This window comes from Pseudomonas salmasensis (genome assembly GCF_014268375.2).
Classification (GTDB): Bacteria; Pseudomonadota; Gammaproteobacteria; order Pseudomonadales; family Pseudomonadaceae; genus Aquipseudomonas; species Aquipseudomonas salmasensis.
Genome location: NZ_CP077083.1, coordinates 3,500,709 through 3,613,896 on the forward strand (window position 1 = coordinate 3,500,709; position 113,188 = coordinate 3,613,896).

Annotated in this window: 107 protein-coding genes and 1 pseudogene (1 of these 108 running past the window's edge); 45 read left to right on the top strand and 63 right to left on the bottom strand. The window is 60.3% G+C overall.

Going from position 1 to position 113,188, the window contains the following annotated elements; translation table 11 throughout:
* Positions 1 to 32 precede the first annotated feature (32 nt).
* The gene (locus HU731_RS15765) at positions 33 to 1,334 is read left to right on the top strand and encodes an autotransporter outer membrane beta-barrel domain-containing protein (protein WP_186609582.1); all 1,302 of its coding nucleotides are present in this window, start codon (positions 33 to 35) and stop codon (positions 1,332 to 1,334) included.
* An 84-nt stretch (positions 1,335 to 1,418) separates the two neighbouring features.
* Here the strand turns inward: HU731_RS15765 and oadA are convergent, their stop codons facing one another.
* Positions 1,419 to 3,227, bottom strand: a complete 1,809-nt coding sequence (oadA, locus tag HU731_RS15770; protein WP_003195730.1) for a sodium-extruding oxaloacetate decarboxylase subunit alpha — start codon at positions 3,225 to 3,227, stop codon at positions 1,419 to 1,421.
* Positions 3,228 to 3,238: 11 nt separating this feature from the next.
* A complete protein-coding gene (locus HU731_RS15775; protein WP_003195732.1) occupies positions 3,239 to 4,654 on the bottom strand; it encodes an acetyl-CoA carboxylase biotin carboxylase subunit in 1,416 nt (471 codons plus the stop codon).
* 194 nt (positions 4,655 to 4,848) lie between these two features.
* Between HU731_RS15775 and HU731_RS15780 the strand changes: the two genes are divergently transcribed.
* On the top strand, positions 4,849 to 5,823 hold the full coding sequence (locus HU731_RS15780; RefSeq protein ID WP_014720552.1) for a LysR family transcriptional regulator: 975 nt from the start codon (positions 4,849 to 4,851) through the stop codon (positions 5,821 to 5,823).
* On the opposite strand, the gene HU731_RS15785 is transcribed toward HU731_RS15780, so the two are convergent.
* The 3 genes from HU731_RS15785 to HU731_RS15795 all read right to left on the bottom strand — a co-directional run bounded on the left by HU731_RS15785 (position 5,753) and on the right by HU731_RS15795 (position 10,075).
* The gene (locus HU731_RS15785; protein ID WP_073526287.1) at positions 5,753 to 5,950 is read right to left on the bottom strand and encodes a PA3496 family putative envelope integrity protein; all 198 of its coding nucleotides are present in this window, start codon (positions 5,948 to 5,950) and stop codon (positions 5,753 to 5,755) included. The two genes, HU731_RS15780 and HU731_RS15785, sit on opposite strands and share 71 nt — an antisense overlap.
* Positions 5,951 to 6,172: 222 nt before the next feature.
* Entirely contained in the window at positions 6,173 to 7,039 is an 867-nt protein-coding gene (hexR, locus tag HU731_RS15790; protein ID WP_003177007.1) for a transcriptional regulator HexR, read from the bottom strand.
* 162 nt (positions 7,040 to 7,201) lie between these two features.
* Positions 7,202 to 10,075, bottom strand: coding sequence for an EAL domain-containing protein (locus HU731_RS15795; protein ID WP_186607511.1), 2,874 nt, complete (start codon positions 10,073 to 10,075; stop codon positions 7,202 to 7,204).
* A 276-nt stretch (positions 10,076 to 10,351) separates the two neighbouring features.
* Here HU731_RS15795 and uvrD point away from each other — a divergent pair, with 276 nt between their 5' ends.
* The 3 genes from uvrD to HU731_RS15810 all read left to right on the top strand — a co-directional run bounded on the left by uvrD (position 10,352) and on the right by HU731_RS15810 (position 14,229).
* The gene (gene uvrD, locus HU731_RS15800) at positions 10,352 to 12,535 is read left to right on the top strand and encodes a DNA helicase II (RefSeq protein WP_014720554.1); all 2,184 of its coding nucleotides are present in this window, start codon (positions 10,352 to 10,354) and stop codon (positions 12,533 to 12,535) included.
* Between the two features lie 284 nt (positions 12,536 to 12,819).
* The gene (locus HU731_RS15805) at positions 12,820 to 13,686 is read left to right on the top strand and encodes a Tim44 domain-containing protein (RefSeq protein ID WP_186607510.1); all 867 of its coding nucleotides are present in this window, start codon (positions 12,820 to 12,822) and stop codon (positions 13,684 to 13,686) included.
* 135 nt (positions 13,687 to 13,821) lie between these two features.
* Entirely contained in the window at positions 13,822 to 14,229 is a 408-nt protein-coding gene (locus HU731_RS15810; protein WP_003195742.1) for an SMI1/KNR4 family protein, read from the top strand.
* A 102-nt stretch (positions 14,230 to 14,331) separates the two neighbouring features.
* Here HU731_RS15810 and HU731_RS15815 read toward each other — a convergent pair whose 3' ends face one another.
* Positions 14,332 to 16,089 carry a cation:proton antiporter gene (locus HU731_RS15815; RefSeq protein ID WP_186607509.1) on the bottom strand — a complete coding sequence of 586 codons (1,758 nt, stop codon included), beginning with the start codon at positions 16,087 to 16,089 and terminating at the stop codon, positions 14,332 to 14,334.
* A 283-nt stretch (positions 16,090 to 16,372) separates the two neighbouring features.
* Here HU731_RS15815 and HU731_RS15820 point away from each other — a divergent pair, with 283 nt between their 5' ends.
* Positions 16,373 to 16,858: an acyl-CoA thioesterase gene (locus tag HU731_RS15820; RefSeq protein WP_003195747.1), complete on the top strand. Its 486-nt coding sequence runs from the start codon at positions 16,373 to 16,375 to the stop codon at positions 16,856 to 16,858.
* Between the two features lie 123 nt (positions 16,859 to 16,981).
* On the opposite strand, the gene pdxY is transcribed toward HU731_RS15820, so the two are convergent.
* On the bottom strand, positions 16,982 to 17,854 hold the full coding sequence (gene pdxY / locus HU731_RS15825; RefSeq protein WP_003195749.1) for a pyridoxal kinase PdxY: 873 nt from the start codon (positions 17,852 to 17,854) through the stop codon (positions 16,982 to 16,984).
* Positions 17,855 to 17,971: 117 nt separating this feature from the next.
* Here pdxY and HU731_RS15830 point away from each other — a divergent pair, with 117 nt between their 5' ends.
* Complete coding sequence (locus tag HU731_RS15830; protein WP_003195752.1) at positions 17,972 to 18,367, top strand: DUF3301 domain-containing protein; 396 nt, start codon at positions 17,972 to 17,974, stop codon at positions 18,365 to 18,367.
* Here the strand turns inward: HU731_RS15830 and HU731_RS15835 are convergent.
* From HU731_RS15835 to dksA, 4 genes are read right to left on the bottom strand one after another with little or no spacing between them, the layout of a single operon-like run.
* Positions 18,361 to 19,323, bottom strand: coding sequence for a CobW family GTP-binding protein (locus HU731_RS15835; RefSeq protein ID WP_186607516.1), 963 nt, complete (start codon positions 19,321 to 19,323; stop codon positions 18,361 to 18,363). The two genes, HU731_RS15830 and HU731_RS15835, sit on opposite strands and share 7 nt — an antisense overlap.
* A gap of 44 nt (positions 19,324 to 19,367) precedes the next feature.
* Positions 19,368 to 20,012 (bottom strand): DUF1826 domain-containing protein, encoded by a 645-nt coding sequence (locus tag HU731_RS15840; protein WP_186607508.1) that lies wholly within the window; start codon positions 20,010 to 20,012, stop codon positions 19,368 to 19,370.
* A complete protein-coding gene (zigA, locus tag HU731_RS15845; protein ID WP_186607507.1) occupies positions 20,012 to 21,217 on the bottom strand; it encodes a zinc metallochaperone GTPase ZigA in 1,206 nt (401 codons plus the stop codon). Before zigA ends, HU731_RS15840 begins: the two co-directional genes overlap by 1 nt.
* 27 nt (positions 21,218 to 21,244) lie before the next feature.
* The gene (gene dksA / locus HU731_RS15850) at positions 21,245 to 21,649 is read right to left on the bottom strand and encodes an RNA polymerase-binding protein DksA (protein WP_032894419.1); all 405 of its coding nucleotides are present in this window, start codon (positions 21,647 to 21,649) and stop codon (positions 21,245 to 21,247) included.
* A 126-nt stretch (positions 21,650 to 21,775) separates the two neighbouring features.
* Here dksA and HU731_RS15855 point away from each other — a divergent pair, with 126 nt between their 5' ends.
* Positions 21,776 to 22,144 (top strand): glutamine synthetase, encoded by a 369-nt coding sequence (locus HU731_RS15855; RefSeq protein WP_186607506.1) that lies wholly within the window; start codon positions 21,776 to 21,778, stop codon positions 22,142 to 22,144.
* Here HU731_RS15855 and HU731_RS15860 read toward each other — a convergent pair.
* Entirely contained in the window at positions 22,141 to 23,352 is a 1,212-nt protein-coding gene (locus tag HU731_RS15860) for an N-acetylmuramoyl-L-alanine amidase (protein WP_186607505.1), read from the bottom strand. The two genes, HU731_RS15855 and HU731_RS15860, sit on opposite strands and share 4 nt — an antisense overlap.
* Before the next feature lie 128 nt (positions 23,353 to 23,480).
* Between HU731_RS15860 and folE2 the strand changes: the two genes are divergently transcribed.
* From folE2 to HU731_RS15890, 6 genes are read left to right on the top strand one after another with little or no spacing between them, the layout of a single operon-like run.
* Positions 23,481 to 24,371 carry a GTP cyclohydrolase FolE2 gene (gene folE2 / locus HU731_RS15865; RefSeq protein ID WP_186607504.1) on the top strand — a complete coding sequence of 297 codons (891 nt, stop codon included), beginning with the start codon at positions 23,481 to 23,483 and terminating at the stop codon, positions 24,369 to 24,371.
* Positions 24,368 to 25,036: a metal ABC transporter ATP-binding protein gene (locus tag HU731_RS15870; RefSeq protein ID WP_186607503.1), complete on the top strand. Its 669-nt coding sequence runs from the start codon at positions 24,368 to 24,370 to the stop codon at positions 25,034 to 25,036. Before folE2 ends, HU731_RS15870 begins: the two co-directional genes overlap by 4 nt.
* The gene (locus tag HU731_RS15875) at positions 25,037 to 25,903 is read left to right on the top strand and encodes a metal ABC transporter permease (RefSeq protein WP_003195772.1); all 867 of its coding nucleotides are present in this window, start codon (positions 25,037 to 25,039) and stop codon (positions 25,901 to 25,903) included. It abuts the gene before it with no gap.
* 11 nt (positions 25,904 to 25,914) lie between these two features.
* Positions 25,915 to 26,793, top strand: coding sequence for a metal ABC transporter substrate-binding protein (locus tag HU731_RS15880; protein WP_186607502.1), 879 nt, complete (start codon positions 25,915 to 25,917; stop codon positions 26,791 to 26,793).
* Complete coding sequence (locus HU731_RS15885; protein WP_186607501.1) at positions 26,790 to 27,350, top strand: gamma carbonic anhydrase family protein; 561 nt, start codon at positions 26,790 to 26,792, stop codon at positions 27,348 to 27,350. Before HU731_RS15880 ends, HU731_RS15885 begins: the two co-directional genes overlap by 4 nt.
* A gap of 3 nt (positions 27,351 to 27,353) precedes the next feature.
* The gene (locus tag HU731_RS15890; protein ID WP_186607500.1) at positions 27,354 to 28,691 is read left to right on the top strand and encodes a dihydroorotase; all 1,338 of its coding nucleotides are present in this window, start codon (positions 27,354 to 27,356) and stop codon (positions 28,689 to 28,691) included.
* Here HU731_RS15890 and HU731_RS15895 read toward each other — a convergent pair.
* A complete protein-coding gene (locus HU731_RS15895) occupies positions 28,688 to 29,209 on the bottom strand; it encodes a DUF3617 domain-containing protein (protein WP_003195781.1) in 522 nt (173 codons plus the stop codon). The genes HU731_RS15890 and HU731_RS15895 overlap by 4 nt on opposite strands.
* A gap of 130 nt (positions 29,210 to 29,339) precedes the next feature.
* Between HU731_RS15895 and cls the strand changes: the two genes are divergently transcribed.
* Complete coding sequence (gene cls / locus HU731_RS15900; protein ID WP_186607499.1) at positions 29,340 to 30,779, top strand: cardiolipin synthase; 1,440 nt, start codon at positions 29,340 to 29,342, stop codon at positions 30,777 to 30,779.
* Positions 30,780 to 30,913: 134 nt separating this feature from the next.
* On the opposite strand, the gene cfaB is transcribed toward cls, so the two are convergent.
* The 8 genes from cfaB to hflK (HU731_RS15940) form a co-directional block, all read right to left on the bottom strand.
* On the bottom strand, positions 30,914 to 32,098 hold the full coding sequence (gene cfaB / locus HU731_RS15905; protein WP_186607498.1) for a C17 cyclopropane fatty acid synthase CfaB: 1,185 nt from the start codon (positions 32,096 to 32,098) through the stop codon (positions 30,914 to 30,916).
* Positions 32,099 to 32,185: 87 nt separating this feature from the next.
* Complete coding sequence (locus HU731_RS15910; protein WP_186607497.1) at positions 32,186 to 32,974, bottom strand: HvfC/BufC N-terminal domain-containing protein; 789 nt, start codon at positions 32,972 to 32,974, stop codon at positions 32,186 to 32,188.
* Positions 32,965 to 33,810 (bottom strand): MNIO family bufferin maturase, encoded by an 846-nt coding sequence (bufB, locus tag HU731_RS15915; RefSeq protein WP_186607496.1) that lies wholly within the window; start codon positions 33,808 to 33,810, stop codon positions 32,965 to 32,967. Before bufB ends, HU731_RS15910 begins: the two co-directional genes overlap by 10 nt.
* A gap of 67 nt (positions 33,811 to 33,877) precedes the next feature.
* A complete protein-coding gene (bufA2, locus tag HU731_RS15920; protein WP_003195792.1) occupies positions 33,878 to 34,129 on the bottom strand; it encodes a BufA2 family periplasmic bufferin-type metallophore in 252 nt (83 codons plus the stop codon).
* A 116-nt stretch (positions 34,130 to 34,245) separates the two neighbouring features.
* Positions 34,246 to 36,132, bottom strand: a complete 1,887-nt coding sequence (locus HU731_RS15925) for a cation-translocating P-type ATPase (protein ID WP_186607495.1) — start codon at positions 36,130 to 36,132, stop codon at positions 34,246 to 34,248.
* Positions 36,129 to 37,163 (bottom strand): protease modulator HflK, encoded by a 1,035-nt coding sequence (gene hflK / locus HU731_RS15930; protein ID WP_186607494.1) that lies wholly within the window; start codon positions 37,161 to 37,163, stop codon positions 36,129 to 36,131. The genes HU731_RS15925 and hflK (HU731_RS15930) overlap by 4 nt, the downstream gene beginning before the upstream one ends.
* The gene (gene hflC, locus HU731_RS15935) at positions 37,160 to 38,161 is read right to left on the bottom strand and encodes a protease modulator HflC (RefSeq protein WP_161794309.1); all 1,002 of its coding nucleotides are present in this window, start codon (positions 38,159 to 38,161) and stop codon (positions 37,160 to 37,162) included. Before hflC ends, hflK (HU731_RS15930) begins: the two co-directional genes overlap by 4 nt.
* A 9-nt stretch (positions 38,162 to 38,170) precedes the next feature.
* Positions 38,171 to 40,096: a protease modulator HflK gene (gene hflK, locus HU731_RS15940; RefSeq protein WP_186607493.1), complete on the bottom strand. Its 1,926-nt coding sequence runs from the start codon at positions 40,094 to 40,096 to the stop codon at positions 38,171 to 38,173.
* A gap of 303 nt (positions 40,097 to 40,399) precedes the next feature.
* Here hflK (HU731_RS15940) and HU731_RS15945 point away from each other — a divergent pair, with 303 nt between their 5' ends.
* From HU731_RS15945 to HU731_RS15970, 6 genes are read left to right on the top strand one after another with little or no spacing between them, the layout of a single operon-like run.
* Positions 40,400 to 41,020, top strand: a complete 621-nt coding sequence (locus tag HU731_RS15945; RefSeq protein ID WP_137204670.1) for a CDP-alcohol phosphatidyltransferase family protein — start codon at positions 40,400 to 40,402, stop codon at positions 41,018 to 41,020.
* Between the two features lie 10 nt (positions 41,021 to 41,030).
* The gene (locus HU731_RS15950) at positions 41,031 to 42,779 is read left to right on the top strand and encodes a bifunctional alpha/beta hydrolase/class I SAM-dependent methyltransferase (RefSeq protein ID WP_186607492.1); all 1,749 of its coding nucleotides are present in this window, start codon (positions 41,031 to 41,033) and stop codon (positions 42,777 to 42,779) included.
* Positions 42,780 to 42,781: 2 nt separating this feature from the next.
* On the top strand, positions 42,782 to 44,080 hold the full coding sequence (locus tag HU731_RS15955) for a phosphatase PAP2/dual specificity phosphatase family protein (protein ID WP_186607491.1): 1,299 nt from the start codon (positions 42,782 to 42,784) through the stop codon (positions 44,078 to 44,080).
* Positions 44,070 to 44,513 carry a hypothetical protein gene (locus HU731_RS15960; RefSeq protein ID WP_054916981.1) on the top strand — a complete coding sequence of 148 codons (444 nt, stop codon included), beginning with the start codon at positions 44,070 to 44,072 and terminating at the stop codon, positions 44,511 to 44,513. The genes HU731_RS15955 and HU731_RS15960 overlap by 11 nt, the downstream gene beginning before the upstream one ends.
* Positions 44,514 to 44,522: 9 nt before the next feature.
* Positions 44,523 to 45,143: a lysophospholipid acyltransferase family protein gene (locus HU731_RS15965; RefSeq protein WP_186607490.1), complete on the top strand. Its 621-nt coding sequence runs from the start codon at positions 44,523 to 44,525 to the stop codon at positions 45,141 to 45,143.
* A 1-nt stretch (position 45,144) separates the two neighbouring features.
* The gene (locus tag HU731_RS15970; protein ID WP_057710628.1) at positions 45,145 to 46,077 is read left to right on the top strand and encodes a phosphatidate cytidylyltransferase; all 933 of its coding nucleotides are present in this window, start codon (positions 45,145 to 45,147) and stop codon (positions 46,075 to 46,077) included.
* A gap of 150 nt (positions 46,078 to 46,227) precedes the next feature.
* Here HU731_RS15970 and HU731_RS15975 read toward each other — a convergent pair whose 3' ends face one another.
* The 22 genes from HU731_RS15975 to rpmH all read right to left on the bottom strand — a co-directional run bounded on the left by HU731_RS15975 (position 46,228) and on the right by rpmH (position 66,981).
* Positions 46,228 to 46,593 (bottom strand): avidin-fold protein, encoded by a 366-nt coding sequence (locus HU731_RS15975; RefSeq protein WP_186607489.1) that lies wholly within the window; start codon positions 46,591 to 46,593, stop codon positions 46,228 to 46,230.
* An 85-nt stretch (positions 46,594 to 46,678) separates the two neighbouring features.
* On the bottom strand, positions 46,679 to 48,511 hold the full coding sequence (glmS, locus tag HU731_RS15980; RefSeq protein WP_032894388.1) for a glutamine--fructose-6-phosphate transaminase (isomerizing): 1,833 nt from the start codon (positions 48,509 to 48,511) through the stop codon (positions 46,679 to 46,681).
* A gap of 10 nt (positions 48,512 to 48,521) precedes the next feature.
* Positions 48,522 to 49,289 carry a DeoR/GlpR family DNA-binding transcription regulator gene (locus tag HU731_RS15985; RefSeq protein WP_032894387.1) on the bottom strand — a complete coding sequence of 256 codons (768 nt, stop codon included), beginning with the start codon at positions 49,287 to 49,289 and terminating at the stop codon, positions 48,522 to 48,524.
* A gap of 238 nt (positions 49,290 to 49,527) precedes the next feature.
* Positions 49,528 to 50,895, bottom strand: a complete 1,368-nt coding sequence (glmU, locus tag HU731_RS15990; RefSeq protein ID WP_186607488.1) for a bifunctional UDP-N-acetylglucosamine diphosphorylase/glucosamine-1-phosphate N-acetyltransferase GlmU — start codon at positions 50,893 to 50,895, stop codon at positions 49,528 to 49,530.
* 123 nt (positions 50,896 to 51,018) lie between these two features.
* Positions 51,019 to 51,435, bottom strand: coding sequence for a F0F1 ATP synthase subunit epsilon (locus HU731_RS15995; protein ID WP_003195825.1), 417 nt, complete (start codon positions 51,433 to 51,435; stop codon positions 51,019 to 51,021).
* A 44-nt stretch (positions 51,436 to 51,479) separates the two neighbouring features.
* Positions 51,480 to 52,856 (bottom strand): F0F1 ATP synthase subunit beta, encoded by a 1,377-nt coding sequence (atpD, locus tag HU731_RS16000; RefSeq protein ID WP_003195827.1) that lies wholly within the window; start codon positions 52,854 to 52,856, stop codon positions 51,480 to 51,482.
* Positions 52,857 to 52,883: 27 nt separating this feature from the next.
* The gene (gene atpG / locus HU731_RS16005) at positions 52,884 to 53,744 is read right to left on the bottom strand and encodes a F0F1 ATP synthase subunit gamma (RefSeq protein WP_003233565.1); all 861 of its coding nucleotides are present in this window, start codon (positions 53,742 to 53,744) and stop codon (positions 52,884 to 52,886) included.
* A 50-nt stretch (positions 53,745 to 53,794) separates the two neighbouring features.
* Entirely contained in the window at positions 53,795 to 55,339 is a 1,545-nt protein-coding gene (gene atpA / locus HU731_RS16010) for a F0F1 ATP synthase subunit alpha (RefSeq protein ID WP_003195831.1), read from the bottom strand.
* A 21-nt stretch (positions 55,340 to 55,360) separates the two neighbouring features.
* Positions 55,361 to 55,897: a F0F1 ATP synthase subunit delta gene (locus HU731_RS16015; RefSeq protein WP_003195833.1), complete on the bottom strand. Its 537-nt coding sequence runs from the start codon at positions 55,895 to 55,897 to the stop codon at positions 55,361 to 55,363.
* 12 nt (positions 55,898 to 55,909) lie between these two features.
* Positions 55,910 to 56,380: a F0F1 ATP synthase subunit B gene (locus tag HU731_RS16020; RefSeq protein WP_003195835.1), complete on the bottom strand. Its 471-nt coding sequence runs from the start codon at positions 56,378 to 56,380 to the stop codon at positions 55,910 to 55,912.
* A 56-nt stretch (positions 56,381 to 56,436) separates the two neighbouring features.
* Positions 56,437 to 56,694, bottom strand: a complete 258-nt coding sequence (gene atpE, locus HU731_RS16025; protein WP_002555987.1) for a F0F1 ATP synthase subunit C — start codon at positions 56,692 to 56,694, stop codon at positions 56,437 to 56,439.
* 133 nt (positions 56,695 to 56,827) lie between these two features.
* Complete coding sequence (gene atpB / locus HU731_RS16030; protein WP_003195886.1) at positions 56,828 to 57,697, bottom strand: F0F1 ATP synthase subunit A; 870 nt, start codon at positions 57,695 to 57,697, stop codon at positions 56,828 to 56,830.
* Between the two features lie 16 nt (positions 57,698 to 57,713).
* Positions 57,714 to 58,121, bottom strand: a complete 408-nt coding sequence (locus HU731_RS16035; protein WP_010565865.1) for a F0F1 ATP synthase subunit I — start codon at positions 58,119 to 58,121, stop codon at positions 57,714 to 57,716.
* 148 nt (positions 58,122 to 58,269) lie between these two features.
* Positions 58,270 to 59,142 carry a ParB/RepB/Spo0J family partition protein gene (locus HU731_RS16040; protein WP_003195890.1) on the bottom strand — a complete coding sequence of 291 codons (873 nt, stop codon included), beginning with the start codon at positions 59,140 to 59,142 and terminating at the stop codon, positions 58,270 to 58,272.
* A 9-nt stretch (positions 59,143 to 59,151) separates the two neighbouring features.
* Positions 59,152 to 59,949: a ParA family protein gene (locus HU731_RS16045; RefSeq protein ID WP_003195891.1), complete on the bottom strand. Its 798-nt coding sequence runs from the start codon at positions 59,947 to 59,949 to the stop codon at positions 59,152 to 59,154.
* Between the two features lie 18 nt (positions 59,950 to 59,967).
* Positions 59,968 to 60,612 (bottom strand): 16S rRNA (guanine(527)-N(7))-methyltransferase RsmG, encoded by a 645-nt coding sequence (gene rsmG, locus HU731_RS16050; RefSeq protein WP_186607487.1) that lies wholly within the window; start codon positions 60,610 to 60,612, stop codon positions 59,968 to 59,970.
* Positions 60,609 to 62,501, bottom strand: a complete 1,893-nt coding sequence (mnmG, locus tag HU731_RS16055; RefSeq protein ID WP_069556977.1) for a tRNA uridine-5-carboxymethylaminomethyl(34) synthesis enzyme MnmG — start codon at positions 62,499 to 62,501, stop codon at positions 60,609 to 60,611. Before mnmG ends, rsmG begins: the two co-directional genes overlap by 4 nt.
* 551 nt (positions 62,502 to 63,052) lie before the next feature.
* Complete coding sequence (gene mnmE, locus HU731_RS16060; protein WP_186607486.1) at positions 63,053 to 64,423, bottom strand: tRNA uridine-5-carboxymethylaminomethyl(34) synthesis GTPase MnmE; 1,371 nt, start codon at positions 64,421 to 64,423, stop codon at positions 63,053 to 63,055.
* A 79-nt stretch (positions 64,424 to 64,502) separates the two neighbouring features.
* Positions 64,503 to 66,185, bottom strand: coding sequence for a membrane protein insertase YidC (yidC, locus tag HU731_RS16065; RefSeq protein WP_003195904.1), 1,683 nt, complete (start codon positions 66,183 to 66,185; stop codon positions 64,503 to 64,505).
* Between the two features lie 2 nt (positions 66,186 to 66,187).
* Complete coding sequence (yidD, locus tag HU731_RS16070; protein ID WP_019816912.1) at positions 66,188 to 66,433, bottom strand: membrane protein insertion efficiency factor YidD; 246 nt, start codon at positions 66,431 to 66,433, stop codon at positions 66,188 to 66,190.
* Positions 66,426 to 66,833, bottom strand: coding sequence for a ribonuclease P protein component (gene rnpA, locus HU731_RS16075; RefSeq protein ID WP_020302575.1), 408 nt, complete (start codon positions 66,831 to 66,833; stop codon positions 66,426 to 66,428). Before rnpA ends, yidD begins: the two co-directional genes overlap by 8 nt.
* Positions 66,834 to 66,846: 13 nt before the next feature.
* On the bottom strand, positions 66,847 to 66,981 hold the full coding sequence (gene rpmH / locus HU731_RS16080) for a 50S ribosomal protein L34 (RefSeq protein WP_003213577.1): 135 nt from the start codon (positions 66,979 to 66,981) through the stop codon (positions 66,847 to 66,849).
* Between the two features lie 585 nt (positions 66,982 to 67,566).
* Between rpmH and dnaA the strand changes: the two genes are divergently transcribed.
* The 4 genes from dnaA to gyrB are packed head-to-tail and all read left to right on the top strand — an operon-like array spanning position 67,567 to position 73,772.
* Positions 67,567 to 69,084 (top strand): chromosomal replication initiator protein DnaA, encoded by a 1,518-nt coding sequence (gene dnaA / locus HU731_RS16085; RefSeq protein WP_186607485.1) that lies wholly within the window; start codon positions 67,567 to 67,569, stop codon positions 69,082 to 69,084.
* 38 nt (positions 69,085 to 69,122) lie between these two features.
* Entirely contained in the window at positions 69,123 to 70,226 is a 1,104-nt protein-coding gene (gene dnaN / locus HU731_RS16090; RefSeq protein WP_003187250.1) for a DNA polymerase III subunit beta, read from the top strand.
* A 20-nt stretch (positions 70,227 to 70,246) separates the two neighbouring features.
* Entirely contained in the window at positions 70,247 to 71,350 is a 1,104-nt protein-coding gene (recF, locus tag HU731_RS16095) for a DNA replication/repair protein RecF (RefSeq protein ID WP_003187251.1), read from the top strand.
* Positions 71,351 to 71,354: 4 nt separating this feature from the next.
* Positions 71,355 to 73,772 (top strand): DNA topoisomerase (ATP-hydrolyzing) subunit B, encoded by a 2,418-nt coding sequence (gyrB, locus tag HU731_RS16100; protein WP_003187253.1) that lies wholly within the window; start codon positions 71,355 to 71,357, stop codon positions 73,770 to 73,772.
* Between the two features lie 104 nt (positions 73,773 to 73,876).
* Here the strand turns inward: gyrB and HU731_RS16105 are convergent, their stop codons facing one another.
* Positions 73,877 to 74,599, bottom strand: coding sequence for a response regulator transcription factor (locus HU731_RS16105; protein WP_186607484.1), 723 nt, complete (start codon positions 74,597 to 74,599; stop codon positions 73,877 to 73,879).
* 411 nt (positions 74,600 to 75,010) lie between these two features.
* Between HU731_RS16105 and HU731_RS16110 the strand changes: the two genes are divergently transcribed.
* On the top strand, positions 75,011 to 77,290 hold the full coding sequence (locus HU731_RS16110) for a CHASE2 domain-containing protein (RefSeq protein ID WP_186607515.1): 2,280 nt from the start codon (positions 75,011 to 75,013) through the stop codon (positions 77,288 to 77,290).
* Between the two features lie 180 nt (positions 77,291 to 77,470).
* On the opposite strand, the gene HU731_RS16115 is transcribed toward HU731_RS16110, so the two are convergent.
* The 4 genes and pseudogenes from HU731_RS16115 to glyQ form a co-directional block, all read right to left on the bottom strand.
* Positions 77,471 to 78,241, bottom strand: coding sequence for a lysophospholipid acyltransferase family protein (locus HU731_RS16115; RefSeq protein ID WP_186607483.1), 771 nt, complete (start codon positions 78,239 to 78,241; stop codon positions 77,471 to 77,473).
* An 82-nt stretch (positions 78,242 to 78,323) separates the two neighbouring features.
* Positions 78,324 to 78,899, bottom strand: a pseudogene (gmhB, locus tag HU731_RS16120) (D-glycero-beta-D-manno-heptose 1,7-bisphosphate 7-phosphatase); the annotation flags it as partial.
* A complete protein-coding gene (gene glyS / locus HU731_RS16125) occupies positions 78,863 to 80,917 on the bottom strand; it encodes a glycine--tRNA ligase subunit beta (RefSeq protein WP_161903707.1) in 2,055 nt (684 codons plus the stop codon). The gene glyS and the pseudogene gmhB, both read right to left, overlap by 37 nt.
* Positions 80,914 to 81,867, bottom strand: coding sequence for a glycine--tRNA ligase subunit alpha (glyQ, locus tag HU731_RS16130; RefSeq protein WP_003187265.1), 954 nt, complete (start codon positions 81,865 to 81,867; stop codon positions 80,914 to 80,916). The genes glyS and glyQ overlap by 4 nt, the downstream gene beginning before the upstream one ends.
* Before the next feature lie 81 nt (positions 81,868 to 81,948).
* Here glyQ and HU731_RS16135 point away from each other — a divergent pair, with 81 nt between their 5' ends.
* Together HU731_RS16135 and HU731_RS16140 are read left to right on the top strand one after the other, a co-directional pair.
* Positions 81,949 to 82,506, top strand: a complete 558-nt coding sequence (locus HU731_RS16135; protein ID WP_186607482.1) for a DNA-3-methyladenine glycosylase I — start codon at positions 81,949 to 81,951, stop codon at positions 82,504 to 82,506.
* 40 nt (positions 82,507 to 82,546) lie between these two features.
* Complete coding sequence (locus HU731_RS16140; protein WP_014716285.1) at positions 82,547 to 83,434, top strand: lysophospholipid acyltransferase; 888 nt, start codon at positions 82,547 to 82,549, stop codon at positions 83,432 to 83,434.
* A gap of 130 nt (positions 83,435 to 83,564) precedes the next feature.
* Here HU731_RS16140 and HU731_RS16145 read toward each other — a convergent pair whose 3' ends face one another.
* The 5 genes from HU731_RS16145 to def all read right to left on the bottom strand — a co-directional run bounded on the left by HU731_RS16145 (position 83,565) and on the right by def (position 88,124).
* The gene (locus HU731_RS16145; protein ID WP_032894369.1) at positions 83,565 to 83,876 is read right to left on the bottom strand and encodes a tetratricopeptide repeat protein; all 312 of its coding nucleotides are present in this window, start codon (positions 83,874 to 83,876) and stop codon (positions 83,565 to 83,567) included.
* Positions 83,877 to 83,891: 15 nt separating this feature from the next.
* On the bottom strand, positions 83,892 to 85,265 hold the full coding sequence (gene trkA, locus HU731_RS16150; protein WP_003187270.1) for a Trk system potassium transporter TrkA: 1,374 nt from the start codon (positions 85,263 to 85,265) through the stop codon (positions 83,892 to 83,894).
* A 22-nt stretch (positions 85,266 to 85,287) separates the two neighbouring features.
* Positions 85,288 to 86,598, bottom strand: a complete 1,311-nt coding sequence (gene rsmB / locus HU731_RS16155; RefSeq protein WP_186607481.1) for a 16S rRNA (cytosine(967)-C(5))-methyltransferase RsmB — start codon at positions 86,596 to 86,598, stop codon at positions 85,288 to 85,290.
* Entirely contained in the window at positions 86,595 to 87,548 is a 954-nt protein-coding gene (gene fmt, locus HU731_RS16160) for a methionyl-tRNA formyltransferase (RefSeq protein WP_186607480.1), read from the bottom strand. The genes rsmB and fmt overlap by 4 nt, the downstream gene beginning before the upstream one ends.
* 69 nt (positions 87,549 to 87,617) lie before the next feature.
* Positions 87,618 to 88,124, bottom strand: coding sequence for a peptide deformylase (gene def / locus HU731_RS16165; RefSeq protein WP_003187273.1), 507 nt, complete (start codon positions 88,122 to 88,124; stop codon positions 87,618 to 87,620).
* Between the two features lie 135 nt (positions 88,125 to 88,259).
* Between def and HU731_RS16170 the strand changes: the two genes are divergently transcribed.
* The 3 genes from HU731_RS16170 (at position 88,260) to tsaC (ending at position 90,835) form a co-directional block, all read left to right on the top strand.
* Entirely contained in the window at positions 88,260 to 89,036 is a 777-nt protein-coding gene (locus HU731_RS16170) for a peptidoglycan-binding protein (protein ID WP_186607479.1), read from the top strand.
* Positions 89,037 to 89,099: 63 nt separating this feature from the next.
* Positions 89,100 to 90,203, top strand: coding sequence for a DNA-processing protein DprA (gene dprA / locus HU731_RS16175; RefSeq protein ID WP_186607478.1), 1,104 nt, complete (start codon positions 89,100 to 89,102; stop codon positions 90,201 to 90,203).
* A 74-nt stretch (positions 90,204 to 90,277) separates the two neighbouring features.
* Positions 90,278 to 90,835 (top strand): L-threonylcarbamoyladenylate synthase type 1 TsaC, encoded by a 558-nt coding sequence (gene tsaC, locus HU731_RS16180; protein ID WP_003187278.1) that lies wholly within the window; start codon positions 90,278 to 90,280, stop codon positions 90,833 to 90,835.
* A 92-nt stretch (positions 90,836 to 90,927) separates the two neighbouring features.
* On the opposite strand, the gene HU731_RS16185 is transcribed toward tsaC, so the two are convergent.
* Entirely contained in the window at positions 90,928 to 91,905 is a 978-nt protein-coding gene (locus tag HU731_RS16185; protein ID WP_186607477.1) for a quinone oxidoreductase family protein, read from the bottom strand.
* 178 nt (positions 91,906 to 92,083) lie between these two features.
* Here HU731_RS16185 and hemF point away from each other — a divergent pair, with 178 nt between their 5' ends.
* Positions 92,084 to 93,016, top strand: coding sequence for an oxygen-dependent coproporphyrinogen oxidase (hemF, locus tag HU731_RS16190; RefSeq protein WP_186607476.1), 933 nt, complete (start codon positions 92,084 to 92,086; stop codon positions 93,014 to 93,016).
* The gene (gene aroE, locus HU731_RS16195) at positions 93,016 to 93,834 is read left to right on the top strand and encodes a shikimate dehydrogenase (protein WP_044270218.1); all 819 of its coding nucleotides are present in this window, start codon (positions 93,016 to 93,018) and stop codon (positions 93,832 to 93,834) included. Before hemF ends, aroE begins: the two co-directional genes overlap by 1 nt.
* Positions 93,835 to 93,964: 130 nt before the next feature.
* Here the strand turns inward: aroE and HU731_RS16200 are convergent, their stop codons facing one another.
* The 3 genes from HU731_RS16200 to betC all read right to left on the bottom strand — a co-directional run bounded on the left by HU731_RS16200 (position 93,965) and on the right by betC (position 98,104).
* Positions 93,965 to 95,533: a SulP family inorganic anion transporter gene (locus tag HU731_RS16200; protein WP_186607475.1), complete on the bottom strand. Its 1,569-nt coding sequence runs from the start codon at positions 95,531 to 95,533 to the stop codon at positions 93,965 to 93,967.
* Between the two features lie 123 nt (positions 95,534 to 95,656).
* On the bottom strand, positions 95,657 to 96,571 hold the full coding sequence (gene choX, locus HU731_RS16205) for a choline ABC transporter substrate-binding protein (RefSeq protein WP_186607474.1): 915 nt from the start codon (positions 96,569 to 96,571) through the stop codon (positions 95,657 to 95,659).
* Positions 96,572 to 96,589: 18 nt separating this feature from the next.
* Positions 96,590 to 98,104: a choline-sulfatase gene (gene betC / locus HU731_RS16210; RefSeq protein WP_186607473.1), complete on the bottom strand. Its 1,515-nt coding sequence runs from the start codon at positions 98,102 to 98,104 to the stop codon at positions 96,590 to 96,592.
* Between the two features lie 103 nt (positions 98,105 to 98,207).
* Between betC and HU731_RS16215 the strand changes: the two genes are divergently transcribed.
* From HU731_RS16215 to HU731_RS16240, 6 genes are all read left to right on the top strand, one after another.
* On the top strand, positions 98,208 to 99,158 hold the full coding sequence (locus tag HU731_RS16215; protein WP_186607472.1) for a choline sulfate utilization transcriptional regulator: 951 nt from the start codon (positions 98,208 to 98,210) through the stop codon (positions 99,156 to 99,158).
* Positions 99,159 to 99,188: 30 nt separating this feature from the next.
* Positions 99,189 to 99,515 carry a DOPA 4,5-dioxygenase family protein gene (locus HU731_RS16220; protein WP_044270228.1) on the top strand — a complete coding sequence of 109 codons (327 nt, stop codon included), beginning with the start codon at positions 99,189 to 99,191 and terminating at the stop codon, positions 99,513 to 99,515.
* Between the two features lie 176 nt (positions 99,516 to 99,691).
* Complete coding sequence (locus HU731_RS16225) at positions 99,692 to 100,651, top strand: 2-dehydro-3-deoxygalactonokinase (protein WP_186607471.1); 960 nt, start codon at positions 99,692 to 99,694, stop codon at positions 100,649 to 100,651.
* A 1-nt stretch (position 100,652) separates the two neighbouring features.
* Complete coding sequence (locus HU731_RS16230; RefSeq protein WP_186607470.1) at positions 100,653 to 101,273, top strand: 2-dehydro-3-deoxy-6-phosphogalactonate aldolase; 621 nt, start codon at positions 100,653 to 100,655, stop codon at positions 101,271 to 101,273.
* Positions 101,274 to 101,321: 48 nt separating this feature from the next.
* On the top strand, positions 101,322 to 102,470 hold the full coding sequence (gene dgoD / locus HU731_RS16235; protein ID WP_186607469.1) for a galactonate dehydratase: 1,149 nt from the start codon (positions 101,322 to 101,324) through the stop codon (positions 102,468 to 102,470).
* A gap of 162 nt (positions 102,471 to 102,632) precedes the next feature.
* Positions 102,633 to 103,937 carry an MFS transporter gene (locus HU731_RS16240; RefSeq protein ID WP_032894350.1) on the top strand — a complete coding sequence of 435 codons (1,305 nt, stop codon included), beginning with the start codon at positions 102,633 to 102,635 and terminating at the stop codon, positions 103,935 to 103,937.
* Between the two features lie 33 nt (positions 103,938 to 103,970).
* Here HU731_RS16240 and HU731_RS16245 read toward each other — a convergent pair whose 3' ends face one another.
* From HU731_RS16245 to trpB, 3 genes are all read right to left on the bottom strand, one after another.
* Complete coding sequence (locus tag HU731_RS16245; protein WP_186607468.1) at positions 103,971 to 105,629, bottom strand: FAD-binding oxidoreductase; 1,659 nt, start codon at positions 105,627 to 105,629, stop codon at positions 103,971 to 103,973.
* A 329-nt stretch (positions 105,630 to 105,958) separates the two neighbouring features.
* A complete protein-coding gene (gene trpA / locus HU731_RS16250; protein WP_003187300.1) occupies positions 105,959 to 106,768 on the bottom strand; it encodes a tryptophan synthase subunit alpha in 810 nt (269 codons plus the stop codon).
* Positions 106,768 to 107,994 (bottom strand): tryptophan synthase subunit beta, encoded by a 1,227-nt coding sequence (gene trpB / locus HU731_RS16255; protein ID WP_032894347.1) that lies wholly within the window; start codon positions 107,992 to 107,994, stop codon positions 106,768 to 106,770. The genes trpA and trpB overlap by 1 nt, the downstream gene beginning before the upstream one ends.
* Positions 107,995 to 108,103: 109 nt before the next feature.
* Here trpB and HU731_RS16260 point away from each other — a divergent pair, with 109 nt between their 5' ends.
* On the top strand, positions 108,104 to 109,000 hold the full coding sequence (locus HU731_RS16260) for a LysR family transcriptional regulator (protein ID WP_186607467.1): 897 nt from the start codon (positions 108,104 to 108,106) through the stop codon (positions 108,998 to 109,000).
* A gap of 8 nt (positions 109,001 to 109,008) precedes the next feature.
* Here the strand turns inward: HU731_RS16260 and HU731_RS16265 are convergent, their stop codons facing one another.
* Positions 109,009 to 109,335, bottom strand: coding sequence for an ElaB/YgaM/YqjD family protein (locus tag HU731_RS16265; protein WP_003187304.1), 327 nt, complete (start codon positions 109,333 to 109,335; stop codon positions 109,009 to 109,011).
* Between the two features lie 157 nt (positions 109,336 to 109,492).
* On the opposite strand from HU731_RS16265, the gene HU731_RS16270 reads away from it, so the two are divergent.
* Both HU731_RS16270 and HU731_RS16275 read left to right on the top strand, forming a co-directional pair.
* On the top strand, positions 109,493 to 109,708 hold the full coding sequence (locus HU731_RS16270; protein ID WP_005783406.1) for a dodecin: 216 nt from the start codon (positions 109,493 to 109,495) through the stop codon (positions 109,706 to 109,708).
* Positions 109,709 to 109,824: 116 nt separating this feature from the next.
* Positions 109,825 to 110,052 carry a DUF1161 domain-containing protein gene (locus tag HU731_RS16275; RefSeq protein ID WP_186607466.1) on the top strand — a complete coding sequence of 76 codons (228 nt, stop codon included), beginning with the start codon at positions 109,825 to 109,827 and terminating at the stop codon, positions 110,050 to 110,052.
* A gap of 58 nt (positions 110,053 to 110,110) precedes the next feature.
* Here the strand turns inward: HU731_RS16275 and HU731_RS16280 are convergent, their stop codons facing one another.
* The gene (locus HU731_RS16280; protein WP_034129211.1) at positions 110,111 to 111,112 is read right to left on the bottom strand and encodes an LLM class flavin-dependent oxidoreductase; all 1,002 of its coding nucleotides are present in this window, start codon (positions 111,110 to 111,112) and stop codon (positions 110,111 to 110,113) included.
* A gap of 220 nt (positions 111,113 to 111,332) precedes the next feature.
* Between HU731_RS16280 and HU731_RS16285 the strand changes: the two genes are divergently transcribed.
* On the top strand, positions 111,333 to 111,764 hold the full coding sequence (locus HU731_RS16285; RefSeq protein WP_003187311.1) for an OsmC family protein: 432 nt from the start codon (positions 111,333 to 111,335) through the stop codon (positions 111,762 to 111,764).
* 212 nt (positions 111,765 to 111,976) lie between these two features.
* A complete protein-coding gene (locus tag HU731_RS16290; protein WP_003187312.1) occupies positions 111,977 to 112,216 on the top strand; it encodes a DUF1161 domain-containing protein in 240 nt (79 codons plus the stop codon).
* A gap of 1 nt (position 112,217) precedes the next feature.
* Here the strand turns inward: HU731_RS16290 and HU731_RS16295 are convergent, their stop codons facing one another.
* Complete coding sequence (locus HU731_RS16295) at positions 112,218 to 112,640, bottom strand: PA0061/PA0062 family lipoprotein (protein ID WP_186607465.1); 423 nt, start codon at positions 112,638 to 112,640, stop codon at positions 112,218 to 112,220.
* A 110-nt stretch (positions 112,641 to 112,750) separates the two neighbouring features.
* Here HU731_RS16295 and HU731_RS16300 point away from each other — a divergent pair, with 110 nt between their 5' ends.
* Positions 112,751 to 113,188, top strand: partial view of an aminopeptidase gene (locus tag HU731_RS16300; protein ID WP_186607464.1) — the beginning only. It continues 606 nt past the right edge of the window; only the first 438 of its 1,044 coding nucleotides appear in the window; the start codon lies at positions 112,751 to 112,753; the stop codon falls past the right edge of the window.

Sequence of the window (113,188 nt, forward strand, 5' to 3'; positions counted from 1 at the left end):
TCCCGGCCTCATTCATCAGAGGTTGGGAATTCATGCCCTTTACACTTCAAAGAATCGCAATCGTCATCGGCCTGGCAATGGCCGCGAGTTTTCAGCCCGCCCATGCGCGAGGCGATATCGAATACAGGCCCTATGGGAGCCATCCCTACGACGCGGCCGACTATAGCGGGGCGTTTATCCCCGAGTTCGAAGCGCCGCCCCTTCCACCGCCCTTCGACGGATTCCTCACCCAGCAGGCCACTTCGCACAATGGCCTGCAGGTTGCCAAGGTGCTGGAGCCAGCAGTGATTCAATTGGTGGCCTCCGGCGAACTGGATTCGCAAGACCTCAAGGAGCTGCAGAAATCACTTGAGCAATTGAGTAAGCAGCCCGGAGGGATCGGCGCAGCCCTTGAGCAACTGGCCGCCAGCCAAAACGCCAACCTGGCCACCGCAACCCAGGCCACCACCCAGCACCTGAGCCGCCAATTGCTCGCCACCCTGCGCACACTGCCGACTGACGACGACGGCCACTTCTGGGTGCAAGGCCTGGGCAACGGCGGCAGCCTAGACGCACAACACGGCAGCGCCGGCTTGAAACACGATACCCAAGGCCTGTTGCTGGGCGCCGACTGGGCGGTCGACCCTGCCTGGCGGGTGGGTGTCATGGGCGCCAAGACCTCCAGCCGCTTCAATGCCCCGCGCTATGCCGCCGACTTGGACAGTTGGCACTTGGGCGGCTACGCCGTGCGCCAGGACGGCCCCTTCGCTCTGCGCCTGGGGGCGATCTACAGCAACCATGCCGGGCAGAACAAACGCAGCGTCAGCCTGCTCAATTACCACGACTCGCTCAAAAGCAAATACAACGCCAGCAGCCAGACACTGTTCTCCGAACTGGGTTATCAATTGGGCAGCGGTGATTCCAGTGTCGAACCCTTCGTCGGCCTCGGCTACCAACGCTACCAGCGCGACCGTTTCAAAGAGAGCGGCGGCGTAACCGCATTGAACGTTGGCCCCCAAACCCAGCGAAATCTGAACAGCACCTTTGGCCTGCGCCTGGCAACGCTGTATCGCTTCGACAACAACATGAGCCTCACGCCCCACCTCAGCACAAGCTGGAAACACCTCTACGGCGACGTCAACAGCCAGGTCCGCCAAACCTCGCGCTATGCGCCGGGCCTGATCGACGGTTACACCATCACCGGCACCGCCCTGGACCGCGATAGCTTCGACCTGCAAGCAGGCCTGGACCTTGCCTTGTCCACCCAACACAGCGTCGGCCTGACCTATACCAGCCAAGCCGGCAACCATGGCCACGACCAAGGCCTGATGGGCCAGTGGAACATCAGCTTCTAAGCCCGTGAACGCCTGAATTGCAGGCGAAAAAAAAGGGGAGCACCTGCCCCCCCGAGGATTAAACGTTAGTTTCGAAGGCTGTGATCAGCCTTCGATCTCAATCAGGATTTCGCCAGGGTTCACCCGGTCGCCCTTGGCCACATGCACAGCGCTCACCTTGCCGGCAATCGCTGCCTGCACTTCGGTTTCCATCTTCATGGCTTCGGTAATCAGCACGGCCTGGCCGGCCTTGACCACGTCGCCGACCTTGACCAGCACATCGACGATATTGCCCGGCATCGCCGTGCTGACATGGCCCGGCTCGGTGGCGTGCTTGCGCTTGCTGCCGCCGCTGCTGACAAACTCGTTGAGCGGCTCGAACACCACTTCTTCCGGCATGCCGTCGATGGACAGGTAGAAGTGGCGCTTGCCTTCGGCCTTCACGCCGACACCGGTGATATCCACGCGGTAGCTTTCGCCGTGCACGTCGATGACGAACTCGGTCGGCACGCCTTCGCCGCCAGCACGGGCCACGCCGCCCGCTTCCGGGATCGGCAACAGCACTTCAGGAGCCAGGGTGCCGGCGTCGCGCTCTTCGAGGAACTTGCGCCCGATGTCCGGGAACATGGCGTAGGTCAGCACGTCTTCTTCGGACTTGGCCAATGCGCCGATTTCGCCGCGCAGCTTGGTCATTTCCGGCTTGAGCAAATCCGCCGGGCGCACGTCGATCACGTCTTCGCTGCCGATGGCCTGGCGGCGCAGTTTTTCATTCACCGTGCCCGGCGCCTTGCCGTAACCGCCTTGCAGGTAGAGCTTCACTTCGTTGGTGATGGTCTTGTAGCGCTCACCGGCCAGCACGTTGAAGAACGCCTGGGTGCCAACGATCTGCGAGGTCGGCGTTACCAGCGGCGGGAAGCCGAGGTCTTCACGGACTCGCGGGATCTCGGCCAGCACTTCGCTCATGCGGTTCAGAGCGCCCTGCTCTTTGAGCTGGTTGGCCAGGTTGGAGATCATCCCGCCCGGCACCTGGTTGACTTGCACACGGGTGTCGACGGCGGTGAATTCGCTTTCGAACTGGTGGTATTTCTTGCGCACGGCGTAGAAGTACAGGCCGATCTCTTGCAGCAGTTCCAGGTCGAGGCCGGTGTCGAACTCGCTGCCTTTAAGGGCCGCTACCATCGACTCGGTGCCCGGATGGCTGGTGCCCCAGGCAAAGCTGGAGATGGCCGTGTCGATATGGTCGGCACCGTTTTCGATGGCCTTGAGTTGGCACATCGCGGCCAGGCCGGCGGTGTCGTGGGAGTGGATAAAAATCGGCAGGTTCTGTTCGGCTTTGAGTGCCTTGACCAGTTCGCCGGTGGCGTAGGGCGTGAGCAGGCCAGCCATGTCCTTGATCGCGATAGAGTCGCAACCCATGGCTTCCAATTGCTTGGCCTGGGCCACGAACGCCTCCACGGTATGCACCGGGCTGGTGGTGTAGGCGATGGTGCCTTGTGCATGTTTGCCAGCGGCCTTGACCGCTTCAATGGCCACGCGCAGGTTACGCACGTCGTTCATTGCATCGAAAATGCGGAACACGTCGATACCGTTGACCGCCGCCTTGGCCACGAAGGCCTTGACCACGTCGTCGCTGTAGTGGCGGTAGCCCAGCAGGTTCTGGCCGCGCAGCAGCATTTGCAGGCGCGTGTTAGGCAACGCGGCACGCAGTTGGCGCAGGCGCTCCCACGGGTCTTCCTTGAGGAAGCGCACACAGGCGTCGAAGGTCGCGCCGCCCCAGACTTCCAGGGACCAGTAGCCGACTTTGTCGAGCTTGTCGCAGATGGGCAGCATGTCGTCGGTGCGCATGCGGGTGGCCAGCAACGATTGGTGGGCGTCGCGCAGGATGGTGTCGGTTACGAAGATCTTCTTGCTCATTGTTATATTCCTCACAGGCCTGCGTGGGCGGCGATGGCGGCGGCGATGGCCAGGGCCAGCTCTTCGGGTTTGCGCTTGATCGAGTAGTTGGTCAGCTCAGGGTGGCTTTCCACAAAACTTGTATTGAACTGGCCGCTACGGAATTCCGGGTTGCGCAGGATTTCCTGGTAGTAGGCGGCGGTGGTCTTCACGCCTTGCAGGCGCATGTCGTCCAGGGCACGCAGGCCGCGGTCCATGGCTTCTTCCCAGGTCAACGCCCACACCACCAGTTTCAGGCACATGGAGTCGTAGAACGGCGGGATGGTGTAGCCGGTGTAGATCGCCGTGTCGGTACGTACGCCGGGGCCGCCGGGGGCGTAGTAACGGGTGATCTTGCCGAAGCTTGGGAGGAAGTTGTTCTTCGGGTCTTCGGCGTTGATGCGAAACTGCAACGCGAAACCACGGTGCTGGATGTCTTCCTGCTTGACCGACAACGGCAGGCCGGAGGCGATGCGGATTTGCTCGCGAACGATATCGATGCCGGTGATTTCTTCGGTGATGGTGTGCTCCACCTGCACCCGGGTGTTCATCTCCATGAAGTACACCTCGCCCTCGGCGAGCAGGAACTCCACGGTGCCGGCGTTCTCGTAGCCCACGGCCTTGGCAGCGCGCACCGACAGGTCACCGATGTAGGCACGCTGTTCCGGGGTCAGTTGCGGGCTGGGGGCGATTTCGATCAGCTTCTGGTTGCGACGCTGGATCGAGCAATCACGCTCGAACAGGTGCACCACGTTGCCAAAGCTGTCACCGAGGATTTGCGCCTCGATGTGCTTGGGATTGACGATGCATTTTTCCAGGAACACTTCCGCCGAACCGAAGGCCTTGGTGGCTTCGGAAATCACGCGGGGGAAGGCTTGTTCAAGTTCTTCGCGACTGTTGCAACGGCGAATGCCACGCCCGCCACCACCGGAGGTGGCCTTGAGCATCACCGGGTAACCGATGCGGTCGCCTTCGGTAAGGGCTTCATGGATGTCGGCGACGTTGCCTTCGGTGCCCGGCGTAACCGGCACACCGGCCTTGATCATGCTGCGGCGCGCTTCGGTCTTGTCGCCCATGCGGCGAATCACTTCTGCCGAGGGGCCGATAAACTTGATGCCGCGTTCGGCACAGATGTCTGCCAACTCGGCGTTTTCCGACAGGAAGCCGTAGCCGGGGTGCAGCGCATCGCAACCGGTTTCCACCGCCAGGTTCACCAGCTTGCGCGGGTTCAAGTAACCGGCCAATGGCTCGGCACCGATGCTGTGGGCTTCGTCGGCACGCTTGACGTGTAACGCGTGGCGGTCGGCGTCCGAATAAACCGCGACCGAGCGAATGCCCATCTCGGCGCAGGCACGCACGATTCGTACGGCAATTTCACCACGGTTGGCGATCAGGATCTTTTTTATCACTTGGAAATTCCCTTGAGCCGATTTGCGTGCTTCGACCCGTTGCAGCCGGGCCGGCGCGTGACCAAATGTTTCATGACAGTCGCGAGACACACACTATGCGCACAGGAGAATTAACAAAAATCAATAATTATTGGGTTGTGTATAAGTAAAGACTTATAGTTGGCCGGACGACCAAGGGGCAAAGGGCTTATAAAATGCGTAAGTCATTGATGCGTATGACATTGCGTCAATTGCAGATCTTCAATGAAGTGTGTGATTTGCGTTCCTACAGCCGTGCCGCCGAGGAAATGTCCCTCACCCAACCGGCGGTCAGCCTGCAAATTCGCCAGCTGGAAGAACTGGTCGGCCAGCCGCTGTTCGACTATGTCGGCAAAAAACTCTACATGACCGAGGCTGCCGAAGCCCTGCAACGGGCCAGCCGCGATATTTTCGGGCGCCTGGAAAACCTCGATATGCAGCTGTCTGACATGCAGGGCTCGTTGCAAGGCCAACTGAAACTGGCGGTGGAATCCAGCGCCAAGTATTTCGTGCCGCACCTGTTCGCCGCCTTCAAGCGCCAGCATCCGGAAGTGCAATTGCAGCTCACGGTGGTCAACCGTGCCCAGGTGATCCGCAGGCTCTCGGACAACCGCGACGACCTGGTGATCATGTCCATGGTGCCCCAGGACATGGGCCTGGAGTTCTTGCCGTTTCTCAACAACCCGATTGTGGCCGTGGCATTGCCGGATCATCCCCTGAGCCTGCAAGGGCCGCTGCGCCTGCAAGACCTGGAGCCTTACACCCTGCTGATCCGCGAACCGGGCTCTGGCACGCGGCTGGCCTGCGAAGAGTACTTCAAGGAAAAACGCGTGCACTTCACCCAGACGGTAGAAGTGGCCTCGGCGGAGGCACAGCGTGAGTGCGTGGCAGCAGGGTTGGGCGTGGCCCTGCTGACGCGCCACGCCTTGAACCTGGAGCTGGCCACCGGCGGGCTCAAGGAGCTGCCGGTGGAAGAACTGCCGCTGTACCGCAGTTGGTGCCTGGTGCAGGCCAAGGCTAAACGCCTGTCACCGGTGGCCCATGCGTTCCTGGGCTTTATTCGCAGCGAACGGGTGCAGATCAGCGCGCTGGCTGAGCGTTTCGCTGGGCAGCCACGGGTGCCTGCCAATGCAGTTCCGGGTAGTCACTGATGCTCTGGAGCAACTGGCGCTCTTCGCAACGGTCTTCGATGGCGCGACGGAACGCCATGCGGCGCTGGTCTTCCTGCTGACGACGGGTCTTGACGGTGCTGTTGCTGTCTTCGTAGGGCCGGGTCATTTGGAGTCTCCCAATGCGAGTACGGGGAGTACAGGATGGGCGTGGGGGATGACGGTTTGGCGGCGCGGGGGTTACAGGATGATGAATCTTGCGCATATGGCGCAAACCCATGTGGGAGCTGGCTTGCCTGCGATAGCGGCCTGCCAGTCGCCATCTTATTAACTGACCCATCGCTATCGCAGGCAAGCCAGCTCCCACATTTTGACCAAGTATGGCCTGGGCTTAGTCGTCGAGGGCTTTGACGGATTTTGGCGAGAGGCGAAGGCTGCGCAAGCTGCGCTTCACGCTCTTGAGGTGGTTGACCAGGCTCGGGCCACGGGCCATGGCCACGCCCATCGCCAGCACGTCGATCACCACCAGATGGGCAATGCGTGAGGTCAGCGGCGTGTAGATCTCGGTGTCTTCATGCACGTCGATCGCCAGGTTCACCGTGGACAGTTCCGCCAATGGCGTCTGGCTCGGGCACAGGGTGATCAGCGAAGCGCCGCTCTCACGCACCAGGTTGGCGGTGATCAGCAGGTCTTTGGAACGACCCGATTGGGAAATGCAGATGGCCACGTCAGTGGGCTTCAAGGTCACCGCCGACATGGCTTGCATGTGCGGGTCGCTGTAGGCCGCGGCGGTCAGCAGCAGGCGGAAGAACTTGTGCTGGGCATCGGCCGCCACCGCGCCGGACGCGCCAAAGCCGTAGAACTCGACGCGCTGGGCCTGGGACATTGCGGTCACGGCCTTTTGCAGCTCCACCGGGTCGAGCTTCTCACGCACTTCCATCAGGGTGTGCAAGGTGGTGTCGAAGATTTTCAGGCTGTAGTCGGCGACGGAGTCGTCTTCATGGATCGCAAACTGGCCGAAGCTGGCACCGGCAGCCAGGCTTTGCGCCAGCTTGAGTTTCAGATCCTGAAACCCGGAGCAACCAATGGCGCGGCAGAAGCGCACGATGGTCGGCTCACTGATGCCCACGCTGTGGGCCAGGTCGGCCATGGAACTGTGCATCACGGCCGCAGGGTCAAGCAGCACATGATCGGCAACCTTGAGTTCCGATTTGCGTAACAGGTGGCGCGACTGGGCGATATGTTGCAACAGGTTCAAAGGGCAGGACTCTTGTTATTGGCAGACGCCAGGGATGTAGCAAGCTTGTAGTTATACTACAAGAATTGTCGTTTTGCCCGTTCGATGCATCACTAAATCGCCCCGCTCCCCCCTGATTCAGAGGGCAGGCGCTATGTAGCCATAAAGGCGGCCTACGCTGCGTTAAGAAAAATCTGCGTTTTTGCGTAACAAATCCGCCAGCCCTTCAGCCCGCATGGGCGGGCTGATCAGGTAACCCTGTACCTCGTCACACTGCTCGCCGCGCAGGAAATCCAGCTGCTGCTGATCCTCCACACCTTCGGCCACTACCTTGAGCGCCAACCCGTGGGCCATGGCGATGATCGCGCGGGTGATGGCCGCATCCTCGCGTCCCTGGCCAAGCCCGCGAATAAAGGCCTGGTCGATCTTTACGTAGTCCACCGGGATGCGCTTGAGGTAGCTGAGGGATGAGTAACCGGTGCCAAAGTCGTCGATGGCCAGCTTCACCCCCAGGTCACGCAACTGCTGGAAGGTGGCGATGATGTGTTCAACGCTGTCGAGCAACTGGCTTTCGGTCAGTTCCAGCTCCAGGTACTGCGGGTCCAGTTCGGTTTCTTCCAGCACTTGGCGCACCAGGCTGACCAGCTTGCCCTGGCGCAGCTGATGCACCGACAAGTTGACCGACACGCGAATCGGCGCCAGCCCCTGGCGCTGCCATTCGCAGGCCTGCCAGCAGGCCTGGCGCAGCACAAATTCGCCCAACGGTACGATCAAGCCGGTTTCTTCCGCCAAACCGATAAAGTCACTCGGCGGCACCATCCCCCACTGCGGATGCTCCCAGCGGACCAACGCCTCGGCAGCCTTCAGCTTGCCAGTGGCCAGGCACAGCTTGGGTTGGTAGAACACCGTGAGCTGACGCTCGTCGATGGCTTTGCGCAGGTGGTTTTCCAGCTGCAAACGCTCCAGGGTGCTGGCTTGCAGGCTGTCGGTGAAGAACTGGAAATTATTCCCGCCCAAATGCTTGGCATGCTGCATCGCCATATTCGCCTGGCTGACCAGTGCAGAAATTTCCCGTGCGTTATCCGGCAACAGGCTGACACCCATCGAGGCGCTAACCACCAGTTCATGCCCCTCCACGTTCACCGGCACGCGCAGTTTCGCCAGCAACCGGGTCGCCACCCGCGCCAGGCTCGATAAGTTGCCATAGGCATCGAACAGCACGGCGAATTCATCCCCGGACAGGCGCGCGATGGTGTCGGCCTCCGGCAGCGCGTTGATCAAGCGCCGCGCCATTTTCTGCAGCAGTTGGTCGGCCACTTCATGGCCCAGGCTGTCATTGAGCAACTTGAAGCGGTCGAGGTTGATATGCAGCAGCGCCAGGCTGCGACCGCCTTGGCGCACGCGCTGGTGAGCTTCGCGCAGCCGTTCGCGAAACAGCGAACGGTTGGCCAGGCCGGTCAACTCGTCGTAGTGCGTGAGGTAGCGCATGCGCTCCTCCGACTCACGCCGCGCGGAAAGATCGGCGAAAAACCCGACGATATGACTGACGTTACCCCGTACATCGCGCACCACGTTCAGCTGTAGCCATTGCGGGTAGAGTTCGCCGTTCTTGCGCGTTTCCACCAATTCGCCCTGCCACGTGCCGTGGCTGAGCAATGCCTGGCGGATCAGCGGGAAGTGGCGCCGGGCATCGCGACTGCAGGGCAGTTCCACGACGTTGCGGCCAAGCATGTCGTCGATGTCGAAACCGGTGACACGGCTGAACGCCTGGTTCACGGCGATCAACGCATAGTTTGGGTCGAGGATCACAATGCCTTCGCTGGCCGCCTCGAACACCGTCGACGCCAGGCGTTGCTGCTCTTCCACCGCCTTGGCGGCGCTGATGTCACGGCGCGTGCCAAGCATACGGATGACCCGGCCACTGGGAGTGCGCTCCACGGCGCGCCCGCGGTCTTGGATCCACACCCAATGCCCATCGCCATGACGTATCCGGTATTCCACCTGATAGTCCTCGCTGCGGCCTTTGAGATGCTCGACCAGCGCGTGTTTGAGCAAGGGCACATCGTCAGGGTGCAGGCGCGGTTTGAGGTGGCTGAGCATCGCCGTGACGTATTCGGGCTCCAAGCCGAACAACTCTTTGAGTTGTGTGTGGTGGACCTCGTCGGTTTGCAGGTTCCAGTCCCACAGGCCCAGTTCACTGGCTTGCAGGGCCATGGCTAGGCGCGCTTCGCTTTTACTCAATGCGAGGCTTGCAGCATCCAATTGCTGGCTGCGTTGCGCCACACGGTCTTGCAGGCCGACCTGGGCTTCGCGCAAGTCCTGCTCCACCTCGCGGCGCTGCTCGACTTCGCGCACCAGCTCCAGGTTCAACTGCTCACTGCGTTGCTGCGCCTGCTGTAGATGCTCGATCAGGGCCTGGTTCTGGAAACGGCGCAACAGCCCGCGCTGGATCAGGCGGTTGACCTGCCACGCAACCAGGCTCAGGGACGCCAGCAAGATCAGGCCGAGCACGCCCCAGCCTTGTTGCTGCGGTGTGCCATTCCAGAACAGGTAGACGATGGCCGGCACCAGGCACGGCAAGGCAAACGACAGGTAGGCCCACAGGCTCACGGCATAGGCCACGCTGGCCGACAAGGTGGCGGCGCCGATCAGGCCAAACACCCAGGCCTGATGCATGAAGCTGTCCGTGGGCACCAGGGCAATGGCCGCAACGGAGAGGGTCAGGCCACTGACCGCCGAGCCGAGCATGAACATACGGCGCCACACGGGCTGGGCCTGCCGGCTGGGCATGGCCGAATCAAAGGCCGCCACTTGGATTACGCGCATCGCCACCAGGGCGAGCAGCCAGAGCAGCCAGACGCTGTCCAGCAGGTACTGATCGGGGTTCCACAGCAACCAGGCGCAGACCAGGCCATTGACCAGCATCAGCAGCGTCGGCAGCAACGACCCCTGATAGAGCAGGCGCGTGCGCTCAACCGCGATTTCGGTTGCATAGTGTTTACGGATGACCTGTGCTGGGGCCGGCGAGGGGCCAAACAGGTCGGTGCTAAGGGTCATAGGCGGTGTTCTTATAATGGTGAGCCCGAAACGTCGACGGAGCATACACAAGCAAGCGCCTGGGCCAAACTGCTGCAAGTCATAAAAACCTGCTGCGATTGGCCGCAAACCTTTGGCCCAGACCGCTTGAGCAAGACACGGCACGGGCTGCGGCCGATGACCAACCGGTCATCACCCCCGCCAGAATGCTCGCCCGTCGATAGCGTGCAGGCGTTTTGCATCGACCATCCGGCATTGGGATTTGCCCAGGCCCCCCAAGGCCCATAGAATGCGTCGATGCGCGATGATCTCTCTCTTTTGCTGAACTCCCTCAATGATGCCCAACGCCAGGCCGTAGCGGCCCCCGTTGGCCGTCAGTTGGTCCTGGCCGGTGCTGGCTCCGGTAAAACCCGAGTGCTGGTGCACCGTATCGCCTGGTTGATCCAGGTCGAAAACGCGTCCCCGCATTCCATCCTGTCGGTGACCTTCACCAACAAGGCCGCTGCCGAGATGCGCCATCGCATCGAGCAGTTGATGGGCATCAGCCCGGCCGGCATGTGGGTGGGCACCTTCCACGGCCTGGCGCACCGCCTGTTGCGGGCGCATTGGCAGGAAGCGGGGCTGAGCCAGACCTTCCAGATTCTCGACAGCGACGACCAGCAACGCCTGGTCAAGCGCGTGATCCGCGAGCTGGGCCTGGACGAACAACGCTGGCCGGCGCGCCAGGCGCAGTGGTTTATCAACGGCCAGAAAGACGAAGGCCTGCGCCCGCAACATATCCAGGCCAGCGGCGACCTGTTCCTGGCCACCATGCGCAGCATTTATGAAGCCTATGAAGCGGCCTGCGTGCGTGCTGGCGTCATCGACTTCTCCGAACTGCTGCTGCGTGCCCTCGACCTGTGGCGCGACAACCCCGGTTTGCTGGCCCATTACCAAAAACGCTTCCGCCACATTCTGGTGGACGAGTTCCAGGACACCAACGCCGTGCAGTACGCCTGGTTGCGGCTGCTGGCCAAGGGCGGCGACAGCCTGATGGTGGTGGGCGATGACGACCAGTCGATCTACGGCTGGCGTGGCGCGAAAATCGAGAACATCTACCAGTATTCCGAAGACTTCCCGGACGCGGTGACCATCCGCCTGGAGCAGAATTACCGCTCCACCGCCGGGATCCTCAAGGCGGCCAACGCCTTGATCGCCAACAACACCGGGCGCCTGGGCAAAGAGCTGTGGACCGACGGCGGCGAAGGCGAAGCGATCAACCTGTACGCGGCGTTCAATGAGCACGATGAAGCGCGCTACGTGGTGGAAACCATCGAAAGCGCACTGAAAACCGGCCTGGCCCGCAGCGATATCGCGATTCTGTACCGCTCCAACGCCCAATCGCGGGTGCTGGAAGAAGCCTTGCTGCGCGAGCGCATCCCGTACCGCATCTACGGCGGCCAGCGCTTCTTCGAACGTGCCGAAATCAAGAACGCCATGGCCTACCTGCGCTTGCTGGAAGGCCGGGGGAACGATGCGGCGCTGGAGCGGGTGATCAATATCCCGGCCCGCGGCATTGGCGAGAAAACCGTCGAAGCGATCCGCGACCATGCGCGCCATGCCGATGTGTCGATGTGGGAAGCCATGCGCTTGCTGATCGCCAACAAAGGCCTGACTGGCCGTGCTGCCGGGGCGTTGGGGGTGTTTGTCGAGCTGATCGAGAACCTGGCCGCCAAGTGCGCAGAAATGCCGCTGCACCTGATGACCCAGACTGTCATCGAGCAGTCCGGGCTGATCGCCTATCACGAAGCGGAAAAAGGCGAGAAAGGCCAGGCCCGGGTAGAAAACCTTGAGGAACTGGTCAGCGCCGCTCGCGCGTTCGAAAACACCGAGGACGACGAAGAGCTGACGCCGCTCGCCGCCTTCCTGGGCCACGCCTCGCTGGAAGCCGGCGATACCCAGGCCGACGAGCATGAAGACAGCATCCAGCTGATGACCTTGCACAGCGCCAAGGGCCTGGAATTCCCTTACGTGTTCCTGGTGGGCATGGAAGAAGGCCTGTTCCCCCACAAGATGAGCTTGGAAGAACCCGGCCGTCTTGAAGAAGAACGCCGCCTGGCCTACGTGGGTATTACCCGGGCGATGCAGAACCTGGTGATGACCTACGCCGAGACCCGACGCCTGTACGGCAGCGAAACCTACAACAAGGTGTCGCGCTTCGTACGTGAGGTGCCTAAGGGGCTGATCCAGGAAGTGCGCTTGTCCAACAGCGTCAGCCGCCCGTTCGGCGGTGGCCAGCAACAGAACTCCAGCAGCATGTTTGCCGGCTCCGAAATACCGGAAACCCCGTTCAGCCTGGGCCAGCAGGTCAAGCATGCGATCTTCGGCGAGGGCGTGATCCTCAACTTCGAAGGCGCCGGCGCCCAGGCCCGGGTGCAGGTGAACTTCGCCGAGGGCAGCAAGTGGCTGATGATGGGTTACGCCAAGCTCGAAGCGGTCTGAACCCCACTCCTGTAGGAGCGAGCTTGCTCGCGAAGAACGCACAGACAATGCGTTCATCCAGAATGCCCGCGTAATCGTTGACGATTTTCGCGAGCAAGCTCGCTCCTACAGGAAGATACGGCTGCGCCCTTGTATTTCACGTGTGCGGGCCAATATCTGTAATCAGTCCTACAAACCCTTCGGATTTGGTCTTACGCAAAAGCCCGAAACATTATGCCGCTAGCCACTGCCACGACACCTGTGCAACATGGCGCGCGTGCAATCCACAAATGGGAATTCCCTATATGAAACGTTTTCTTAGCATCGCCATGGCGTTGTGCATCGGCCTGACGATGAGCCTCGACGCCAACGCCAAACGCTTCGGTGGCGGCAAAAGCTCGGGCGCGGCACCGACTCACCAGACCAGCCAAATGGCTCCATCCGCCGGTGCGGGCGGTGCTGCAGCGACTGCAGGCGCAGCCGGTGCCGCTGGCGCTGCTGCCAAGGCCGGCGGTGCTTCGCGCTGGCTGGGCCCACTGGCCGGCATCGCCGCCGGTGGCCTGCTGGCGTCCATGTTCATGGGCGACGGCTTCCAGGGCATTCAGATCTTCGACATCCTGATCATGGGCGTCATCGCCTTTTTGGTCTTCCGCTTTATTGCCGCCCGTCGCCGCAAGCAGCAGGAGCACCTGGCTCCAGCCGGCGCGCCAATGCAGCGTGAAGCGTTCGAACAGAAGCCTGCCATGGGTTCGATCTTCGGTGGTTCGGCAGCTCCTGCCGCTCGTCCGGTGATCAACGCACCGGCTTGGTTCAACGAAGAGCGTTTCGTCGAAGCGGCCCGCAGCCACTTCCAGTCCCTGCAACAGCACTGGGACGCCAACGAAATGGACAAGATCTCCGAGTTCGTGACCCCGCAGCTGCTGGAGTTCCTCAAGCGCGAACGTGCCGAGATCGGTGACGCCTTCCAGTCCACCTACATCGACGACCTGCGCGTACAGCTCGACGGCGTGGATGATCGCGCCGACAAGACTATCGCTACCCTGACCTTCAGCGGTGTGTCGAAGTCCTCGCGTTTCGACCAGGGCGAAGTTTTCAGCGAAAGCTGGAACATGGAACGCGCCCAGGGCGAAGACCAGCCATGGCTGGTCGCCGGTATCCGCCAGAACGGCTAATACCTGCGCGTTTGAGCAAGCGGTAACAAAAACCCCGGACATGTCCGGGGTTTTCTATTTCACGGTTGCACTTATAGCGAGCTACTGTATAAAACGCCCCTATAAACCGCGCCATCTAGCAAGAGGATCCCGGCCGTGGAAGAAATCATCGAACAACTGCGTGAAGCCAACGAACCGGTCCCGGTTCCTTTGGAGCTACCTGACGAAGACCAACTGGTGGAGATCGAGGAACAACTGTTCATCGACATCCCCTTTGTCTTCCGCGAATTCCTGCTGACCGTCAGTGACGTGGTCTATGGCAGCCTGGAGCCAGTGACCGTCACCGACCCGCAGTCCCACACCTACCTGCCGGACGTTGCCGCCAACGCCTGGGATGCCGGTGTTGATCGCAGCCTGATCCCTATCTGCCAGGACGGCGATGACTACTACTGCGTCGAAGAAGACGGCACGGTGGTGTTGTGGTCCGCCGAAGAAGAACTCGTCCAGGAAGAAACCTGGGAATCGGTGTGGCACTGGGCGCGGGACGTCTGGCTGGAAAGCTGAGTCCCTTGTAGGAGCCGAGCTTGCTCGCGAGAAACCTGAGGGCGCTGCTGGGTGTCAGGTTTCCCGCGTTATCGTTAACGATCTTCGCGAGCAAGCTCGCTCCTAGTGTGTGTCCTTGTGGTTATCCAGCGTCTCCAGCAACGCAACCTGCATCCGCGTATGCACACGGATAAACCAGCGCCAGAGCACTGCCGCCACCGCCGCCGTGACCACGGCAATCAGCACCAGCAACTTGTTGGTCGGCAGAATACTGGCCGACAAGGCTGCCAATAGCAGGAAGATCACCAGCAGCGACAAGAGGGGAATAAGCTCGGCAATCACCCGTCGCACACGCTGGGTATGCCGCCCGGCCATTTCCGGCTTCACGCTCATCTCCGCCAGCAGCATCGACAGCGCCTTGAGCTTGCGATACGCCGCAATCAGGAACGGCAACGACACCAGCAGCGCCCCGCCCCAGATCAACGCCTTCTGCCAACTCTGATCGCTGACCCAGCCCTGTAGATACCCACCGATGCGCTCCGCGAAAAAGCTGCCGGCAAAGAAGATCGCGATCACCAACGCCAGGTTTACCCCGACCTGCAGGATGATCTTGCGGATCATCGCGGCCAACATTGCCCCCTCGCCCTGAGGCTGAATGCTGCGCAGCCATTCGCCATACATGCCGAACACCCGGCTCATACGCTTGGGCATCACCGCCGCGATCTTCAATGACAGTGGGTCCGCGCCACGGATCAGGTAGGGCGTGAGCAGCGTGGTGATCGCCGAAACGGCCACCGCCACTGGGTACAGAAAGTCGCTGGTAACCTGTAGCGTCATCCCCAACGCCGCGATGATGAAAGAAAACTCGCCAATTTGTGACAGCCCCATACCCACCCGCAGCGAGGTGCGACCATCGTTGCCGGCAATGAACGCGCCCAGTCCGCAAGACAACATCTTGCCCAGCACCACGGCCACGGTGATCACCGCAATGGGCCAGGCGTATTGCAGCAGTATCTGCGGGTCGATCATCAAGCCAATCGCCACGAAAAAAATTGCGCTGAACATGTCGCGAACAGGCTCGATCAAGCCCTCGATCTTAATCAACTGTCGGGATTCCGCCATGATCGCGCCGATCAAAAAGGCCCCGAGCACCATGCTGTATTCCAACTTCACCACCAGCAGGCAGAAACCGAAGCACAGGCCCAACACGGTGATCAGCAGCATCTCGTTGCTTTCGAACTTGGCCACATAGGCCAGCAGGCGCGGCACCAGCAAAATACCAATCACCAGGGCGACGATCATGAACAACGAGAGCTTGCCGACCGTGGAGAACACCTCGCCGGAGCTGACCGTGCCACTGACGGCAATGCTCGACAGCAAGGCAATGATGCCGATACCCAGGATGTCCTCCACAATCAGCACACCGAAAATCAGCTGGGCGAACCGCTGGTCTTTCATCTTCAGGTCGTTGAGGGCCTTGACGATAATAGTGGTCGAGGAGATTGCCAGGATCGCGCCGAGGAACAGCGAGTCCATGGTGCTCCAGTCGAACCAGCGGCCGATCTCGTAGCCGATCCAGATCATCAGCACGATTTCCAGGAACGCCGCGATAAACGCCGTGGCCCCTACCTTGAAAAGCTTGCGCAGGCTGAATTCCAGGCCCAGGCAGAACATCAGGAAGATCACCCCCAGCTCGGCCAGCGTCTTGATCGTGTCTTCATCGTGGATCAGCCCAAACGGCGGGGTGTGGGGGCCGATAATGAAGCCGGCGACGATGTAGCCCAGCACCACTGGCTGCTTGAAACGGTGAAACAGGATGGTGACCACCCCTGCCACCAGCATGATCACGGCCAAGTCCTGGATAAAGCTGATGGCGTGCATGGCGAGGGGCTCCTTGAGGGTGCCGGCGCTTTTCCCACTTCCGGCCGCGCCTTTGTAGGGTCGGAAAAGTCTGCCTTGATCGTAAGAAAAGCCCTGAGAAGGGCTTTTGAAGGGTAACACCGCGACTTCTGCTGGAAAGCCGGTGCAATATATGGAAACAGATCGCTGCGCGCGTGACGGCAAGCCGCCTGACGGCGTCCCGTTAGGGATGGCGCTGCAAAGACCTTGAGTACCCGCAGAGGTGCCTTCCCCCCAACCAATGCCTACAACCCGTGAGTGTGCTATGGAACCCGGAAACGCCCAGCTGTCGATGACGGTACTGATGACCCCTGACATGGCCAACTTCTCTGGCAATGTGCACGGCGGCACGCTGCTCAAGTACCTCGACGAAGTGGCCTACGCCTGCGCCAGCCGTTATGCCGGTCGTTATGTGGTCACGTTGTCGGTAGACCAGGTGATCTTTCGCGAGCCGATCCATGTCGGTGAACTGGTGACCTTCCTGGCGTCGGTCAACTACACCGGCAATACGTCGATGGAAGTGGGCATCAAGGTGGTGACCGAGAACATCCGTGAACGCTCGGTGCGCCATACCAACAGCTGCTTCTTCACCATGGTGGCTGTGGACGACCAGCGCAAACCTGCCGCTGTACCGCCGTTGCAGCCGCAGAACAGCGAAGACAAGCGCCGCTTTGTGCAGGCCCAGCAGCGTCGGCAGATTCGCCAGGAATTGGAAAAGCGCTACCGGGAAATCAAAGCCGACGCGCCATAATTTGTAAACCCAATCAAAATGTGGGAGCGGGCTTGCTCGCGAATGCGGTGCGCCAGTCAATACATGTGTGACTGATCCACCGCATTCGCAGGCAAGCCCGCTCCCACATTGGGTTCTGGGTGCTTACAGGCTGATCGGTGTAGCTTCGAAGCGCACACGCGGATGGGCAATACGGTCCTGGGCCCGCACCAGTTCCAGTTCATAACTGGCGCAGGCCTGGGTTTCCAGCAGCACTTCATGCACGGCCGCGGCGGTGAATTCAAAGGCAGCCACCAGGCTATCACCCAACAGCACCCGCGCCAGGAACAGCCCGGACGTCAGGTCGCCGACGCCCACTGGCTGACGCGGAAACGCCAGCAGGGGCCGGCGCAAGTGCCAGCTGCCATCAGCCGTCACCAAGAGCATTTCAAACCCTTCTGGCAGTTTGCCTGGGTAATCCAGGTGCTTGACCAACACCGCCTTGGGCCCACGCGCCAGCAAGGCCTTGGCCATCGCCAGGCAATCGAACAGCGATTGCGGTTTGCGCCCGGCGAAACTGTCCAGCTCCAGTTGGTTGGGGCACAGGAAGTCCGCCATGGCGGCGGCTTCATCCAACAGGAAATCGCTGACCTCCTGCGGCACGATGCAACCCTTTTCCGGGTGGCCCATCACCGGGTCGCACAGGTACAGCGCCTTGGGGTTGATCGCCTTGATGCGCGCCACACCGCTGAGGATGGCGCGGCCCTGGTCTGCACTGCCCAGGTATCCGGACAGCACCGCATCACAGTTGCCCAGCTCGCCAATCGCGGCGATGCCCTCCACCAATGCAGGAATTTGCTGCGGCGCCAGCACTTCGCCCGCCCACTGTCCATACTGTGTGTGGTTGGAGAACTGCACCGTGTTGAGCGGCCAGACGTTCACCCCGACCCGCTGCATGGGGAACACGGCGGCGCTGTTTCCGGCATGGCCAAAGACCACATGAGACTGGATCGCAAGCAGGTGAGGTGTACGTTTCATGCGGGAGATTTCCGTAAAACCGTTGGATTTCTGGCCGAGCAGTATGCGACTAAACGCAGCCTGTACGACAGACCGGCGACACAGTTAAGCTGCGCTCACTTTGTTGGAGTTCATGGAATGCTGACCCTGGGAAACATCTTCGTCTTGATGCTGCTGGCAACCGGCGCCGCCTGGGTCTGGCACAACCACGGCCTGCGTGAACGGGCGCTGGCGCGGGTCAAGCAGCATTGCGCCAAGCTCGATATCGAGCTTCTCGACGGTGCCGTGGCGCTCAAACGCATCGGTTTCGTGAAGGATGCCAATGGCCGCCGACGCTTGGCGCGTATCTATAATTTCGAGTTCACGGTGACCGGCGAAACCCGGCATGCCGGGGTCATCACCCAGTTTGGCGCCCACAGCGCGCAGATCGAACTGGCACCCTACCCGTTCGAAACCAAGGAGCCGCTGCCCAGCGCCGAGATCATCGAATTGAGCCAGTGGCGCCAGGACCACGCCAGCAAGAAACATCAATAACGGCAGGCCGCCAAGGCGCTCTGCAAGGCAGCCACGTCCTGTGGTTCGCTGAAGATCAATTCAACACGCGAATCGCGCCGCCAAGCGCTGGGTTGCCAGTGCAGTTGAGTGTTATCCACAGCGTTGGCGGACACCCAACCCTCGACGCTGTGGATAACCAATTTGGCACGGCGCCAGTCGAGACTCGAGAGCCACTGATGCAGACGGCTGACATCGAATCGCTGGCTGGGGTGCCAGCGCCAGCCAATGCTCCAGCCGCCCTCCTGGCTCTGGCTCAAACAGATCGGCAGCCCAGGGTCGCTCCAGATCGCCGGCATTTGCCCCACTGCTTCAGGCACCGCGAAGTTATCCACAGCGCTTTGGGCCTGTGCTTTCAAACCGGGCAACAGGTTGAGTGGCAATTGCGCCTGGCGTGTCCAATGGAGCGGGCAATCGGGTAATTGCGCTTCAATCGCCTGACGTTGCGCGGACGTCAGCGTCTCGTCCTTGTTCAGCACCAGCAGGCCGGCACCGGCCAACGCCTCCTGTTGTGCCTGGGGCAACGGCCTGCCCGCCGCCAACGCCTGGGCATCGAGTACCAGCACACAAGGCTGCACGGCCAGCACGTTTTGCCATGGCGCCTGCCGCAGTTGCTTGAGCAGTTGCGCCGGATGGCCCATGCCTGAGGGCTCGATAAACAACCGATCCGGCTTGGCCTTACGCAACAAGCGGCCCAGCCCTACCTGGAACGGTGCACCGTTCACACAACACAGACAGCCGCCCGCCACCTCGCCCAGGGCGATACCGTCATCGTCTTGGGTAAGTAGGGCAGCGTCCAGGCCGATCTGGCCGAATTCGTTGATCAGCACCGCCCAGCGCTCGTTGGCCGGGCGCTGGGCAAGCAGGTGCTTGATCAGGCTGGTCTTGCCGGCGCCCAAGGGCCCGGCAATCACATGGGTAGGAATGTTCTGCAGCATAAGAGGCATGGTTCAGGCCGTGTAGAGCGTTTGATCCTACGCGGTTATGCCAGCCAATCCAGCGTCAGGATCAACCGTCGTTCATCGGCCTTGAGTGTTGGGGAACGGTGGATCAAGCCATGCCCTTCGTTGCCGTGCCATTTGGTGCCTTTGAGCAGCGCCACTTCACCGCAGTGGATCTGCTCGATGCGCTCAGTGGGCTCGGCATCCGGCTGGCTCAATGTGCGCCGGTCCATGACGCCTTCACGCAACCATTGGCTGCCGATACCGGCGTAGGTGGTGATCAGCCGAACCGGCACGTGATCGACGTGAAAACGCGGGCACATGGCCTTGTCCAATAGCCGTAAACGCACGCCGATGCGCTTGGCGCCCAGCAGGCAGGCGAATGCACTGACCAGCCACGACACATCGGCGATAAACCCATCGTAGCCTTCAAGATCGCGACAGCTGGTCGCCAAACCCTGCAAGTTCGGCACGGCGTCTTCGCTAACCAACTCGACCACCAAGGACTCGGCCAACGGTTCATTGAGCGCCACCAGCAAAGCGCCAAACTCAGCGATATGCAGGGGCAGTTGGCGCTGCCAGATTGCCAGGTTGACGCCGTCATTGAGGATATCGGACAGCGCCAGCGGCGTTTCCCCATGTGTCTGGCGGATGACGGGGCGCAGGGGAATGACCGGGGCCAGCATCAGGCGACCTGCTCGTACCAAGGGCCAAAGGGGTCGGGCAACTGAAGCCAACCTTCGACCCCCAGAGCCATTTCTTCATCGTTGAGCAAGCAGGCGTCCAACTCGGCACGCATCTGGGCAAAGTCGATGTTTTGCCCGATAAACACCAGCTCCTGACGGCAGTCGCCGGTGCTCAATTGCCAGTTGGCCATGATCGCCGCCACGCTTTCTTCGTCCTGCGGCCACTGGCTTTTCGGCACAAAGCGCCACCAACGCCCGGCAAACCCATGGCGCATCAACCCGCCCGCCTGGGACCAACTGCCCGCATCCTGATGTTTGCTGGCCAACCAGAAGAAACCCTTGGAGCGCAACAGCTTGCCGTTGACCCAGGGGCGGTCGATAAAGTCGAAAAACCGCTGTGGATGGAAGGGCCGGCGCGCACGGTAAGCGGTGGACGCGATGCCATATTCTTCGGTTTCCGGCACATGCTCACCGCGCAACTCCTGCAACCAGCCGGGTGCCTGGGCGGCGCGTTCGAAGTCGAAACGGCCAGTATTGAGGATCTTGTTCAGCGGCACTTCGCCCATGACCATCGGGATGATTTCCGCCTGGGCGTTGAGGCGCTCGAGGATGGCCATCAGTTCTTCGCGTTCGCGGCTGCTGATCAGGTCGATCTTGCTGATCAGGATGACGTCGGCGAATTCGATCTGTTCGATCAACAAGTCGGTGATGGAGCGTTCATCTTCTTCACCGAGAGTTTCGCCCCGTGAAGCCAGGCTTTCGGCAGCCTGGTAGTCGAGCAGGAAATTCATGCCGTCGACCACGGTGACCATGGTGTCCAGGCGTGCAATGTCGGCTAGGCTTTGCTCGTTTTCATCGCGAAAAGTGAAGGTTTCGGCCACGGGCAAAGGTTCGGAAATACCGGTGGATTCGATCAGCAGGTAATCGAAACGACCCTCCTTGGCGAGTTTTCCTACCTCTTCAAGCAAATCTTCGCGCAAGGTGCAGCAGATGCAGCCGTTGCTCATCTCCACCAGTTTTTCTTCCGCGCGATTGAGCGTGACATCACGCTGCACCTCGCTGCCGTCGATGTTGATTTCGCTCATGTCGTTGACGATCACCGCCACCCGCAGGTTGTCGCGGTTGCGTAGGACATAGTTGAGCAGCGTACTTTTACCGGCGCCGAGAAAGCCGGACAACACGGTCACAGGGAGACGATTGGGCATCAGGTGTTCCTCATCAGGGTTGGCCGGTCAAACTGCCCGTTTATGGCGTTCGCGCAGCTCTTCACGTTCTTTGGCTTCGATACACAAGGTGGCGGTGGGACGCAGCAGCAGGCGTGGCAGGCCGATGGGTTCGCCGGTTTCACGGCACCAGCCGTATTCGCCACGGGCCAGCAATTCCAGGGCGTCGTCGATCTTGTCCAACAGCTTCTTTTCACGCTCCAGCAGGCGCAGTTGCCATTGGCGTTGCTCTTCGGCACTGCCGATATCCGCCAGGTCGCTGTTGGTTTCCTGCTCGCGCAGCGCCTGGAACTGCGCGTCGATACGGGCTTGCAGGTCATCGCGCTGAGCCAGCAACAGTTCGCGGAAAAAACGCTGCTGGGCCTCGTTCATGTAGTCGGCCGCTGGTTGGGCCAACAAATCTTGTTCGGTCATGGGAAACGGTTCGCGGGTCGGGCTGTGCTTTTATGTTATAGTATAACAATACAAATAAGCCAATCCCTCTTGCTCGCCGCGACGAAGGGCGCAATGCTGAGTCACCTGCCTATGTTGAGAACCTCGATGAAGTACCTGCTGTGTGCGCTGCTATTGGCAGTCGCCGGGCCTGCCTGCGCCCAGGCATCCAGCCTGTTGGCCAACTGCACACGCAGCGCCAACCTGCTGGCGTGTGTGGACCCGTTGGGCAATGCCTATAGCGTGGCGACCGTCGGCAGCACCACCTACCTGCGCGGTTTCGAAGTGATCGGCAAACGCTATTGGGCGCAGACCAACAGCCGGTATGGGCAACTGACGTTTTTTACCGGGTTGGCATCGGATGGCGAGGCGTGGGTCGGCTACACGCGGCGCGTGGGCTGGACCACCATCAACCGGTTTTCCAGCTCAGGGGGCGCCAGCGCCAAGTTCACTTGCAGCCGAATGACCGGCTGTTAGACCTGGCTGTTTTTCTGCGCCTGCACCCAGGCCATGTAGCTGTTCATGGGTGGGTTCTTCTGGAAGTAACGCTTGAGTCCTTCGAAAAGGCCATCCGCCACCGCCTGTTGATGGCGCGCCGTCACCAGCCGCTGGGCATCCCGAGGGTTGGAAATGAAACCCGTCTCCACCAGGATTGAAGGCACGTCCGGTGACTTGAGCACGGCGAACCCCGCCTGCTCCACACGTTTCTGATGCAAGCTGGTGATGTTTTGCAGGCTGCCCAATACCGAGCTGCCCAGTTGCAGGCTGGAGGCAATGGTCGCATTCATCGACATGTCGAGAATCACCCCGGCCAGCATCGGGTCCTTGTCCTTCAGATTGAGCAAGGTGGTGGCGCCCAGCAAGTCGGCGCCATTTTCGCGCTGGGCCATGAAACGCGCTGTGGCCGAGGTGGCGCCCCCTTCAGACAACGCATACACCGAGGCGCCTGACGCGGTCAGCCGTGGTGCGGCGTCGGCATGCACCGAGATAAACATATCGGCCTTGTGCTGACGGGCGATGTCCACACGCTTGCGCAGCGGCACGAAGAAGTCGTCGTTGCGCACCAGTTTTACGTCAAACCCCTTTTCGCGCTTCAGGCGTTTAGCCAGCAACTGGGCGATCGACAGCACCACATCTTTTTCGCGCTGGCCCTTGGAACCGATGGCGCCGGGGTCTTTGCCGCCATGGCCGGGGTCGACCACCACGATGATGTCGCGCTTGGGATGCGCCTTGTCTACCGGCGCCACCAAGGGTGCTGGCTCAGCGGCGATTTGACGGGGCGCACGGGTCGCGTTGGTCAAATCCAACACCAGGCGATGGCCTTGGCCATCCTGGGGCGGCAGCACGAAGCTGTTGAGCTGCATGGGCTCGACCAGGTCCAGCACGATGCGCGTATCGCTCTTGCCGAAATGCCCGGAACGGATCGAGATAATCCCACTGTTCTTCAACGCCAATTGGGAAAAGTCGCCGCTGAGACCGGCGCCACTCAAGTCGATGATCAAGCGGTCTGGTGAGGTCAGGGAAAAGGTCTTGTATTGCACCGGGCCGCTGAGGTCGAACACCAGGCGCAGCTTGTCGTTTGAGCGCCACAGGCGTGCATTGCGAATCTGCGTGGCGTAAGCCCCCAAAGGCAAGGCAAACAAGGGGCTGACCAGCAGCAGGTTGAGGAGCTGACGTCGGTGCATGGCATATACCGCAGATAAAGGAGTGTCCCTACTCGATATGACTGAACAAAGGCTGGAGCAGAAAATTCATCGTAGCTCGTATTGTTATACTATAACATGTCGAATTATTTCCAACGATGGACCTGCTTATGAATGCGCTGACTCTGCCGGACATTGCCGCGCAGGCTTCACGCCAAGCCTTGCCACTCGACTGGGTGGGTATGTGCGGCATCGCCTTGCCGATCCTGATTGACGGTCAACACCTGGCCGCCACCGCTGACACGGGCGTAAGCCTGGACGACGGCTCGGCCCGTGGCATTCATATGTCACGCCTGTACCTGGCTCTGGAAATGCTCGATCAACAGCCGCTGACACCTGCACTGCTGCGTAATGTACTGCAGCGTTTTCTCGACACACATGAAGGTTTATCTAAGAACGCCTACCTGCGTATCCACACCCAGTTACTGCTTAAACGCCCTGCACTGGTCAGCCCGCTAGCCGGCTGGAAGAGCTACCCGGTGAGCATCGAAGCACGTCTGGAAAACCAGATGTTCCACGTGGAACTAAAAATTGACGTTACTTATTCCTCAACCTGCCCTTGCTCCGCCGCACTCGCCAGGCAGTTGATTCAGCAGCAATTTGTCGATGATTTCGCCAACACGCCGTTGCAGCACGAAGCGCTGCTGGCCTGGCTCGGCAGTGCCAACGGCATCGTCGCCACACCCCATAGCCAACGCAGCAGCGCGCAGTTGCACGTTCAGTTGCAAGGTACTGACCTGCCGATAATCGACTTGATCAACGCTGCCGAAGCCGCGCTCGGTACCGCCGTACAAACCGCGGTGAAACGCGCAGACGAACAGGCCTTCGCCCTGGCCAACGGGCAGAACCTGATGTTCTGCGAAGACGCCGCTCGCCGCCTGAACCTCGCCTTGAAACGCTCGGATGCCATCAAAGCCTTCCACCTCAAAGTGATCCACGCCGAAAGCCTGCACGCGCACGATGCCGTGGCTGAAAGCCGCTGGACGAGAGCTTCTGCATGATCACCTGCAACGCGTTGCGCTGGGGTGCCCCTGGGCAGCCCCTCACGCCGGCACTGAATTTGACCCTGGAAAAGGGCAGCCTCACCAGCATCATCGGCGCCAACGGCACAGGCAAGAGCAGCCTGCTCAAAGTCATCGCCGGCCTGCAAAAGCCTTTGGCGGGTAAAGTCATCGTGGATGTTCCACGCCGTGGCGGCCTGGCCTTCTTGCCCCAGCAGCAACACTTGGACCGCCAGTTTCCTATCAGCCTGCAAGAACTGGTGGCTGCAGGTTTTTGGGGCACCCAACACACCGCGCAACAACGCAGCCAACGCCTGCAAGCGGTACTGGAAGACTGGTGCCTGACTGGCTTGGAACACCGACCGTTGATGGCATTGTCCGGCGGCGAATTGCAGCGCGCCCTGCTGGCACGCATGAGCCTGGCCGACGCGCCCGTTCTGCTACTCGACGAACCTCATGCAGCCCTCGACGAGGACGGCCAGGCGCTGTGCTGGAAACACATCCATGCCTGGCACAGCGAAGGCCGCACCCTGGTGATCGTCTGCCATGACCTGGCCTCCGTGCGTCACCACACCCAGCACGTACTGCAGATCAAAAACACCGGCTGCGTGTTCGGCCCCAGCAAAGAGCTGATCCGCCCGCAACCGCAGATGCAGGTGGCCTGAATGCACTTCACTGCGCACTTGTGGCTGCCGTTTCATGAGTTCGTTTTTATGCGCCGCGCACTCATCGGCGGCTTGGTGCTGGCCTGCAGCACCGCGCCGCTGGGGGTGTTTCTGATCCTGCGGCGCATGAGCCTGATCGGTGACGCGGTGGCCCACGGCATCCTGCCCGGCGCCGCCCTGGGCTTCTGGTTCGCTGGGTTGAGCCTGCCCGCGCTGACCCTCGGCGGCCTGGGTGCAGGCCTGAGCATGGCCGGCCTGGCCGCGTGGATCACCCGCCGCACCGGGCTGCGCGAAGACGCCAGCCTCGCCGCTATCTACCCCATCTCTTTGGCCGCCGGGGTGCTGATCCTGGGCCTTGCCGGCAAGCGTCTGGACCTGCTGCACCTGCTGTTCGGCTCCGCCCTGGCCGTGGATCAAACCACCCTGACCGGCATGCTCTGGGTCTCGGGTTTCAGCCTGATCGCCATGGCGCTGATCTACAAACCCCTGCTGCTGGACACCCTCGACCCGCTGTTCCTGCAAACCGTCAGCCGCCTCGGCCCCCTCGCCCATGGCGTGTTCCTGACCCTGGTGGTGCTGAACTTGGTGATCGGTTTCCAGGCCATCGGTGCGTTGATGGTGGTCGGCTTGATGATGTTGCCGGCCATCGCCTCACGCTTCTGGAGCCGTCGCCTGCCGGTGCTGATCGCGGTATCGGCGCTGCTGGGATGCCTGTCGGTGTGGTTGGGCCTGCTGCTGTCGTTCTACTACTCACTGCCCAGCGGCCCGGCGATCGTGCTGGTGGCGGGCGCTGGGTATTTGTTGTCCGTGGTGTTCGGTCCGGTGCACGGTTTGTTGCGCCGCCCGCCTTTGCTCACATCCCAATGAGGTGTTTCCCCATGCGCGCTCTACTCGTGCTGTTCAGTCTGCTGCTGCCGCTGTCGATGGCTCACGCGGCCGACAAACTCCAAGTGGTCACCAGCTTCAGTATTCTCGATGACATCACCCACCAGATCGGTGGCGAGCATATCCAGATCAGCAACATGGTCGGCCCGGACGCCGATGCCCATACCTATGAACCCACGCCGGACGACGCCAAGGCACTGCTCAAGGCCAAGGTGATCATCAAGAACGGCCTGGGTTTCGAGCCGTGGCTGGACCGCCTGGTTACCAGCACCGAAACCAAGGCAACGGTGGTCACCGCCAGCAAAGGCGTGATTTCCCACACCATGGACGAGGATGGCGAAACCATTCCCGACCCGCACGCCTGGCACAACCTGGCCAACGCCGAAATCTATGTGAGCAATATCACCAAAGCCCTGGTGGCCGCCGACCCCGCCAACAAGACCGCCTACCTGCGCAACAGCCAGGCCTACCTCAAACAAATCCATAGCCTGCTGGAAGAGGCCAAAGCCAAGTTCGGCGCCCTGCCACCGGGTAACCGCCGCATCGTCACGTCCCATGACGCTTTCGGCTACCTGGGCCAGGCCTATGGCATCCAGTTCCTCGCGCCCCAGGGTTTGTCCACCGAACGTGACCCTTCGGCCGCTGAAGTTGCCGCGCTGATCACCCAGATTCGCAAGGACAAGGTCAAAGCCGTGTTCATGGAAAACATCAAGGACTCGCGCCTGCTCAAGCAGATCGCTGACGAAAGCGGCGCACAGATCGGCGGCACGCTGTACTCAGACGCCCTCGCCGCAGAAGGCCCGGCCAGCACCTTTATCGGGCTGTTCGAATACAACCTCAACACCCTGTGCGCCGCACTGAGCCAGCCATGATCCGCAAAAATCCTTCGGGCGATCTGCCGGTGATTGCAGAGTCGGCCTACGTCGATAAAACCGCGATCATCTGCGGCAAAGTCATCATCGGCGAGAACGTGTTCGTCGGCCCCTACGCCGTGATTCGCGCCGACGAAGTCGATGCCAGCGGCGCCATGGACCCGATCACCATCGGCGCCAACTCCAACATCCAGGACGGCGTGGTCATCCACTCCAAATCCGGCGCGGCGGTGACCATCGGTGAATTCACCTCCATCGCCCACCGCTCCATCGTCCACGGCCCCTGCTCAGTGGGCGACCGCGTGTTTATTGGCTTCAACAGCGTGCTGTTCAATTGCGCCGTGGGCGATAGGTGTGTGGTGCGCCACAACTCGGTGGTCGACGGCCGCGACCTGCCCGCCGCCTTCTACGTGCCCTCTACGACACGTATCGGCCCCAACACCGATTTGTCGCAGTTCCCGCCGGTGAGTGTCAGCGCCTCGGAGTTTTCCGAAGACGTGGCACGCACCAATGTCGACTTGGTACGTGGCTACAAAGCCCTGCAAAACGAGTTCTGAACCATGAGCCGCCTACTGATCCGCAACGCCCGCCTGGTCAACGAAGGCCAGGTATTCGACGCCGACGTACTGATCGCCAATGGCCGTATCGAGAAGATTGCCACCAGCCTTCAAGGCGATAACGAACCAGTGGAAATCGATGCCAACGGCCAGTGGCTACTGCCAGGGATGATCGACGACCAAGTGCATTTTCGCGAACCCGGCGCGCCGGAAAAAGGCAGCTTCTACAGCGAGTCCCGCGCGGCGGTGGCCGGTGGCATCACCAGCTTCATGGACATGCCCAACACTCACCCGGCCACTCTGAGCCTGGAAGCCCTGGCCGATAAAAAGCGCCGCGCCGCACTGCACTCAGTGGCCAACTACGGCTTTCACTTTGGCGTGAGCAACGACAACCTCGACACCGTCGCGGCCCTCGACCCCCGTGAGGTGGCTGGGGTCAAGGTGTTCATGGGCGCCTCCACCGGCAATATGCTGGTGGACGACCCACGCATTCTGGAGCGCCTGTTTGCCGAGGTGCCAACCATTCTGCTCGCTCACTGCGAACACACGCCCAGCATCCTGGCCAACGAGCAACGCCTGCGCGAGCGCTTCGGCGAGCATATGCCCGCCGTCGCGCACGCGCTGATCCGCGATGCCGAGGCCTGTTATCGCTCGTCATCGTTTGCCGTGGAATTGGCCAAACGCCATGGCACCCGCCTGCATGTGTTGCACCTGACCAGCGCGCGCGAACTGGCGCTGTTCGAAGACAAGCCCCTGGCCGACAAGCACATCACCGCCGAGGTCTGCCTGCACCACCTGCTGTTCGATGACCGCGATTACCACCGCCTCGGCCACCAGATCAAATGCAACCCGGCGATCAAGACCCGCGCCGACCGCGACGCGCTACGCCTGGCGTTATTGAGTAATCGTCTGGATGTGATTGGCACCGACCATGCACCGCATACCTGGGCGCAAAAACTGTTGGGTTATCGGCAAGCGCCCTCGGGCTTGCCTCTGGTGCAGCATGCCCTGCCGGCGTTACTGGAGTTGGTAGCCGACGGGCATTTGCCCCTGACCACTCTGGTAGCCAAGACCAGCCACCGCGTGGCCGACCTGTTTGCCATTGCTGATCGCGGCTACGTGCGCGAGGGCTACTGGGCCGACCTGGTACTGATCAAACCGGAGCCTGCTGGCAAGCCGGTCAACAGCCAGCCCATTCTCGCCCGCTGCGGCTGGACACCCTTTGCAGAACGCAGCTTTCGCCACAGCGTGAGTACCACGTTGGTCAGCGGCCACCTGGCCTGGCACAACGGCCAGGTGGTCAACAGTTGCCAGGGCTTGCCCCTGCAGTTTGGGCGTTAAGCGCGGGGTTTGACGGTACCGCAATCGTTGCCCAGCCACTGGGCGTGGCTGTCCAGGCTACCCTTCTGCTGGATACCGGTGGCATTGAAGGTACCGTTGACGCTGGTGGTGAATTCTTTCTGGCTCTGGAACGTTGCCACACCGGTGCCCTGGGCTTTCGGGCAACTGAAGCGGAATTTCCACTGGTTGCCGCTCTTGTCGGTGACCTCCTGTTTGCAGCCCGATTGAGGGTCGGTCAGCGGGATCGAATCGGAGGCCACCTGAGCCGGGGTCAGGCACACCTGTACGCCTTTACCGGCCATGTTGATGCCTTGCTTTTCGAGCATGGCGCGCTGTTCAGGGGTCATCTGTTGCTTGAGTTGACCGAGGATCAGTGACAAGTCCGGCAGGTCCTGGTTATCGACTTTCATATTGCTGGTGGTCAATTCCCACAAGCCCGGCGCCAGCATCTGCGCCTGCGCCGCCACAGGCAGCGACAAACCAACAACCATGGCCAAACCAAGCAGACGAGCATTCATCGGGTAACTCCTGGGTAATTGTGGGCGTTAGACGTCGCAAAGCAGCCAGTGTTGCATGGCAAATAAAATAGCGACATTCACAGCCGTTCATGGTCTGTTACGCACTGGACTGCCTGGAGTTACGTCGTTCATGGATTTCTTTGGCCCGCACCTGCTCGCCTACGTCATTGCCACGCTGCACTTTCTGGGAACGCTCGCCGCGATCCACGCGGTACTGACCGTGCGCACCGCACAAGGCTCGATCGCCTGGGCGCTGTCACTGATGTTCATGCCCTACCTGACGCTGATCCCCTACCTGATTTTTGGCCGCAGCACCTTCGACGCGTACATCCAGGCCCGTCGCCAGGCTAACCAGGAAATGCACACGGCCATCACCGAGTTGAACTGGCGCCCGTGGGTGGAGGAAGCGCTCGCAGCGCGCAACTCCAGCGCCTATGCCTCCTTGCGCGCCATGCCCAAGCTGGGCCGTATGCCGTGCCTGGCCAACAATGAAGTGCGCCTGTTGATCAATGGCGATGCCACCTTCGGCGCGATCTTCGAGGCTATCCGTCACGCAAAGACCGCCGTGCTGTTTCAGTTTTTCATCATTCACGATGATGAACTGGGCCGCCAATTACAGGCCCTGTTGAAGGAAAAAGCCGCCCAGGGCGTGGCCATTTACGTGCTGTACGATCGCATCGGCAGTCACGCCCTGCCCCATCGTTATGTGCAAGCGCTGCGTGACGCTGGCGTGCAGGTCAAGGCGTTCGCCACCCGCAGTGGCTGGCTCAATCGCTTCCAGGTCAACTTCCGTAACCATCGCAAGATCGTGGTGGTGGACGGCATCACCGGGTTTGTCGGCGGGCATAACGTAGGCGATGAATACCTGGGTAAAAAACCGCCGCTGGCACCATGGCGCGATACCCATGTGCAGGTCACAGGCCCGGTGGTGGCGTGCCTGCAGGAGTCGTTTGCCGAGGACTGGTTCTGGGCCGCACGGGAACTGCCGCCGCTGATCCTGCCGGACGCCTACCCGGAAGACGGTGTGCTCTGCCAGTTGCTCGCCAGTGGCCCGGCAGACCCTTATGAAACCTGCTCGCTGTTTTTCGTCGAGGCCATCCACGCCGCGACCGAGCGGGTGTGGATCACCAGCCCGTACTTCGTCCCCGACGAGGCGGTATTTGCCGCCCTGCGCCTGGCGGTGTTGCGCGGAGTCGATGTGCGCCTGCTGCTGCCGTCACGGCCCGACCATCGCATCGTGTATGCCGCATCCAGCCTGTATGCCAACGAAGCGGTGCGAGCGGGCGTGCGGGTGTTTCGCTACACGCCGGGCTTTTTGCATCAGAAGGTGGTGTTGGTGGACAGCGAAATCAGCGCCATAGGCAGCGCCAACATGGACAACCGTTCGTTCCGGCTGAATTTTGAAGTGATGCTGCTGACGGTGGATGAAGCCTTCGCCAGCCAGGTTGAACAGATGCTGCTGGACGACTTCGCCCTGGCCCATGAAGTCAGCCAGGAAGAAAGCCGCGAGACCCGCCGCCTGCAGCAACTGGGCATGCGCATTGCGCGCCTGATTTCACCCATCCTCTAACCACCAACGCACAACCAATAATGTAGGAGCGAGCTTGCTCGCGAAAAACTCACAGGCGCCGCGTTCATTCAGCTAGTACGCGTTATCGTTGACGTTTTTCGCGAGCAAGCTCGCTCCTACGGTTTTGAGCGTGATCAGCGGTAGAGATCTTCCCGCGTCCACGGCAGTTCATGCCCGCCATCGGCATGGGGTTTGACTGCCAGTATCTGGTGCAGGTTGATCCAGCCTCGGGCAAACGCGTAAGCGCAACCGGCCAGGTACAGCCGCCAGATGCGTAGCGCCTGCTCCGGTACCATCTTCGCCGCTGCTTCCAGGTTGTCTTCCAGGCGTTCGCTCCAATGGTCCAATGTGCGGGCGTAATGCATACGCAGGCTTTCGACATCGACCACTTCCAGGCCTGCTTCACTGATCTGGGCGGTCATCATCGCCAGGTGCGGCAGTTCGCCGTTGGGGAACACGTAGCGCTCGATAAACTCGCCAGCACCACGGCCCACGGGGCGGCCGTCGGTGTGCTTGGCGGTGATGCCATGGTTCATCACCAGGCCGCCTTCACGCACCGCGCCGAACAGGGTGCGGCAGTATTGCGCCAGGTTGGCGTGGCCGACGTGCTCGAACATGCCCACGCTCACCACTTTGTCGAAACGGCCGTCCTGGGGCAGGTCGCGGTAGTCGAGTAATTGCAGGTCGACCTGGTCTTCCAGCCCTTCGGCTTTCACCCGCTCCTTGGCCAGCGCCAGTTGTTCTTTGCTCAAGGTGATGCCGAACACCTTGACCCCGAACTCCCGCGCGGCATAGCGCGCCAGCCCGCCCCAGCCACAGCCCACATCCAGCAGATACTCACCCGGCTGCAGCCGCAACTTGCGGCACAGGTGGCGGAATTTGTCCTGTTGAGCCTGGTCGATCGACTCGCTGCCGGTTTCGAAATAACCACAGGAATACGCCATGTCCTGGTCCAGCCATAGCTGGTAGAACTCGTTGGACAGGTCGTAATGGTAGGAAATGGAAGCGGCGTCGGTGGCCTTGTCGTGAATCGAGCGCACCGGACGACTCTCCTCGTCGTCATCGACCAAAGCGTGACTCAACTCGTCACATACCCTGATCACTTCGGTGATGGAGCCTTCCAGCTCCAGTTTGCCCTCAACGAAGGCTTCGCCCAGCGAGTCGAGCGTTGGATGGGTGAGTCTGGATACAACCGTGGGGTCCTTGACCACGATGGTGACACTGGGCTCAGGGCCCAAGTTGAATTCATGGCCGTCCCAGAGTCGAAGACGCAGCGGTAGCTGAAGATTCTGTAAGGCCGGTGGAAGTTGCGCGAGCATGAGTAATCCCCCCTTGTTTCAGACGTCTGCTGTGAGGGTAGACCATGCCAAACAAAGTAGGAAGCTATCGAATCAACAGCCCCCCTTCTATGGCGCTCGGCGCTCGAGCAAACCTTCCTGGACCCACTGTTTCAGCCAAGTGGCCGCTTGCAGCGACGCCCCCTCTGAATAAGTGACCGCCAGCTCAGTACACAGTTCTGAAAAATTCCAACCCGTGGTCACCATGCCCGCCAGCGCACAGGCTTCAGCGGCTTCCAGGCTGCGGTAGTGGCAGCGGTTCTCGTGGCGCCACACCAGGCAGATTTGTGCCGGGTCCAGCGTCTGGCTGCCTGGGAAGTCTGATTCATCCTTACTGGCCCGCCAGATCGCCACTGTGTTGAAACGGCAAAGCAGCTGCTGCACCGAAGGCGCCAGCGCAACCTGCAAGGTGGGCCAGTCTTCAGGCGCCAAATGCGCCATGTCATTCAAGGTCAGCGGCTCCCCTTCGGCGGCGTCAAACGCCAAGGTGAATGCCCACTCCAGGCGTGCCAACTCAGCCAAAGGCGCACTTTGCGCAGCCATCAGATGCTCAACGATAAACATCGCAAAGCGCTCGCCCAACCAGCGCACGCTGTAATGGGCCGACGGATAACGGCGGATGTAGGCCTCGGTCAGTGAGCAAAACTGCTCATCTCCCAGCCAATACCAGATGGCACCGAAATCATGGCGCAGTACCTCTTGCAGACGCGACAGGTAAGCGTTGTGGTAAATCGCAAGGCCGGTGTCCACATCCAATGTCGGCCCTCCCAGCAAGGTGGCGGCAAAGCCACTGTTGGCCGCGGGTGCTTCGGATAATAGATGTTGTTCAAACGCCAACTGCCAGTCGATCAGGCGCATAACGCTCTCCGGGCCAAGGCGCTGGCACCCAGTTCACGAGCTTTGTTCAACTCGGTGAGCAACTCTTCGAAGGGCGGAAAATGGTCATCGCGCTCCAGCAACGTCGACACCGGGCCCAAATGCTCCAAAGTTTGCTGATAAAGCGCCCAAACGGGGTCGCACACTGGATGGTCATGGGTATCGACCACATAGTCGCCATAGTCCATATGCCCCGCCAAATGCAGTTGGCGAATGCTTTCGGGTGGCAGGTTGCGAATGAAGGTCCAGGCATCAAAACCATGGTTACGTGCGCTGACGTAGACATTGTTAACGTCCAGCAGCAGCTGGCAGCCGCTCAGGTGGGCCAAGGCGTTGAGGAACTCCCATTCGGTGAACTCATCCGCCTTGGAACGCACATAGCTGGAGACGTTTTCCAGCACCAGCGGCCGTTGCAATACATCCTGTACCTGACGCACGCGGCCGGCCACGTGGTAGAGGCTTTCTTCGGTGTAAGGCAGGGGCAGCAAGTCATGCAACTGATGCGCGCTGCCGCGGCTCCAGCACAGATGATCGGAAACCCACGCCGGCTGAATGCGCTCTGCGAGCTGTTTGATGTGGTTCAGGTAATCGGTATCGAGGGCATGCGGCCCGCCGATGGACAACGACACACCGTGCATCACCAAAGGGTAACGCTCGGCTATCGCATCCAGGTAGTACAAGGCCTTGCCGCCCTGTACCAAGTAATTTTCGGAGATCACTTCGAACCAATCCACGGCCGGCGACTGTTCAAGGATCTGGTGGTAGTACTCACTGCGCAAACCCAGGCCGTAACCCAGACTTGGAAGGGACGCGGACATGACTCACTCCTGGGCAAAGTGTCCGCAGCGGTGGCAGGCAGCCGCCGCGGTTGCACTCGTGTGCCGGTTACTCGCCGACTTTACCGCCAGCGGCGTCGCAGGCCGATTTAGTCATGGCCTTGAAGCCCATCCCTTTGCACTCGCCCTGGCCCTTGCACGCGTGGTCCTTGGTTTTGCAGTCGTTCATGCCTTTGCAGGAGGTCACGCCGTAGCAGTGCACGGTGGCGTCTGCGGCTTGTACCTGAGTGGCCACACCCGCGAACAGAGAAGCAGCGGCCATTGCGAGGGCGGCACCAGCAGCAGCGGATTTAATGCTCATTGTTGTATTCCTCATGATCAGTAGTGGAGCCGGTCTGAACGGATTGTTCAGTCTCGACACAGCACTAGAGTGAGGCCCCTTGTCGGCGTTACAGCCGTGAGCAAATATTTCTGAAATTATTCGTCGAGCTTCAACAGCGGCTCCTGAAAGCGCAGTAAACGCCCGGCGTTTCCCAGTACCAGCAAGGTACTGAGGTTGTGCAGCACCGCCGCGATCATCGCGCCCGCCGCCCCCAACCAGCCGAATGCGGCGAACACCACAATGGCCAGCGTCCAGCCCAAACCAATGATCACGTTGACCTGCAACGTCTGCCGACACTGGCGGCTCAAGCGCACACAGGTGCCCAGGCGGCGCAAATCGCTGCCGATCAACACCACGTCCGCCGAGGCCAGGGCGATGTCTGCACCGCCCGCGCCCATGGCCACGCCGACCACGCCGGCCTTGAGCGCCAGAGAGTCGTTGATGCCATCGCCCACCACCATTGGCCTGAAGCCACTGCTGATTTCCCCCAGCACGCGGTTGAGCTTGTCTTCCGGCAGCGCTTGGGCTTCGACATCACTGATGCCCACGTCCAGCGCCAGGCTGTCGGCCACGCTTTGGCGGTCGCCGGTCAGCAGCAGCTGGCGGCCGAGGCCCAAGTCACGCAGCTCTTGCAGGGCCTGGCGCGCTTCGGGTTTGACACTATCGGCCAGCAGCAGCCAGGCGAGGAACTCGCCGTTCAACGCCAACCCGGCAATCGGGCCATCATGGGTCGGCACGGCGGTCGTGCCGATACCCAACTGTTCAAACAACTCCGGCCGTCCCAGCGCCGCTTCGCCCTGCTCCGTCTGGGCAACCACGCCCAGGCCCTGACGCTCGCGGATGTCGCTAAGCACCAGCATCTGCTCCTGGGTCGCCAACCCCGCCAACGCTCGGCTGACCGGATGACTGCTTGCCGAACCGAGGCTGGCCGCCAAGTTCAGCAGCGCTTGGCGATCCGGCGCGGCGGTTTCGATGGACTGCAAACGCAGGGTGCCAAAGGTCAGGGTGCCGGTCTTGTCGACCACCAGTGATGTCAGGTCGGCCAGTTCTTCCAGGAACGCCGAGCTGCGAATCAGAATGCCATGGCGCGCCGCCACGGCGATCCCCGCAATCGCGGTGGCCGGCGCCGACAGCACCAAAGCGCACGGACACGCCGCCACCAACACCGCCAGCATCGCCTGCGCATCGTTGGTGACAAACCAGGTGACCGCCGCCAGCAACAGCACCAACACCATATAGCTGCCGGCGTAGCGCTCCAGCAGCCGGGTGATCGGCGGCTTGGAACGCTCGGCGTTCTGCATCAGCGCAATGACTTTGCCCAACGTCGATTCGTTGCCGGTACGCGTGACCTCAAGGCGCAGCAGGCCATCGAGGTTGATCGCCCCACCAAACACCTGCACGCCCACGCTGGCTTCCAACGGCACCGACTCGCCGGTGATCGGCGCCGTGTCCAGGCTCGCCTGGCCGGACAACACCACGCCATCGGCCGGCACGCGGTCGCCGGCGCGCACTTCGACGATATCGCCGGTGTTCAAGGTGCCGTTATCCACTTCGGTGATGGTCCCGTCTGCCTGCACCAGGCGGGCGTGGCTGCGGGTGAGTTTGCCCAAGGCGTGGATCGCTTCCTGGGAGCCAATCACGCTGCGTTCTTCCAGCACATGGCCGAAGATCATGATGATCGGTAGCAACGCGGCGGTGAGCAGATCGCCCGTGGCCCAGGCGCCGAGCATGGCCAGGGCGATCAATTGGTCGGTGATGCCGTGCAGGCTCGGAAAGCGCAGGCTGTACCAGGCTGAACGCATCACCGGCACCGCCACCAACAGCGAAGCCACGCCCAGCAGCAACTGGCTGACGCCGCTCTGGTCCGGCGCGAGCCAGCGCCACACCAGGCCCAGTACGAGCAAGCCCAGGGCGAGCATCGCCAAGGTCAATTGCCGGGCAGCGCTGCGCTGTTCGGCAGAGGTCAGCATGGGTGCGCTCATTGTTCGGCTCCCTGGATGATCAAGCGGGAGTCGTCTTTGGGATCGACGGTGGTCACAGAACCTGCCTGGCCGAGAATCTTCGGCAGGCGTTCGCGGTACAGGCGCAACAGCAAGCCGGGGTCTTTGACCTGGGCCAGGCTGGCAACGGTAGCGGTCTGCGCCTGGGCATTGGCCAAGCGCTCGCTGGCCTGGGCGTGGGCGACTTGCACTTGGCGGTCAGCCTCCTGGTTGGCGGTCTGGGTGAGTTTTTCCGCTTCAGTGCGGGCGTTGGCCACGGCTTTATCAGCCTGCTGGCTGGCGGTCAGTACCGCGTTGAACGCATTCACCGCAGGCCCTGGCAGGCTCGATTGCACATCGACGCGGGTGGCTTCGATACCCAGCCCCAAGCCGCTGGCCGCCAACTCCGCCAGGCGCTTATTGATGCCTTGCACCAGGTCGCCGCGCAGCCGCTCACGGCGTTCGGCGGCGCCATTGTCGCTGCCAATCAGTTCCGGGCGCGCTACCAGAATGGTGTCCAGATCCCGCGCAGCGGTAAGAGCCACGGCGCTGCGTGTCACCAGCCGATCCAGGGCCGGCAGCACGTGGTCGCCCTGCAACACAAAGGCGTAGGGCTCGGTCACCTTGTAGAACACCCGCACGTCCAACTGCACCACCCCGGCATCGCCGGTCAGCAGGTAGCCGGAACCGGCCAGGGCATCGCTCAAGGGCGTGGCGAAACTGGCCACCCGATCGGCCTGCAATGCCGCATCGGAACGCAGCAGGTTTTCCACCCGGCGTTCGATCACCCGGTCGGCCGCTGGCAACAGGACGACTTGTTCGAAGGGCTGCGGCCAGGCCAGCAACAATCCGGCGTTCTGAATGCGATCGAGGGCGCCAAAGTGCAGGACCACGGCACGATTCTGCGGGTCGATCTGGCGCACATTGGAAAAGGCCCAGGCCAACGCTGCCAACACGGTGACCGCGTAGAGTGCCAGGAACGTCAGGCGCCCGGCCTGGATCCAAGGGCTGTCCGGGCTGTCAAGCTCGCTCATGGCTGCAGGTCCTTGGGCCCGTCCACCAAAGCGCGGAACGGCGCGGCGTCGGTGCGCAGGATGATCTTGGTCCCCGGCGTGACCACCGTGCCCAAGGTATCCAGCGAGCGCAGCAAGTTGTACAGCTGCGGATTGCCAGCGTAGGCGCGACCATAAATCTGCGCGGCTTCAACCCGCGACTGCGCTTCGATGTCGGCGGCTTTCACGGTGGCGTCGGCCTGCATGATGCGCGCATCACGCTCGGCAGCAGAGCGGATCTGCGCCGCTTCGCGCTTGCCCACGGCGGTGCGTTCGGTGGCGATGGTTTCACGCTCGGCGCGCATGCGGTCAACCGTGGCGGTGAGGGTCACCGACGGCAACGTCAGGCGCTCGATACCCACCTGCGCCACGCGCACGCCATAGGTGGTGAGCAATTGCTGATCAATCTGCTGGCGCAACTGCGCTTCAAAATCGGCGATGCGCACTTGGTTGGCGTCGGTATTGATCAAGCTGGACAGGTCAAAGCTGGCCGCCGTGGTTTCCAGCGCCGAGCCGACAAAGGTACGAATCTGCCGCGCCGCCTCATCGGGCTGGTTCTGCACCGCACGCATAAAGCGCTGCACGTTGTCGGCATCGCCCTGCACCTGCCACGCCACGTAGGCCTGCACGATAATCCGCAGGCCATCGCGGGTGCCCACATCCTGCAAGCCGCTGGACGTGGTGCGCAGGCGCAGGTCCACCGGGATAGCCGCTTCGAACGGTGCCGGCCAGCGCCAACCCAGGCCCGGCTCCAGCAGCACGCGCGCGGGGTTGCCGAAGCGGGTAATCACCGTGGCCTCGCCGGAACGCACTTGCACCAGGCTCGCCGCTGCCACGGCAAACAGCACCAGCAGCACCGCCCACGCCATGCGACGCCAGGGAAAAGGCCCGGCCGCCTGTTCATCGCCATGATGGTGATGGTGGTGGCCGTGATGGTGGTGATGACCGTGATCATGATCGTGGGAATGAGCGCTCAACAGACAGACTCCTTATTGAACGGCTTTGCGCGGCACCGACGGGTCGGCGGGCAAGGTAAAAGAACGCAGATCGATCGTCGGCGCGCTGTCGCCGCCCAAACGATGATCCAGAATAAGCAGCTTGGCCTGGCCCAGGCCCTGGCTCAGTTGGCCCAGGTACTGTTCCAGCACGAAGGCCTGGCCCGCAGCGGCGTAGGCTTTTTGTTCAGCGGCAAAGCGCAGGTTCGCCGCCTGGGCGCCGGCATTCACTTCGCTGGCAGTGGCCTGTGCCTGATCGCGAGCAGTGCTGGCTTGCAGCAGCGCCTGGTTGGTCTGTTCGCTGGCCGCACCGCGTTCACGGGCGATCAGCGCCTGGGCGCCGATCTGCGCGGCTTGCACACCGTGATAAGCATTGGCGGCACCGGCCGGCGGGTGGATCGCCTCGACCACCGTGGCAAGGATTTCCACACCGCTGTCGAGGGTTTGCAGGTCGGCTTGCACGCTGCGGCCAATCTCGTCGGCAAGGCTGGTGCGCTCTTCCCCGAGTAATTCATCCAGGGTGCGCGAGGCAAAATCGTGCACCAGGATGCGGCTGGCAGTGCTGCGGATCAGGGTCGGGATATCCGCACTGTTGTAGGTGGCGGCAAGCGCGGCTTGGTCGGTGAGGCCGATGCGGTAGACAAAGCGCACGTCCATATTGACGATCTGGAAGCCCTGCTTGTCACCGCTGCTGCTGGCAATGACCTGGGATTTGTCATTCACATGGCTGGCGTCCCACAGGCGGTTGGCGATCAACGGCGCCGGGCCTTCAGCTGCGGCCAACTCAGGTACGGCGGCGTCACTGACGCTGGTCGCCAGCTCATGCACCACGCCGTTTTCAACATTCAGTACGCGGCCCAACGGCCAGGGCAAACCCGCATGCAGGCCGGGGCCGAACACCTCGACGGGTTTACCAAAGCGCTCATAAATCCCGCGGCCTTGCAGGGGCACTTCATGCACACCGGTCAGCGCCCAACCTACTGCCAGCACCACCAGCAACACCGGGAAAAACGCTCGGCGCATGTAGGTAAAGGCCCAGATCTGACGCAGGTCGATGCCAAAGCGGTTGTGCAGTTCATGCTGCAACGCCAGCAAGGGTTGCGGCGGCCAACGCAGCAGGCCGGCGATAAAACTCTGCGCCATCAAGCGCGGTTCGAGGCGCGGCTGGCGCGGGCTGAACAGCGAGAGCACGCCCCTGAGCAGGAATTCCAGCGCCACCAGCGCCGGCAACAGCCCGATGAGAGTGGCCAGGCGCAACGGCCAGACCGACTCCGCATTGGCAAACAGCAGGCAGATCGCGCTGAGCACCAGGCAAATAATTGCCATCCGGCTCAACTGCGCCAGCTGTGAGGCTTCCGGCCATTGGGCAGCGGTTTCCTGGGCCAGGCGGCGTTCGAACACCAGCAGGCCAAACGCCAGGGCCAATGCGAGCGCTGCGCCAATACTTGCCGATTGCCCGATGGCGGCAGCGGGCAAGCCCAGGTTCCAGAACTGCAGGATGCTGACCAGCGCCAACAGCGACCAGCCGGCCAACCACAGCACCGGCGCGCCAATCTGCGCCAACAGGCCGTTGCCGAACCGGTTGATCAGGCCTTTATGCCAGGGTGTGGGCTCGATGGATTGTTCGACCGCTTCACCGCTCGGCGCTTCCAGCGCCTGGGCACGCCAATCGGCCACCCACCAGGCCGACTGCAAGCCGGCCACCAGCAGCAGCAAGGCCGATGCGCAGTTGATCAATACCACTGGCCAGATCGACAGGGGTGCAAACAACGCTACGAACAGCGCCAATATCCAACCGCTGAGGGCCAGGGTCGTCAGGCCGATACCGGCTTGGCGCAATCGACGGGCGTGGAACAGCCCTTGCTGAAAACGTGCGAGGCCCTCAACCGAAGCCCCGTCAGCCTCTAGATCCACTTGCATCTGCTCAACGCCCACTTGCACACAATTCGTTACGATATAACACGAAGCGTGAAATTTTTGTTCGAAACCCCGGTAGGAGCGAGCTTGCTCGCGAAAAACCTCAACGATAACGCGGGCTTCCTGAATAAACGCGGTGCCTGTGAGTTTTTCGCGAGCAAGCTCGCTCCTACATTGGCCCCTAGTCGTGCTGAGAGTGTGACTAACCCCCTATAAACACGAGCCATCACTGGTGTCGGCTGCGATTAGTCGGCACACTTCAAAACAGTTTTTCGCGGGTTCACGGACAAGGAAGCGCCACCCCCCATGATTTCCATCTACCAACTCAAACCGCGTTTTCAAAACCTGCTGCGGCCTCTCGTGCAGCGCCTCTATGACAACGGCACCACCGCCAACCAGATCACCGTGCTGGCCGGGGTTGTTTCCCTGCTGGTGGGGCTGTTGATCGCGGGCTTTGCCCAACACCTCTGGCTGTTTGCACTGATCCCGCTGTGGATGATTGTGCGCATGGCCCTCAATGCCATCGACGGCATGCTCGCCCGGGAATTCGGCCAACAGTCGCGCCTCGGTGCTTATCTCAATGAGCTGTGCGACGTGATCGCCGACAGTGCGCTGATCCTGCCCTTTGCCTTGATCCCCGAGGTCAGCCTCGCGCCGGTGTTGCTGGTGACGCTGCTGGCGGTATTCAGCGAATACGCCGGGGTGCTGGGGCCGATGGTGGGCGCGTCGCGTCGTTATGACGGGCCCATGGGCAAGAGTGATCGGGCGTTCGTGCTCGGGGTGCTGGCCACTGGCGTGGCGCTGGGCTGGCTCGGCGCCGGTTGGGTGGAGGTGGTGATGTGGCTGGTGGCCGCCCTGCTCGCCTACACCTTAGTCAACCGGGTGCGTCAGGGCCTCAAAGAACAACAATCTCTCCCTTCTGCATAAGGATTTTGCGATGCGCGAACAGCAACAGCACACCTTCAGTACCCATGATGGCGTCGAGCTTTTCTACCGGCACTGGCCGGCCACGGCAGGTGCCGGGCCGCGCAAGGCGATCCTGTTGTTCCATCGCGGCCATGAGCACTCAGGGCGCATTGCCCACCTGGTGGATGAACTGGGCCTGCCTGAATTCGACTTCTTCGCCTGGGACGCCCGTGGCCACGGCCAATCCCCCGGCGAGCGCGGCGACAGCCCCAGCTTTGCCACCAGCGCCCGCGACGTGCAGACGTTCTGTGACCACATCAATGCCACCTACGGCATCGAAGAGGAAGACCTCGCCGTCATCGCCCAAAGCGTCGGCGCGGTGATCGCGGCCACCTGGGTTCATGACTATGCACCGAAAATCCGCGCCCTGGTGCTCGCCTCGCCAGCCTTCAAGGTCAAGCTGTACGTGCCCTTCGCCCGCCCCGGCCTGGCACTGATGCGCAAGTTTCGCGGCAACTTTTTCGTCAACAGCTACGTCAAGGCCAAGTTCCTCAGCCATGACCCGGAACGCGTGGCGTCCTACGACAACGATCCACTAATCACCAAGGCCATTTCGGTGAATGTGCTGCTGGGTCTGTACGAAGCAGCCGACCGGGTTGTCGCCGACGCCCAGGCGATCCAGGTGCCGACCCAACTGCTTATTTCGGGCTCCGACTTTGTGGTGCACCGTAAACCCCAGCAGCAGTTTTTCGACCGCCTCGGCAGCCTGAAAAAAGAGCTGCATATCCTCCCCGGTTTTTTCCACGATACCCTCGGCGAACGTGACCGTGCCGTGGCTGTGAGCAGCGCCAAACGCTTTATCCTGCAGAACTTCGCCCACCCGCTGGACCGCGCTTCTTTACTGGATGCAGACAAACTTGGCGCGACGTGCGCCGAATCCGAATCCCTCGCCGCACCGCTGCCGCGCAATTCCCTGCGCGACCTGTACTGGCGCATGACCCGCGCCAGCATGGGCCTGGGTAAAAACCTGTCGGACGGGGTGAAGCTGGGCTTCGATACCGGCTTCGACTCCGGCAGCACGCTGGACTACGTGTATCGCAATAAGCCTACCGGCAAGGGCGGGCTGGGGCGGATGATCGACACCAATTACCTCAACTCCATCGGCTGGCGCGGTATTCGCCAGCGCAAGCTGAACGTCGAGGAACTGCTGCGTCTGGCCATGGCCAAGCTGCGTGATGACCAACGCGAAGTGCGCATTGTCGACATCGCCGCCGGCCACGGCCGCTACATCCTGGAAGCCTTGCAAGGCGTATCGCCGCTGCCGGAATCGATCCTGCTGCGCGACTACAGCGACATCAACGTGCGCGACGGTGGCGCGCTGATTCGCGAGAAAGGTTTGGGGGACATCGCCCAGTTCGTCAAAGGCGATGCGTTCGACCGCGCTGACCTGGCTGCCCTGAACCCTAAGCCGACACTGGCCGTGGTGTCTGGCCTGTATGAATTGTTTGCCGACAACGCCATGGTCGGCGGCTCGCTGGCGGGCCTGGCCGAAGCTGTGGAGCCAGGTGGTTACCTGGTCTACACCGGCCAACCGTGGCACCCGCAGTTGGAGCTGATTGCCCGCGCGCTCACCAGCCACCGCCAGGGCCAGGCCTGGGTGATGCGCCGGCGCAGCCAGGCGGAAATGGACCAACTCGTCGAAGCGGCGGGCTTTCGCAAGATCACCCAGCGCGTGGATGAGTGGGGCATTTTCACCGTGTCCCTGGCACAGAAGATCTGAACATGCGCGAACCCGGTTTATTGAAACCTGCGGTGCTCTGGCTTCTGCTGTTGGCACCGCTGTTTTTCAGCACCTACGGCTTTGCCACCTGGGTCACCAGCCAGCGCAGCGACGTCGGCACGCTGGTGTTCGGCTGGGAAAGCCATATGCCGTTCTGGGCCTGGACCATCGTGCCGTACTGGTCCATCGACCTGCTTTACGGCTTCTCCCTGCTGCTGCCCAACACACGCCATGAGCTCAAACAGCATGCGCTGCGCCTGCTGAGTGCGCAGGTGATAGCCGTGAGTTGCTTCCTGATCTGGCCACTGCGCTTCACGTTTGAGCGGCCGGAACTGGACGGTGTGTTCGGTTGGTTGTTTGCGGTGCTGGCCGGTTTTGACAAGCCCTTCAACCAGGCGCCTTCGCTGCATATCGCGCTGCTGGTGATCCTGTGGGTGATGTACCAACGGCATACTCAAGGATTCTGGCGTTGGGTGGTGCACGGCTGGTTCGCGCTGATCGGGGTTTCGGTGCTGACCACTTATCAACATCACTTTATCGACTTACCCACAGGCGCCCTCGCCGGGTGGTTGTGCGTGTGGTTATGGCCGGTGGAGCACCCGAGCCCCTTACTGAATGCACGGCTGACGAGGGATAACCAACGATGGCGGCTAGGGATACGCTATGGGCTGGGCGCAGTGATACTGACAGTGCTGGCCTGCGTATGCGGTGGCGCTTGGCTGTGGCTGCTATGGCCGGCGGTTTCTCTGGGGTTGATCACGGCCAACTACCTCGTACTCGGCGCGTCGGGCTTTCAAAAACGTGAGGATGGCCACCTTACGCCTGCGGCACGCTGGTTATATGCACCTTATCTAGCGGGCGCCTGGATCAATTCGCGGCTGTGGACGCGCAAACATCCTCAGGCCGATCCGATTGTGGATAACGTCTGGCTCGGGCGTATTCCTACCACCCGCGAGCTGGGTTCATTCAAGGCCATTGTCGACTTATGCGCCGAACTGCCGATTAATCCACAGGGCCGTGCTTACGCCAGCGTGCCCGTGCTGGACCTGATCGCCCCAACCCCCGACGAATGCTTGAAAGCGGCCCACACCATTGAACGCCTGCAAGCGAGCGGCCCCCTGTTGGTGTGCTGTGCCCTCGGTTACTCACGCAGCGCCACCGCCGTCGCCGCCTGGCTGTTGAACACGGGGCGAGCCACCACGGTTGAGCAAGCGCTGGCTATTATTCGTACAGCGCGGGCCGATGTGGTCCTGCACCCCGAACACCGTCAAGCATTGGAGGGTTTGCCAAATGCCTGCTGATATGGAACTCCAGATTGTCGCCAGCCTGTTGCGCCGTGGCCGATCACTGGATCAGTTATCCACAGGGCTGACACTGCTCGGCGTGCTGTTCGGCCTCGCCCAGCTGCTGTTGGCCAGCATTTCCACCATTTGTCTGCTGTTGGCCCTGTGGATGATCGTGCTGGGCCTGCTGCAAAAGTATTGGGCGCTGCGGGTGGCCTTCGACGCCGACCTGTTCGCCCTGCTCGCTCGCGACACCACCCGCACGCCAGACCTGGACCAGGCCCTGCAAACCCTTGGCCTGCAATCGCCCAAACGAGCCGGTCGGCCATGGACTGAACGCCGTCGCGGCGCCCTCAAACTGCTGCGTAAACAAGCCTGGCTGCTGGGCGCGCAAGCGCTGTTGACCCTGGGCGTCATACTCGCCAGCCCTTGGCTACCCTTCGCCGGATAAGGAATCCCCATGTTCGAACCCGTGGTCGCCACGCTGATTACTTCCATGGCCCGCACCGTCACCGGCGCCCGCAGCCTGTGGCTGGGGTGCGCGCCAGTACCGGTGCAGCGTATCTATTTTGCCAATCACAGCAGCCACGGTGACTTCGTGCTGGTATGGGCATCGCTGCCGCAGAACCTGCGCAAATTTACGCGCCCGGTGGCCGGCAGTGATTACTGGAACAAGAGTGCACTACGCCGCTACATCATTAATCGAGTGTTCAATGGCGTGCTGATCGACCGTGAGCGCAAGGACCCTGTGGATAACCCTTTGCAGCCCATGCTTGCTGCGCTGGAGGGCGGCGATTCGCTGATCATTTTCCCCGAAGGCACGCGCAATCTGGAGGATGGCTTGCTGCCGTTCAAAAGCGGTTTGTATCACTTGGCAAAGAGTTACCCACAGGCCGAGTTGGTCCCCGTGTGGATAGCCAACCTGAACCGAGTCATGCCCAAGGGTCGCGTATTACCGCTGCCGTTGTTATGCACCACCAGCTTCGGTGCGCCCTTGCAACTGGAAGAAGGCGAAGACAAAGCCACCTTCCTTGCCCGCAGCCGCGACGCCCTGCTCGCCCTTGCCCCGGAGCATTCCTGAGATGGATAGCCAAACCCTGATGTTATTTGGCGGCATCGGCGCGATCCTGGTCATCGCCTCGCTGATCGGCCTGATCCTCAAGCTGCGCACCCGCGGCAACCCGAATGCTGTGATCGACAACCTCAACGCCCGCATCAACGCCTGGTGGGTGATGGTGGTGGTGATCGGCATCGCCTTCTGGCTCGGCACTGGCGCAGTGATCCTGTTGTTCTACGCCGTGTCGTTCTACGCCCTGCGCGAGTTTCTTACCCTCACGCCCACCCGGCGCAGCGACTATCCGGCCCTGGTGGCCGCGTTTTACCTGGCCCTGCCGCTGCAATACCTGCTGATCTACGCCGACTGGTATGGGCTGTTCTCGATCTTCATCCCAGTGTATGTATTCCTGCTGCTGCCGATCCTTGCTTCCCTGGGCGGCGACAGTACGCACTTCCTGGAACGTGCATCGAAGGTGCAATGGGGTTTGATGATCGCCGTGTTCTGCGTGTCCTTCGTCCCGGCGCTGCTGACCTTGGACATACCGGGCTACGAAGGCCGTAACCTGCTGCTGATCGCCTACCTGGTGATCGTGGTGCAACTCTCAGACGTGCTGCAGTACGTATGCGGCAAGCTGTTCGGCAAACACAAGATCGCGCCCAACCTTTCGCCGTCGAAAACCGTGGAAGGTTTTGTCGGCGGGATCCTGTTGTCGTCGCTGATCGGCGCAGCGCTGTGGTGGACCACACCGTTCAATCCCTGGCAGTCGTTCCTGATCGCGCTGCTGATCAACTTGCTGGGGTTTGCCGGCGGGATCGTGATGTCGGCGATCAAGCGCGACCGTGGCGTGAAGGATTGGGGGCATATGATCGAAGGGCACGGCGGGATGCTGGATCGGCTCGATTCGGTGTGCTTTGCAGCGCCGATCTTCTTCCACCTCGTACGCTACTGGTGGACCTGAGCCACCCCTTTCACAAACCCAATGCCCCATGTAGGAGCGAGCTTGCTCGCGAAAAACTCACAGGCGCCGCGTTTATTCAGAAAGCACGCGTTATTGTTGACGTTTTTCGCGAGCAAGCTCGCTCCTACAGTAAATGCGGCTGCGGGCTCTTTAAGCAGTGATCTCGACATAGCTGGACTCCCCGCCGCCTGTCGCACCTGACAGCCAGCCCCAAACGAAACTCAGCGTTGTGCGCCCGGCGTGATCCACACCTACCGTGCCACGTGACCAGCCCGCGAGCAGTTCGCCGTCCAGGGTTACGCACTGATAAAGCAGCTCGATAGTATCTGCACCGGTCACCCGCCCGACCTGCGTTCCCAGGCGAATTCGGCCACCCTGGTAAGTGCTCGAAATCACCCCGTCTTCGACCTTGTAATGAAACACGGTGCCGGTACCGGACAACCCTTGGGCGTTATTCGCGACCACGAACCGACGATTGTGCAAACGTGCTTGGACAGTGACAAAAGGGTTTGGCATCGATACGCATCCTTGAATTGAGCAAATTCAAAACACAAAAAAAGGAGCTGTTAAACACAGCCCCTTCTGGGTACTTCAGTAAGGCTTACTCCACCGTCACCGACTTCGCCAGGTTACGCGGCTGGTCCACGTCGGTGCCCTTGAGCACGGCGACGTAGTACGACAGCAACTGCAGCGGGATGGTGTAGAGGATCGGCGACAGGGTGTCGTGGATGTGCGGCATGTTGATGACGTGGGTGCCTTCACCGTTGGTCATGCCGGCCTTCTCATCGGCGAAGACGATCAGTTGGCCGCCACGGGCGCGCACTTCCTGCAGGTTGGACTTGAGCTTCTCCAGCAGTTCGTTGTTCGGCGCCACGGTGACCACCGGCATGTCGTCATCCACCAGGGCCAACGGGCCGTGTTTCAGCTCACCGGCCGGGTAGGCTTCGGCGTGGATGTACGAGATTTCCTTGAGTTTCAGCGAGCCTTCCATCGCCACCGGGTATTGCGCACCACGGCCGAGGAATAGGGTATGGTTCTTGTCGGCGAACAGTTCGGCGACTTTTTCCACCGTGCTGTCCATGGCCAAGGCTTCGCCCAGGCGGGTCGGCAGGCGGCGCAGTTCTTCCACCAGGGTGGCTTCGACACCTTCAGCAAGGGTGCCGCGCACTTGGCCCAGGGACAGGGTCAGCAGCAACAGGCCCACCAGCTGGGTGGTAAAGGCTTTGGTGGAGGCTACGCCGATTTCGCGACCGGCCTGGGTCAGCAGGGTCAGGTCGGATTCACGCACCAGGGAGCTGATGCTGACGTTGCAGATGGCCAGGCTGCCGAGGAAGCCCAGTTCTTTGGCATTGCGCAGGGCGGCCAGGGTGTCGGCGGTTTCGCCGGACTGGGAAATGGTCACAAACAGGGTGTCGGGTTGCACCACCACTTTGCGGTAGCGGAACTCGCTGGCGACTTCGACCTGGCACGGAATGCCGGCCAGTTCTTCCAACCAGTAACGCGCCACCATACCGGCGTGGTAGCTGGTGCCGCAGGCGACGATCTGCACATTGCGCACTTTGGCGAACAGTTCGGCGGCTTGCGGGCCGAAAGCGTTCACCAACACCTGGTTCTGGCTCAGGCGACCTTCCAGGGTGCGCTGTACCACGGATGGCTGCTCGTGGATTTCCTTGAGCATGAAGTGGCGGAACTCGCCTTTATCAGCGGCTTCGGCGCCATCGCGGTATTGCACGGCTTCGCGCTCGACGGACTGACCGTTAACGTCCCAGATCTGCACGCTTTCACGGCGGATGTCGGCAATGTCGCCTTCTTCCAGGTACATGAAGCGGTCGGTCACCTGGCGCAGGGCCAGTTGGTCGGAGGCGAGGAAGTTCTCGCCCAGGCCCAGGCCGATCACCAGCGGGCTGCCGCTGCGGGCTGCCACGACGCGGTCAGGCTGGCTGGCGCTGATCACGGCCAAACCGTAGGCACCGTGCAGCTCTTTGACCGTGGCCTTGAGGGCGGTGGTCAGGTCGCTGTGGTCCTTGAGCTTGTGGTTGAGCAGATGGGCGATCACTTCGGTGTCGGTGTCCGAGGTGAACACATAGCCCAGGCCCTTGAGCTGTTCGCGCAGCACTTCGTGGTTTTCAATGATGCCGTTGTGCACCACCGCCAGGTCGCCGGAAAAGTGCGGGTGGGCGTTACGCTCGCACGGGGCGCCGTGAGTAGCCCAACGGGTGTGGGCGATCCCTAAGCGCCCTACCAGCGGCTCACCGGCCAGGGCCTGGTCCAACTCGCTGACCTTGCCCGGGCGGCGCATACGCTCCAGCTTGCCGGCGTTAGTGAAGACGGCCACACCGGCGCTATCATAGCCGCGGTATTCGAGGCGCTTGAGGCCTTCGATCAGGATGGCAGTAACGTTACGTTCGGCGACTGCGCCAACAATTCCACACATGGTGCTTCTCCTAGATGATTGCCGCGCATATCAGCGTAATGCCGCGGGCTTGGATCTGGTCGCGGGCCTCAAGCGGCAGGCGATCATCGGTAATAAGGGTATGGACGCTGCTCCAGGGCAGTTCCAGGTTGGGAATCTTGCGGCCGATCTTGTCGGATTCGACCATCACCACCACTTCACGGGCGACCTCGGCCATCACACGGCTCAAGCCCAGCAGCTCGTTGAAGGTGGTGGTGCCGCGCTGCAGGTCGATGCCATCGGCACCGATGAACAGCTGGTCAAAGTCGTAAGAACGCAGGACCTGCTCGGCGACCTGGCCCTGGAACGAATCCGAATGCGGGTCCCAAGTGCCGCCGGTCATCAACAGCACCGGCTCGTGTTCCAATTCGCTCAAGGCGCGGGCTACGTTCAGGGAGTTGGTCATCACCACCAGGCCCGGTTGATGGCCCAGTTCGGGAATCATCGCGGCGGTAGTGCTACCGCTGTCGATGATGATGCGCGCATGTTCACGCAAACGCTGCACGGCCGCACGGGCGATGGCGCGCTTGTAGGCCGAGATCGGCTGGGCAGCGTCGCCTACAAGCTCTTGGGGCATGGTGATTGCGCCGCCATAGCGACGCAGGAGCAGGCCGTTACTTTCGAGGGCGGCAAGGTCCTTGCGGATGGTCACTTCCGAAGTTTCGAAATGTTTGGCCAATTCGTCCACGCTGACTTCGCCCTGTTCGTTTAGCAAGGTCAGGATGTTGTGGCGTCGTTGGGGGGTGTTTCGTTTCGACATGGCAGTGATAAGTTTCGTTTCGAAAGATAACGAAGGCAATCAAAACCTATTGGCGAAAGATCGTCAAGAGGCGGAAGGCATTTTTGTAGAGCTTTCGGGCATGCCACTAAACAACTGTGGGAGCTGGCTTGCCTGCGATAGCGGCGTGTCAGGCGACATCATGATGAATGTCAGACCGCTATCGCAGGCAAGCCAGCTCCCACAGGAGTGCGCCCCAATCTATCGAATTGTGGATAACTCAGGTCTTCTTGATTTTGACCGGGCGTTTCCAGCCGTCGATGTTGCGTTGGCGAGCGCGGGCAACGGCCAGTTGGGACTTATCCACATCCTGGTTGATGGTTGAGCCCGCGGCGGTGTTGGAACCATCGCCGATAGTCACCGGAGCAACCAGCGAGTTATTGGAGCCGATGAACACGTCTTCACCAATGGTGGTCTGGTACTTGTTGGCACCGTCGTAGTTGCAGGTGATGGTACCGGCACCGATGTTGGTGCGGGCGCCGATGACGGCATCGCCCAGGTAAGTCAGGTGGCCGACTTTGGCGCCTTCGCCGAGCTGAGCGTTCTTCAGTTCGACAAAGTTACCCACATGGGCATTGGCCCCCAGCTCGCTACCCGGACGCAAGCGCGCAAACGGCCCGGCATCGCTGCCCTCGCCCATCACCGCACCGTCGATATGGCTGTTGGCCTTGACCACCACGCCTTTGCGCAAGGTGCTGTCCTTGATCACGCAGTTCGGGCCAATGATTACGCCGTCTTCAATGATCACGCGGCCTTCGAGGATCACGTTGATATCGATCAGGATGTCGCGGCCCACCGTGACTTCGCCACGTACATCGAAACGCGCGGGGTCTCGCAGGGTCACGCCCTGGGCCATCAGGCGCAGGCCTTCGCGCAGTTGATAGTGACGCTCCAGCTCTGCCAGTTGCTTGCGATCGTTGGCGCCCTGCACTTCCATCGGGTGGTGGGGTTGCTCGGTGGCGACCACCAGGCCATCGCTGACGGCCATCTCGATGACGTCGGTGAGGTAGTACTCGCCCTGGGCGTTGTTGTTGGACAGACGGCTCATCCAGTCGGCGAGCTTGTTGGCAGGCACGGCGAGAATGCCGGTGTTGCCTTCAGTAATCGCGCGCTGGGTTTCGCTGGCATCTTTGTGCTCGACGATCGCGGCGACCTTGCCATCGGCGTTGCGCACAATGCGGCCGTAGCCCGTAGGGTCATCCAGCTCAACGGTGAGCAGGCCCATCTGGCCAGGCACCACGTGCTTGAGCAGGCGTTGCAGGGTTTGCACTTCAATCAGCGGGACATCGCCGTAAAGGATCAATACCGTGTCTGCGGTGATGAAAGGCACAGCCTGCGCGGTCGCGTGGCCGGTGCCCAGTTGCTTGTCTTGTAATACGAAATTCAGATCGTCCGCGGCGAGGCGCTCGCGAACCAGGTCTGCACCATGGCCGATCACCACATGAATACGCTGTGGGTCCAACTGCCGGGCGCTGTGGATAACATGGCCCAGCATGGAATTGCCCGCGACCGGGTGCAGTACCTTGGGCAGGGCAGAACGCATGCGAGTGCCCTGGCCTGCGGCGAGAATGACGATTTCAAGAGACATGAATGGCTACCAATCCTGGGCGGTCCGGGTTCAGACCAAAGAAGTGTTTTGCAAAAAAAGAAAAAGGGTAGCCGAGGCTACCCTTTTTAATCAATCACGCATCAAGCAAAACGGCGTGGCCGCTTACTTCTTGCGGATCTGCTGGAGAGTACGCAGCTGGGCTGCGGCCTCGGCCAGACGGACTGCAGCAGCGCTGTAGTCGAAGTCTGCGCCTTTTTCGTTCAGCGCCTTCTCGGCAGCCTTGACGGCTTCCTGAGCGGAGGCTTCATCCAGGTCGCCAGCACGTTGCACGGTGTCGGCAAGTACCTTGACCATGTTCGGCTGAACCTCGAGGAAACCACCGGAGATGTAAAACACCTCACGTTCCCCGCCTTGCTTGGTCAGAGTGATCGGACCTGGCTTCAAGCTTGTGATCAGCGGGGCGTGACCCATGGCGATACCAAGATCACCCAGGTCACCGTGCGCTGTTACAAACTCGACCAGACCGGAGAAAATTTCCCCTTCCGCGCTGACGATATCGCAATGGACTGTCATAGCCATCTGATTGCCTCAACCTGATGAGCGCCCGTTTCCGGGCGCCAGGATTACAGTTTCTTGGCTTTCTCGATCGCTTCTTCGATGCCGCCGACCATGTAGAACGCTTGTTCTGGCAGGTGGTCGTAGTCACCGTTGAGGATGCCTTTGAAGCCAGCAATGGTGTCTTTCAGGGAAACGTATTTACCCGAGGCACCGGTGAAGACTTCAGCCACGAAGAACGGCTGCGACAAGAAACGCTGGATCTTACGAGCACGGTTTACCAACTGCTTGTCGGCTTCCGACAGCTCGTCCATACCCAGGATCGCAATGATGTCCTTCAGTTCTTTGTAACGCTGCAGCACGTACTGAACGCCGCGAGCGGTGTCGTAGTGCTCCTGGCCGATCACGTTCGGGTCCAGCTGGCGCGAAGTCGAGTCCAGTGGATCGACCGCTGGGTAGATACCCAGGGAAGCGATGTCACGGGACAGAACGACGGTAGCGTCCAAGTGGGCGAAGGTGGTAGCTGGCGACGGGTCGGTCAAGTCATCCGCAGGTACGTATACCGCTTGGATCGAGGTGATCGAACCTTCCTTGGTCGAAGTGATACGTTCTTGCAGAACGCCCATCTCTTCAGCCAGGGTCGGCTGGTAACCTACTGCCGAAGGCATACGGCCCAGCAGTGCGGATACTTCAGTACCGGCCAGGGTGTAACGGTAGATGTTGTCGACGAACAACAGAACGTCGTTACCTTCGTCACGGAACTTCTCGGCCATGGTCAGGCCAGTCAGGGCTACGCGCAGACGGTTTCCCGGCGGCTCGTTCATCTGACCGTAAACCAGTGCCACTTTGTCCAGAACGTTGGAGTCCTTCATCTCGTGGTAGAAGTCGTTACCCTCACGAGTACGCTCACCCACACCTGCGAACACGGAATAACCGCTGTGCTCGATGGCGATGTTACGGATCAGTTCCATCATGTTTACGGTCTTGCCTACACCGGCACCACCGAACAGACCGACTTTACCGCCCTTGGCGAACGGGCAAACCAGGTCGATAACCTTGATGCCGGTTTCCAGCAGGTCGTTGCCGCCCGCTTGTTCTGCGAACGAAGGTGCTGCGCGGTGAATGCCCCAGCGCTCTTCGGTGGCAATCGGGCCAGCTTCGTCGATCGGGTTGCCCAGTACGTCCATGATCCGGCCCAGGGTCGCTTTACCGACCGGTACGGAGATGGCAGCGCCAGTGTCGACAACGTCCAGACCGCGCTTCAAGCCTTCGGTGGAACCCATCGCAATGGTACGAACTACGCCGTCGCCCAGCTGCTGCTGGACTTCCAGGGTAGTTTCCGCGCCTTGTACTTTCAGCGCGTTGTAGATGCTCGGTACGCTGTCGCGTGGAAATTCCACGTCGATAACGGCGCCGATGATTTGAACGATACGTCCGCTACTCATAGCTGGATCCTCTGAATATTTGAACCGTTAAACCGCGGCAGCGCCGCCGACGATTTCCGAGATCTCTTGGGTGATCGCAGCCTGACGCGCCTTGTTGTAGATCAGCTGCAAATCGCTGATCAGATCACCGGCGTTATCGGTAGCGTTTTTCATCGCGATCATCCGCGCCGCTTGTTCAGCTGCGTTGTTCTCGACCACCGCCTGGTACACCTGCGACTCCACGTAGCGCACCATCAAGCCGTCAAGCAGCTCTTTGGCGTCTGGTTCGTAGAGGTAGTCCCAGTGGTGCTTGAGTTCCTGATCCGGAGTCGCCACCAGTGGAATCAATTGCTCCACGGTTGGCTGCTGGGTCATGGTGTTGATGAACTTGTTGGATACCACGGACAGGCGGTCAATCCGGCCTTCCAGGTACGCATCCAGCATCACCTTCACACTGCCGATCAAGTCATTGATCGACGGCTCTTCACCCAGGTGGCTGATAGCTGCAACGACGTTACCGCCGAAGTTGCGGAAAAAGGCCGCACCCTTGCTACCAACAACACACAGATCAATCTCGACGCCGTTTTCGCGGTTTACCGCCATGTCCTTGACCAGGGCCTTGAACAGGTTGGTATTCAGACCACCGCACAAACCACGGTCACTGCTCACTACCACATAACCCACACGCTTTACTGCGCGGTCGATCATGAACGGGTGGCGGTATTCCGGGTTGGCGTTGGCCAGATGCCCAATTACCTGGCGGATACGCTCCGCATAAGGACGGCTAGCAGCCATGCGCATTTGTGCCTTGCGCATTTTGCTGACCGCCACTTTTTCCATGGCGCTGGTAATTTTTTGCGTGCTTTTGATGCTCGCAATCTTACTGCGAATCTCTTTTGCGCCTGCCATGTAACACCTATCAGGTTAGCAAGCGGGAGCCTTGCGGCTCCCGCTGCGGCTTACCAGGTTTGGGTGGCCTTGAACTTCTCGATACCGGCTTTCATGCCAGCGTCGATATCGTCATTGAAGTCACCCTTCACGTTGATCTTCGCCATCAATTCGGCGTGATCGCGGTTGAAGTAAGCAATCAGCGCTTGTTCAAAGCTGCCGACCTTGGCGATTTCAACGTCGGTCAGGAACCCACGCTCAGCGGCATACAGCGACAACGCCATGTCAGCGATCGACATCGGGGCGTATTGCTTCTGCTTCATCAGCTCGGTAACGCGCTGACCATGCTCAAGTTGCTTACGGGTCGCTTCGTCCAGGTCAGAAGCGAACTGGGCGAATGCCGCCAGTTCACGGTACTGAGCCAGAGCGGTACGAATACCACCGGAGAGCTTCTTGATGATCTTGGTCTGAGCGGCACCACCCACACGGGATACCGAAACACCGGCGTTCACAGCAGGACGGATCCCGGAGTTGAACATGGCCGATTCCAGGAAGATCTGACCGTCGGTGATGGAAATCACGTTGGTCGGAACGAACGCGGAAACGTCGCCAGCCTGGGTTTCGATGATCGGCAGTGCGGTCAGGGAACCGGTTTTGCCGGTCACTGCGCCGTTGGTGAACTTCTCTACGTACTCTTCCGAAACGCGGGATGCGCGCTCCAGCAGACGGGAGTGGAGATAGAACACGTCGCCTGGGTAAGCTTCACGGCCTGGTGGACGGCGCAGCAGCAGGGAAATCTGGCGGTAAGCCACTGCTTGCTTGGACAGATCGTCATAAACGATCAGCGCGTCTTCACCGCGGTCGCGGAAGAATTCACCCATGGTGCAACCGGAGTACGGTGCCAGGAATTGCAGCGCAGGAGATTCCGAAGCACTGGCAGCCACGATGATCGTGTTGGCCAGGGCGCCGTTTTCTTCCAGCTTGCGAACCACGTTGGCGATGGTCGATTGCTTCTGACCGATGGCGACGTAGACGCAGAAAATGCCGCTGTCTTTCTGGTTGATGATCGCGTCGATCGCCAGAGCGGTCTTACCGATCTGACGGTCACCGATGATCAGCTCACGCTGGCCACGGCCGACTGGGATCATGGCATCGACAGCCTTGTAGCCAGTCTGTACAGGCTGGTCTACCGACTTACGCCAGATCACGCCTGGAGCAACTTTCTCGACCGCGTCGGTCTCGGTGTTGCCCAGTGGACCTTTACCGTCAACAGGGTTACCCAGTGCGTCGACAACGCGACCCAGCAGTTCCTTACCAACCGGAACTTCCAGGATGCGGCCTGTGCACTTGGCGCTCATGCCTTCAGCCAGACTGGTGTACGCGCCCAATACAACGGCACCTACGGAGTCTTGCTCCAGGTTGAGGGCCATACCGTAGACGCCGCCCGGAAACTCGATCATCTCGCCGTACATGACGTCGGCCAGACCGTGAATCCGCACGATGCCGTCAGATACGCTGACGACAGTGCCTTCGTTACGGGCTTGGGAGGTCACATCGAGCTTGTCGATGCGGCCCTTGATAATTTCACTTATTTCGGAAGGATTGAGTTGCTGCATTGCTCTGCTGCCCCTTCAAACTCAAGATTTCAATGCTTCGGCAAGTTTCGCGATTTTGCCGCGAATCGAGCCATCGATAACCAGGTCGCCGGCACGGATAACAACACCACCAATAAGCGATGCGTCCTCCGAAGCTTGCAGGCGCACTTCCCGATTGAGTCGTGCACTGAGAACCTTGGCGAGTTTGTCTTGCTGTTCTTGGTTCAATGCGAAAGCACTGGTCACTTCAACGTCTACCGATTTCTCTGCTTCGGCCTTGTACAGGTCGAACAGAGCGGCGATCTCCGGCAATAGCGGGAGACGGTCGTTTTCGGCAATGACGTGGATGAAGTTCTGCACCTTCACATCAAACTTGTCGCCGCACACTTCAATAAAAGTGGCGGCCTTGTCTGCGCTCGTCAGGCGCGGGGCCTTGAGCACGCGCTGCATGGTGTCGTCTTGCGACACTGCTGCAGCCAGGCCGAGCATGGCTGACCAAGAGGCCAGCTGCTGGTGGGCCTGGGCGTGCTCGAAGGCTGCCTTAGCGTAAGGTCGGGCCAACGTGGTCAGTTCTGCCATGATCGCCCTCGCTTAAATTTCAGCAGCCAGTTTGTTAACCAGCTCCGCGTGCGCGTTTTGATCGATTGTGGCACCGAGGATCTTCTCAGCACCGCCAACGGCCAGAGCACCCAGTTGGGCACGCAGCGCGTCTTTGACACCGTTCAGTTCCTGTTCGATCTCGGCATGAGCCGAAGCCTTCACACGGTCAGCTTCGACGCGGGCTTTTTCAACAGCCTCTTCGACGATCTGGTTACCGCGTTTCTTGGCTTGCTCAATGATCTCGGCTGCCTGTGCTTTAGCTTCGCGCAGTTGCTGACCCACTTTCTCGTGGGCCAACTCCAGGTCGCGAGCTGCACGGCTGGCAGCGTCCAAACCATCCGCGATCTTCTTCTGACGTTCGTGCAAAGCCGCGATGACCGGAGGCCACACGAACTTCATGCAAAACACTACAAAAATGAAGAACGCAACGGATTGGCCAATCAGGGTTGCATTAATGTTCACGCCAACACCTCGCTCATTCGTTGTCCATCACCCCAATCACTCGAAAAGTCGAGTGATTAGCCAGCGAGTTGACCAACGAAGGGGTTCGCGAAGGTGAAGAACAGTGCGATACCAACGCCGATCATGGTCACGGCGTCGAGCAGGCCGGCGACGATGAACATTTTAACTTGCAGCATTGGGACCATTTCTGGCTGACGCGCTGCGCCTTCCAGGAATTTGCCGCCCAGCAGGCCGAAACCAATGGCAGTACCCAGGGCGCCCAGGCCGATCAACAGTGCAACAGCGATAGCGGTTAGACCAACTACAGTTTCCATCTTTCCTCCCGACTTTTACGTCGTATGGTTTAGGTTTTTTAGATTTTAAAGCGGTAAAACAAATCGTTTCATAGCCCTGTTGGGCCACCTTCCCGTTTGACCGGGAAGGACATCAGACTAGTCGAGACTGGTCTTAATGGTTCTCTTCGTGCGCCATCGACAGGTAGACGATGGTCAGCATCATGAAGATGAAGGCCTGCAGGGTAATGATCAGGATGTGGAACACAGCCCACGCCCACTGCAGTACTACGCCCAGGCCGCTAAGCCAGAGCAGTCCGCTGCCGAACATCACAGCGATCAGAATGAACACCAGCTCGCCGGCATACATGTTGCCGAACAGTCGCAGAGCCAGGGAAATCGGCTTGGCGATCAGGGTGACGAATTCCAGCAGGAAGTTCACCGGGATCAGCAGGGCTTGAACGAAGATGTTCTTGCTGCCGAACGGGTGCAGGGTCAGTTCGCCGATGAAGCCGCCGATGCCCTTGACCTTGATGCTGTAGAAAATGATCAGCGCGAATACCGACAGAGCCATGCCCAGTGTGGCGTTCGGGTCAGTGGTGGATACGGCGCGGAATGGAATGTGTGGGTCGCCGGAGATCGCCATGGCCAACTGAGGAATCCAGTCCACCGGAATCAGGTCGACGGCGTTCATCAGGAACACCCACACGAAGATGGTCAGTGCCAGCGGTGCAATCACCGGGCTACGGCCATGGAAGCTGTCTTTCACGCTGCCATCGACGAATTCGACCAATACTTCAACGAAGTTCTGCAAAGCACCTGGCTGACCGGAAGTCGCCTTCTTTGCCGCCATGCGGAAAATCAGGACGAAGATCAGGCCCAATGCGACCGACCAACCCAGAGTATCCAGGTGGAAAGCCCAGAAACCCATTTCTTTGGCTTCTGCTGCGGTGTGGGCAAAGCCCCAGCCGCCATTAGGAAGCTGACCGAAGGTCAGGTTCTGCAAGTGGTGCTGGATATAGCCCGAAGCGGTTGTTTCTGCCATGGTTGCCTCAAACGCCCTAAGGTTTCGAAAGTCTTGTTTTCATTAGCAGGGGAGCGAACCAGCTGACCAGTTGGGTCAACACGAAGACGCCGAATACAGCCAGCGGCGCCAATGGCTTCACACCTGCAAAGGTCAGTGCAAACAGCACTGCCGTCAAAATCAGTTTCCCCGCCTCGCCGGCATAAAAAGACCGGACGATAGCCTGGGCTGCTCGGGCGCCGGAAAACCGAAAGGCCCTGTGAGCAAAATACATATTGGGCAGCAAGGCTATCAGGCCTCCGCAGAGTCCTGAATACCCGGCTACGACTCCATGCCAATACCAAAGCGCCAATGCGGCGATCAGCAAAATGACAAATTGAGCCAGTAGAACCGGAAAAACAGCCAAGCGATGGAACGGCAACGTGTTTGGCGTGCGGGTTTCCATCACTCTTGCTCCTCAATGGTCGGCTGCCGGAAATCAATAACTTGGCATAATTTGTGCCGACAAAATGCGCGCAGAGTATAGGGGCGGTTCAGCCCCTATTCAACTGTCGGGTAGTGATTTCCGATCACGCGCTACATAAGCAAATGTTTCAGCGGATGTGGGCAAGGACGCCTTGAAGCTCGTCAAGGGAGTTATATCCGATAACCAATTGCCCTTTGCCCTTCTTGCCGTGACGAATTTGCACCGCAGACCCCAGGCGCTCGGCCAGGCGCTGCTCGAGGCGCGCGATATCCGGATCAGGTTTGGCGGTTTCAACCGGTGCAGGTTTGCCGCTGAGCCACTGGCGCACCAGCGCTTCGGTCTGACGTACGGTCAGGCCTCGTGCGACAACGTGTCGCGCCCCTTCAACCTGTTGATTTTCGGGCAAACCGAGCAACGCACGTGCATGGCCCATTTCCAGGTCGCCGTGGGACAACATGGTCTTGATCACTTCCGGCAGCGCGATCAAACGCAACAAGTTGGACACGGTGACGCGGGACTTGCCCACCGCCTCGGCCACTTGTTGCTGGGTGAGCTGGAATTCCTGCTGCAAACGCTGCAACGCAATCGCTTCTTCGATCGGGTTGAGGTCTTCACGCTGGATATTCTCGATCAATGCCATGGCGATCGCGGTTTCATCCGGTACATCGCGCACCATGGCCGGGATGGTTTCCTTGCCGGCCTGCTGGCTGGCACGCCAGCGGCGCTCCCCGGCGATGATCTCAAAGCGGCCACCGCCAATGGGGCGCACCACGATGGGCTGCATCACGCCCTGGGCCTTGATCGAGTTGGACAGTTCTTCCAGGGCCTGGGGGTCCATGTCCCGACGTGGCTGGTATTTGCCGCGCTGGATCAGGTCCAGCGGCAAGTGCTGCAGCTCGCGCTCGTCGGCCTGCACCGCTTGTTCTTCAAGCGATGTGACGGTCGGACCACTCAACAGTGCATCCAGTCCACGTCCGAGACCTCGTTTCTTGACGGCCATGGGGGTTCCTTAAGTTGGCTGGGCTGCAGCGGTACGTGAATTGCGGCGTTGACGGCGAACCATCTCGCCGGCCAATGCCAGGTAGGCAATGGCACCACGCGAGGATTTGTCGTACGCCAGCGCGGGCATGCCATAGCTTGGCGCTTCGGCCAGGCGGATGTTGCGTGGAATCACGGTGTCGTATAACTGGTCACCGAAGTGTTCCTTGAGCTGCGCCGACACATCGTTCATCAGGCTCAGGCGCGGGTCGAACATCGTCCGCAACAAGCCTTCGATCTGCAGTTTCGGGTTGAGCAACTCGGCAATGCGCTTGATGTTATCCACAAGGTCGCTCAGGCCTTCCAACGCGTAGTACTCGCACTGCATGGGGATAATCACCCCATCGGCGGCTACCAGGGCGTTAAGCGTGAGCATCGACAGCGACGGTGGGCAGTCGATCAAAATGTAATCGTAGTTGTCGCGAATGGGCGCCAGGGCGCTGCGCAGACGGCTTTCTTTCATCTGCATTTCCAGCAGCACCACTTCCGCCGCGGTCAGATCGCGGTTGGCCGGTAGCAGTTGGTAACCGCCGTGCTCGGAATAGTGCATGGCCTGGGCCAGGTCGCATTCGCCAATCAGCAAATCGTAGACCGAGTTTTCCAGGCCGTGTTTATCCACACCGCTACCCATGGTGGCGTTGCCCTGTGGATCGAGATCGATCAGCAGCACCCGACGCTTGGTCGCGACCAGGGATGCTGCGAGGTTGATACAGGTGGTGGTTTTACCCACACCACCTTTCTGGTTCGCTATCGCGAATACCTTAGCCATTCTTGCTTGTGTTCCCAATCATGCCGTGCGGCGCAGTATCAGCAGATGGCGTTGGCCTTGGCAACCAGGTACGGCCAAGGCGTGTTCGCTATCGAGGTGGAAGTCTGCCGGCAATGCTAACAGCTCGTCGCTTGGATGAACGCCCTTCATTGCCAGCCAGCGTGTGTCACGGTCGCCCAGGTGGCGCGTCCAGTTGCTGAAGTTCTCCATGCTGCTGAATGCCCGGGATACGATCCCGTTGAACGGCAGTTCAGGCGTGAACGCTTCGACACGACTGTGGATAACGTGCAGGTTATCCAGCTTGAGTTCGAGTTTGACCTGGGTCAGGAAGCGGGTTTTCTTGCCGTTGCTATCCAGGCAGGTCACCTGGGCCTCGGGAAACAGGATCGCCAACGGAATGCCAGGCATACCGCCGCCGCTGCCGACGTCGAGCCAACGGCCATTTTCGATAAACGGCATCACGCTGAGGCTGTCGAGCAAATGCCGCGACACCATCTCGTCTGGGTCACGTACTGCGGTCAGGTTGTATGCCTTGTTCCATTTGATCAACAGGGCCAGGTAGCCCAGCAGTAACTCATGCTGGGCTTCGGTCAGGGCCACGCCCAACTGGCGCGCTCCTGTGGATAACTCTTCGGCGTGTTGCGAGGTGACCAACGAACTCAAGCGCTTTGCTCCAACTGACGGCCCGCGCCGCGTTTTTTCAAATGAATCATCAACAGCGAGATGGCTGCTGGGGTGACGCCAGGGATACGTGAAGCCTGGCCGAGGGTTTCCGGCCGAGTTATCCCCAGCTTGCTTTGGATTTCTTTCGACAACCCGGAAATCCCGGTGTAGTCGATATCCACAGGCAGCTTGGTGTCTTCACTGGCGCGCAGCCGGGCGATCTCGTCCTGCTGGCGATCAATGTAGCCTGCGTATTTGGTCTTGATCTCAACCTGTTCGGCAACCTGTGGGTCTTCTGCGCCCTGGCCAGTCACTTCGACCAGACCAGCGTAGTCGATTTCCGGACGGGAAAGCAGGTTGAGCAAGTTGTACTCATGGGTCAACGGCGTGCCGAATTTTTCTGCAATGGCGTCGCCCTGCTCCGTGCCCGGGCGAACCCAGGTGCTTTTCAGACGCTGTTCTTCGAGCGCAATGCTTTCGCGTTTTGTGCAGAAGGCCGCCCAGCGGGCGTCATCGACCAGGCCCAGCTCGCGACCTTTTTCGGTCAAGCGCAGGTCGGCGTTGTCTTCGCGCAGGATCAGACGGTATTCCGCCCGGGAAGTGAACATCCGGTACGGTTCCTGGGTACCCAGGGTAATCAGGTCGTCGACCAATACGCCGATGTAGGCTTCATCGCGACGCGGGCACCAGCTGTCTTTGCCCTGTGCACGCAATGCCGCGTTGGTCCCGGCCAGCAAACCTTGGGCGCCGGCTTCTTCATAACCGGTGGTGCCGTTGATTTGGCCGGCGAAGAACAGGCCGCCAATCACTTTGGTTTCCAGGCTGTATTTCAGGTCGCGCGGGTCGAAGTAGTCGTACTCGATGGCGTAGCCCGGACGCACGATATGCGCGTTTTCCATACCGCGAATCGACTGCACGATCTGGATTTGCACATCGAACGGCAGCGAAGTGGAAATTCCGTTCGGATACAGCTCGTGGGTGGTCAACCCTTCCGGCTCGATAAAGACCTGGTGGCTTTCCTTGTCGGCAAAGCGGTGGATCTTGTCTTCGATCGACGGGCAATAACGCGGGCCAATGCCTTCGATCACCCCGGAATACATCGGCGAACGATCAAGGTTTGCAGCAATAATTTCGTGGGTACGCGCATTGGTGTGGGTTATCCAGCAGCTGACCTGTTTCGGATGCTGTTCCTTGGAGCCCATGAACGACATGACCGGAATCGGCGTATCGCCGGCTTGTTCGGTCATCACCGAAAAATCCACGGAACGCCCGTCAATACGTGGCGGGGTCCCGGTTTTCAGGCGACCGACACGCAGTGGCAATTCCCGCAGGCGTTTTGCCAGAGCAATCGACGGCGGATCGCCAGCGCGACCACCGGAATAATTCTGCATACCGATGTGGATAAGCCCACCCAGGAAGGTGCCGGTAGTCAGCACTACGGATTCTGCGAAGAAACGCAGGCCCATTTGCGTGACAACACCCCGTACCTGGTCCTGTTCGACGATCAGGTCATCGGCGGCCTGCTGAAATATCCACAGGTTCGGCTGGTTTTCCAGGGTTTCACGTACCGCTGCCTTGTACAGGATACGGTCGGCCTGGGCGCGGGTTGCACGCACGGCCGGGCCTTTGCGGCTGTTGAGCACACGAAACTGAATACCACCTTTGTCGGTGGCCATGGCCATCACGCCGCCAAGGGCATCGATTTCCTTGACCAGATGGCTTTTGCCAATCCCGCCAATCGCGGGGTTGCAACTCATGGCACCGAGGGTTTCCACGTTATGCGTCAGCAACAGGGTTTTTACGCCCATGCGTGCTGACGCCAGTGCTGCCTCGGTACCGGCATGACCGCCGCCGATGACGATCACTTCAAAACGGGAAGGGAAATCCACCACGCACCTCGTGCCTGCTTATGTAGGTAATCAGGAATTGTTTGTTGAAAGGGTTTTAGAGCTTTGCGGGCAAGTATAGGGACTTAGCCCTTCCTAAAGAACCCTTTGCACAAAATTTAACCAGCTGTGGATGAATCACAGACAATAGAAATTAAAAGAGAGAAATTTATTAAATCTTTGTTTTTATGTTTATTTATACTGAGCCAGTTTTCTGTGGATAGATCTCTACAGCCCTTTATTTTCAATGTGTACAGCGATTCAAAACACTGTGATCATGTGCCAATGAGGCCCTTGGATAAGTGGTTTAAGCCTGTGGATTAAACGAGTGGTTATCCACAGACAGGTTTTTACTCAGGTTTCAGGCCCTGTTATCAACTGGGCACAGGAGGGGTTATTCACAGGGCTTAATCCACAAAAAAGCCTGAACCTGCGTAAATAGCGTGCACGGCAAAGCCGCCATCGCAGGCAAAGGAAATCAAAAATAGGATCTGGGCGCCCTGAAGCAGGCTGAGCAGACAGGCACCGAAGGCCTGTCTGTGGAGATCGCGGGTTTACTTACCGATACAGAAGCTGGAAAAGATCCTGCCGAGCAAATCATCCGAACTGAAAGCCCCGGTGATTTCACCCAACAGCTGCTGCGCCTGACGCAAATCTTCCGCCAGCAGCTCCCCAGCCCCCGCCAAGGTCAGCTGGGCCCGCCCGTGCTCCAAGGCCGCGCTGGCATGACGCAGCGCTTCCAGGTGCCTGCGGCGCGCACTGAAGCTGCTTTCCGACGTCTGTTCGTAGCCCATGCAGGCTTTAAGGTGCTCGCGCAGCAACTCCAGACCCTCGCCGGCCGATTTCGCGCTCAAGCTGATAGTGACGTGGCCATCTTCACTGGTTTCCAGGGCGATGGCTTCACCCGTAAGGTCGGCCTTGTTACGGATTAAGGTGACTTTGGCCGGGTCTGGCCGTTGTTCAAGGAATTCGGGCCACAAGGCAAAAGGATCCACAGCTTCCGGCGCAGTGGCATCCACCACCAGCAACACACGGTCGGCTTCGCTGATCGCCTTGAGCGCACGTTCCACGCCGATCTTTTCCACCTGGTCGTCGGTATCGCGTAAACCAGCGGTGTCCACCACGTGCAGCGGCATACCGTCGATGTGGATATGTTCACGCAAGATATCCCGGGTAGTGCCGGCGATCTCGGTGACGATGGCCGCTTCGCGCCCTGCCAGGGCATTGAGCAGGCTGGACTTGCCGGCATTGGGCCTGCCGGCAATCACCACCGTCATTCCATCGCGTAGCAAGGCGCCCTGCCCGGCTTCGCGCAGCACTGTGGATAACTCGTCGCGGACTTTATCCAACATCGCCAATACATGGCCGTCCGCCAGGAAGTCGATTTCTTCCTCCGGAAAATCAATCGCGGCTTCGACGTAGATGCGCAGACTGATCAACTGCTCGGTCAAGGTATGCACACGCAGGGAAAAAGCCCCCTGCAATGAACGCAATGCGTTACGTGCAGCCTGTGCGGAACTGGCTTCGATCAAATCGGCGATGGCTTCGGCCTGGGCCAGGTCGAGCTTATCGTTCAAGAATGCGCGTTCGCTGAATTCCCCTGGCCTGGCCAGGCGGCAGCCCAATTGCAAGCAGCGCTGCAGCAGCATATCCAACACCACAGGGCCACCGTGCCCCTGTAATTCAAGGACATCTTCACCGGTGAACGAGTTTGGCCCAGGAAAATAGATGGCCAAACCCTCGTCCAATACGCTTTGGTCGGCATCCAGGAACTGGCCGTAATGGGCGTAACGGGGTTTCAGCTCCCGGCCGCTGATAGCCTTGGCTGCCACGCCCGCCAATGGCCCGGAAATTCGAACGATACCGACGCCGCCTCGACCTTGAGCGGTGGCGACAGCAGCGATGGTTTCACGAGGAGCGCTCATCAGCAGGTTCCAGAACAAAAGTGACGGAAAGCAAAACGCCCCACTAGGGGGCGTCTTGAGTGGTTATCCACAGAGTAAATTACGCCTCGGCTTTTTGGGTAGCCGCTTCGATTTTACGTGTGATGTACCACTGTTGAGAGATCGACAACACGTTGTTGACCACCCAGTACAGTACCAAGCCAGCAGGGAACCACAGGAAGAAGAAGGTGAAGATGATTGGCATCATTTTCATTACCTTGGCCTGCATCGGATCCGGCGGGGTTGGGTTCAGACGCTGCTGGATAAACATGGTCGCGCCCATGATGATCGGCAGGATAAAGAACGGGTCTTTGATCGACAGGTCAGTTATCCACAGCATGAACGGCGCCTGGCGCATTTCCACGCTTTCCAGGAGTACCCAGTACAGCGACAGGAATACCGGCATCTGCACCAGAATCGGCAAGCATCCACCCAGCGGGTTGATCTTCTCTTTCTTGTACAGCTCCATCATGGCCTGCGACATTTTCTGCCGGTCATCACCATGTTGTTCTTTCAACGCGGCCAGTTTCGGGGCCACGGCACGCATACGCGCCATCGACTTGTAGCTGGCTGCCGACAGAGGGAAGAAAAGCCCTTTGATCAGCATGGTCAGGAAGATGATCGACCAGCCCCAGTTACCGACGATGCTGTGGATATGTTGCAACAGCCAGAAGATCGGCTGGGCAATGAACCACAGGAAGCCGTAATCCACAGTCAGTTCCAGACCTGGGGACAACTCTTTCAATACGGCCTGGCTTTTAGGGCCGGCGTACAGGGTAGCGCTGGTTTCAGCCTTGGCACCTGGAGCGACGGTCAACGCCGGGCCAGTGAAGCCAATGATGTAGTTGCCCTGGCTGTCCTTGCGGGTTTGAACCAGGTTCGCGTCACCCTTGTTCGGGATCCAGGCGGTCACGAAATAGTGCTGCAGCCACGCTACCCAGCCACCTTGGACGGTTTCTTTCAGCGTGCCCTTGTCGATATCTTTCATCGACACTTTTTTGTACGGCTCGTTACTTGTCCACAGGGCGGCGCCCAGGTAAGTCGCGGTGCCGGTGGCGGTGCTGGAAGACGGATCGGAGCTGGCATCACGCTTGAGCTGGGCAAACAGGTTGCCGCTCCAGGCTTTGTCGCTGGTGTTGTCGATCAGGTAAGTGACCTTCAGATCATACAAACCGCGGGTAAAGCTGAAACGCTTGATGTAGTTGACGCCGTCGAGGCTGAATTTCAGGTCGACGTTCAACTGGTTCTGGCCGTCTGCCAGTTGATAAGTCTTCTGTTCGGTCGAATAAACCGGACGACCGGTAGCACGTGCATCCGGACCATTGGTGCCGGTCAGGCCGCTTTGCGCCAGATAAGTACGTTCACCGCCGTTATCGAACAGTTGGAACGGCACATCCGGATGGTCTTGGCGACGTGGATAAAGCGGCAGCTTCAGCTGTGCGATATCACCACCCTGTGGGTCGATAGCCAGGTCGAGCACATCCGTTTTCACGTGGATGAGGTCTTTGTTGGTGACCACTGGCGTTTCTAACGGGGCACTTGTCTCGCCATTCGCGCTGGGAACATCGGCACTCGCGGACGCATTGTTACCCAGCGGGGTGTCCGGAATAGCCGGCGCAGCCTGATTGGTAGCAACATTCTGAGTCGGCAGGGCAGCCTGACCGTAGTCCTGGTTCCATTTAAGGACCATGACATAGGACACGATTGCCAGGGCGACGATCAGGATTGTGCGTTTAATATCCATGATTACTCGGCCATCGAAGAAGAACGGGAGGTAGGGATAGGTGGAACCGGGTCATAACCACCGGGATTCCACGGATGACAGCGACCTAAACGACGAAAGGTCAGCCAGCCACCGCGCAGAAGACCATGATTTTCTATGGCCTCTAACGCGTAGCAGGAACAACTGGGGTAGAAACGACAGTGGCTGGCCATCAGAGGACTAATGGCATAGCGATAAAACTGGATCGGAACGATTGCCAGTTTACGCATCAAGGCTGTCTACCCCTACAGTTTCGGTGCTGACTGCTGGTGCTGGCTTGTGGGTACGCGCCAAACGTTTCCAGAGCTTGCCGAAATGCTGAATCAATTCGGGGTTTTCTACATCACCCAAGCCTTTGCGCGCGACGATAACAATATCCCAACCAACCAGAGTGTCCTGGTGGAGGCGAAACGATTCGCGCATCAGACGCTTGAGGCGATTGCGCTCAACGGAGAGCTTTACGCTCTTCTTGCCGATCACCAACCCGAGACGGGGGTGATCAAGATCGTTGTTACGCGCAAGGAGCAGGAGATTTTTCCCCGGAACCTTGCCGGTGGGGGAGTCAAAGACTGCCTTGAAATGCCGGGGGGTTAGCAGACGCTTTTCCCGACTGAAGTCCTGACTCACCACCAGTACCGGATTATCAAACTGCCAGACGCGCACGACCTTTGGCGCGGCGACGCGACAGGACAGCACGGCCGTTCTTGGTAGCCATGCGAGCACGGAAGCCGTGAGTGCGGGCGCGTTTGATGGTGCTTGGTTGGAAAGTACGTTTCATGGCGTTGTTACCTGGTTCGTCCACAACGGGCCGGAATGGCCCCCGTTTTAAGAGACCGGCGATTCTAGAGAAAGCAAGCCTCTAGGTCAATTTCCAACCAGCTTTTCCTTTAATTAGATGTCGACGGGGTCATGACGCCCTTCTCCCGGTTTGGCTTCCATCTGCCATGCCATAGATATAAAAATAAAGAAGGAAATTATTTAAAGCTTTTCTGTAAAGCTTATAAAAGCTAGGGGCGCGATCATCTGTGGATAACTGCCTTTAGCCCTTGTTCTACGTGTTGTACAGAGAATGACAACACAGGGGAGAAGCAGTGCTCTGCCTGTGCTGCGCTGTCGGATAAGCTGTGTGTGGAACAGGTAGTTATCCACAGGCCAGTTACCCACAGACTTTCGACCCCACTTGTACAACGAGCTTAGGTGGGTTTATCCACAGAGCTTATGCACAGACCACTGGTCGCATTTTTAGCGGTTAAGGCATTGATTTTGGGTGGCCTGTGAGCAACCTACATGTGGATAAGTGGACGACTGGCCGCTACAATGGCGGCTGTTTTTGCCTCACCGGCTTTCAACTTAGGGGATATCCGTGTCAGTGGAACTTTGGCAGCAGTGCGTGGAGCTTTTGCGCGATGAGCTGCCTGCCCAGCAATTCAACACCTGGATCCGTCCGCTACAGGTCGAAGCCGAAGGCGACGAGTTGCGTGTCTATGCGCCCAATCGTTTTGTCCTCGACTGGGTCAACGAGAAGTACCTGGGCCGCGTTCTCGAATTGCTCGATGAACATGGCAACGGTCTTGCGCCTGCTCTTTCCTTATTAATAGGCAGCAAACGCAGCTCTGCTCCCCGCGCCGCGCCGAATGCGCCATTGGCCGCCGCCGCGTCGCAAGCCCAGGCCGCAGTAGCGCCTGTCGCCGCGGCACCTGCACCGACAGCCGCGCCGTCCAAACCATCGTCGCGCAAAAATTCGCCAGAGAATGAGGAGCCGTCTCGCGACAGCTTCGACCCGATGGCCGGTGCCAGCTCCCAGCAGGCGCCTGTGCGCGCCGAGCAACGCACTGTGCAGGTAGAAGGCGCGCTCAAGCACACCAGTTACTTGAACCGCACGTTTACCTTCGAAAACTTTGTCGAAGGTAAATCCAACCAGCTGGCCCGAGCGGCCGCCTGGCAGGTCGCCGATAACCCCAAGCATGGTTACAACCCGCTCTTCCTTTATGGCGGCGTGGGCTTGGGTAAGACGCACTTGATGCACGCTGTTGGTAACCACCTATTAAAGAAGAACCCAAATGCCAAGGTGGTTTACCTGCATTCGGAGCGCTTCGTGGCCGACATGGTCAAGGCCTTGCAGCTCAACGCCATCAACGAGTTCAAGCGTTTCTATCGCTCCGTTGATGCGTTGTTGATCGATGACATTCAGTTCTTCGCCCGCAAGGAACGTTCCCAGGAAGAGTTCTTCCACACCTTCAACGCCCTGCTCGAAGGTGGCCAGCAGGTCATCTTGACCAGTGACCGTTACCCCAAGGAAATCGAAGGCCTGGAAGAACGTCTGAAGTCGCGTTTCGGCTGGGGCCTGACCGTTGCAGTCGAGCCACCGGAGCTGGAAACTCGTGTTGCGATCCTGATGAAGAAGGCCGATCAGGCTAAAGTCGATCTGCCGCACGATGCTGCGTTCTTCATCGCCCAACGCATCCGTTCCAACGTGCGTGAACTGGAAGGCGCGCTCAAGCGGGTCATCGCTCACTCGCACTTCATGGGCCGCGATATCACCATCGAGCTGATTCGCGAATCCTTGAAAGACTTGTTGGCCTTGCAGGACAAGCTGGTGAGTGTGGATAACATCCAGCGCACCGTGGCCGAATACTACAAGATCAAGATTTCCGACCTGCTGTCCAAGCGCCGTTCGCGCTCGGTCGCACGTCCACGTCAGGTTGCCATGGCCCTTTCCAAGGAGTTGACCAACCACAGCCTGCCGGAAATCGGTGATGTGTTTGGCGGACGCGACCACACCACGGTCTTGCACGCATGCCGCAAGATCAATGAACTTAAGGAATCCGACGCGGATATTCGCGAGGACTACAAGAACCTGCTGCGTACACTGACTACGTGATGACACCAGCGCAGCTTATTAAGGCAAGGGACTAGACCATGCATTTCACCATTCAACGCGAAGCCCTGTTGAAACCCCTGCAACTGGTCGCAGGCGTCGTCGAGCGCCGACAGACCTTGCCGGTGCTTTCCAACGTATTACTGGTGGTCGAGGGGCAACAGTTGTCCTTGACCGGTACCGACCTGGAAGTCGAACTGGTGGGTCGCGTCCAGCTCGAAGAGCCCGCCGAACCGGGCGAGATCACGGTGCCGGCGCGCAAGCTGATGGATATCTGCAAAAGCCTGCCCAACGATGCGCTGATCGACATCAAGGTGGATGAGCAAAAGCTGGTGGTCAAGGCTGGCCGCAGCCGTTTCACCCTGTCGACCTTGCCGGCCAATGACTTCCCAACCGTGGAAGAAGGCCCTGGCTCGCTGACGTGCAGCCTGGAGCAAAGCAAGCTGCGTCGCCTGATCGAGCGCACCAGCTTCGCCATGGCCCAGCAGGACGTGCGTTACTACCTCAACGGGATGCTGCTGGAAGTCTCGGAAGGCATCATCCGCGCCGTGGCCACCGACGGTCACCGTCTGGCGATGTGCTCGATGCGTGCCGATATCGGTCAGCCGGATCGTCACCAGGTGATCGTTCCACGCAAAGGTATCCTTGAACTGGCGCGCTTGCTCACCGAGCCGGACGGCAATGTCAGCATCGTGTTGGGCCAGCACCACATTCGCGCGACCACCGGCGAGTTCACCTTCACCTCCAAGCTGGTCGACGGCAAGTTCCCGGACTACGAGCGTGTGTTGCCTAAAGGTGGCGACAAGTTGGTGGTCGGTGATCGTCAGGCTCTGCGTGAAGCCTTCAGCCGTACGGCGATTCTGTCCAACGAAAAGTACCGTGGTATTCGCCTGCAGCTGGCCAACGGCCAACTGAAAATCCAGGCCAACAACCCGGAACAGGAAGAGGCGGAAGAAGAAGTGGGTGTCGACTACAACGGCGCTTCGCTGGAAATCGGCTTTAACGTGAGCTACCTGTTGGACGTGCTGGGGGTGATGACCACCGAACAGGTTCGTCTGATCCTGTCGGACTCCAACAGCAGCGCCCTGGTGCAAGAATCCGACAACGACGATTCGGCTTACGTTGTCATGCCGATGCGCCTGTAACCATGCTCAGCAGAAGCTAGATGTCCCTTAGTCGCGTCTCGGTCACCGCGGTGCGCAATCTGCACCCGGTGACCTTCTCCCCTTCCCCCCGCATCAATATCCTCCATGGCGCCAACGGCAGTGGTAAAACCAGCGTGCTGGAAGCCATCCACCTGCTGGGGCTTGCGCGTTCTTTCCGCAGTGCCCGCCTGTTACCCGTTATCCAGTACGAACAATTGGCCTGCACCGTATTTGGCCAAGTGGAACTGGCTGAGGGCGGTCATAGCAGCCTGGGGATATCGCGTGATCGCGGTGGGGAATTCCAGATACGAATCGATGGGCAAAATGCGCGCAGCGCAGCGCAACTGGCAGAGATCCTGCCGTTGCAACTGATCAACCCCGACAGCTTTCGATTGTTGGAAGGTGCCCCGAAAATCCGTCGGCAATTCCTCGACTGGGGTGTGTTCCACGTGGAACCACGCTTCATGGCCACTTGGCAGCGCCTGCAGAAGGCCCTGCGGCAGCGGAACTCATGGCTGCGGCATGGTACACTTGACGCCGCTTCGCAAGCAGCCTGGGACCGTGAACTGTGCCTGGCCAGCGACGAAATAGATGAATACCGTCGCGCCTATATCAAAGCCTTGAAACCAGTCTTTGAGCAGACCTTGAGCGAGTTGTTGGACCTCGAGGGGCTGACGCTGAGTTATTACCGGGGTTGGGACAAAGAACGTGAGCTGAGTGCAGTGCTCGCAACGTCCTTGCAACGGGATCAGCAAATCGGCCACACCCAGGCCGGACCCCAGCGCGCTGATTTGCGCCTTAGATTAGGTGCACACAATGCTGCGGACATCTTGTCCCGCGGCCAGCAGAAGTTGGTGGTCTGTGCGTTGCGTATCGCGCAGGGCCATTTGGTTAGCCAGGCTCGGCGCGGTCAGTGTATTTATTTGGTGGATGACTTGCCGTCGGAGCTCGACGAGCAGCACCGCCGCTCGCTATGCCGCTTGTTGGAAGACTTACGCTGCCAGGTGTTTATCACTTGTGTAGACCACGAATTATTGAGGGAAGGCTGGCAGACGGAAACGCCAGTCGCTTTGTTCCACGTGGAACAAGGCCGTATCACCCAGACCCACGACCATCGGGAGTGAAGGCATGAGCGAAGAAAACACGTACGACTCGACCAGCATTAAAGTGCTGAAAGGTTTGGATGCCGTACGCAAACGTCCCGGTATGTACATTGGCGACACCGATGATGGTAGCGGTCTGCACCACATGGTGTTCGAGGTGGTCGATAACTCCATCGACGAAGCTCTGGCCGGTCACTGCGACGACATCAGCATTATCATCCACCCGGATGAGTCTATTACCGTGCGTGACAACGGTCGTGGCATCCCGGTAGACGTGCACAAAGAAGAAGGCGTTTCGGCGGCAGAGGTCATCATGACCGTGCTCCACGCTGGCGGTAAGTTCGACGACAACTCCTATAAAGTCTCCGGCGGTTTGCACGGTGTAGGTGTGTCGGTAGTGAACGCCCTGTCCGAAGAACTGATCCTCACTGTCCGCCGTAGCGGCAAGATTTGGGAGCAGACCTACGTCCACGGCGTACCACAGGAACCGATGAAAATCGTCGGTGACAGTGAAACCACCGGTACCCAGATCCACTTCAAGCCATCGGAAGAAACCTTCAAGAACATCCACTTCAGCTGGGACATCCTGGCCAAGCGGATTCGCGAACTGTCTTTCCTTAACTCCGGTGTCGGCATCGTCCTCAAGGATGAACGCAGCGGCAAGGAAGAGCTGTTCAAGTACGAAGGTGGCCTGCGTGCGTTCGTTGAATACCTGAACACCAACAAGACTGCGGTCAACCAGGTGTTCCACTTCAACATCCAGCGTGAAGACGGCATCGGCGTGGAAATCGCCCTGCAGTGGAACGACAGCTTCAACGAGAACCTGTTGTGCTTCACCAACAACATTCCACAACGCGATGGCGGTACTCACCTGGTGGGTTTCCGTTCTGCGCTGACGCGTAACCTGAACACCTACATCGAAGCGGAAGGCTTGGCGAAGAAACATAAAGTCGCCACCACCGGTGACGATGCCCGTGAAGGCCTGACGGCGATTATCTCGGTCAAGGTACCGGATCCGAAGTTCAGCTCCCAGACCAAAGACAAGCTGGTGTCTTCCGAAGTGAAGACCGCGGTTGAACAGGAAATGGGTAAGTACTTCTCCGACTTCCTGTTGGAAAACCCGAACGAGGCCAAGCTGGTTGTCGGCAAGATGATCGATGCTGCCCGCGCCCGTGAAGCCGCACGTAAGGCCCGCGAGATGACCCGCCGTAAAGGCGCGCTGGATATCGCCGGCCTGCCAGGCAAGCTGGCCGACTGCCAAGAGAAAGACCCTGCCCTCTCCGAACTGTACCTGGTGGAAGGTGACTCTGCTGGCGGTTCCGCCAAGCAGGGTCGTAACCGTCGCACCCAGGCCATCCTGCCGTTGAAGGGCAAGATCCTCAACGTTGAGAAGGCCCGCTTCGACAAGATGATTTCCTCCCAGGAAGTCGGCACCTTGATCACGGCATTGGGCTGCGGTATTGGCCGTGACGAGTACAACATCGACAAGTTGCGCTACCACAACATCATCATCATGACCGATGCTGACGTCGACGGTTCGCACATCCGTACCCTGCTGCTGACCTTCTTCTTCCGTCAGTTGCCGGAGCTGATCGAGCGTGGCTACATCTACATTGCCCAGCCGCCGTTGTACAAAGTGAAAAAGGGCAAGCAAGAGCAATACATCAAAGACGACGACGCCATGGAAGAGTACATGACGCAGTCGGCCCTGGAAGATGCGAGCCTGCACTTGAATGACGAAGCACCGGGCATCTCGGGTGAGTCGCTGGAGCGCCTGGTCAACGACTTCCGCATGGTTATGAAAACGCTCAAGCGTTTGTCGCGCCTGTACCCTCAGGAGCTGACCGAGCACTTCATCTACCTGCCGGCGGTGAGCCTGGAGCAGTTGGGCGATCACGCCGCCATGCAGGATTGGCTGGCCCAATACGAAGTGCGCCTGCGTACTGTGGAGAAGTCTGGCCTAGTGTACAAAGCCAGCCTGCGTGAAGACCGCGAGCGTAACGTATGGCTGCCAGAGGTCGAACTGATCTCCCATGGCCTGTCGAACTACGTCACCTTCAACCGCGACTTCTTCGGCAGTAACGACTACAAGACCGTTGTCACCCTCGGCGCGCAACTGAGCACCCTGCTGGACGACGGTGCTTACATTCAGCGTGGCGAACGCAAGAAGCAGGTCAAGGAGTTCAAGGAAGCCTTGGACTGGTTGATGGCGGAAAGCACCAAGCGTCATACCATCCAGCGCTATAAAGGTCTGGGCGAGATGAACCCTGATCAGCTGTGGGAAACCACCATGGACCCTGCTCAGCGTCGCATGCTGCGTGTGACCATCGAAGACGCCATTGGCGCAGACCAGATCTTCAACACCCTGATGGGTGATGCGGTCGAGCCTCGTCGTGACTTCATCGAGAGCAATGCCCTGGCAGTTTCTAACCTCGATTTCTAATCAGGCACGTCTGCTAAAAACAAAAGGCCAACGCTTAGCGTTGGCCTTTTTTGTTGGTCCGCAGTCGCGCATTTTTAAATGCTCCACGTGGAACATCGGCATATTTAACTTTCCGCGGCGGGTGTCACACTCTCCAATCGATACCCGTATCCGTAGATCGTCAACAGCTGCCAGCCGCGATCCGCGGTCAGCCCTAGCTTGTTACGCAGGCGGTAGATATGCGTGTCCAACGGCCGCGACGAGACCATTTCTTCGTGGCTCCAGAACCGCTCATACAGGTACTCGCGAGACAATGGCCGGGCCAGGTTGGCAAATAGGCAACTGGCCAGGCGGTATTCCCGCTCTGTCAGGTTGATGGGTTTGCCTGCGCGGGTCACAGTCAGTTCGGCATCGTCGAACGTCAGGTCGTTAAAGCTCTGCACTTCCTGGCTAGCCGACTTCTGCAAACCGTGGCGCCGCAGGACGGCGCTGACTCGAGCTTTGAGTTCGTTGGGCCTAAACGGCTTGCTGACATAATCATCCGCCCCGCTATTCAACGCCGTCACGATGTCGCTCTCGGCATCGCGACTGGTGAGCATGATGACGGCAGGGGGCGATTCCATGTGCTCGCGAGTCCAGCGCAATAACGCTATCCCGGAGATGTCCGGCAGTTGCCAGTCGAGGATCAGCAGGTCAAAGGTTTCCCGACGTAGCTGGCGCAGCAGGTCTTCACCGCGCTCAAAGAAATGCAGGGACCAGGGCTGTTCAGCCGGTCCGGGAATCTGTCGCAGTGTCTGTTCCACCCGTCGCAACTCCGCGGGTTCGTCATCCAGTATTGCGACACGCATAGGCGGGGTCCTTCCTACAAAAATACGAGAGCTTGAATGGGGGGCACATGTTGTACAAATGCCGGCCTCTGAATCTGAATAATTATGGACGGATTCTACAGTGCTTGGATCTCTCGATACGCTGAAAGCGCCGTAAACTCAATTCTCTGTGATCTTCGAAGAAGATATCGGCTCCTGTTGGTCTGGAAAAGGCTCGGCGCCCATCGCCTCGCCCGTGCGTCATGCCTGCTCCAATGTGCGGTATCGTTCATCGTGCGGCCGTGGGAAGTCCTCCAATGAGACCGAAATAAGCTTCACTGGTTTCAGAACACCGCATGCACTTCATCGCAACCCCATGGAGAGGGATCCTGGGCTTATGACACTTTTACTTAATGACCATCAATGCCTTGGCACGCTCGTGGCGGTAGCCCTGTGAACCTATGGCGCAAAGCCGAGAAACGCCAACCTACCCAGGCCCAGCTTTTGTTCCATGGGTTGGTTCGTGAATGGCTGCTGATCGGTCTGGTACTCCTGCCCTTTACCGCCTACTTATCCTTGAGCGCTGGCCTGGCGCTTAACAATCCGCTCTATGACAGCCTGCGCCGCCTCACGCCCTTACCGGTGGACCCACGCATCGTTCTGGTGACCATCGATGCGCCGAGCCTCGAAGCACTTGGGCCGTGGCCTTGGCCACGCAGCGTACATGCCGAGCTGATTGAACGCCTGAACGCCGCCCAGCCGGCGGGTATTTTGTTTGATGTGATCTTCAGTGAGAGCGGCAACAGTCATGACGACCAGCGCCTGGCCGATGCCGTATGCAAAGCCGGCAATGTATTGCTGCCCATCGCCGGGGACAGCAGCGTCAGTCCCAAGGCCCAGGTAACGCCGTTGTCGCCACTGCTTAAGTGCGCCAAGGGCGTCGGGCACATCAACGTCGAAGCGGATAAAGACGGTGTGGTGCGTAGCGTGTATCTACGTGAGGGCCCTGCGGGAAGCACACTCCCTCAGTTGGCGTGGCTGGCATTCGCCATGAGCGAGCATGCCGAGACGATGCCGGGCCTGCCGCAAGAGCCTACTGGAGGGCACTGGCATCAGGAACATGAGATTCGTGTGCCGTTCACTTCGGAACCAGACCATTTTCCCAGTGTGTCCTACGTCAGCGTACTACGCGGCGAGGTACCTCCCGAGTCGCTGCGGGGTCGCCTGGTTCTGATCGGCGCCTCAGCCTATGGCATGGCCGATCGTTTCGTGACGCCGCTCTCTTCCACCGTGGGCACCACTGCGGGGGTTGAGATCCAGGCTGAAGTACTGAATGGTTTATTGCAGGGTCGCAGCATCGTCGATCTGCCCGGCTGGTTGGCGGCGTTGCTGGCAACGTCCCTGGTGGCCCTGCTGTTGGGCCTTCTGCTTGTGCGCCCCCGCTACGCCCTGTGGATGACCTTGGCAGGTATGGGCGCGGCGTTGCTGGGCTCATGGGCCCTATTGCGCCTGGGCCACTGGTGGAGCCCTGCAGCGTGCCTGATCGGTTTGTTGCTGAGTTACCTGATCTGGAATTGGCGACGCCTGAGCGTAATCCTCGCCTACTTTGGCTGGGAACTGGCACGCCTGGATAACGAACCCAAGGTGCTTCCGGAGCGTCGTCGCGCGCCAGCCAGCAAGGGCGATGTGTTGCAAGGGCGGATCTTTGCCCTTGAACAAGCCGTCAGCCGTACCCGCGATACGCGGCGCTTTATGGCGGACGGCTTGGAGTGCCTGCCGGTAGCGACCTTGATCACCGATCCCCAGGGCAGCATCTTGTTGGCCAACCGCGTGGCCCGTGAAGTATTCGGCAATGAACTGGTCGGCGAAAACCTCGTCGAACAGCTCGCCGATCTGGGTTATCCCCCGCTGCATAATGGTGTACGCCCTGCCCTCTCGGCGCTGGAACTGGTCGAGTTTCGCGATATCCACCAACGCAGTTTGCGCATGGAACTGGCTCCTTTGCTGCCTGCCGAAGGTGATTTTGCCCTCGGCTGGTTGTTGAGCCTCACGGACCTGAGCAAGGAGCGTGAGGCCCAGCAGCACCGCGAGACGATGCTGCGTTTCCTTTCCCACGACCTGCGTGCACCGCACTCAGCGATCCTTGCCCTGTTGGACGTGCACAACGGGGAGTCCCCGGTGTTTACCCAGATCGAACAGCAGGTGCGGCGGGCCTTGAGCCTGACCGAATCCTTTGTGCAATTGGCCAAGGCTGAAGCGGACGGTTATCAGTTCCAACCCACCCTGTTCGCCATGCTGGTGATGGACGCCTTTGATCAAGTGGCGGTGATTGCGCAGTTGAAGGGCATCCATTTGGTTCACGACCTGGATGAGGCGGACGAGGCCATGGTCTACGCCGACCAATCGCTGCTCACCCGGGCGTTGTTCAATGTGCTGGAGAACGCGATCAAATACTCCCCATCCGGTACCACCGTCAGGTTGAGGCATGGCAGTGCGCAAGGTTGGTTGGAATGCAGGATAAGCGACCAGGGACCGGGGATTGCGCCTGAGGATCTGCCGGAGTTGTTTAACCAATACCGACGTTTCGATTCGGCTCAAGGCAGTGAGGGGCTTGGACTGGGGCTGACCATGGTTAAAGCAGTGTTGGAGCGGCACGGTGGGCGCATCGTGTGTGAAAGTGAGCTGGGCAAGGGCTCGACGTTTATCCTGCTGCTGCCGTTATTGGAGGACTGAAAAAGCGGCTTTTCTGCTGTGCATAAAAACCGGTCACAAGGACCGGTTTTTTTATGAAGAAAAAACTTATGCACGTTTTTCCGAATTTTATTAGCTTCAGAAATATGTAAGTAAATCAGCTTGTTATGATGCAAAAAAGCCAATTCGCCAACAAAGCGTACACAGGTTATCCACAGATGCTCAAACTACCGGCGTCTCCACCACCACCGGTTCCGGAGGCAGGGAGCCCATGGCCCGTTGCTGCGCCTCATTCCACGCCGCAGCGCGGTCGTTCAGGGCGGCGATGGCACGTGGTCCTTCGCCTTCTGCGTACATCGGTTCGCCGATCACCACAGTGATAGTGCCTGGGCGTTTGGCCCAGCCAGTCTTGGGCCAGAACTTGCCGGCGTTATGCGCAATTGGCAGCACAGGCAGGTTGGCGTTGACCGCCAGGGCGGTACCACCGCGTGAGAACTTGCCCACCGTGCCGTAGGGCACCCGCGTGCCCTCAGGGAAGATCAGCACCCAGACGCCGTCCTTGAGCAACTCATCGCCCTTCTTGGCGACATGCTTGAGCGCAGCCTTGGGGTTGTCACGGTCGATGGCGATCGGACGCAACATGGCCATGGCCCAGCCGAAGAACGGCACATACAGCAACTCGCGCTTGAGCACCTGGCTCAACGGCGAGAAGTACGCCGAGAGGAAGAACGTCTCCCAGGTGCTCTGGTGGTTGGAGAGAATCACGCACGGTTGATCAGGGACGTTTTCAGCGCCTTTGATCTCGAAACGAATATTCAGGAACACCTTGCTCAGCCACAACGCGCAGCGGCACCAGTAGACGTTGATGAAGCGATAGCGCGCCTTGAAGGGCAGGAACGGTGCAATAAAAAAGCTCAGGGTGCACCAGAGAAACGAACTGGTGCCCAGCAGCAGGTAAAAGAAAAAGGTTCTGATGGCCTGCAAGATCGACATGGCGGCATTTACCGTTGCGGGACACGGCCCGCCTGTTAAAAGCGCACTCCCGAACAGTCCTTGGTCAGGAAGTCGAGGGCGGCTAGTTGTTGATAAGTTCTGCGGCAACGGCCGCCAGATCGTCAAAAATCAAGGTGCCTACCGGCAGGTTTTTAGCCTGGGTCTTTTCGCCTTTCCCGGTTTTAACCAAAACTGGCTGAGAGTCGACGGCTTTGGCCGCCTCCAGGTCACCGAGGCTGTCCCCGACGAACCATATCCCAGCCAAGGGCACCTTGTAATGTTCTGCAATAATTTTCAACATGCCAGGCTTGGGCTTGCGGCAATCGCAGCCCTCATCCGGCCCGTGGGGGCAATAAACCACCAGCCCTACCTCACCGTCCTGCTCGGCCACTAATGTGCGTAAACGCGCGTGCATGGCCTCCAGGGTCGCGATGTCGTAGTAACCCCGGGCGATGCCGGACTGGTTGGTGGCGATGGCCACCGTCCAGCCGGCTTTGCTCAACTGCGCGATGGCCTCGATCGAACCGGGCAGTGGGATCCACTCCTCCACCGACTTGATGTAAGCGTCGGAGTCGTAGTTGATCACCCCGTCCCGATCGAGAATCAGCAGTTTCAACATGATCAGCCCAGTACGGAGATGTCGGCGATATTGATGAACAAGCCACGCAGGCGCGCGAGCATGGCGTAGCGGTTTTTGCGCACGCCAGCATCGTCGGCATTGATCATCACCGCTTCGAAGAACGCATCCACCGGCTCACGCAACGACGCCAGGCGCGCCAGCGCTTGCGCGTAGTCACGTTCGGCGATCAGCGGCTTCACGGCGTTCTCGGCCTTGGCAATGGCCGAGTTCAGCGAGAACTCCTTGGCATCGGCGAACAGGCCCGGGTCGACTTCAGCAGTGCCGAGGTTATCGGCCTTGCTCAGCAGGTTCGACACGCGCTTGTTCACGGCGGCCAGGGCATCGGCTTCCGGCAGCTTGCGGAACGCTTGCACGGCTTGTACACGCTGGTCGAAGTCCAACGCCGAGCCCGGTTGCAGCGCACGTACCGACAGGTAGACGGAAACGTCCACGCCTTCGTCTTCGTAACGCGCACGCAGGCGGTCGAACACGAACTCCAGCACTTGCTCGGCCAGGCCGGCTTGCTTGACCTTGGTGCCGAACTGGCCGACGGCGAATACCACGGCCTGGGTCAGGTCGAGGTCCAGCTTTTTGTCGATCAGGATACGCAGCACGCCCAAGGCCGCACGGCGCAGGGCATACGGGTCTTTGCTGCCGGTGGGCAGCATGCCGATACCGAAGATACCCACGAGGGTGTCCAGCTTGTCGGCAATGGCCACGGCTGCACCGGTCAGGGTGCTCGGCAGTTCTGCACCGGCACCGCGAGGCATGTACTGCTCGTTCAGAGCCAGGGCGACATCATCCGGCTCGCCGTCGTTGAGGGCGTAGTAGTAACCGGCCACGCCTTGCATCTCTGGGAACTCGCCGACCATTTCGGTGGCCAGGTCGCACTTGGACAGCAAACCGGCACGGGCGGCCCAGGCTGCGTCGCCGCCAATACGTGGGGCAATGTAGGCCGCCAGCTTGGAAACACGCACGGCTTTGTCGTAGACGCTGCCGAGTTTTTCCTGGAACACCACGTTTTGCAGGCGCAGGTTGAAGTCTTCCAGCTTCTGCTTCTTGTCTTGCTTGAAGAAGAACTCGGCGTCGGTCAGGCGCGGGCGCACGACTTTTTCGTTACCGGCGATGATTTGCTGTGGGTCTTTGCTTTCGATGTTGGCCACGGTGATAAAACGCGGCAACAACTTACCGTCCACGTCCAGCAGGCAGAAGTATTTCTGGTTGTCCTGCATGGTGGTGATCAAGGCTTCTTGCGGCACGTCGAGGAAACGCTCTTCGAACGAGCACACCAGCGGCACCGGCCATTCCACCAGGGCGGTCACTTCGTCCAGCAGGCTTGGCGGCACGATGGCGGTGCCTTCCTGCAGACGGGCCAGCTCTTCGGTGCGCTTGCTGATCAGCTCGCGACGCTCATTGGCGTCGGCCAGCACATAAGCAGCGCGCAGGTCGTTGAGGTAGTTGGCCGGCGAAGTGATGCGCACGCTTTCTGGATGATGGAAGCGGTGACCACGGGAATCACGACCGGCCTTCTGGGCGAGGAGGGTGCAATCGATGACCTGGTCACCGAGCAGCATCACCAGCCATTGGGTCGGGCGCACGAACTCTTCCTTGCGCGCACCCCAGCGCATGCGCTTGGGGATAGGCAGGTCGTTCAGGGAATCTTCAACGATGGTCGGCAACAGGCTGGCGGTCGGCTTGCCGGTGATGACCTGGCTGAAACGCAGTTTCGGGCCGCTCTGGTCGATCTCGCTCAGCTCCACGCCACACTTCTTGGCAAAGCCAAGGGCGGCCTGGGTCGGGTTGCCTTCGGCGTCGAAAGCCGCCTGGCGTGGTGGGCCATCCAGGTTGATGTTGCGATCCGGCTGCTGGGTTTCCAGCGCGGTCAGCAGCACAGCCAGGCGGCGCGGCGCGGCGTAGACTTTTTTGGCTTCAAACTTCAGGCCGGCAGTCTGCAGGCCTTTTTCGATACCGGCCAGGAATGCATCGGCCAGGGTATTGAGGGCCTTGGGTGGCAGCTCTTCGGTGCCCAGTTCAACCAGGAAATCTTGAGCACTCATTGTGCAGCCTCCAGCTTAGCCAACACTTCATCACGCAAATCCGGGGTTGCCATCGGGAAGCCCAGCTTGGCGCGAGCCAGCAGGTAGGCTTGGGCGACGGAACGCGCCAGGGTGCGTACACGCAGGATGTATTGCTGGCGCGCAGTAACCGAAATGGCACGGCGGGCATCCAGCAGGTTGAAGGTATGGGAGGCCTTCAACACCATTTCATAGCTTGGCAACGGCAGCGGCTGGTCGAGTTCGATCAGGCGCTTGGCTTCGCTTTCATAGAAGTCGAACAGTTCGAACAGTTTGTCGACGTTGGCGTGTTCGAAGTTATAGGTGGACTGCTCCACCTCGTTCTGGTGGAACACATCGCCGTAGGTCACCTTGCCGAATGGGCCGTCAGCCCACACCAGGTCGTAGACCGAGTCCACGCCTTGCAGGTACATGGCCAGGCGTTCCAGGCCATAGGTGATCTCGCCGGTGACCGGGTAGCACTCGATGCCGCCGGCTTGCTGGAAGTAAGTGAACTGCGTCACTTCCATGCCATTGAGCCAGACTTCCCAGCCCAGGCCCCAGGCCCCCAGGGTTGGCGATTCCCAGTTGTCTTCGACGAAACGGATGTCGTGCACCAGTGGGTCCAGGCCCACATGTTTCAGCGAGCCCAGGTACAGCTCCTGGAAGTTGTCCGGGTTGGGCTTCAATACCACCTGGAACTGGTAGTAGTGCTGCAGACGGTTCGGGTTTTCGCCGTAGCGGCCGTCAGTCGGGCGGCGACTGGGCTGCACATAAGCGGCGTTCCAGGTTTCCGGGCCGATGGCCCGCAGGAATGTAGCGGTGTGGAAAGTGCCGGCGCCTACTTCCATATCGTAGGGCTGAAGTACCACACAACCTTGCTCGGCCCAGTATTGCTGGAGGGCGAGGATCAAGTCTTGGAAGGTACGCACGGCTGGCGTAGGCTGGCTCACGAAATTCACCTGTTACTTGGGCTGCGATTTAAAGAGCGGGAGTATACCCGATTCGGCCCCGCCACCACTCCCTGGAGCCTTATGCCACGCTGCTTTTGGTGTTCTGAAGATCCGCTGTACATGGCTTATCACGATCAAGAGTGGGGAACGCCGCTGCGCGATGCGCAGGGTTTGTTCGAGTTGCTTTTGCTCGAAGGGTTCCAGGCAGGCCTGTCCTGGATCACCGTTTTACGCAAACGCGAGCATTATCGAAAGGTGTTGTTCGGCTTTGACGCGCAGCGTCTGGCGCAGTTGAGCGATGAAGAAATCGAGGTGCTGATGCAGGACCCGGGCATCGTGCGCAATCGCTTGAAGCTCAATGCCACCCGACGCAACGCTGCGGCCTGGCTGGCGCTGGAAGATCCGGTGGGGTTGCTGTGGTCGTTTGTCGGCGGCAAACCCAAGGTCAATCACTTCAAGGATCGCAGCGACGTCCCGGCGATTACGCCCGAAGCCCAAGCCATGAGCAAAGCCTTGAAAAAGGCCGGCTTCACCTTCGTCGGGCCGACCATCTGCTACGCCTTCATGCAGGCCTCGGGCATGGTCATGGACCACACCCAGGACTGCGACCGTTACGCGGAGTTGGTCAACGCCGGTTAGAATGCCGGCTTTGCGCACCACACACGATCAGGAGTGACCTGTGGAAAAGTTTAAAGGCGCCTTGCTGGTAGGCGCTCTTCGGTTGTTTGCCCTGCTGCCCTGGCGCGCCGTACAAGCCGTCGGCACGGGGATCGGCTGGATCATGTGGAAAACCCCCAACCGTTCCCGCGATACGGTGCGGATCAACCTCTCCAAATGCTTCCCGGACATGGACCCGGCCGAGCGCGAGCGCCTGGTGGGCCGCAGCCTGATGGACATCGGCAAGTCCCTCACCGAAAGCGCCTGCGCGTGGATCTGGCCGGCGCAGCGCTCTATCGACCTGGTCCGCGAAGTCGAAGGCCTGGAAGTGCTGCACGAGGCCCTGGCTTCTGGCAAAGGCGTGGTAGGCATCACCAGCCACCTGGGCAACTGGGAAGTGTTGAACCACTTCTATTGCAGCCAGTGCAAACCGATCATTTTCTATCGCCCGCCCAAGCTCAAGGCCGTGGACGAGTTGCTGCGCAAGCAGCGCGTGCAGTTGGGCAACCGCGTGGCGGCGTCCACCAAGGAAGGCATTCTCAGCGTGATCAAGGAAGTGCGCAAAGGCGGCCAGGTGGGTATTCCTGCCGACCCGGAGCCGGCTGAGTCCGCCGGGATCTTCGTACCGTTTTTTGCCACCCAGGCGCTTACCAGCAAGTTCGTGCCGAACATGCTTGCGGGCCACAAGGCGGTGGGGGTGTTCCTGCATGCCCTGCGCCTGCCGGACGGCTCGGGCTACAAAGTGATTCTGGAGGCGGCGCCGGAGGACATGTACAGCACCGACACCGCGACGTCCTGTGCGGCGATGAGTAAGGTAGTAGAGCGTTATGTCGGCGCTTACCCAAGCCAGTACATGTGGAGCATGAAGCGCTTCAAGAAACGCCCGCCGGGTGAGGCGCGGTGGTACTGACTCACCGCTGATCTTCTAGCCAATGGAGATCAATGTGGGAGCTGGCTTGCCTGCGATGGCATCACCCCGGTGTAACTGATCGACCGAGGTGCTGCCATCGCAGGCAAGCCAGCTCCCACAGGGGTTTGTTTCAAGCCTGGCGATCTAGTTTCTTCAGAAACACAGTCATCTCTTTCTCGGCCTGTTTGTCGCCATGGGCCAACGCCGCTTCTATGCCTTTTTCCCAAGCGTGTCGTGCCCCAGCGTTATCACCCTGCCCCAACTGCGCCTTGCCCAACAACTTCCACGCCGCCGAATACTTCGGGTCGAACTCGACGCATCGCTGCAAATGCTCGGCCGCCTTGGCGTTGTCCTTCAGGTCCAAGTAACCCTTGCCCAGGCCAAAGCGCAGTAATGAATTGTCCACGCCCTTGGCGAGCATTTTTTCCAGGGACTCCAGCATCGGTTCACTCCTTGATCAGAAAAAGCTCAACCCCACGTGGAACAGCTTCTCCACATCGCGGATATGTTTTTTATCCACAAGGAACAGAATCACATGGTCACCGGTGGCGATCACTGTGTCGTCGTGGGCAATGATCACTTCTTCATCGCGAATGATCGCGCCAATGGTGGTGCCCGGCGGCAGGCCGATATCGCGGATGGCCTTGCCGATGACCTTGCTCGACTTCGAATCGCCATGAGCAATCGCCTCGATGGCTTCCGCTGCGCCACGGCGCAACGAGTGCACGCTGACAATGTCGCCACGGCGCACGTGGGCGAGCAAGGTGCCGATGGTCGCCAACTGCGGGCTGATGGCAATGTCGATATCGCCGCCTTGGATCAGGTCCACATAGGCCGGGTTGTTGATGATGGTCATCACCTTCTTCGCCCCCAGCCGCTTGGCCAGCAAGGACGACATGATGTTGGCTTCGTCATCGTTGGTCAGGGCCAGGAAGATGTCGGCGTCGGCGATGTTCTCTTCCATCAGCAGGTCACGGTCCGAGGCGCTGCCTTGAAGTACGACAGTGCTGTCGAGGGTGTCGGACAAATGCCGGCACCGCGTCGGGCTCATCTCGATGATCTTCACCTGGTAGCGGCTTTCGATGGCTTCGGCCAAACGCTCGCCAATCTGCCCACCGCCCGCGATGACGATGCGTTTGTAGCTTTCGTCGAGCCTGCGCATTTCGCTCATGACCGCGCGAATATTCGCCTTGGCGGCGATGAAAAACACTTCGTCGTCAGCCTCGATCACCGTATCGCCCTGGGGCAGGATCGGCCGGTCACGGCGGAAAATCGCGGCGACGCGGGTTTCCACGTTCGGCATGTGTTCACGCAGCTGGCGCAACTGCTGGCCCACCAGCGGCCCGCCGTAATAGGCCTTCACGGCCACCAGTTGCGCTTTGCCTTCGGCGAAGTCGATCACCTGAAGCGCACCTGGAATTTCGATCAGGCGCTTGATGTAGTGGGTCACCACCTGTTCCGGGCTGATCAGTACGTCTACCGGAATGGCGTCGTTGTCGAACAGCCCAGCGCGGGTCAGGTAGGCCGCTTCGCGCACCCGAGCGATCTTGGTCGGGGTGTGGAACAGGGTGTGGGCGACCTGGCAGGCGACCATGTTGGTCTCGTCGCTGTTGGTCACGGCCACCAGCATGTCGGCATCGTCGGCACCGGCCTGGCGCAGCACCGTCGGAAACGACGCGCGGCCTTGCACCGTACGGATGTCCAGGCGGTCGCCCAGGTCGCGCAAACGCTCGGAATCGGTGTCGACCACGGTGATGTCGTTGGCTTCACCGGCCAAATGTTCGGCCAGCGTGCCACCGACCTGCCCTGCTCCAAGGATGATGATTTTCATCCGGTCACTCCCTTAAAACCATTCAGCCGCGTGCGGCGGCGATCTTGATCAGTTTGGCGTAGTAGAAGCCATCGTGCCCGCCTTCTTGCGCAAGCAGTTGGCGACCGTGGGGCTGCTTGATGCCGGCCGTGGTGGCGAGGTCCAGCTCACGCGCGCCGCTGGTGCGTGCGAGGAAGGCTTGGATGACCTCGGTATTTTCGGTGGGCAAGGTGGAGCAGGTGGCGTAAAGCAGGATGCCGCCGACTTCCAGGGTGGGCCACAGCGCGTCGAGCAGTTCGCCTTGCAGCACCGCGAGGGCGGCGATGTCGTCGGGCTGGCGGGTCAGCTTGATGTCCGGATGACGGCGGATCACGCCGGTGGCCGAGCAGGGAGCGTCCAGCAGGATGCGCTGGAAGGGCTTGCCGTCCCACCAGGTGGCGGTGTCGCGGCCATCCGCGGCGATCAGTTCAGCGCTCAAGCCCAGGCGTGCGAGGTTTTCCCGCACGCGCACCAGGCGCTTGGCTTCAAGGTCCACCGCGACGACACCGGCCAGGCCTTTTTCCACTTCAAGGATGTGGCAGGTCTTACCGCCGGGCGCGCAGCAGGCATCGAGGACGCGCTGGCCGGGGGCAAGGTCGAGCAAGTCGGCGGCCAACTGCGCAGCTTCGTCCTGCACACTGATCCAGCCTTCGGCAAAGCCCGGCAGGCTGCGCACATCGGCAGCCGTTTCGAGCACGATGCCGTCCGTGCTGTACACACAGGGCGTGGCGTTGATGCCAGCGTCCGCCAGTAACTGCAAATACGCGTCACGACTGTGGTGGCGACGGTTGACCCGCAGGATCATCGGCGGATGCGCGTTGTTGGCTGCGCAGATGGCTTCCCATTGCTCAGGCCAAAAGGCTTTCAGGGATTTTTGCAGCCAACGCGGGTGGGCGGTGCGCACCACTGGGTCATGTTCCAGCTCGGCGAGCAGGGCTTCGCTTTCGCGTTGGGCGCGGCGCAGCACGGCGTTGAGCAGGGCCTTGGCCCAAGGTTTTTTCAGCTTGTCGGCGCACCCGACGGTTTCACCGATGGCCGCGTGGGCGGGCACGCGGGTGTAGAGCAACTGGTAGAGGCCCACCAGCAACAGCGCCTCGACATCGGCGTCTGCCGCTTTGAACGGTTTTTGCAGCAGCTTGGCGGCCAGCGCAGACAACCGTGGCTGCCAACGGGCGGTGCCAAAGGCCAGGTCCTGGGTAAACCCCCGGTCGCGGTCTTCGACCTTATCCAACTGCGTCGGCAGCGAACTGTTCAGCGAAGCCTTGCCGTTGAGGACGGCGGCAAGAGCCTTGGCGGCGGCCAGACGTGGGTTCATTGAGTGACCACCCCAAGCGTGGTGCCCAGGGCGAATTTCTCACGACGGCTATTGAACAAATCGCTGAAGTTCAGCGCCTTGCCGCCGGGCAATTGCAGACGCGTCAGGCACAGCGCCTGTTCACCGCAAGCCACCAACAGGCCGTCTTTGCTGGCGCCGATGATCTCGCCGGGAGCGCCTGCGCCATCGGCCAGGGTCGCGGCCAACACTTTCAAGGCTTCGCCGTTGAGGGTGCTGTGGCAGATCGGCCATGGGTTGAAGGCACGTACCAGGCGCTCCAGCTCCACGGCCGGGCGGCTCCAGTCAATGCGCGCTTCGTCCTTGTTCAGCTTGTGGGCGTAGGTGGCCAGGCTGTCGTCTTGGATTTCGCCTTGCAGGGTGCCGGCAGCCAGGCCGGCGATGGCCTGGATCACGGCGGGCGGGCCCAGTTCAGCCAGGCGGTCGTGCAGGCTGCCGCCGGTGTCTTGGGCGGTGATCGGCGTGGTGACCTTGAGCAGCATCGGCCCGGTATCCAGGCCGGCTTCCATGCGCATCACGGTCACGCCGCTCTCGCTGTCGCCGGCTTCAACGGCGCGTTGAATCGGCGCCGCACCGCGCCAGCGTGGCAGCAGTGAAGCATGACTGTTGATGCAACCCAGGCGCGGGATATCCAGCACAGCCTGAGGCAGGATCAAACCGTAGGCCACCACCACCAGCAGGTCCGGCTTCAGCGCGGCCAGTTCGGCCTGGGCCTCGGCGTTACGCAGGGTCGGCGGCTGCAACACGGGAATGTTGTGCTCCAGCGCCAACTGCTTGACTGGGCTGGGCATCAGTTTTTGCCCGCGACCGGCCGGGCGATCCGGCTGGGTGTACACCGCGACGATGTCATAAGGGCTGGCAAGCAGCGCCTTGAGGTGTTCGGCGGCAAATTCAGGAGTGCCGGCAAAAACAATGCGCAATGGCTCGGTCATGGGAGTTCTCGGTTAAAAACAGTCACAAAAGAAAAAGGCTTGCCGCAGCAAGCCTTTGGAAGAAGGGCATCAGGCTTGCTGGCGATGCTTTTTTTCCAGCTTCTTCTTGATGCGGTCACGCTTGAGCGTGGACAGGTAATCGACAAACAGCTTGCCGTTGAGGTGGTCGCATTCGTGCTGGATGCACACCGCCAGCAGGCCTTCGGCAATCAGCTCGAAGGGCTTGCCGTCACGGTCCAGCGCCTTGATCTTCACGCGCAGCGGGCGTTCCACATTCTCGTAGAACTCCGGCACCGACAGGCAGCCTTCCTGGTATTCGCCCATCTCTTCAGTCAGCGGTTCGAACTCAGGGTTGATGTACACCCGAGGTTCGCTGCGGTCTTCCGACAGGTCCATGACCACGACGCGCAGATGCACGTTGACCTGGGTCGCGGCGAGGCCGATGCCCGGGGCTTCATACATTGTTTCAAACATGTCATCGACCAACTGACGAACCTTGTCGTCCACTACGGCCACCGGCTTGGCGATCGTGCGCAGGCGCGAGTCGGGAAATTCGAGGATGTTCAAAATAGCCATAAGCGTAATTGCTGCACATGTGAGGAAGAGACAAATCGGCGGTGGGATGGACCCATACGGCCGGTGTGAAACGCTCGGAAGCCGCGAAGGCCATGGCATTTCACGCGAACGCACATAATAAAGGAGATTCACCCCATGAGGAAATCGCTACTCGTCTTGCTGCTGTGGGCTCCGTTCGCCACGGCGTTGATTGCGCAACCCACTGAGCGTCTGGATCAGGCCGCGCAACAGGCCATCCAGCACTTCTTACTGCACAACCGCATTTTTGACTCGCCCCAGGACCTGGACAACGCGCCTTACATTATTGCGGCGCAAGGCGGGCGCGTGCTGGGCGCCAACGACGAGCGCGTGCATGCGCGCGGGCATCTGGACCCGGCCCAGCCCAGCTACGGGATCTTTCGGCGAGGCAAGGCCTACACCGACCCCGATACCCAGGAATTACTCGGCATCAATGCCGACGACATCGGCACTGCGCGCTTTGTGCTTGCCGACAGCCTCGCCACCTTGGCAGTGCAACGGGTGACCCAGGAAATTCGCCCAGGTGACCGTTTGTTGCGCGCCGAGCCTCCCGTTGCTTTGGCCATGCTGGAACCCTGCAAACCTGCACCCTTGATTACAGGGCACATCATCGACATCCCCAAGGGTGTCACGCAGATAGGCGTTCTCGACGCTGTGACCTTGAACAAGGGTCGCCGTGATGGATTAGTGGAAGGCCAACTGCTGACGGTGATCAAGGCTGGCGCCACCGTGCGAGACGCCCTCACCGGTACGCCCACGCCGCTCCCGGACGAGCGAGCGGGCACCCTGCTGGTGTTTCGCACCTACGAAAAGCTCAGCTATGCCCTGGTGCTCAGTGCTTCACGGTCGTTGGCCGTGCAAGACCGTTTCGAGACGGCTGATCAAGCGCAATAAATAGCCTGCTAAATAAGTTACCAACAGAGTTATCCACAGCTTGTTCCGGTCAAGGATGATCATATGAATCCGATAAACAGTAGCGATATTTCCCCGGCAGAGCTGGAAGCCCGGCTACGCTTGCACAGGCTGCCAGAACTGGGCCCCAAGCGTTTTCACGTATTGATCCAAGCCTTTGGTTGCGCTTCCAAGGCCCTGAGTGCTCCCGCCAGCGCCTGGCGTTCCCTCGGTTTGCCCGCCGTCAGTGCCGAGGCTCGACGTAGCCCTAAAGTACGTGACGGTGCCAGCGAGGCGTTGGCCTGGCTGGCGCGTCCGGCCCAGCATTTGCTGATGTGGGACCAACCGGATTACCCGGCGTTGCTTGCGCAGATCGACGATGCGCCGCCGTTGTTATTCGTCGCGGGCGACCCCGGTATTCTGGAAAAACCACAGTTGGCGATGGTCGGAAGCCGGCGTGCCTCGCGCCCGGGCATGGACACGGCAGCGGCCTTTTCCCGCAGCCTGGCGAGCGCCGGTTTTGTCATCACCAGCGGGCTGGCAGTGGGCATTGATGGCGCGGCGCACCAGGCGGCACTGGACGTTGGCGGCCATACTATCGGTGTGCTCGGCACTGGCCTGGAAAATTTTTATCCACAGCGCCATCGCAGGCTCGCCGCCGCGATGATTGCCCAAGGCAGCGCCGTGGTTTCCGAGTTTCCGCTGGATGCCGCGCCCCAGGCCGGTAATTTCCCACGGCGCAACCGCATTATCAGCGGGTTGTCGTTAGGCGTACTGGTGGTGGAGGCCAGTATCGCCAGCGGCTCGCTGATCACCGCACGCCTGGCCGCGGAGCAAGGGCGTGAGGTGTACGCGATTCCGGGTTCCATCCACCACCCCGCCGCCAAAGGCTGTCATCAACTGATCCGTGATGGCGCGGTGCTTGTGGAAACCATCGAGCACATTCTTGAAGGCCTGCGCGGTTGGCAGCGGTTGTCCCATGCTGCGCCGGTGCCCGTGACCCATCCGCTGGTGGCGCTGCTGCACGCGGCACCGCATAGCAGCGAAGCCTTGGCGATTGCCAGCGGTCGGCCGTTGTCCCAAGTACTGGCCACCCTTACGGAGCTGGAGTTGGAGGGCCAGGTGATTTGCGAAAGCGGGCGCTGGCTGGCGCGGTGTCCGCTTTGGTAGTGGCCCGTTTTTGGCGCTAGGTTTTGTAACGAAGATCGGTAAACTGCCCAGAGCTTTAGTCCGGAGAGTAAACAATGGTCAACAGGTGGCGTGTGCTGGAAGCCGCACGGGAAATTCGCGCAGGCGCAGTGATCGCCTATCCGACCGAAGCGGTCTGGGGCCTGGGCTGCGACCCGTGGAACGAAGAAGCAGTGGATCGGCTGTTGGCGATCAAGAACCGCTCGGTCGACAAAGGCCTGATCCTGGTGGCGGACAATATTCGTCAGTTCGACTTTCTGTTTGAGGATTTCCCGGACACGTGGGTCGAGCGTATGGCCAGCACCTGGCCAGGGCCGAATACCTGGCTGGTGCCCCATCAAGACTTGCTGCCCGAATGGGTCACGGGTGTGCATGACACCGTAGCGTTGCGGGTCAGTGATCACCCGTTGGTGAGAGATTTGTGCGCCGAGGTCGGCCCGTTGATTTCCACCTCGGCCAACCCTCAGGGCCGCCCGGCGGCACGGACGCGGATTCGCGTGGAGCAGTATTTTCGCGGGCAAGTGGACTTGGTGTTGGGCGGCGCCCTGGGTGGGCGCAAGAACCCGAGCCTGATTCGGGACCTGGTGACGGGTGATGTGGTGCGCCCGTCCTGACACCGAGGTGCACCCATCGCAGGCAAGCCAGCTCCCACATTGATTAGTGTTCGCCGTCAAATGTGGGAGCTGGCTTGCCTGCGATGAGGCCCTTAAGGCAGCAGAATGGTCGACCCAGTCGTGCGCCGCCCTGACAACTCCGTCTGCGCTTTGGCCGCCTCCGCCAGCGGGTAGCGCTGGTTGATATCAATGCGCACCTTGCCGCTCTTGATCATCGAAAACAGATCGTCCGCCATCGCCTGCAAGTTCGCCGGGTTGTTCGCGTAGGTCGCCAAAGTCGGCCGGGTGACGTACAGCGAACCCTTCGCCGACAGAATCCCCAGGTTCACCCCATCCACCGCCCCCGACGCATTGCCGAAGCTCACCACCAAGCCTCGCGGCGCCACGCTGTCCAGGGAAGTCAGCCAGGTGTCCTTGCCGACGCCGTCGTACACCACCGGGCACTTCTTACCGTCAGTCAATTCCAGTACGCGTTGTGCGACATCTTCCTTGCTGTAGTCGATGGTTTCCCAGGCACCGAGCGATTTGGCCAAAGCGGCTTTTTCCGGGGAGCTGACCGTACCGATCAACTTCACCCCCAGTGCCTTGGCCCATTGGCAGGCCAGGGAACCCACGCCACCGGCAGCGGCGTGGAACAAAATGGTCTCACCGCCTTTGAGTTCATAGGTCTGACGCAGCAGGTACTGCACGGTCAGGCCTTTGAGCATGGCACCGGCGGCCTGTTCAAAGCTGATCTCATCCGGCAGGTGCACCAGGTTGGCGGCTGGCAGTACGTGCAACTCGCTGTAGGCACCCAGCGGGCCGCTGCCGTAGGCCACACGATCGCCGACTTTGAATTGGCTGACTTCACTGCCCACCGCATCGACCACGCCAGCGCCTTCCGCACCCAGGCCCGATGGCAGGGCGGGCGGCGCATAGAGGCCACTGCGGAAATAGGTGTCGATGAAGTTCAGGCCGATAGCTTCGTTGCGCACCCGTACCTGCTGTGGGCCAGGCTCCGCTGGCGTGTAGTCCACATACTCAAGTACTTCGGGGCCGCCATGTGCGCTGAACTGGATACGTTTGGCCATCTGCACTTCTCCTTGGGTTCGAATCTGCGTAGCCCCCTATCGGACTCCTAAGCTTGATCTTCGTCAACTGCCGCGCACCTAAGTGCAGTGGCATCTAAGCGCAGTGGTATCCTGTGCGCCCATTTGCCGCCGACGCCCCATGGGCCTCGCGTAGCTTTGCCCGATTCAAGGTGATGCCATGACTACCCGCACCGAGGCCGTTAAAGCCTACCTGCTTGACCTGCAAGACCGCATTTGCAGCGCCCTGGAAACCTTCGAGACGGACACTCGCTTTATCGAAGACGCCTGGACCCGGCCAGCCGGCGGTGGCGGTCGCACCCGTGTGATGGAAAACGGTTCGGTGATCGAAAAAGGCGGCGTCAACTTTTCCCACGTGTTCGGCAGCGGTTTGCCCCCGTCTGCCAGTGCCCATCGCCCTGAGCTGGCGGGCCGTGGGTTTGAGGCGCTGGGTGTGTCGCTGGTGATCCATCCGCATAACCCGCATGTACCGACTTCCCACGCCAATGTGCGGTTTTTCATCGCCGAAAAAGAAGGCGAAGAACCGGTGTGGTGGTTCGGCGGTGGCTTCGATCTCACCCCGTATTACGGCAATGAAGAAGACTGTATTCACTGGCACCGCGTGGCCGAGCAGGCCTGTGCGCCGTTTGGCCCGGATGTATACGCACGCTACAAGGCTTGGTGTGATACTTACTTCCACATCAAGCATCGCAACGAACCCCGTGGCATCGGCGGGTTGTTCTTCGATGACTTGAACGAGTGGGGCTTTGATACCTGCTTCGCCTTCATCCGCGCCATCGGCGATGCCTACATCGACGCCTACCTGCCGATTGTGCAGTGTCGCAAGGCCATGGCGTACACCGAGCAACAGCGCCAGTTCCAGGAGTTCCGCCGGGGCCGTTACGTTGAGTTCAACCTGGTCTATGACCGTGGCACGCTGTTCGGCCTGCAATCGGGCGGGCGTACAGAGTCGATCCTGATGTCGCTGCCACCCCAGGTACGCTGGAGCTACGACTGGAAGGCCGAAGCTGGCAGCGAAGAGGCGCGCCTCACCGACTACTTCCTGCAAGACCGTGACTGGCTCGGCGTTGCCGCGCCCAAGGCGGCGGTGTGATGGACCGTTATGTCGTGTTCGGCAACCCCATCGGCCACAGCAAATCGCCGCTGATTCACCGTCTGTTCGCCGCCCAGACCGGCGAGCAGCTGGACTACAGCACAATGCTCGCGCCGTTGGAGGACTTCACCGCCTGTGCCCGTGAGTTTTTCCAACAGGGCCGGGGCGCCAACGTGACCGTGCCGTTCAAGGAAGAGGCCTATCGCCTGGCCAATACCCTGACCGAACGGGCCCAGCGCGCCGGCGCCGTGAACACCTTGAGCAAACTGGCTGACGGCACCCTGTTGGGCGACAACACCGACGGCGCGGGCCTGGTGCGCGATTTGACGGTCAATGCCGGGCTGACCCTGCAAGGCAAACGCATTCTGTTATTGGGCGCCGGTGGCGCGGTACGCGGTGCGCTGGAGCCGTTGCTGGCGCAGCAACCTTCGTCGTTGATCATCGCCAACCGCACCGTGGAAAAAGCCGAGTTGCTGGCTGAGCTGTTCGATGACCTGGGCCCGGTATCTGCCAGTGGTTTCGACTGGCTGCGTGAGCCGGTGGACGTGATCATCAATGCCACGTCGGCCAGCCTGTCAGGCGATGTACCGCCGATTGCCGGCAGCCTGATCGAACCGGGCAAGACCTTCTGCTACGACATGATGTACGCCAAGCAACCTACCGCGTTCTGCCGCTGGGCGAGCGAGCAAGGCGCGGCGGTGGCGATGGATGGCCTGGGCATGCTGGTGGAACAAGCGGCAGAAGCCTTTTTGCTGTGGCGCGGTGTGCGTCCGGATTCGGCGCCCGTACTGGCCGAACTGCGCCGTCAATTGGCCTGATCCCACGCGCTGATGTGGGCACCGTTAATGTGGGAGCTGGCTTGCCTGCGATAGCAATAGGTCAGTTACCCATGTGCTGGCTGAACCACCGCTATCGCAGGCAAGCCAGCTTCCACAGTTTTGATCGGGTTCAGTCTTCAAAGTCGATGGGGCAGTTATCGGGCCCCTCCAGCTTCATCAACTCCTCAACCACCTGCGGCCTGGCCCCACGCAACGTCAAGCTACGGCCCAACCCCGCCAACCGCCGCGCCTCCTGGTGCAGCATCTCCACCCCGGAATAGTCGATAAAGTTGATCTGCTGCGCCTCGATCACCACCCGTTCGCCCTGCAAGCGTTGCAAGCGCACTTGCAGGTAATGGCTGGCGCCAAAAAAGATCGAGCCGCCTACCCGCAACACATCCGCCTCACCGTCGCGCCAGTGTTGAACCCGTGGCTGCGAGGTGCGCTTGAGGTAGAAAAACAGCGATGCCAGCACCCCGGCATAGATGGCCGTTTGCAGCTCCAACAACAAGGTGGCGACGCAGGTCAGGCTCATCACCACGAATTCGGCACGACTGACCCGGAACAGCGCGCGAATGCCGCGATGGTCCACCAGCCCCCAGCAAATCAGCAGGATGCTCGCCGCCATGCTCGGGATCGGAATATGCGCGATCAATGCTGCGCCAAATAACGCGAATAACGCCACCCACAGGGCCGAAAACACCCCCGCCAGCGGCGAACAGGCGCCCGCCTCGTAACTGAGGCCCGAGCGGGTGAATGATCCGGCTGACAGGTAGCCGGAAAAAAATCCGCCCACGATGTTGGATAAACCCTGGGCGCGAACTTCCTGGTTGGCGTCGAGCAGTTGTTGCGAGCGGGCCGACAGCGAGCGGGCGATCGACAGGCTGGTCACCAACCCCAGCATCCCCACCGCAACGGCGCTGGGCAGCAGGCGCAACACCAGGTCCAGGTCCATCGGCAGCGGGCTGAACGGCGGCAGTTTGCCAATGAACGAACTGACGCGTGCCACATGCCCGAACATCGCCGGCCACAGCCATGCCACCAGGCTGGCCAACACCAAGGCGATCAACAGCGTCGGCCAGCGTGGCACCAAGTACTTGAGCAGTATGCCTGCCAGCAACGTCCCCAGCCCCAGGGCCAGGGACGCGTGGTCCCACTCGCCACGATGGTCGATCAGCGCCAGCAGGCCGTTGATGGCCGTGGCCTGGCTGGGCAAATCCAACCCGAGCAGGTTGGGCAACTGCCCCAGGGCAATCACCACGGCGGCGCCGAGGGTGAAACCCAGCACCACCGAATGGGAGACAAAGTTCACCAACGCGCCGAAGCGCAGTAAGCCGAGCAACCACTGGAACACCCCGGCGAGGAAGGTCAGCAACAGGATGAGGGTGATGTAGTCCTGTGAGCCTGGCACGGCCAATGGGCTGATGCTGGCGTAAAGCACGATGGAGATGGCGGCCGTGGGCCCGCAGATCAGGTGCCAGGACGAACCCCACAGGCACGCGATCAACACCGGGATGATGGCGGCGTAGAGCCCGTATTCCGGTGGGAGACCGGCGATCAATGCGTAGGCAATCGACTGCGGCAGCGCAAGCACCGCGCCGCTGAGGCCGACGATGGCGTCCCGGCCGACGCTGGCGCGGGTCTGGCGCGGCAGCCAGCGCAGGAAGGGCAAGAGTGTATGGCGGGTGGGCCGGGGCATGAGTCGCTCGAAATACTGTAGGAGCGAGCTTGCTCGCGAAGAGGGGTAACGATAACGCGGGTTGTCTGAAAAAACGCGGCGTTTTCGAGTTCTTCGCTGGCAAGCCAGCTCCTACAAGGAGGATTAGAGTTTGGCTTTTACCGCTGGCAACGCCTCCTGCCCGTCCAGGGTTTTCACGCCCTCCAACCACTGGTCCAGCACCGCCGGGTTGGCCTTGATCCACGCCTTCGCTGCCTGTGCATTGCTGACTTTGTTATTGGCCACGTCAGCCATGATGCTGTTCTCCATGGCCTGGGTAAAACTCAGGTTGGTCAGCAATTTGCCGACATTGGGGCAGGCTTGTGCGTAGCCCTTGCGGGTCAGGGTATACACGCTACCGGTGGCGCCAAAGTACTGCTCGCCGCCCTTGAGGTAGTGCATGTTCAGTTGCACGTTCATCGGGTGCGGGGTCCAGCCGAGGAAGGTGACGAAACGCTGCTTTTTCACGGCTCGCGAAACTTCCGCGAGCATCGCTTGTTCGCTGGACTCGATCAGCTTCCACTGCCCAAGGTCGAAATCATTTTTCTTGATGATCTCCTGCAACGAGATATTGGCTGGCGCGCCGGAGCCGATGCCGTAGATTTTTTTGCCGAACTTGTCGGCAAATTTATTCAGGTCGGCAAAGTCATGCACCCCGGCGTCCCACACATAGTCCGGCACGGCGAGGGTGAATTCGGTGCCCTCCAGGTTCTTCGCCAGCTGCACCACATCGCCGTTGGCCACGAACTTGTCGTAGAAGCCCTGTTGCGCCGGCATCCAGTTACCGAGGAAGACATCCACCTGGCCGTCTTTCAGCCCGCCGAAGGTAATCGGTACCGCCAGGGTGTCGACCTTGGGTTGGTAGCCCATGCCCGTCAGCAGGAAACTGGTGATGGCGTTGGTGGCGGCAATATCGCTCCAGCCTGGATCGGCCATCTTTACCGTTTCGCAGCGAGTGTCTGCGTACACCTGGGCGCTGCTGAGCACCACCAAACTCAGTACCACGGTCAACTTTTGCATGGCCTTCCCTCTGTCTACTTATTGGTTTTGGCAGGGTTGTGGAAAACGTGCCTTGCGCTCCAAGTCATCAAGGTCGATATGGTTGCGCATGTACTGCTGACTGGCGTCTACCAGTGGCTGGTGATCCCAGCTCTTGAGCTTGCCTTGGGTCAGCGCTTCAAACACCAGGCGGCGACGGCGTTGGCTGGCGAGCACCTGTTGATGGATCGCCGGGATGTCCCATTTAGCCCGTGCTTCACGCAAGAACGCCTCGAACAACGGCCGATGTTCAGCAAAATGGCTGAGGTTTTCCTGCTCGCGCGGGTCGTTGTGCACGTCGAACAATAGGCAAGGATCGTCCTCGCTGTAGATGAATTTGAAGGCGCCTCGGCGAATCATCATCAACGGGCTGACGGTGCCTTCGGCCATGTATTCGCCAAACACTTCGTCATGCCCGCCCTGCCCCTGCAAGTGCGGGACCAGTGAGCGGCCGTCCAGCGGCAAGTGCGGGTCCAACGTGCCGCCGGCCAATTCCACCAGGGTCGGCAACAGGTCGGCGGTCGACACGGCCTGGGTGACGCGGCCAGCAGCGAACTGCCCCGGCGCACTGACCAGCAGCGGCACGCGGGCGGCCATTTCAAACCAGTGCATTTTGTACCAGAGGCCGCGCTCGCCAAGCATGTCGCCGTGGTCGCCAGAGAAAATGATCAGGGTGTCGTCGGCCAGGCCGGTGTCTTCCAGGGTCTGCAGCAGCTTGCCGACGTTGCTGTCGATGTAGCTGCAGGCACCGAAGTAGGCGCGGCGGGCGTCGCGGATCTTATCCACCGGCAGCGGTTTGTCCCACAAGTCATAGACCTTGAGCAGCCGCTGGGAATGCGGGTCGAGGTCGGCCTGGGGCGGCGTCGCAGGCATAGGAATCTCGGTGTCGGCGTACAGGTCCCAGAACGGCTTGGGAATGGTGTACGGGTCGTGGGGATGGGTCATCGACACGGTCAGGCAGAACGGCTGGTCGCCCTCCTCGCGGATATGATCGAACAGATATTGCTGGGCCTTGAACACCACCTCTTCGTCGAAATCCAGCTGGTTGGTGCGCACACACGGGCCGGCTTGCAGCACCGAGGACATGTTGTGATACCAGGTAGGGCGTACGTCTGGCTCATCCCAGTTCACCGCCCAGCCGTAGTCGGCGGGGTAGATATCGCTGGTCAGGCGTTCCTCATAACCGTGCAACTGGTCGGGGCCGCAGAAGTGCATCTTGCCCGACAGTGCGGTGCGGTAGCCGAGGCGACGCAGGTAGTGGGCATAGGTCGGTACATCGGCGGGGAAATCGGCAGCGTTGTCGTAGGCGCCGATCTTGCTCGGCAACTTGCCACTCACCAGGGTGAAGCGCGACGGTGCGCACAAGGGGCTGTTGCAATAGGCGGCGTCGAACACCACACCTTGCGCCGCCAGGCGGCTGAGGTTGGGCAGCTTGATCGGGGAAGGCCCGTAGAACGGCAGCATCGGCGCGGCCATCTGATCGGCCATGATGAAAAGAATATTCTTGCGCTTCATGGTTTCTCGGCATTCCATAGGCGGTGTTTATGCCAATGAGCATGCGGTCCATCAATACATGGGTAAAGCCCATGCGCGGCAATGACTAGGATAAGTTGAGCTTATGTATGAAGCGCTGGGTGACCTCTCTCTCGATTTGCTGCGCGCCTTTGAGGCAGCGGCACGCCATCGCAGTTTCACCGCGGCCGCGATGGAACTGGGCACCACCCAACCGGCGGTCAGCCAGCAGATCAAACGTCTTGAAGAGCAACTGGCGATCCGCCTGTTTGACCGCATTTATCGCGGCATCGAACTGACCGACGCCGGCGCCCTGCTGTTCGAGCATGTGCAAGGCGGCCTGCAGAACATCAACCAGGGCCTGGGCGCCATCACTCAACAAAGCCAGCATGAAGTGCTGCAAGTCGCCACCGACTTTGCCTTCGCCGCCTATTGGCTGATGCCGCGCCTGCATCGCTTCCACCAGGCCAACCCGCAGGTGGATGTCAGCCTGGTCACCAGTGAGCGCAACCACGCCACCCTGCGCAGCGATATTGATGTGGCGGTGCTGTTTGGCGATGGCCGTTTCAAGCAGGGCGAAAGCCTGTGGTTGTTCAATGAGGAAGTGTTCCCGGTGTGCAGCCCGCAGTGGCTCAAGGAACAAGCTGCGCCCCTGACGGTGCAGACCTTGCAAGACTGCCCGTTGCTGCACCTGCGCCAGGAAAACAACAGCCAGTGGTTCGACTGGAACGGTGTGTTCCGCGAACTGGGTATCACGGCTGTGCCGACCCCCGGGCAATTGCGCTTCGACAACTACACCTTGCTGATCCAGGCCGCGATTGCCGGCCAGGGCGTCGCCATCGGCTGGCGCCACCTGGTGGATAACCTGCTGGAGCAGAATTGGCTGTGCCGGCCGATCAGCCCCACGGTGACGTCGCGATTTGGCTATTACGTGGTGCAGCCCCAGCGCAAACGCCGTGGGCAGTTGGTGGACCGCTTTGTCGAGTGGCTGGTGGCGGAACAGGCCAGCAGTGCGCAGTCGTTGACCGGGCTGGCCCTGCCGTCGATTGCGGTCTAGGATCGGCGCACAGTGGAACCGGAGTCCGTCATGCAACGTATCAAGGGCTACCACGCCCATATCTACTTCGACGCCAGCACGATCGAGCAGGCGCGCAGGCTCTGTGAAGACGCCGCCAGGCTGTTCCCGTTGCGCATGGGCCGCGTGCATGAGCGGCCCGTAGGCCCGCACCCGGATTGGAGTTGCCAGCTGGCGTTCGAGCCGGAATATATCGGCGTGGTGTTGCCGTGGCTGGCGCTGCACCGCGATGGTCTGGTGGTGTTCCTGCACCCGGAAACCGGTGACGACCTCAAGGACCACACCGATTACGCCATCTGGATGGGCGCGATGCGCGAACTGGACCTGTCGATTTTTTAACCATCCTTACCCGATAAACCCGCGTCTTTCCCTAAGGAAAAACAGGAAGGGTCGTAGGATTTATCTTGTCTTGTCCCGTTATATGGGATTGATATTTATATATTGAGATATTCCGCGACCTAGGTTTATATTCGCCCATCTGCTTTTTTCAGCACCCACTCATTTCAGGTGAAGCGATGCAGGCGCAATTGATCGCGCTCGATTGGGGGACCAGCTCCCTTCGTGCTTACAAACTCGGCCCCGCGGGCGTTGTGCTGGAACAGCGCTCGCAAGCCTGGGGCATCATGCATTTGCCCACAGAGCCCCGGGAAATAGCCGGTGTGCTGTGCACTGACGGCTTTGAACTGGCGTTCGATAGCGCCTGCGGCGATTGGCTCGACGCCCAGCCCGGGCTGCCGGTGATCGCGTGCGGCATGGTCGGCAGCGCACAGGGTTGGAGCGAGGCGGCCTATCGCAGCACGCCCGTGGATGTCGCCAGCCTTGGCCAGGCGTTGCATGGCATACGCAGCCTGCGCGGGGTACAGGTGCACATCGTGCCGGGGGTGATCGAGCAAGTGGGGCTGCCCAATGTGATGCGCGGCGAAGAAACCCAGGTACTCGGCGTACTGCAGGGCCTTGGGCCCCACGTGTTGATCGGCCTGCCCGGCAGCCATTCCAAGTGGGTCGAGGTGGTGGAAGGGCGCATTACCCATTTCGATACGTTCATGACCGGCGAAGTGTTTGCGGTGTTGAGCAAGCACAGCATTCTGGGGCGCACCCAACAGGCCAGCGCGCAGTTCCAGGCCGAGGCGTTTGATCGAGGCGTGCGCGTGGCGCTGTCTGAAGATGGCCAGCGTGGCGTGCTCTCGACCCTGTTCAGTGCCCGTACCCTTGGGCTCACTGCGCAACTGGCGCCCGACCAGCAACCCGACTACCTGTCTGGCCTGCTCATCGGCCATGAACTCGCCGGCCTGCCAGATTCCGCCAAACACCAGCCGATCATCCTGGTCGGCGCCGCTCCACTCTGCGCCCGCTATCAACGCGCCCTCGCCCTTTGCGGCTTTGCCCACGTCAGCCTGGCGCAAGAAGCCACCGAGCGTGGCCTGTGGCAACTGGCGCAAGCCGCCGGGCTTACTCGACCTTTATTGGAGGCCTGACATGCTCAAGCAAGCACTCGCACAAAACGGTTTGATCGCCATCCTGCGCGGCCTACGCCCTGACGAAGCCCAGGCGGTCGGCCAGGTGCTGTACGACGCGGGTTTTCGCGTGATCGAAGTGCCGCTCAACTCGCCAGACCCTTACACCAGCATCCGCACCCTGCGCGACAGCTTGCCCGCCGATTGCCTGATCGGTGCCGGTACGGTGTTGACGCCTGAGCAGGTCGAGCAGGTCAAGGCGGCCGGCGGCCAGGTGATCGTCATGCCCCACAGCGATGCCAAGGTGCTGCGCGCGGCCAAAGCGGCGGGCCTGTATTTGTCGCCTGGGGTGGCCACGCCCACCGAAGCCTTTGCCGCACTGGCCGAAGGCGCCGATGTATTGAAACTGTTCCCGGCCGAGCAAATGGGCCCTTCAGTGATCAAGGCGTGGCTGGCGGTATTGCCGGCGGGTACGTTGCTGCTGCCGGTGGGCGGCATCACCCCGGACAACATGCAGATGTTTACCGACGCCGGCGCCAAGGGCTTCGGACTGGGTTCCGGGCTGTTCAAGCCGGGCATGACAGTGGATCAGGTTGCGAGCCGTGCCCAGGCGTATGTCGCCGCCTGGAAAGCCCTCGGCTGAGAGCACATTCCGCGCCCACAGGCGCTGCATCTATAAGAGAGACAAGAGATGAAAATCACCAAACTGACGACCTTTATCGTTCCGCCGCGCTGGTGCTTCCTCAAGGTCGAAACCGACCAGGGTGTGACCGGCTGGGGTGAGCCTGTGGTCGAGGGCCGCGCTCACACGGTGGCCGCTGCCGTCGAAGAACTGTCCGACTACCTGATCGGCAAAGACCCACGCAACATCGAAGATATCTGGACCGTGCTCTATCGCGGCGGCTTCTACCGAGGCGGTGCGGTGCACATGAGCGCTCTCGCCGGCATCGACCAGGCGTTGTGGGACATCAAGGGCAAGGCCCTCGGTGTGTCGGTCAGCGATCTGCTGGGTGGCCAGGTACGTGACAAGATCCGCGTGTACTCATGGATCGGCGGTGACCGCCCTGCCGACACTGCCCGTGCCGCCAAAGAGGCGGTGGCGCGTGGCTTTACAGCCGTGAAAATGAACGGCACCGAAGAATTGCAGTTCGTCGACAGCTTCGAAAAAGTCGACCTGGCCCTGGCCAATGTCGCTGCTGTGCGCGATGCGGTCGGCCCTAACGTGGGGATCGGCGTCGACTTCCATGGCCGGGTGCACAAGCCGATGGCCAAGGTGCTGATGAAAGAGCTCGACCCGTACAAACTGATGTTCATTGAAGAGCCGGTGCTCAGCGAAAACTACGAAGCGCTGAAAGAACTGGCACCGCTGACCAGTACGCCGATTGCCCTGGGCGAGCGCCTGTTCTCGCGCTGGGATTTCAAGCGCGTACTCAGCGAAGGTTACGTCGACATCATCCAGCCGGATGCCTCCCACGCGGGCGGTATCACCGAAACCCGCAAGATCGCCAACATGGCCGAAGCCTACGACGTGGCCCTGGCCCTGCACTGCCCGCTGGGCCCGATTGCCTTGGCGGCGTGCCTGCAACTGGATGCGGTTTGCTACAACGCGTTTATCCAGGAGCAGAGCCTGGGCATTCACTACAATGAAAGCAACGATTTGCTCGATTACGTGCAAGACCCTGGCGTATTCGACTATGACCAGGGTTTTGTGAAGATCCCCAACGGCCCGGGTTTGGGCATTGAGATCAACGAGGAGTATGTGGTTGAGCGCGCGGCCATCGGCCATCGCTGGCGCAACCCGATCTGGCGCCATGCCGATGGCAGTTTTGCCGAGTGGTGATTTCCACCTGATTGAAACGCGCTAAAAAATGTGGGAGCTGGCTTGCCTGCGATAGCGGTGGGTCAGCCAACACATGGGTAACTGACCTATTGCTATCGCAGGCAAGCCAGCTCCCACATTGAGCGCGTTCCTTCCTCAACAAATATAAAAAGAGGCACCCCCATGCACCCTGAATCCCTCACCGGGCAGGCTTCTTTAGTCACGCCTAGCAGAAAGCGCTTTTTCATCATGGTGCTGCTGTTCATCACCGTGGTCATCAACTACCTCGACCGCAGCAACCTGTCGATTGCTGCGCCGGCGCTGACCAGCGAGCTGGGGATCGACCCGGTGCAAGTCGGGCTGATTTTCTCCGCCTTCGGCTGGACCTACGCCGCCATGCAAATCCCGGGTGGCTGGTTGGTAGACCGGGTGCCACCGCGCATTCTCTACACGGCGGCCCTGCTGCTGTGGTCGATTGCCACCGTGATGCTCGGTTTCGCCGCCAGCTTTATTGCGCTGTTCGTGCTGCGCATGGCGGTGGGCGCGTTGGAGGCACCGGCTTATCCCATCAATAGCCGCGTGGTCACCACCTGGTTTCCCGAGCGCGAGCGCGCCACGGCTATCGGCGTCTACACGTCTGGGCAATTCGTCGGCTTGGCGTTCCTCACCCCGGTACTGGCGTGGCTGCAACATCAGTACGGCTGGCACATGGTGTTTGTGGTAACCGGTGGCGTCGGCATCCTATGGGCCGCGATCTGGTACGCGGTGTACCGCGAGCCCAAAGATTTCAAAGGCGCCAACGAAGCCGAAATCCAACTGATCCGCGACGGTGGCGGGCTGGTGGACATGCAGGCTAAAACCGTCAAGGCACCTTTCAGCTGGACCGATCTAGGCATTGTGCTGAGCAAACGCAAGCTGTGGGGCATCTACCTGGGCCAGTTTTGCCTGAACTCCACGCTGTGGTTCTTCCTGACCTGGTTCCCGACGTACCTGGTGAAATATCGCGGCATGGACTTTATCCAGTCTGGGCTGCTGGCCTCCTTGCCGTTCCTGGCCGCGTTTGTGGGCGTGCTGTGTTCGGGGGTGTTTTCCGATTGGCTGATCCGCCGTGGGGCGTCGGTAGGCTTTGCGCGCAAGTTGCCGATCATCAGCGGGCTGCTGATTTCCACGGCGATCATCGGGGCCAACTATGTGGACTCCACGGGATGGGTCATCGCGTTTCTGGCGGTGGCGTTTTTCGGCAATGGCCTGGCGTCGATCACCTGGTCGTTGGTGTCGACCTTGGCACCTGCCCGTCTGCTGGGGCTGACTGGCGGGGTGTTCAACTTCATTGGCAACCTGGCGGCGATCGCCACGCCTATCGTGATTGGCTTTCTGGCCAGTGGCTCGTCATTTGCGCCGGCCATTACCTACATTGCGGTACTGGCGCTGCTCGGCGCGCTTTCCTACATATTGCTGGTCGGCAAAGTCGAGCGGATCGAGTTGTAAAAAAGGGCGACCTTCGGGTCGCCCTTTTTCGTTCTACGGCACCGACATCTCGTTACGAAATACATTGTGCGGGTCCCAGCGCTGCTTGGTACGCCGCAAGCGGCTTTCAATCATCAGATCGGGAAAGAAGATTTTGTACCACTGGGGGTTTTTACCGTTGGCCGGATTGCCGCCTGCGTAGGTCATGTCGAGGTCGGGATAATTGATGTAGCAGCCTTCGAACGCATCGTTGAGCGGCACGCCTTGAGCATCGGCAAACGCATTGACATAGAGCCCTCGGATCCAGTCGGCATGGGCTTGATCCGCGGCGGCACTGTCGCCGTGCCAGTAACATTGGGGTTGCCACTTGAGGAGGGACGATCGCTGGGCGGCCGACGACTCCTTGCGCACGGGCGCGCTGGCGGCGTTGATCTGGCCGCCGAAGGACTGGATCTGGATCAGGCTTTGTGTCAGGTGGTTGTCAGGGTCTGGCCAGGTCAGGGTAGTCCAGATGGCCTGTAGCACTTGGGGGCTGAACTCCCCTTTCTGGTAGGCCGACTTATAGCGCCCGCGCTGGTTGTCTCCTGAACCATTCAATGTTTGCTGGCACACTAGCCAATCCAGGCGCCGGACTGCCGCCTGGGCGGACGACAGCGAGTCGATAGTGCGCCCGCGAGCTGTGCCAGGCGGCAAATGGACCACGTGAAACGGCACCAGCGACTCGGTGGCAGGCAAGCCGATGGCCGTGAGCATCTTGTCGACAAAATCATCGAAGGGCGCACGGTCGTTCAGCTCACCCTCCTTGTCCACATAATGGATGCCCAGGGTGATATTGCCTGTGTGCTCGTGGCGCATTTCCAGTTTGGTCGCCAGGCCCCAGGTGTCCGGGTTGTTCTGATGGCTGGCAAACCATAGCTGGTAAGCCACCAGCAGATTGTTTAGTGCCTCCTGGGTCAGTACTGACCAGTCCCATTCCATCACCAGCCACAGCACCTCTTTGGGCGCTTGCGGCAGGTCCTTGAAGTAATAGCTGGTGATAATGCCGAATTGACCACCCCCCGCACCGCAGCATGCGGCGAACAGGTCCAATTCGTCCTGTTGGGTGCTGTCCCTGCTGACATGGCGCGGTTCGAGCCCTTTGCCGTGGCTGTCAGGCACCAGCATATCGACCCCGCTGAGCCAGTCACACACCAATCCATACTTGCGCGACAGCAGCCCGTAGCCGCCGCCGCAAATGTGCCCGCCCAATCCGACGGAATAACATGAGCCCGCGGGCAAGGTCTTGTTGGCCTGCTTGTACAACGCGCTATAGCTGTCCCAGATCTGGCTGCCTGCCTCCAGGCGAAAGCGATAGCGAAAGGGCTGCGTCGGGCTCAGCTCTGAGCCGATTTGCCCGCTGGCGTCGTACACCACTCGGTCCAGCGCGCTGATATCCAGGATCGACAGCACCTCATCCGGGCTGTCGGGCATCTTGTTGGCGACAAACCCTTCATAGCAATGACCGCCGCTGCGTACGGTGATGCGTCCATGGGGCAGGGCCAATGCCTGGGCGGCGGCATCCATGATGTCTTGGGGGCTGCGGCACAGGTAAATCAGGTTGGCGCCATTGGGCGAGGACTGACCCTGCAGGTTGCCCAAGGGCCAGCGCAGGTTGAAGCCCTTTTGCAGGCTAGAGTGACGACGGTCTGAAACGGTGATGAGATCAAATGCCATGATGTACTCCTAAGAGCCAAGAATGACTTCTGATGCGGCTAACTTAACGACCGAGGGGCAAGGACTGCGGGGCTTGCGAAGGTGGTTAGACGGCAAAGGGCACGAAGTGCGTTAAATAAGGAGAGACGCGATGCCTAGCCTTGTGTAGGAGCGAGCTTGCTCGCGAAAAACGTCAACGATAACGCGTGTTCGCTGAATGAACGCGGCGCCTGTAAGTTTTTCGCGAGCAAGCTCGCTCCTACACATTAGGCGAGATGCCCGCCTCCTTCTGAAGCCTAGCGTATAAGTCGGTGATATTTGGACAGTCTGATCACCGACCGAACAGGCACTTACTTACGTGCGTTGCGCACACCTTCCGACAGCGCCGCGCACAGGGTCAGCACGCCATCAATGGCTTGCTGGTCGTTCTTGGCCGTGGCGATGTGATCGATCAGCGCCGAACCCACTACCACCCCGTCTGCCAGGCGTGCGATGGCCGCTGCCTGGTCCGGCGTGCGGATACCAAAGCCGATGCTGATCGGCAGGTCGGTATGGCGGCGCAGGCGGGTCACGGCTTCTTCGACGTGTTCCAGGGTGGCGGCGCCGGCACCGGTTACTCCCGCGACCGACACGTAATACACAAACCCGGAGCTGCCATTGAGCACAGTAGGCAGGCGCACGTCATCGGTGGTTGGCGTGGTCAGGCGGATAAAGTCGATGCCTGCAGCCTGGGCCGGGTCGCACAGCTCGCCGTTGTGCTCAGGCGGCATGTCCACCACGATCAGGCCGTCGACACCGGCTGCCTTGGCATCGGCAATGAACTGCGACACGCCATATTTGTGGATCGGGTTGAAATAACCCATCAACACCAGCGGGGTGTCGTTGTTGTCCTGGCGGAACTCGCGAACCATCTGCAGGGTTTTCAACAGGTTCTGCTTGGCGCCCAGGGCGCGGATATTGGCCAGTTGAATGGCCGGGCCGTCGGCCATCGGGTCGGTGAAGGGCATGCCCAGCTCGATCACGTCGGCGCCAGCGGCCGGCAAGCCTTTCAGGATCGCCAGCGAGGTGTCATAGCCAGGGTCGCCAGCGGTGACGAAGGTCACCAGTGCGGCGCGGTTTTGTTCCTTGAGTTGCGCAAAGCGGGTTTGCAGGCGGCTCATCAGTGTTTCTCCTGCTTGGACTGTTCCATATGGTGCATCACGGTCTGCATGTCTTTGTCGCCACGACCCGAGAGGTTGACCACCATCAGGTGATCCTTGGGCAAGTTTGGCGCGCGCTTGAATACTTCAGCCAGGGCGTGGGCGCTTTCCAGGGCAGGAATGATCCCTTCCAGGCGGCAGCATTTGTGGAAGGCTTCCAGGGCTTCGTCGTCCGTCACCGAGGTGTACTGGACGCGGCCGATGTCATGCAACCAGGCGTGTTCCGGGCCGATGCCGGGGTAGTCCAGGCCTGCGGAAATCGAGTGGGCGTCGATGATCTGGCCATCGTCGTCCTGCAGCAGGAAGGTGCGGTTGCCGTGCAGCACGCCGGGTACGCCGCCGTTGAGGCTGGCGGCGTGCTTGCCGGTTTCGATGCCATGGCCCGCGGCTTCAACGCCGATGATGTCGACGCTGGTGTCATCCAGGAACGGGTGGAACAGGCCCATGGCGTTGGAACCGCCGCCGATGCACGCCACCAGGCTGTCTGGCAGGCGGCCTTCCTGGGCTTGCAGTTGGGTACGGGTTTCCTTGCCGATCACGGCCTGGAAATCGCGCACCATCGCCGGGTATGGGTGTGGCCCGGCCACGGTACCGATCAGGTAGAAGGTGCTGTCGACATTGGTTACCCAGTCGCGCAGGGCTTCGTTCATGGCGTCTTTGAGGGTGCCGGTGCCGGCGACCACGGGGATGACCTCGGCGCCCAGCAGCTTCATGCGGAACACGTTGGCCTGCTGGCGCTCGATGTCGGTGGTGCCCATGTAGATCACGCATTGCAGGCCAAAGCGCGCCGCCACGGTTGCGGTGGCCACGCCGTGCATGCCGGCGCCGGTTTCGGCGATGATGCGTTTCTTGCCCATGCGCCGGGCCAGCAGGATCTGGCCGATGCAGTTGTTGATCTTGTGCGCGCCGGTGTGGTTGAGCTCTTCGCGCTTGAGGTAGATCTTGGCGCCGCCGCAGAACTCGGTCAGGCGTTCGGCAAAATACAGCGGGCTTGGGCGCCCGACATAGTCGCGCTGGAAGTAGGCCAATTCTTCATTGAACGCCGGGTCCACCTTCGCCGCTTCGTATTCACGGGCCAGGTCGAGGATCAACGGCATCAGGGTTTCAGCGACGTAGCGGCCGCCGAACGCACCAAACAGGCCGTTGGCGTCAGGGCCGTTGCGTAGATCGGTCTGGGACTGGGTCATGGGACGCTCCAGGAAAGAATGTGTTTAAAGGCAATGACGGTCACTCTACGCGTGACGCCTTGGCCTGAAAACCGATAAGATCGCCGGAACCTGTCAGGAAAACTCACAGATGAGCCGCGACCTCCCTCCCCTCAACGCCCTGCGCGCTTTTGAAGCCACCGCCCGCCTTAACAGCGTCAGCCAGGCAGCAGAGCTATTGCATGTGACGCACGGCGCCGTCAGCCGCCAGTTGAAAGTGCTGGAGGAGCACTTGGGCGTGAGCCTGTTCGTCAAGGATGGGCGCGGCCTTAAACTCACAGATGCCGGCGTCAGGCTACGAGATGCCAGCAGCGAGGCTTTCGAGCGGTTGCGCGACGTGTGCGCCGAACTCACCCAACGCGGCGCTGACGCGCCCTTCGTTCTTGGCTGTTCAGGCAGCTTGCTGGCGCGTTGGTTTATCCCTCGGCTGGGGCGGTTGAATGCCGATTTGCCGGATTTGCGCCTGCACCTGTCGGCGGGCGAAGGCGATCTGGACCCGCGCCGCCCTGGGCTGGATGCCTTGCTGGTGTTCGCTGAGCCGCCGTGGCCAGCGGATATGCAGGTGTATGAGCTGGCCAGTGAGCGTATCGGCCCGGTTATGAGCCCACGCTTCGCCGGTTTTGAGCAATTGCGTCATGCGCCAGCGGCGGCACTGGCCGAACAAGCTTTGCTTCATACCACCTCAAGGCCGCAAGCCTGGCCCAGTTGGGCACGGCAATACGGCATCGAGCCCGGCGCGTTGAAACTCGGCCAGGGGTTTGAGCATTTGTATTATTTGCTGGAAGCGGCGGTTGCCGGGTTGGGGGTGGCGATTGCGCCAGAACCGCTGGTGGCAGAGGACCTGCGAGCGGGTCGCCTGGTGGCGCCGTGGGGGTTCAGTGAAACCCCGGCGCACCTGGCGTTGTGGCTACCCAAGCGCGCCGCAGACGGGCGCGCCGGGCAGTTGGCGCAATGGCTCAAGGCTGAGCTGTTGCGCCAACCGGTGTAACCGGTCAATCAGTCACCGCGCTTGCACAGCAGGTAAGCCGCCAGCAGGCCCAGTGCGCCAACGGCGACGCCAGCGGTCGTCCATGGGTGCTCTTGGGCGTAGTCACGGGTTGCCGCGCTGGTTTCGCGGATTTTGACTTTGCTTTCTTCGTAGGCGTCGCTGATCAGGTGACGAGAGTGCTTGAGGGCGTTCTCGGCATTGCTTTTCAAGGCCTTCAGCGTTTTGCGCGACTCATCGGACGCGTCGTCCTTGAGGCTCTCCAGAGATTTGAGCAGGCTCGAAATCTCGGCTTCCATGCTTTCCAGCGACGCTTTGCGTAAAGAAGTGTTGGCCATGTGGACATCTCCTGAAGTGATTGAGTGGCGTGTGTAGATACCGACTGCGCCGGTTTCAGAAAGTGCAGTAATTCTGAACTTTCGCCTCCCAACGGTCGCCTGAAGCAGTACGCACATTCGCTGCTAGTCTTGATTGACGACCTATAGGAGAAACGCCATGAGTGATCATCACACGTACAAGAAAGTCGAACTGGTAGGCTCTTCCACCACCAGCATCGAAGACGCGATCAACAATGCCCTGGCCGAAGCCAACAAAAGCATCAAGCATCTGGAGTGGTTTGAGGTGACCGAAACCCGTGGTCACATCAAGGATGGCAAGGCTGCGCACTTCCAGGTCACGCTCAAAGTCGGATTCCGCATTGCCAGTAGTTGATCGGCAGAGTTGAACTTTGCCCGCTGGCCGATTGCCATAACCTGCGCTACAAACAACGGGTGCCGACGCGATGAGCGTCGGCACGCTCTTTTTGATCAGCGCAAGGAAAGTAACGGATGAAGACGTTTCTGTTGGCGGTAGGGTTGTTGAGCATTGCGGGTACCGCTATGGCGGCGGGCAAGCCTTGTGAAGAGCTGAAAAGCGAAATTGCCGCGAAAATCGACGCCAAGGGTGCTTCGGGGTATTCGCTGGAAGTGGTGTACAAAGGCGCTGTGCCAAGTGACCACACAGTGGTTGGCACCTGCGAAGGTGGTACCAAGGAAATTGCCTACAAGCGCGGTTAATCGCGTGTTGTGGACATAAAAAACCGACGCAAGTGCGTCGGTTTTTTTCGCCTGGATTTCAGCCCTTCATCACTTGTGCAAGCAGCTCGTAGGAATGAATCCGATCGGCGTGCTCATACAGGTCACTGGTAAAAATCAGCTCATCGGCGCCGGTCTGCTCGATCAACACCTCCAGCTTGCCGCGAATCTTCGCCGGGCTGCCCACCATGGCCAGGCCGAGGAAGCTGCCCACCGCGTCTTTTTCATGGGGCAACCACAGGCCGTCCATGGTTTTGACTGGAGGCCGCTGCACCAGGCTCTGGCCGCGCATCAACGCGAGGATACGCTGGTACACCGAGGTGGCCAGGTAATCGGCCTGCTCATCGGTGTCGGCCGCCACCAGCGGAATGCCGAGCATCACGTAGGGCTTATCCAACACGGCCGAAGGCTTGAAGTGATTGCGATACACGCGAATCGCCTCATGCATCAAGCGCGGTGCGAAATGCGAAGCGAAGGCGTAAGGCAAGCCGCGCTCGCCGGCCAGTTGCGCGCTGAACAGGCTCGAACCCAGCAGCCACACCGGCACATTGGTGCCGGTGCCTGGCACGGCGATAACCCGCTGGTCGGGCGTACGCGGGCCCAGGTAGGCCATCAGCTCGGCCACATCTTCGGGGAAGTCATCGGCACTGCCGGAGCGTTCACGGCGCAGGGCGCGGGCGGTCATCTGGTCGGAACCCGGCGCGCGCCCCAGGCCCAGGTCAATACGGCCAGGGTAAAGGCTTTCCAGGGTGCCGAACTGCTCGGCGATCACCAGTGGCGCGTGGTTTGGCAACATCACCCCGCCGGAACCCACGCGAATGGTCGAGGTGCCGCCCGCCAGGTAACCGAGCAGCACCGAGGTGGCCGAACTGGCGATGCCGTCCATATTGTGGTGCTCAGCTACCCAGAAACGGTGGTAGCCGAACTTCTCCACATGCTGGGCCAGGTCCAGGGAATTGCGCAGCGACTGCGCCGGGCTGCCGTTGGCGCGTACGGGCACCAGGTCGAGGGTCGAAAATTTTACGTCGGACAGCGATTTCATAAGCCTGCTTCTCCAATAGGGCGCACAGGCTTTTGTAAACCAGCCAAAACCTGCCGCTGCATGTGCATGTTCTATGCAATGAGGGCATATACCCGAGATTCAATAGGAGGCTCTGAAATTTCCTACTGGATTGCTAGGTTTTTCCGACAAGATGAACTTTGCCGGGGCGTCTATCCTCAGAACCCTTACCGACGCAAAACCACCGTTCGAGGAGAAAGCTATGAGTATCGTAAAAAAGGCATCCGCGCATTGGGAAGGCGACCTGAAAACTGGCCTGGGCTCCATTTCCACCGAAACCGGCGTGCTGCGCGAAGCGCCCTACGGCTTCAAGGCCCGCTTCGAGGGCGGCAAGGGTACCAACCCTGAAGAGTTGATCGGCGCAGCTCACGCCGGCTGTTTCTCCATGGCGTTTTCCATGATTCTCGGCGACGCCGGGCTCAAGGCTGACAGCATCGACACCCAGGCCGAAGTGACTCTGGACCAGGTCGAGGGCGGCTTTGCGATTACAGCAGTGCATCTGATCCTGAAGGCCAAAATCCCAGGCGCAAGCCAGGCGCAGTTCGATGAACTGAGCAAAAAGGCCAAGGAAGGGTGCCCGGTGTCCAAGGTGCTGAATGCGACCATCACCTTGGATGCCACGCTGGTCAACTGACACGGCAGTCATCTTATGTGGGAGCGGGCTTGCTCGCGAATGCGGTGGATCAGCCGATATCTTCGGTGACTGACACTGCGTATTCGCGGGCAAGCCCGCTCCCACATTTTTAGTTCTGCGTTAAATCAGAACTCGTGTTTGCAAAATGTGGTCGAATAGCCCATGCAGCCTAGGCGCACACTCGTGCGCAGCGCATTCAGGGAGCTCCACACATGAAACGTTTTGCCTTGGCAATCATCTGCGGTGTATTGGCCACTTCGGCCGTGGCCGCGCCAAAAGATTGTGAAGAGCTCAGGAAAGAAATCGAAGTGAAGATCCAGGCCAAGGCGATTCCGTCCTACACCCTGGAAATCATCACCGCCGAAGAAGCCAAGAACCATGACGAAGCCATGATTGTCGGTTCGTGCGAAAACGGCACCAAGCGCATCATCTATCAAAAGAACAACGACTGACTCAGATGCAATTCACGCTGCGCTCTTCGGCCAATAACTGGCGGGCGGAGTCGTACAGCCGGATGTTGGGCGTGAACGCCAGTGAGCGCCCTTCCAGCACATAGCGCTGGCCGGCCTGAAAGTGGTCGTACTGCAGCGTCATGAAGCAGGTGCGATACATCATCTGGCTGAGGCCACCCAGGCCGCCGCCGGCGGGCACTTCAAAGTCAAAGCGCACCATCAGCTCGTGAGGGCCGGGAGGCATTTGAAAAAAGCGCCCGTCGTCGAGGTTTTTCCCGTCCAGGCGCTGAGCCATCACCAACTTGGAGCCCGGCGTCGGAGTGGTGAAATCGACCCAGGCCTGCTGCGGGTCCGCAGGGGGGATGGGGGTAGAGGCGCAAGCGCTGAGGAACACAGCGGCGACGGGAAGCACAAGCTGGCGCATGGCAGGTACTCAACACGAAGAGAGGCTTGAGTATAAACACGCCACGCCGTGGAAAAATCCCCTGCAAGCGCGATAGTCTGGCGAACCCATCATCCAGGAGCAGTCAGTGCATGATCAGGCGTTTTCTTCCAGGGCTGATGGTTGCGCTGCTCAGCGGCTGCTCCAGTGTCAGTTATTACAGCCAGTTGGCGAGCGGCCAGTGGCACCTGTTGCGGGCCCGGGAGCCGGTTGCCGAGGTGATCGCCGACCCTGCTCGCCCGCCAGTGCTGCGCGAGCATCTGGCTCAAGCGCAGAAAGCCCGAACCTTTGCCAGTGAACACCTGCATCTGCCTGATAACCAAAGTTACCGGCTGTATGCCGATATCGGCCGACCCTATGTGGTCTGGAATGTGTTTGCCACGCAGGAATTTTCTCTGTCACCCCAGAACCATTGCTTTCCCATCGCCGGTTGCGTCGCCTATCGCGGCTACTACAACCAAGGTGCGGCGCGGGGCGAAGCGGCACTTTTGCGGCAACAGGGCATGGATGTGTCGATCGGTGGCGTGGAG

Excerpts from the sequence above, each read along its gene's own strand:
- HU731_RS15765 (WP_186609582.1), top strand. The coding sequence starts at position 33 with ATGCCCTTTACACTTCAAAGAATCGCAATCGTCATCGGCCTGGCAATG.
- oadA (WP_003195730.1), bottom strand. The coding sequence starts at position 3,227 with ATGAGCAAGAAGATCTTCGTAACCGACACCATCCTGCGCGACGCCCAC.
- HU731_RS15780 (WP_014720552.1), top strand. The coding sequence starts at position 4,849 with ATGCGTAAGTCATTGATGCGTATGACATTGCGTCAATTGCAGATCTTC.
- HU731_RS15785 (WP_073526287.1), bottom strand. The coding sequence starts at position 5,950 with ATGACCCGGCCCTACGAAGACAGCAACAGCACCGTCAAGACCCGTCGT.
- HU731_RS15795 (WP_186607511.1), bottom strand. The coding sequence starts at position 10,075 with ATGACCCTTAGCACCGACCTGTTTGGCCCCTCGCCGGCCCCAGCACAG.
- uvrD (WP_014720554.1), top strand. The coding sequence starts at position 10,352 with ATGCGCGATGATCTCTCTCTTTTGCTGAACTCCCTCAATGATGCCCAA.
- HU731_RS15805 (WP_186607510.1), top strand. The coding sequence starts at position 12,820 with ATGAAACGTTTTCTTAGCATCGCCATGGCGTTGTGCATCGGCCTGACG.
- HU731_RS15815 (WP_186607509.1), bottom strand. The coding sequence starts at position 16,089 with ATGCACGCCATCAGCTTTATCCAGGACTTGGCCGTGATCATGCTGGTG.
- HU731_RS15820 (WP_003195747.1), top strand. The coding sequence starts at position 16,373 with ATGGAACCCGGAAACGCCCAGCTGTCGATGACGGTACTGATGACCCCT.
- pdxY (WP_003195749.1), bottom strand. The coding sequence starts at position 17,854 with ATGAAACGTACACCTCACCTGCTTGCGATCCAGTCTCATGTGGTCTTT.
- HU731_RS15830 (WP_003195752.1), top strand. The coding sequence starts at position 17,972 with ATGCTGACCCTGGGAAACATCTTCGTCTTGATGCTGCTGGCAACCGGC.
- HU731_RS15835 (WP_186607516.1), bottom strand. The coding sequence starts at position 19,323 with ATGCTGCAGAACATTCCTACCCATGTGATTGCCGGGCCCTTGGGCGCC.
- HU731_RS15840 (WP_186607508.1), bottom strand. The coding sequence starts at position 20,012 with ATGCTGGCCCCGGTCATTCCCCTGCGCCCCGTCATCCGCCAGACACAT.
- zigA (WP_186607507.1), bottom strand. The coding sequence starts at position 21,217 with ATGCCCAATCGTCTCCCTGTGACCGTGTTGTCCGGCTTTCTCGGCGCC.
- dksA (WP_032894419.1), bottom strand. The coding sequence starts at position 21,649 with ATGACCGAACAAGATTTGTTGGCCCAACCAGCGGCCGACTACATGAAC.
- HU731_RS15855 (WP_186607506.1), top strand. The coding sequence starts at position 21,776 with ATGAAGTACCTGCTGTGTGCGCTGCTATTGGCAGTCGCCGGGCCTGCC.
- HU731_RS15860 (WP_186607505.1), bottom strand. The coding sequence starts at position 23,352 with ATGCACCGACGTCAGCTCCTCAACCTGCTGCTGGTCAGCCCCTTGTTT.
- folE2 (WP_186607504.1), top strand. The coding sequence starts at position 23,481 with ATGAATGCGCTGACTCTGCCGGACATTGCCGCGCAGGCTTCACGCCAA.
- HU731_RS15870 (WP_186607503.1), top strand. The coding sequence starts at position 24,368 with ATGATCACCTGCAACGCGTTGCGCTGGGGTGCCCCTGGGCAGCCCCTC.
- HU731_RS15875 (WP_003195772.1), top strand. The coding sequence starts at position 25,037 with ATGCACTTCACTGCGCACTTGTGGCTGCCGTTTCATGAGTTCGTTTTT.
- HU731_RS15880 (WP_186607502.1), top strand. The coding sequence starts at position 25,915 with ATGCGCGCTCTACTCGTGCTGTTCAGTCTGCTGCTGCCGCTGTCGATG.
- HU731_RS15885 (WP_186607501.1), top strand. The coding sequence starts at position 26,790 with ATGATCCGCAAAAATCCTTCGGGCGATCTGCCGGTGATTGCAGAGTCG.
- HU731_RS15890 (WP_186607500.1), top strand. The coding sequence starts at position 27,354 with ATGAGCCGCCTACTGATCCGCAACGCCCGCCTGGTCAACGAAGGCCAG.
- HU731_RS15895 (WP_003195781.1), bottom strand. The coding sequence starts at position 29,209 with ATGAATGCTCGTCTGCTTGGTTTGGCCATGGTTGTTGGTTTGTCGCTG.
- cls (WP_186607499.1), top strand. The coding sequence starts at position 29,340 with ATGGATTTCTTTGGCCCGCACCTGCTCGCCTACGTCATTGCCACGCTG.
- cfaB (WP_186607498.1), bottom strand. The coding sequence starts at position 32,098 with ATGCTCGCGCAACTTCCACCGGCCTTACAGAATCTTCAGCTACCGCTG.
- HU731_RS15910 (WP_186607497.1), bottom strand. The coding sequence starts at position 32,974 with ATGCGCCTGATCGACTGGCAGTTGGCGTTTGAACAACATCTATTATCC.
- bufB (WP_186607496.1), bottom strand. The coding sequence starts at position 33,810 with ATGTCCGCGTCCCTTCCAAGTCTGGGTTACGGCCTGGGTTTGCGCAGT.
- bufA2 (WP_003195792.1), bottom strand. The coding sequence starts at position 34,129 with ATGAGCATTAAATCCGCTGCTGCTGGTGCCGCCCTCGCAATGGCCGCT.
- HU731_RS15925 (WP_186607495.1), bottom strand. The coding sequence starts at position 36,132 with ATGAGCGCACCCATGCTGACCTCTGCCGAACAGCGCAGCGCTGCCCGG.
- hflK (WP_186607494.1), bottom strand. The coding sequence starts at position 37,163 with ATGAGCGAGCTTGACAGCCCGGACAGCCCTTGGATCCAGGCCGGGCGC.
- hflK (WP_186607493.1), bottom strand. The coding sequence starts at position 40,096 with ATGCAAGTGGATCTAGAGGCTGACGGGGCTTCGGTTGAGGGCCTCGCA.
- HU731_RS15945 (WP_137204670.1), top strand. The coding sequence starts at position 40,400 with ATGATTTCCATCTACCAACTCAAACCGCGTTTTCAAAACCTGCTGCGG.
- HU731_RS15950 (WP_186607492.1), top strand. The coding sequence starts at position 41,031 with ATGCGCGAACAGCAACAGCACACCTTCAGTACCCATGATGGCGTCGAG.
- HU731_RS15955 (WP_186607491.1), top strand. The coding sequence starts at position 42,782 with ATGCGCGAACCCGGTTTATTGAAACCTGCGGTGCTCTGGCTTCTGCTG.
- HU731_RS15960 (WP_054916981.1), top strand. The coding sequence starts at position 44,070 with ATGCCTGCTGATATGGAACTCCAGATTGTCGCCAGCCTGTTGCGCCGT.
- HU731_RS15965 (WP_186607490.1), top strand. The coding sequence starts at position 44,523 with ATGTTCGAACCCGTGGTCGCCACGCTGATTACTTCCATGGCCCGCACC.
- HU731_RS15970 (WP_057710628.1), top strand. The coding sequence starts at position 45,145 with ATGGATAGCCAAACCCTGATGTTATTTGGCGGCATCGGCGCGATCCTG.
- HU731_RS15975 (WP_186607489.1), bottom strand. The coding sequence starts at position 46,593 with ATGCCAAACCCTTTTGTCACTGTCCAAGCACGTTTGCACAATCGTCGG.
- glmS (WP_032894388.1), bottom strand. The coding sequence starts at position 48,511 with ATGTGTGGAATTGTTGGCGCAGTCGCCGAACGTAACGTTACTGCCATC.
- HU731_RS15985 (WP_032894387.1), bottom strand. The coding sequence starts at position 49,289 with ATGTCGAAACGAAACACCCCCCAACGACGCCACAACATCCTGACCTTG.
- glmU (WP_186607488.1), bottom strand. The coding sequence starts at position 50,895 with ATGTCTCTTGAAATCGTCATTCTCGCCGCAGGCCAGGGCACTCGCATG.
- HU731_RS15995 (WP_003195825.1), bottom strand. The coding sequence starts at position 51,435 with ATGGCTATGACAGTCCATTGCGATATCGTCAGCGCGGAAGGGGAAATT.
- atpD (WP_003195827.1), bottom strand. The coding sequence starts at position 52,856 with ATGAGTAGCGGACGTATCGTTCAAATCATCGGCGCCGTTATCGACGTG.
- atpG (WP_003233565.1), bottom strand. The coding sequence starts at position 53,744 with ATGGCAGGCGCAAAAGAGATTCGCAGTAAGATTGCGAGCATCAAAAGC.
- atpA (WP_003195831.1), bottom strand. The coding sequence starts at position 55,339 with ATGCAGCAACTCAATCCTTCCGAAATAAGTGAAATTATCAAGGGCCGC.
- HU731_RS16015 (WP_003195833.1), bottom strand. The coding sequence starts at position 55,897 with ATGGCAGAACTGACCACGTTGGCCCGACCTTACGCTAAGGCAGCCTTC.
- atpE (WP_002555987.1), bottom strand. The coding sequence starts at position 56,694 with ATGGAAACTGTAGTTGGTCTAACCGCTATCGCTGTTGCACTGTTGATC.
- atpB (WP_003195886.1), bottom strand. The coding sequence starts at position 57,697 with ATGGCAGAAACAACCGCTTCGGGCTATATCCAGCACCACTTGCAGAAC.
- HU731_RS16035 (WP_010565865.1), bottom strand. The coding sequence starts at position 58,121 with ATGGAAACCCGCACGCCAAACACGTTGCCGTTCCATCGCTTGGCTGTT.
- HU731_RS16040 (WP_003195890.1), bottom strand. The coding sequence starts at position 59,142 with ATGGCCGTCAAGAAACGAGGTCTCGGACGTGGACTGGATGCACTGTTG.
- HU731_RS16045 (WP_003195891.1), bottom strand. The coding sequence starts at position 59,949 with ATGGCTAAGGTATTCGCGATAGCGAACCAGAAAGGTGGTGTGGGTAAA.
- mnmE (WP_186607486.1), bottom strand. The coding sequence starts at position 64,423 with ATGAGCGCTCCTCGTGAAACCATCGCTGCTGTCGCCACCGCTCAAGGT.
- yidC (WP_003195904.1), bottom strand. The coding sequence starts at position 66,185 with ATGGATATTAAACGCACAATCCTGATCGTCGCCCTGGCAATCGTGTCC.
- yidD (WP_019816912.1), bottom strand. The coding sequence starts at position 66,433 with ATGCGTAAACTGGCAATCGTTCCGATCCAGTTTTATCGCTATGCCATT.
- rpmH (WP_003213577.1), bottom strand. The coding sequence starts at position 66,981 with ATGAAACGTACTTTCCAACCAAGCACCATCAAACGCGCCCGCACTCAC.
- dnaN (WP_003187250.1), top strand. The coding sequence starts at position 69,123 with ATGCATTTCACCATTCAACGCGAAGCCCTGTTGAAACCCCTGCAACTG.
- recF (WP_003187251.1), top strand. The coding sequence starts at position 70,247 with ATGTCCCTTAGTCGCGTCTCGGTCACCGCGGTGCGCAATCTGCACCCG.
- gyrB (WP_003187253.1), top strand. The coding sequence starts at position 71,355 with ATGAGCGAAGAAAACACGTACGACTCGACCAGCATTAAAGTGCTGAAA.
- HU731_RS16105 (WP_186607484.1), bottom strand. The coding sequence starts at position 74,599 with ATGCGTGTCGCAATACTGGATGACGAACCCGCGGAGTTGCGACGGGTG.
- HU731_RS16115 (WP_186607483.1), bottom strand. The coding sequence starts at position 78,241 with ATGTCGATCTTGCAGGCCATCAGAACCTTTTTCTTTTACCTGCTGCTG.
- glyS (WP_161903707.1), bottom strand. The coding sequence starts at position 80,917 with ATGAGTGCTCAAGATTTCCTGGTTGAACTGGGCACCGAAGAGCTGCCA.
- HU731_RS16135 (WP_186607482.1), top strand. The coding sequence starts at position 81,949 with ATGCCACGCTGCTTTTGGTGTTCTGAAGATCCGCTGTACATGGCTTAT.
- HU731_RS16145 (WP_032894369.1), bottom strand. The coding sequence starts at position 83,876 with ATGCTGGAGTCCCTGGAAAAAATGCTCGCCAAGGGCGTGGACAATTCA.
- trkA (WP_003187270.1), bottom strand. The coding sequence starts at position 85,265 with ATGAAAATCATCATCCTTGGAGCAGGGCAGGTCGGTGGCACGCTGGCC.
- rsmB (WP_186607481.1), bottom strand. The coding sequence starts at position 86,598 with ATGAACCCACGTCTGGCCGCCGCCAAGGCTCTTGCCGCCGTCCTCAAC.
- fmt (WP_186607480.1), bottom strand. The coding sequence starts at position 87,548 with ATGACCGAGCCATTGCGCATTGTTTTTGCCGGCACTCCTGAATTTGCC.
- def (WP_003187273.1), bottom strand. The coding sequence starts at position 88,124 with ATGGCTATTTTGAACATCCTCGAATTTCCCGACTCGCGCCTGCGCACG.
- HU731_RS16170 (WP_186607479.1), top strand. The coding sequence starts at position 88,260 with ATGAGGAAATCGCTACTCGTCTTGCTGCTGTGGGCTCCGTTCGCCACG.
- dprA (WP_186607478.1), top strand. The coding sequence starts at position 89,100 with ATGAATCCGATAAACAGTAGCGATATTTCCCCGGCAGAGCTGGAAGCC.
- tsaC (WP_003187278.1), top strand. The coding sequence starts at position 90,278 with ATGGTCAACAGGTGGCGTGTGCTGGAAGCCGCACGGGAAATTCGCGCA.
- HU731_RS16185 (WP_186607477.1), bottom strand. The coding sequence starts at position 91,905 with ATGGCCAAACGTATCCAGTTCAGCGCACATGGCGGCCCCGAAGTACTT.
- hemF (WP_186607476.1), top strand. The coding sequence starts at position 92,084 with ATGACTACCCGCACCGAGGCCGTTAAAGCCTACCTGCTTGACCTGCAA.
- aroE (WP_044270218.1), top strand. The coding sequence starts at position 93,016 with ATGGACCGTTATGTCGTGTTCGGCAACCCCATCGGCCACAGCAAATCG.
- HU731_RS16200 (WP_186607475.1), bottom strand. The coding sequence starts at position 95,533 with ATGCCCCGGCCCACCCGCCATACACTCTTGCCCTTCCTGCGCTGGCTG.
- choX (WP_186607474.1), bottom strand. The coding sequence starts at position 96,571 with ATGCAAAAGTTGACCGTGGTACTGAGTTTGGTGGTGCTCAGCAGCGCC.
- betC (WP_186607473.1), bottom strand. The coding sequence starts at position 98,104 with ATGAAGCGCAAGAATATTCTTTTCATCATGGCCGATCAGATGGCCGCG.
- HU731_RS16215 (WP_186607472.1), top strand. The coding sequence starts at position 98,208 with ATGTATGAAGCGCTGGGTGACCTCTCTCTCGATTTGCTGCGCGCCTTT.
- HU731_RS16220 (WP_044270228.1), top strand. The coding sequence starts at position 99,189 with ATGCAACGTATCAAGGGCTACCACGCCCATATCTACTTCGACGCCAGC.
- HU731_RS16225 (WP_186607471.1), top strand. The coding sequence starts at position 99,692 with ATGCAGGCGCAATTGATCGCGCTCGATTGGGGGACCAGCTCCCTTCGT.
- HU731_RS16230 (WP_186607470.1), top strand. The coding sequence starts at position 100,653 with ATGCTCAAGCAAGCACTCGCACAAAACGGTTTGATCGCCATCCTGCGC.
- dgoD (WP_186607469.1), top strand. The coding sequence starts at position 101,322 with ATGAAAATCACCAAACTGACGACCTTTATCGTTCCGCCGCGCTGGTGC.
- HU731_RS16240 (WP_032894350.1), top strand. The coding sequence starts at position 102,633 with ATGCACCCTGAATCCCTCACCGGGCAGGCTTCTTTAGTCACGCCTAGC.
- HU731_RS16245 (WP_186607468.1), bottom strand. The coding sequence starts at position 105,629 with ATGGCATTTGATCTCATCACCGTTTCAGACCGTCGTCACTCTAGCCTG.
- trpA (WP_003187300.1), bottom strand. The coding sequence starts at position 106,768 with ATGAGCCGCCTGCAAACCCGCTTTGCGCAACTCAAGGAACAAAACCGC.
- trpB (WP_032894347.1), bottom strand. The coding sequence starts at position 107,994 with ATGACCCAGTCCCAGACCGATCTACGCAACGGCCCTGACGCCAACGGC.
- HU731_RS16260 (WP_186607467.1), top strand. The coding sequence starts at position 108,104 with ATGAGCCGCGACCTCCCTCCCCTCAACGCCCTGCGCGCTTTTGAAGCC.
- HU731_RS16265 (WP_003187304.1), bottom strand. The coding sequence starts at position 109,335 with ATGGCCAACACTTCTTTACGCAAAGCGTCGCTGGAAAGCATGGAAGCC.
- HU731_RS16270 (WP_005783406.1), top strand. The coding sequence starts at position 109,493 with ATGAGTGATCATCACACGTACAAGAAAGTCGAACTGGTAGGCTCTTCC.
- HU731_RS16275 (WP_186607466.1), top strand. The coding sequence starts at position 109,825 with ATGAAGACGTTTCTGTTGGCGGTAGGGTTGTTGAGCATTGCGGGTACC.
- HU731_RS16280 (WP_034129211.1), bottom strand. The coding sequence starts at position 111,112 with ATGAAATCGCTGTCCGACGTAAAATTTTCGACCCTCGACCTGGTGCCC.
- HU731_RS16285 (WP_003187311.1), top strand. The coding sequence starts at position 111,333 with ATGAGTATCGTAAAAAAGGCATCCGCGCATTGGGAAGGCGACCTGAAA.
- HU731_RS16290 (WP_003187312.1), top strand. The coding sequence starts at position 111,977 with ATGAAACGTTTTGCCTTGGCAATCATCTGCGGTGTATTGGCCACTTCG.
- HU731_RS16295 (WP_186607465.1), bottom strand. The coding sequence starts at position 112,640 with ATGCGCCAGCTTGTGCTTCCCGTCGCCGCTGTGTTCCTCAGCGCTTGC.